General features: G+C 33.2%; 70 protein-coding genes and 14 pseudogenes. 44 read left to right on the forward strand and 40 right to left on the reverse strand.

Going from position 1 to position 115,343, the window contains the following annotated elements; genetic code table 11:
- Window positions 1–1,228: 1,228 nt before the first annotated feature.
- From TERY_RS22985 to TERY_RS22990, 3 genes are all read left to right on the forward strand, one after another.
- Window positions 1,229–2,356 carry a mechanosensitive ion channel family protein gene (locus tag TERY_RS22985; protein WP_196797148.1) on the forward strand — a complete coding sequence of 376 codons (1,128 nt, stop codon included), beginning with the start codon at window positions 1,229–1,231 and terminating at the stop codon, window positions 2,354–2,356.
- A gap of 1,032 nt (window positions 2,357–3,388) precedes the next feature.
- Window positions 3,389–3,604, forward strand: a complete 216-nt coding sequence (locus tag TERY_RS33985; RefSeq protein WP_155994743.1) for a DUF29 family protein — start codon at window positions 3,389–3,391, stop codon at window positions 3,602–3,604.
- A gap of 720 nt (window positions 3,605–4,324) precedes the next feature.
- Window positions 4,325–4,996, forward strand: coding sequence for a HEAT repeat domain-containing protein (locus tag TERY_RS22990; protein WP_011614031.1), 672 nt, complete (start codon window positions 4,325–4,327; stop codon window positions 4,994–4,996).
- A gap of 393 nt (window positions 4,997–5,389) precedes the next feature.
- On the opposite strand, the gene psbA is transcribed toward TERY_RS22990, so the two are convergent.
- Window positions 5,390–6,451: a photosystem II q(b) protein gene (psbA, locus tag TERY_RS22995; protein ID WP_011614032.1), complete on the reverse strand. Its 1,062-nt coding sequence runs from the start codon at window positions 6,449–6,451 to the stop codon at window positions 5,390–5,392.
- A gap of 324 nt (window positions 6,452–6,775) precedes the next feature.
- Window positions 6,776–7,123, reverse strand: coding sequence for an HIT domain-containing protein (locus TERY_RS23000; protein WP_011614033.1), 348 nt, complete (start codon window positions 7,121–7,123; stop codon window positions 6,776–6,778).
- Between the two features lie 57 nt (window positions 7,124–7,180).
- On the opposite strand from TERY_RS23000, the gene TERY_RS23005 reads away from it, so the two are divergent.
- A complete protein-coding gene (locus TERY_RS23005; RefSeq protein ID WP_011614034.1) occupies window positions 7,181–8,710 on the forward strand; it encodes a YifB family Mg chelatase-like AAA ATPase in 1,530 nt (509 codons plus the stop codon).
- Window positions 8,711–8,860: 150 nt separating this feature from the next.
- Here TERY_RS23005 and TERY_RS37770 read toward each other — a convergent pair.
- The 6 genes and pseudogenes from TERY_RS37770 to TERY_RS25930 form a co-directional block, all read right to left on the reverse strand.
- Window positions 8,861–8,997, reverse strand: a pseudogene (locus tag TERY_RS37770) (IS1 family transposase); the annotation flags it as partial.
- A gap of 375 nt (window positions 8,998–9,372) precedes the next feature.
- A complete protein-coding gene (locus TERY_RS25925) occupies window positions 9,373–9,717 on the reverse strand; it encodes a hypothetical protein (protein ID WP_011614035.1) in 345 nt (114 codons plus the stop codon).
- A 468-nt stretch (window positions 9,718–10,185) separates the two neighbouring features.
- The gene (locus TERY_RS23020) at window positions 10,186–12,234 is read right to left on the reverse strand and encodes a tetratricopeptide repeat protein (RefSeq protein ID WP_011614036.1); all 2,049 of its coding nucleotides are present in this window, start codon (window positions 12,232–12,234) and stop codon (window positions 10,186–10,188) included.
- Window positions 12,235–13,096: 862 nt separating this feature from the next.
- Window positions 13,097–15,127 (reverse strand): tetratricopeptide repeat protein, encoded by a 2,031-nt coding sequence (locus TERY_RS23025; RefSeq protein ID WP_011614037.1) that lies wholly within the window; start codon window positions 15,125–15,127, stop codon window positions 13,097–13,099.
- Between the two features lie 226 nt (window positions 15,128–15,353).
- Window positions 15,354–15,533 carry a hypothetical protein gene (locus TERY_RS23030; protein WP_155994594.1) on the reverse strand — a complete coding sequence of 60 codons (180 nt, stop codon included), beginning with the start codon at window positions 15,531–15,533 and terminating at the stop codon, window positions 15,354–15,356.
- A gap of 285 nt (window positions 15,534–15,818) precedes the next feature.
- Window positions 15,819–18,482, reverse strand: coding sequence for a tetratricopeptide repeat protein (locus tag TERY_RS25930; protein WP_011614038.1), 2,664 nt, complete (start codon window positions 18,480–18,482; stop codon window positions 15,819–15,821).
- An 829-nt stretch (window positions 18,483–19,311) separates the two neighbouring features.
- Between TERY_RS25930 and TERY_RS37775 the strand changes: the two genes are divergently transcribed.
- Both TERY_RS37775 and TERY_RS23050 read left to right on the forward strand, forming a co-directional pair.
- Complete coding sequence (locus TERY_RS37775) at window positions 19,312–22,419, forward strand: glycosyltransferase (protein WP_011614039.1); 3,108 nt, start codon at window positions 19,312–19,314, stop codon at window positions 22,417–22,419.
- A gap of 1,426 nt (window positions 22,420–23,845) precedes the next feature.
- Entirely contained in the window at window positions 23,846–24,499 is a 654-nt protein-coding gene (locus TERY_RS23050) for a 4Fe-4S cluster-binding domain-containing protein (RefSeq protein WP_011614040.1), read from the forward strand.
- A gap of 777 nt (window positions 24,500–25,276) precedes the next feature.
- Here the strand turns inward: TERY_RS23050 and TERY_RS23055 are convergent.
- Window positions 25,277–25,672 carry a hypothetical protein gene (locus TERY_RS23055; RefSeq protein ID WP_011614041.1) on the reverse strand — a complete coding sequence of 132 codons (396 nt, stop codon included), beginning with the start codon at window positions 25,670–25,672 and terminating at the stop codon, window positions 25,277–25,279.
- A gap of 310 nt (window positions 25,673–25,982) precedes the next feature.
- A complete protein-coding gene (mnmE, locus tag TERY_RS23060; protein ID WP_011614042.1) occupies window positions 25,983–27,386 on the reverse strand; it encodes a tRNA uridine-5-carboxymethylaminomethyl(34) synthesis GTPase MnmE in 1,404 nt (467 codons plus the stop codon).
- Window positions 27,387–28,148: 762 nt separating this feature from the next.
- Here mnmE and TERY_RS23065 point away from each other — a divergent pair.
- Together TERY_RS23065 and TERY_RS23070 are read left to right on the forward strand one after the other, a co-directional pair.
- On the forward strand, window positions 28,149–28,700 hold the full coding sequence (locus TERY_RS23065) for a hypothetical protein (RefSeq protein ID WP_011614043.1): 552 nt from the start codon (window positions 28,149–28,151) through the stop codon (window positions 28,698–28,700).
- Window positions 28,701–29,319: 619 nt separating this feature from the next.
- Complete coding sequence (locus tag TERY_RS23070; RefSeq protein ID WP_011614044.1) at window positions 29,320–29,883, forward strand: DUF2062 domain-containing protein; 564 nt, start codon at window positions 29,320–29,322, stop codon at window positions 29,881–29,883.
- Window positions 29,884–30,150: 267 nt separating this feature from the next.
- Here the strand turns inward: TERY_RS23070 and TERY_RS37780 are convergent.
- A pseudogene (locus TERY_RS37780) lies at window positions 30,151–31,363 on the reverse strand (IS4 family transposase); the annotation flags it as partial.
- A 1,365-nt stretch (window positions 31,364–32,728) separates the two neighbouring features.
- Here TERY_RS37780 and TERY_RS23080 point away from each other — a divergent pair.
- The 4 genes from TERY_RS23080 (at window position 32,729) to TERY_RS23095 (ending at window position 40,258) form a co-directional block, all read left to right on the forward strand.
- Window positions 32,729–33,766, forward strand: coding sequence for an IS630 family transposase (locus TERY_RS23080; RefSeq protein ID WP_011610086.1), 1,038 nt, complete (start codon window positions 32,729–32,731; stop codon window positions 33,764–33,766).
- Window positions 33,767–33,885: 119 nt separating this feature from the next.
- Window positions 33,886–36,093, forward strand: coding sequence for a tetratricopeptide repeat protein (locus tag TERY_RS23085; RefSeq protein WP_044137979.1), 2,208 nt, complete (start codon window positions 33,886–33,888; stop codon window positions 36,091–36,093).
- Window positions 36,094–36,595: 502 nt separating this feature from the next.
- The gene (locus TERY_RS23090) at window positions 36,596–38,827 is read left to right on the forward strand and encodes a tetratricopeptide repeat protein (RefSeq protein WP_196797149.1); all 2,232 of its coding nucleotides are present in this window, start codon (window positions 36,596–36,598) and stop codon (window positions 38,825–38,827) included.
- A gap of 615 nt (window positions 38,828–39,442) precedes the next feature.
- Window positions 39,443–40,258, forward strand: coding sequence for an SAM-dependent chlorinase/fluorinase (locus TERY_RS23095; RefSeq protein ID WP_011614049.1), 816 nt, complete (start codon window positions 39,443–39,445; stop codon window positions 40,256–40,258).
- A 141-nt stretch (window positions 40,259–40,399) separates the two neighbouring features.
- Here TERY_RS23095 and TERY_RS37785 read toward each other — a convergent pair.
- A pseudogene (locus tag TERY_RS37785) lies at window positions 40,400–41,462 on the reverse strand (IS701 family transposase).
- Window positions 41,463–41,988: 526 nt separating this feature from the next.
- Here TERY_RS37785 and TERY_RS33995 point away from each other — a divergent pair.
- Window positions 41,989–42,171, forward strand: coding sequence for a hypothetical protein (locus TERY_RS33995; RefSeq protein ID WP_155994596.1), 183 nt, complete (start codon window positions 41,989–41,991; stop codon window positions 42,169–42,171).
- A gap of 150 nt (window positions 42,172–42,321) precedes the next feature.
- Here TERY_RS33995 and selD read toward each other — a convergent pair whose 3' ends face one another.
- Window positions 42,322–44,625, reverse strand: coding sequence for a selenide, water dikinase SelD (selD, locus tag TERY_RS23105; RefSeq protein WP_011614050.1), 2,304 nt, complete (start codon window positions 44,623–44,625; stop codon window positions 42,322–42,324).
- Window positions 44,626–45,308: 683 nt separating this feature from the next.
- Between selD and TERY_RS23110 the strand changes: the two genes are divergently transcribed.
- Both TERY_RS23110 and TERY_RS23115 read left to right on the forward strand, forming a co-directional pair.
- Window positions 45,309–46,727 (forward strand): amino acid carrier protein, encoded by a 1,419-nt coding sequence (locus TERY_RS23110; protein WP_011614051.1) that lies wholly within the window; start codon window positions 45,309–45,311, stop codon window positions 46,725–46,727.
- Between the two features lie 234 nt (window positions 46,728–46,961).
- Window positions 46,962–48,461 carry an amino acid carrier protein gene (locus tag TERY_RS23115; protein WP_011614052.1) on the forward strand — a complete coding sequence of 500 codons (1,500 nt, stop codon included), beginning with the start codon at window positions 46,962–46,964 and terminating at the stop codon, window positions 48,459–48,461.
- A gap of 1,747 nt (window positions 48,462–50,208) precedes the next feature.
- Here the strand turns inward: TERY_RS23115 and TERY_RS25940 are convergent.
- Complete coding sequence (locus TERY_RS25940) at window positions 50,209–50,700, reverse strand: peptidoglycan-binding protein (protein ID WP_011614053.1); 492 nt, start codon at window positions 50,698–50,700, stop codon at window positions 50,209–50,211.
- A gap of 248 nt (window positions 50,701–50,948) precedes the next feature.
- Window positions 50,949–51,347: a hypothetical protein gene (locus tag TERY_RS35515; protein ID WP_011614054.1), complete on the reverse strand. Its 399-nt coding sequence runs from the start codon at window positions 51,345–51,347 to the stop codon at window positions 50,949–50,951.
- Between the two features lie 407 nt (window positions 51,348–51,754).
- Here TERY_RS35515 and TERY_RS23130 point away from each other — a divergent pair, with 407 nt between their 5' ends.
- Window positions 51,755–53,506, forward strand: a complete 1,752-nt coding sequence (locus TERY_RS23130) for an ABC transporter ATP-binding protein (RefSeq protein WP_370496184.1) — start codon at window positions 51,755–51,757, stop codon at window positions 53,504–53,506.
- Window positions 53,507–53,908: 402 nt separating this feature from the next.
- Here the strand turns inward: TERY_RS23130 and TERY_RS23135 are convergent, their stop codons facing one another.
- The 4 genes and pseudogenes from TERY_RS23135 to TERY_RS34005 all read right to left on the reverse strand — a co-directional run bounded on the left by TERY_RS23135 (window position 53,909) and on the right by TERY_RS34005 (window position 56,600).
- Entirely contained in the window at window positions 53,909–54,817 is a 909-nt protein-coding gene (locus TERY_RS23135; protein ID WP_011614056.1) for an AEC family transporter, read from the reverse strand.
- A gap of 137 nt (window positions 54,818–54,954) precedes the next feature.
- Window positions 54,955–55,119, reverse strand: a pseudogene (locus TERY_RS29125) (membrane dipeptidase); the annotation flags it as partial.
- A gap of 261 nt (window positions 55,120–55,380) precedes the next feature.
- Entirely contained in the window at window positions 55,381–55,743 is a 363-nt protein-coding gene (locus tag TERY_RS25945) for a membrane dipeptidase (protein ID WP_081432507.1), read from the reverse strand.
- Window positions 55,744–56,432: 689 nt separating this feature from the next.
- A complete protein-coding gene (locus TERY_RS34005; protein ID WP_155994598.1) occupies window positions 56,433–56,600 on the reverse strand; it encodes a hypothetical protein in 168 nt (55 codons plus the stop codon).
- A gap of 755 nt (window positions 56,601–57,355) precedes the next feature.
- Between TERY_RS34005 and TERY_RS23145 the strand changes: the two genes are divergently transcribed.
- Window positions 57,356–58,459 carry an AI-2E family transporter gene (locus TERY_RS23145; protein WP_370496187.1) on the forward strand — a complete coding sequence of 368 codons (1,104 nt, stop codon included), beginning with the start codon at window positions 57,356–57,358 and terminating at the stop codon, window positions 58,457–58,459.
- Window positions 58,460–59,212: 753 nt separating this feature from the next.
- Here TERY_RS23145 and TERY_RS23150 read toward each other — a convergent pair.
- Window positions 59,213–60,145 (reverse strand): GDSL-type esterase/lipase family protein, encoded by a 933-nt coding sequence (locus tag TERY_RS23150; protein WP_011614059.1) that lies wholly within the window; start codon window positions 60,143–60,145, stop codon window positions 59,213–59,215.
- A gap of 633 nt (window positions 60,146–60,778) precedes the next feature.
- Between TERY_RS23150 and btpA the strand changes: the two genes are divergently transcribed.
- The gene (btpA, locus tag TERY_RS23155) at window positions 60,779–61,651 is read left to right on the forward strand and encodes a photosystem I biogenesis protein BtpA (RefSeq protein ID WP_011614060.1); all 873 of its coding nucleotides are present in this window, start codon (window positions 60,779–60,781) and stop codon (window positions 61,649–61,651) included.
- Between the two features lie 449 nt (window positions 61,652–62,100).
- Here the strand turns inward: btpA and psbU are convergent, their stop codons facing one another.
- Complete coding sequence (psbU, locus tag TERY_RS23160; protein WP_011614061.1) at window positions 62,101–62,529, reverse strand: photosystem II complex extrinsic protein PsbU; 429 nt, start codon at window positions 62,527–62,529, stop codon at window positions 62,101–62,103.
- Between the two features lie 1,033 nt (window positions 62,530–63,562).
- On the opposite strand from psbU, the pseudogene TERY_RS31535 reads away from it, so the two are divergent.
- Window positions 63,563–63,697 (forward strand): annotated as a pseudogene (locus tag TERY_RS31535) (DUF4277 domain-containing protein); the annotation flags it as partial.
- A 498-nt stretch (window positions 63,698–64,195) separates the two neighbouring features.
- Here TERY_RS31535 and TERY_RS23165 read toward each other — a convergent pair.
- Window positions 64,196–64,831 (reverse strand): DUF3120 domain-containing protein, encoded by a 636-nt coding sequence (locus TERY_RS23165; RefSeq protein ID WP_011614062.1) that lies wholly within the window; start codon window positions 64,829–64,831, stop codon window positions 64,196–64,198.
- Between the two features lie 634 nt (window positions 64,832–65,465).
- Here TERY_RS23165 and TERY_RS23170 point away from each other — a divergent pair.
- On the forward strand, window positions 65,466–66,404 hold the full coding sequence (locus TERY_RS23170; protein WP_011614063.1) for an undecaprenyl-diphosphate phosphatase: 939 nt from the start codon (window positions 65,466–65,468) through the stop codon (window positions 66,402–66,404).
- Window positions 66,405–67,648: 1,244 nt separating this feature from the next.
- Here TERY_RS23170 and TERY_RS23175 read toward each other — a convergent pair.
- From TERY_RS23175 to TERY_RS34010, 3 genes are all read right to left on the reverse strand, one after another.
- Window positions 67,649–68,143, reverse strand: coding sequence for an allophycocyanin subunit alpha-B (locus tag TERY_RS23175; RefSeq protein ID WP_044137037.1), 495 nt, complete (start codon window positions 68,141–68,143; stop codon window positions 67,649–67,651).
- 3 nt (window positions 68,144–68,146) lie between these two features.
- Window positions 68,147–70,147, reverse strand: coding sequence for an RNA-dependent DNA polymerase (locus tag TERY_RS23180; RefSeq protein WP_011614065.1), 2,001 nt, complete (start codon window positions 70,145–70,147; stop codon window positions 68,147–68,149).
- Between the two features lie 199 nt (window positions 70,148–70,346).
- Entirely contained in the window at window positions 70,347–70,505 is a 159-nt protein-coding gene (locus tag TERY_RS34010) for a hypothetical protein (RefSeq protein ID WP_155994599.1), read from the reverse strand.
- 800 nt (window positions 70,506–71,305) lie between these two features.
- Here TERY_RS34010 and rlmD point away from each other — a divergent pair.
- From rlmD to TERY_RS31550, 5 genes and pseudogenes are all read left to right on the forward strand, one after another.
- Complete coding sequence (gene rlmD / locus TERY_RS23185) at window positions 71,306–72,763, forward strand: 23S rRNA (uracil(1939)-C(5))-methyltransferase RlmD (protein ID WP_011614066.1); 1,458 nt, start codon at window positions 71,306–71,308, stop codon at window positions 72,761–72,763.
- A gap of 142 nt (window positions 72,764–72,905) precedes the next feature.
- Complete coding sequence (locus TERY_RS23190; protein ID WP_011614067.1) at window positions 72,906–73,223, forward strand: DUF1232 domain-containing protein; 318 nt, start codon at window positions 72,906–72,908, stop codon at window positions 73,221–73,223.
- Between the two features lie 623 nt (window positions 73,224–73,846).
- Window positions 73,847–73,912, forward strand: a pseudogene (locus tag TERY_RS37790) (hypothetical protein); the annotation flags it as partial.
- Entirely contained in the window at window positions 73,898–74,149 is a 252-nt protein-coding gene (locus TERY_RS31545; RefSeq protein WP_155994746.1) for a hypothetical protein, read from the forward strand. The pseudogene TERY_RS37790 and the gene TERY_RS31545, both read left to right, overlap by 15 nt.
- A complete protein-coding gene (locus tag TERY_RS31550; RefSeq protein ID WP_081432573.1) occupies window positions 74,062–74,292 on the forward strand; it encodes a calcium-binding protein in 231 nt (76 codons plus the stop codon). Before TERY_RS31545 ends, TERY_RS31550 begins: the two co-directional genes overlap by 88 nt.
- A gap of 990 nt (window positions 74,293–75,282) precedes the next feature.
- Here the strand turns inward: TERY_RS31550 and TERY_RS23195 are convergent.
- Window positions 75,283–76,671, reverse strand: a complete 1,389-nt coding sequence (locus TERY_RS23195) for an NB-ARC domain-containing protein (RefSeq protein ID WP_011614068.1) — start codon at window positions 76,669–76,671, stop codon at window positions 75,283–75,285.
- A gap of 197 nt (window positions 76,672–76,868) precedes the next feature.
- Here TERY_RS23195 and TERY_RS23200 point away from each other — a divergent pair, with 197 nt between their 5' ends.
- Window positions 76,869–77,150 (forward strand): hypothetical protein, encoded by a 282-nt coding sequence (locus TERY_RS23200; protein WP_011614069.1) that lies wholly within the window; start codon window positions 76,869–76,871, stop codon window positions 77,148–77,150.
- Between the two features lie 400 nt (window positions 77,151–77,550).
- Here TERY_RS23200 and alaS read toward each other — a convergent pair whose 3' ends face one another.
- The 3 genes and pseudogenes from alaS to TERY_RS23215 all read right to left on the reverse strand — a co-directional run bounded on the left by alaS (window position 77,551) and on the right by TERY_RS23215 (window position 84,887).
- Entirely contained in the window at window positions 77,551–80,175 is a 2,625-nt protein-coding gene (gene alaS / locus TERY_RS23205; RefSeq protein WP_011614070.1) for an alanine--tRNA ligase, read from the reverse strand.
- A 132-nt stretch (window positions 80,176–80,307) separates the two neighbouring features.
- Window positions 80,308–81,431: pseudogene (locus TERY_RS37795) on the reverse strand (RNA-guided endonuclease InsQ/TnpB family protein).
- 531 nt (window positions 81,432–81,962) lie between these two features.
- Window positions 81,963–84,887, reverse strand: a complete 2,925-nt coding sequence (locus TERY_RS23215; protein ID WP_011614071.1) for a calcium-translocating P-type ATPase, PMCA-type — start codon at window positions 84,885–84,887, stop codon at window positions 81,963–81,965.
- A 350-nt stretch (window positions 84,888–85,237) separates the two neighbouring features.
- On the opposite strand from TERY_RS23215, the gene TERY_RS23220 reads away from it, so the two are divergent.
- The 4 genes and pseudogenes from TERY_RS23220 (at window position 85,238) to TERY_RS34035 (ending at window position 87,276) form a co-directional block, all read left to right on the forward strand.
- A complete protein-coding gene (locus tag TERY_RS23220) occupies window positions 85,238–86,377 on the forward strand; it encodes a DNA (cytosine-5-)-methyltransferase (protein WP_011614072.1) in 1,140 nt (379 codons plus the stop codon).
- A 17-nt stretch (window positions 86,378–86,394) separates the two neighbouring features.
- Window positions 86,395–86,529, forward strand: a complete 135-nt coding sequence (locus TERY_RS37800) for a hypothetical protein (RefSeq protein ID WP_370496194.1) — start codon at window positions 86,395–86,397, stop codon at window positions 86,527–86,529.
- Between the two features lie 177 nt (window positions 86,530–86,706).
- Window positions 86,707–87,120 (forward strand): annotated as a pseudogene (locus tag TERY_RS34030) (hypothetical protein); the annotation flags it as partial.
- A gap of 12 nt (window positions 87,121–87,132) precedes the next feature.
- The gene (locus TERY_RS34035; RefSeq protein WP_370497321.1) at window positions 87,133–87,276 is read left to right on the forward strand and encodes a hypothetical protein; all 144 of its coding nucleotides are present in this window, start codon (window positions 87,133–87,135) and stop codon (window positions 87,274–87,276) included.
- A gap of 1,727 nt (window positions 87,277–89,003) precedes the next feature.
- Here the strand turns inward: TERY_RS34035 and TERY_RS37805 are convergent.
- From TERY_RS37805 to TERY_RS23240, 5 genes are all read right to left on the reverse strand, one after another.
- Window positions 89,004–89,129 (reverse strand): hypothetical protein, encoded by a 126-nt coding sequence (locus tag TERY_RS37805; RefSeq protein ID WP_370496196.1) that lies wholly within the window; start codon window positions 89,127–89,129, stop codon window positions 89,004–89,006.
- Window positions 89,130–90,601: 1,472 nt separating this feature from the next.
- Entirely contained in the window at window positions 90,602–91,795 is a 1,194-nt protein-coding gene (locus TERY_RS23230; RefSeq protein WP_011614074.1) for an SAM-dependent methyltransferase, read from the reverse strand.
- Between the two features lie 206 nt (window positions 91,796–92,001).
- Entirely contained in the window at window positions 92,002–92,748 is a 747-nt protein-coding gene (gene mddA, locus TERY_RS23235) for a methanethiol S-methyltransferase (RefSeq protein ID WP_011614075.1), read from the reverse strand.
- Between the two features lie 749 nt (window positions 92,749–93,497).
- Window positions 93,498–93,668, reverse strand: a complete 171-nt coding sequence (locus tag TERY_RS35525) for a hypothetical protein (protein WP_196797151.1) — start codon at window positions 93,666–93,668, stop codon at window positions 93,498–93,500.
- 2,024 nt (window positions 93,669–95,692) lie between these two features.
- Window positions 95,693–96,877: an NAD(P)H-quinone oxidoreductase subunit H gene (locus TERY_RS23240; RefSeq protein ID WP_011614076.1), complete on the reverse strand. Its 1,185-nt coding sequence runs from the start codon at window positions 96,875–96,877 to the stop codon at window positions 95,693–95,695.
- A gap of 696 nt (window positions 96,878–97,573) precedes the next feature.
- Between TERY_RS23240 and rsmH the strand changes: the two genes are divergently transcribed.
- From rsmH to TERY_RS23255, 3 genes are all read left to right on the forward strand, one after another.
- Entirely contained in the window at window positions 97,574–98,425 is an 852-nt protein-coding gene (rsmH, locus tag TERY_RS23245) for a 16S rRNA (cytosine(1402)-N(4))-methyltransferase RsmH (RefSeq protein WP_011614077.1), read from the forward strand.
- A 642-nt stretch (window positions 98,426–99,067) separates the two neighbouring features.
- Window positions 99,068–100,729 (forward strand): SpoIIE family protein phosphatase, encoded by a 1,662-nt coding sequence (locus tag TERY_RS23250; protein ID WP_011614078.1) that lies wholly within the window; start codon window positions 99,068–99,070, stop codon window positions 100,727–100,729.
- A gap of 4 nt (window positions 100,730–100,733) precedes the next feature.
- On the forward strand, window positions 100,734–101,156 hold the full coding sequence (locus TERY_RS23255) for an ATP-binding protein (protein ID WP_011614079.1): 423 nt from the start codon (window positions 100,734–100,736) through the stop codon (window positions 101,154–101,156).
- Between the two features lie 490 nt (window positions 101,157–101,646).
- Here TERY_RS23255 and TERY_RS35530 read toward each other — a convergent pair whose 3' ends face one another.
- From TERY_RS35530 to TERY_RS35540, 3 genes are all read right to left on the reverse strand, one after another.
- Window positions 101,647–101,835 (reverse strand): transposase, encoded by a 189-nt coding sequence (locus TERY_RS35530; protein ID WP_196797152.1) that lies wholly within the window; start codon window positions 101,833–101,835, stop codon window positions 101,647–101,649.
- A 65-nt stretch (window positions 101,836–101,900) separates the two neighbouring features.
- The gene (locus TERY_RS35535) at window positions 101,901–102,122 is read right to left on the reverse strand and encodes a hypothetical protein (protein ID WP_196797153.1); all 222 of its coding nucleotides are present in this window, start codon (window positions 102,120–102,122) and stop codon (window positions 101,901–101,903) included.
- A gap of 286 nt (window positions 102,123–102,408) precedes the next feature.
- Window positions 102,409–102,561, reverse strand: coding sequence for a hypothetical protein (locus tag TERY_RS35540; protein ID WP_196797154.1), 153 nt, complete (start codon window positions 102,559–102,561; stop codon window positions 102,409–102,411).
- A 634-nt stretch (window positions 102,562–103,195) separates the two neighbouring features.
- On the opposite strand from TERY_RS35540, the gene queG reads away from it, so the two are divergent.
- Window positions 103,196–104,122, forward strand: a complete 927-nt coding sequence (queG, locus tag TERY_RS23270) for a tRNA epoxyqueuosine(34) reductase QueG (RefSeq protein ID WP_011614080.1) — start codon at window positions 103,196–103,198, stop codon at window positions 104,120–104,122.
- Window positions 104,123–104,950: 828 nt separating this feature from the next.
- Here queG and TERY_RS37810 read toward each other — a convergent pair.
- Window positions 104,951–105,185 (reverse strand): annotated as a pseudogene (locus TERY_RS37810) (IS1 family transposase); the annotation flags it as partial.
- Window positions 105,186–105,547: 362 nt separating this feature from the next.
- Here TERY_RS37810 and TERY_RS37815 point away from each other — a divergent pair.
- From TERY_RS37815 to TERY_RS35550, 4 genes are all read left to right on the forward strand, one after another.
- Window positions 105,548–105,700, forward strand: coding sequence for a helix-turn-helix domain-containing protein (locus TERY_RS37815; protein ID WP_370497323.1), 153 nt, complete (start codon window positions 105,548–105,550; stop codon window positions 105,698–105,700).
- Window positions 105,701–105,978: 278 nt separating this feature from the next.
- Window positions 105,979–106,197, forward strand: coding sequence for a transposase family protein (locus TERY_RS31565; protein WP_370497325.1), 219 nt, complete (start codon window positions 105,979–105,981; stop codon window positions 106,195–106,197).
- Window positions 106,198–107,116: 919 nt separating this feature from the next.
- The gene (locus TERY_RS37820; RefSeq protein ID WP_011614081.1) at window positions 107,117–107,488 is read left to right on the forward strand and encodes a transposase family protein; all 372 of its coding nucleotides are present in this window, start codon (window positions 107,117–107,119) and stop codon (window positions 107,486–107,488) included.
- Window positions 107,489–107,739: 251 nt separating this feature from the next.
- Window positions 107,740–107,970, forward strand: coding sequence for a transposase family protein (locus TERY_RS35550; protein WP_052845865.1), 231 nt, complete (start codon window positions 107,740–107,742; stop codon window positions 107,968–107,970).
- A 117-nt stretch (window positions 107,971–108,087) separates the two neighbouring features.
- On the opposite strand, the pseudogene TERY_RS31580 reads toward TERY_RS35550, so the two are convergent.
- Both TERY_RS31580 and TERY_RS29180 read right to left on the reverse strand, forming a co-directional pair.
- A pseudogene (locus TERY_RS31580) lies at window positions 108,088–109,068 on the reverse strand (transposase).
- A gap of 776 nt (window positions 109,069–109,844) precedes the next feature.
- A pseudogene (locus tag TERY_RS29180) lies at window positions 109,845–110,015 on the reverse strand (transposase domain-containing protein); the annotation flags it as partial.
- Window positions 110,016–110,226: 211 nt separating this feature from the next.
- Between TERY_RS29180 and lpxD the strand changes: the two are divergent.
- From lpxD to TERY_RS34045, 6 genes and pseudogenes are all read left to right on the forward strand, one after another.
- Window positions 110,227–111,264 carry a UDP-3-O-(3-hydroxymyristoyl)glucosamine N-acyltransferase gene (lpxD, locus tag TERY_RS23300; RefSeq protein WP_011614083.1) on the forward strand — a complete coding sequence of 346 codons (1,038 nt, stop codon included), beginning with the start codon at window positions 110,227–110,229 and terminating at the stop codon, window positions 111,262–111,264.
- A 519-nt stretch (window positions 111,265–111,783) separates the two neighbouring features.
- Window positions 111,784–112,029, forward strand: a complete 246-nt coding sequence (locus TERY_RS25965) for a transposase family protein (protein ID WP_011614084.1) — start codon at window positions 111,784–111,786, stop codon at window positions 112,027–112,029.
- Window positions 112,007–112,390 (forward strand): transposase family protein, encoded by a 384-nt coding sequence (locus TERY_RS31585; protein WP_370496203.1) that lies wholly within the window; start codon window positions 112,007–112,009, stop codon window positions 112,388–112,390. Before TERY_RS25965 ends, TERY_RS31585 begins: the two co-directional genes overlap by 23 nt.
- A gap of 565 nt (window positions 112,391–112,955) precedes the next feature.
- Window positions 112,956–113,375 (forward strand): annotated as a pseudogene (locus TERY_RS37825) (IS1 family transposase); the annotation flags it as partial.
- A gap of 90 nt (window positions 113,376–113,465) precedes the next feature.
- A pseudogene (locus TERY_RS23320) lies at window positions 113,466–114,735 on the forward strand (IS701 family transposase).
- Between the two features lie 45 nt (window positions 114,736–114,780).
- Window positions 114,781–115,062, forward strand: a pseudogene (locus TERY_RS34045) (IS1 family transposase); the annotation flags it as partial.
- Window positions 115,063–115,343: the final 281 nt, after the last annotated feature.

Here is a 115,343-nt window from a genome sequence, read left to right on the forward strand (position 1 = left end):
CTCAATCTTTGAGAAATAGCTATATTTTATTTAATATTTCAAGACTATTTCATGATAGTTTTATATTTTCAATTATGCTTGATTGAATACTCTCTATTCCCTCTCCCAGATAAATACTAATAATAGTAAATACGAATAAAAAATTGGGCATAGTTAGCAAAAAAAATACCTTAAAAATAGAAAGATTCATCTTGAAAATCTAGATAAGGCTGAATTAGTGAGCATTAAATCATTAATAAATATTATTACTTTTATTTATCTATTCAGATTAGTTTTTCCTAAAAATATTTGATTATTTTGGCATTTTAATTTTTCTATTAAATCAGCCTATACGAATAAGCAATTCATTCTTTTTAGCATCAATTATCTGAGTTTTTAATCCTGCTATTTATAGATGATATTAAATCCTTTTGTTGAAGCTTTAAAATACTATTCATTGCTGTAATTTGATATTTTGTTAATAAAGATTATATGGCAATCCTATTGTTACTTTTTACGTTGTCTGAAATATAGCAAACATGGAGATTTAGCAATAGTCAGAGTCATGGGTAAGATATTCGGATAAGAGCTTTGGAGTTTATTTATACTTCTTGAATTGTGACAATAGTTGATAGGATGGCTATAATTATAACAACAAATCTATGCATATCTATAAAAGTATCTACCTATATAAGAATAAATAGGAATATCTCTGCCCGAGATTACTGATAAACCAATTATATACTTTATATTTATTCTATAAAAATTAAGCCTAAAAAGTGTTCCATTTTTATTTTAAATTACCAGGCTTTATTGTCTTAAAAAAAATCGCAAACTTAAATATAGGAAGATAAACTATTTTAAGTGAAAAGTATAATTTTTGAGTTTTGAATATTTCCTTATACTTGGCATTATAAGATCTTTCATTGTGGTCGAGTATGAGTATTTAATTCTCAGAAACAATATCTAAACTTCAATTGGATTAAGGCAAAAAAAAATGGAATTATTAGAAATACTTTGGAAAACTATAGAATTTTAGAAAAAATTATTTTTTTTTAATACTTTTTCCTATACTTTGTCATAGAAAAAATTTATTCTTAAAGTATAAAATTAGGAGATAAATAATATTGAATTCCAAGGTATAACTTTTGATTTTTGAATATTTGCTTATATTTCGTATTATACTCTCTTTCAGTATGTTATGCTTAATCAAGTATTTTATCCTGAGAAACAACCCGTAAATTCAAGTTTGATTGAGGAAAAAAAAAGAATGGAATTCTTAGAAACACTTTGGAGAAATATTGAAACAACTAATTTTTTTGGCATACCAGCATTTAAACCATTACTTGCATTTGGTATACTATTGTTAACAATAATATTTCAGGGAATTATTTCTAAAACAATTGTTAAGTATATCAAATATCTTACTGTTAAAGCTGGATATAATTTAGACGATAATCTACTTGAGCTTATCAAAAAACCTTTAACCTTTTTAATCTTTGCAGTTGCCTTACGGATAATACAGACCATTTTAGCAAGAGGTGCACTTGACCCTAACCTTTCTTCTTTAATTTTCCTTACTCTAGTTGCTTTTTTGCTTTACAATGCAGCTCCCTTATTGGCCAAGTTATTAGAGTTCCTCACTATGCAAACTGAGACAGAACTTGATGACTTGCTGGTTCCCTATGTACCTAAACTAGTGCGTATTGGAACAGTTGTTGTAGTAATAATTAAAGCATCAGAAGTATTTTTAGGAGCATCTGCAGGAGCCCTTATTGGTTTGCTTGGTGGTGCAGGTGTTGCTCTAGGTTTGTTGTTCAAAGATATTATCTATGACTGGTGTTGTACTATAATCATCTTTACTGATGGGTTGTACAAACCTGGTGACTGGGCAGTAGTTTCAGGAGAATTTGTGCAAGTAGTAGAAATAGGCTTAAGAACTACAAAATTGTATTCATGGGAATGGGGTAGCATAAAAAAAATGCCTAATTCTAGAATGGTGAGTGGTATCGTAGATAACTGGTCTCAAGACCAATCTGAAATTAAAGAATGGGGGTTTAAAGGAGCCATAAATATTGACTGTATTACATCAGATCAAGTAGAGATAATGTTAAAGGGAATGAATCAATTATTTGAAAGTATTGATGGTTTTTACCCAGGAAAATATAAATGTAAGTTTCAAGGTATTCAAGGTAATGCTCGTGTCTTATCATATATGGCGAAAATAGATCCTAATTATTACACTTCTGCTATCAATAAATTTCTTTTGGGCCTAATGAAATTAATGGAGAAAGAAGGTATTCATACTCAGAATATCCATTTCATTACTGACCAAGATACCTATGAAAGCAATATGAAAATGGCAAGCAAAAATTGAGAACTAAATTTATCTAAATTTTTGGGATTAAGCTAGGCTAATTTTTCCTGACTGTAGCTAAAGAAAAAGATGCTAAATATGTAGTTTAAGTTTCAGAAATTAATCTAGTAAGTAGGTAGTTTAATTATCCGTAAAATAGTAATTGAGATTCAAAATCCTGAGAAACATTATAATAAGTTACTACTTAGTTATTTTTCGTATTTCTTGTTTTAACGTTTATTTATGCCTACCTACTTAACCTACAAATCTAAGTCAGAAGTTCCAGCTACGTTTCACTAAATTTGTTAAGTTTAATTCTCAAGCTTTGATGCCAATTATCAAGTCAGTTATCTAATTTTTTTAAGTCTTATAGTTTATCTACTCTTTTTGGTCTACCAAAAATAATTTTTGCCTTTAACTATTTTCCTGTTCTATAAATATTATATTAAATATTATATTGGTTGGCATTAGGGCAATTAAGAAATAGATTTAATCCCTACAATTAGACTGTGAATATTATTAAAATATTTTCACTGGATAAAAAATAATTTAGCTGTAAAATTACCATTAAATTTTACTTGTATCGACTTATGAAAGTATTTTTTTTTAATCAGAACATACTTTGAGCGATCGCCTCACAACACGACTAATAATAGCATTTATCAAAAACTTTTCTACTTGGCACTTTCATTATAGGTAGGGATGTTCGATACAATGTCAGTACAACATTTATCAAATTAACACACTCTTAGCTCATCATTATCAAAAAGGTTATTCAGCCTGTATTAATTACTTAATAATTGAAAAGTAGGTAGGCATGAAAAAAAAACTTAGCTGTTAAGATATATGTACTTATTCTAAGCTGAACCACACAGTTTCTTTGAGGTGAATTGAAATTTTATTACATAGCGACAAACTTCAACACCGACATACTTATCACCTAAATATAGTATTATTTTTGGAAATTAGTATAAAAAAAGTAATCATTATTTGATTTGTTAATTTAACCATTTCAAAATAAAATAATCAGAAAAATGACACAAAAAAAATGATATTTTTTACCATCATGATTTTATAGCTTGGTGTGAAGATACTGCTCCTAAACTTAAAAGCAGAGAACTAGATGATTTAGATTCAATAGATTTAATTGAGAAGATAGAAAGTTTAGGAAAAAGCGAACGTCGGGAATTGAAAAATAGACTAATAGCTTTCCTGGCTCATATTCTCAAACTAATGTATATTAATGCTCTTAAAAAATCCAATATATAGGAGATGACTACTATAGAATAACGAAAAAAAATTAAAAGTTTATTGCAAGATTATTCTAGTCTTAAACCCTATTTACGATAAATATTTATAGAAGTCTATGGTGATGCTTTAGATATTACTCGCGTGGAACATAAACCGACATAATTTCTCCATATCTAGTAATTTGATTCTGATAAGAATACGCTGTTTTATCAAAATTACTAGCAATAAAAATAAGTAAGTATTCGCTTGTCAGTTTTAGCTATTAATTAGTCGCCTTCTGAAGATATTAGCTACTGATATAAATAAAAAAAAAGAATGCAAAGGAGCTGCTGTAAATCTATATTCAAAAAGCCTTAGACTTTGCAGTAATTATTCAAATTTGTATAAAAACTTATAACTGATAATAGTATGAGAAAAGTTAATTATATTAATAACAACCAAACAAAACGATATGCTTTTCCGGAATTGAGGCTCAAAATATTCTAAAATAGAGTCTGAAATTTAGTTTTTGGAGATATCTAATCTTAGTAATTTAAGACTAATATCATACCAGGCTGGAAAAAAGAATATTATATTTTATTGAGATTATAACAGAGAGCACAGTTGAAGAATAATCTCTTACTTATTTATTACTTAGATAACAGAAGTCTTGAGCAAGGCCTTACGTTATTTTGATAAATTTTTATTATTAACTATAATATAAAATATATGTAAAATCATATTAACTAAAGGTTAAATATGCAAAATATGAATTTAGAACAAATATCAGTTCAACTAGATAGCGAAAATTCTCGTGATCGCCTCCTTGCTCTTGCCCATCTAAGAGAAGTATCTGCTACTGAAGCAGTTCCTCTTATCAAAAAAGTATTGTATGATTCTAACTTACCAGTACGCTCTATGGCAGTATTTGCGCTGGGCCTAAAACAGACAGAGGAATGCTACCCAATTTTAGTAGAATTACTAGAAAAAGATCCAGATTATGGTGTCCGTGCTGATGCAGCAGGAGCTTTAGGCTATCTGGGAGATGTTAGAGCATTTAAACCTTTAGCCCAAGCATTTTACCAAGATACCAGTTGGTTAGTACGTTTCAGTGCAACAGTTGCTTTGGGAAACCTCAGAGATCAACGTGCCCATGATTTATTGATAGAAGCGTTAGACAGTCAGGAGTTAGTAATACAACAAGCAGCGATCGCTGCTTTAGGAGAAATTGGAGACTTAAAAGCTGTAGATCATATTCTTAAGTTTGCCCTTTCGGAAGATTGGTTGATCCGTCAAAATTTAGCAAAAGCTTTAGGAAATATATCTATTCCTAAGAGTATATCTGCCTTGAAATATTTAGAAAAAGATACTCATCCTCAAGTATCTCAAGCAGCAAGCATTTCTCTACAACATTTACTCAAACTTAGTTGAATAACCCTGCTCTTCATTGGAACTCTATTTGGGATATATCTAAACATAGAGCGGGAAATAGACAAATGGAGTACACCATTAGTCTTTTTTAATGTTTTTTTGTATTGCTGAGACTGCTCTATAAAACTGATAAAAAGCTTCAGGTAAGGTAAAAATTTTATTTATACAGAGGTATAGCACTACGTTAATTATTTAGGAAATATAATCATTACTAATTAATTGGACCATAATAAACACTATTCCTGCACCCTATAACTACCCTATAACTATAGATTTAGGAAAAAAAGATTTACGGAGTTTGAAACAGTAATATAAAACTAAATTCGGTAAGCCCTAAAAAAATAAAAAACACTCTCCATAAATGAAGAGTGTTTTTATTACCTAACTAAGAAATTAACCCTTAATAGAAGGTGCTTCTACTGCTGCTAGATCTAGAGGGAAGTTGTGAGCGTTACGCTCGTGCATTACTTCCATTCCTAAGTTAGCGCGGTTAATGATATCTGCCCAAGTATTGATTACGCGACCGCTGGAATCAATGATGGACTGGTTGAAGTTGAAACCGTTTAAGTTGAAGGCCATTGTGCTCACACCTAATGCTGTGAACCATATTCCTACTACTGGCCATGCTCCTAAGAAAAAGTGCAAGGAACGGCTGTTGTTGAATGAAGCATATTGGAAGATTAAACGACCGAAGTAGCCATGAGCTGCTACGATGTTGTAAGTTTCTTCCTCTTGACCGAACTTGTAACCGTAGTTCTGAGACTCAGTTTCAGTTGTCTCACGTACTAAGGAAGATGTTACCAAGCTTCCGTGCATTGCACTGAATAAAGAACCACCAAATACACCAGCTACACCTAGCATGTGGAATGGGTGCATTAAGATGTTGTGCTCTGCTTGGAATACAATCATGAAGTTGAATGTACCAGAGATTCCTAAAGGCATTCCATCGGAGAAGCTTCCTTGACCGATAGGATAGATTAAGAATACTGCTGTTGCTGCTGCTACTGGTGCAGAATAAGCTACACAGATCCAAGGACGCATACCTAAGCGGTAAGATAATTCCCACTCACGACCCATATAAGTAAAGATACCAATGAGGAAGTGGAAAATTACTAGCTGGTATGGGCCACCGTTGTATAGCCACTCATCTAAGCTAGCTGCTTCCCAAATAGGGTAGAAGTGTAAACCAATAGCGTTGGAAGAAGGTACTACTGCACCGGAAATTATGTTGTTTCCGAACATTAGAGAACCAGCTACAGGTTCGCGGATACCGTCGATGTCTACAGGAGGAGCTGCTACAAATGCAATGATGTAACAGATGGTTGCAGTTAAGAGAGTAGGGATCATTAATACACCGAACCAACCTACATATATGCGGTTGTCTGTGCTTGTTACCCAACTACAAAACCTTTCCCATACGTTAGCGTTTTCACGCTGTTGTAAAGTAGTGGTCATATTTATAATTGCTATTTATTTTTCAAGATTCTCGGTAGCGTTTTTGCTACCTTGAATACCATATTAATTAGTTAACATAGTTTTGTAAAGGGTTTTCAGAAAAGTATGTTTAAATTTTTTAATAAGTTATACTTATATTTTTTCTTTGGACTTTCAGTAGAGGTAACTATATATATGTTGAAGAGATTAAAAAGTCATAAATTAGAGATACTCAAATTAACTTAAACTTAGAGAGGGAAAGATTTTGAGATTAGATACTTAGTCGTCCTCTCACCTTTATAGCTGAACCTGCCCCTACTACATTATTAATCTTGTAATCTTGAATTAGCCTGGAGGCCACTGCATTGGACGACCTCCAAGAATATGAAGATGTAAATGAAATACGGTTTGACCAGCATCTATCCCATTATTAATAACCACACGATAGCCATTTTGTAGTCCTTGCTCTTGTGCAACCTGCTTTGCTGTTAACAATAAGTTTCCCATCAAAATGTGGTCTTCAGATGTGGCATTGGCTAAATTGGGGATAGGCTTTTTCGGAATTACCAGGATATGAATAGGAGCTTGAGGATTAATATCTTTGAAAGCCAAGGTTGTTTCATCCTCATAAATAATATCCGCTGGAATTTCCCGCCGTATAATCTTACTGAAAATAGTGTCTTGCTCGCTCATTTATCAATTTCAAACAACTTGTTATACAAATTTAAGAATACATAAAAATATGGGAATATGCTAGCTAGAGTATGGAGTGCATCAATAATAGGCATTGAGGCCATCAAAGTAGGTGTTGAAGTTGATGTATCTGGGGGACTGCCAAAAGTTGTCGTTGTAGGGTTACCAGATGCAGCAGTTCAAGAATCAAAGGAGAGAGTTAAAGCCACTTTGAAAAATTGTGGTTATTATTTTCCAATGCGGAAAATTCTTGTCAATCTTACCCCCGCAGATTTACGCAAAGAAGGCCCAAGTTTTGATTTACCTATTAGTATAGGAATTTTAGCTGCCTCTGAACAAGTCAAACCAGATTTGCTTGGGGACCATCTATTTTTAGGAGAAGTTTCTCTTGATGGTACATTACGACCAGTTGCTGGAGTTTTACCTATTGCTGCTGCTGCCCACAAAATGGGAATTACTGGTTTAGTTGTGCCTACTGGCAATGTTAAAGAAGCGGCAGTAGTGAAAGGGTTATCGGTTTATGGATTTGATAATATTTTTAATGTTACAGATTTTTTAAATAGTCCCACAAGCTTTTCTCCTGTAGAAATAAATACTGCCGACATTTTGGCCAAACGAAAATTTACAGGTTTAGATTTAAAAGAGGTTAAAGGACAAAATCATGCCCGTCGCGCTTTGGAAATAGCTGCTGCTGGTGGGCATAACTTGATTTTTGTGGGACCCCCTGGTAGTGGGAAAACCATGTTGGCCCGACGCTTACCGGGAATTTTGCCTCCGTTGAGTTTTGAGGAAGCCTTGGAAGTAACTCAAATTTATTCGGTGGCCGGGTTGTTGAAAGATAGGGGGAGTTTGGTGAGCGATCGCCCGTTTCGCAGTCCTCATCATTCGGCATCGGGACCCTCTTTGGTTGGTGGGGGAAGTTTTCCGCGACCAGGGGAAATATCTTTATCTCACAGGGGGGTATTATTTTTAGATGAGTTAACGGAATTTAATCGCAATGTTTTGGAATATTTGCGTCAACCTTTGGAAGATGGGTTGGTGACCATATCCCGCACCAGACTTTCGGTAGAATTTCCCGCTCAGTTTACTTTGGTTGCGAGTACAAACCCTTGTCCGTGCGGTTATTATGGGGACCCTATTCAACAATGCACTTGTTCCCCAAGACAACGAGAGCAATATTGGAGCAAACTTTCAGGACCGTTGATGGATAGGATAGATTTACAGGTGATGGTAAGTCGGTTGAAACCGGAGGAAATTACTAGACAGGAAACTGGAGAAAGTTCAGTAGATGTAAGGGAAAGGGTGAGAGTCGCACGTGATCGCGCTCAATATCGATTTCGGGAAGAGACTGGTTTAAATTGTAATGCTCAGATGCAGAGTCGTCATTTTCACAAGTGGTGTAAGTTGGATGATAGTAGTCGCAGTTTATTGGAGGGGGCAATTAGAAAATTAGGTTTGTCAGCAAGAGCCAGCGATCGAATTTTAAAGGTAGGGAGAACTATTGCCGACTTAGCAGGTGATGAGGAGTTAAAACCTGCTTATGTAGCTGAAGCTATTCAGTATAGGACAATTGATAGAATGCATTGATACTTCCTTTCCTCAGAGTCTGGAGATTCTTAAACAATCCAAAATTTGACTCTTAAAAACATTATTAAAATGCCTTTACTAACTCCTTTAAGATTTTCTCTTAAAGGGGTTAATACTTTTCTCAGAATTAGCTGCACTATTAACGTCTTAAATTGTTCTACGATAGTACATAGTGTCAAAAGTATCGGTGAAAGTTTGTAGGCATTCAGGATAATAATATCGTTGACAACATTACTGGTCTTTCCATGTTCATGAGTTTTCTGATAGCCACATAGAGGGCATTCCATGATAATAGAAAGTATTTAAGGACAACAATTACATTACCATTCCCACACTTTCTTGATGCACTACCAATACTTCTATAATTCTCTGTTCAAGAAAACGTAGAAAAGTTTTTAAGAAATGGTATTAGCTATGCTTTATCTGACAATTCGCCAGAGGGTACGGTTGTAATAATTGGCATCAGCTCCTACAATATCAGGACTTTTTAGCCAGCCTCCCTATTCACCAGGCTTTCCCTGAAATATAGGTCCATCAGAGAACAGATACCTGTGGGTCTCTTTATTTTTAATCAAACAAGTATCTGTATCAAATTTTTCGAGATACCAGACGGCACGATCATAATAATTGGCATCAGCTCCTACAATATCAGGACTTTTTAGTCAACCTCCCTCATCACCAGGACTTCCCTCAAATATAGGTCCAGAAGAAAACGCTAACCTATTCGTCTGTTTATTTCTGATTACAATACTACCCTGTCGCTTTTCAAGATACCAGAGGGCACGATCGTAATAATTGGCATCAGCTCCTACAATATCAGGACTTTTTAGCCAGCCTCCCTCATCACCAGGCTTGCCAATTGGAACTCCAGGAGAGAACAGAAGCCTGTGGGTCTCATCATTTTTAATTGTGACTTGCTTGTTGACTATGTCATTTATATCATCAAAACATGCAAGAGCATGAGGTTGACTAATGTTCAAGCAGGTAAATGCCATTATTACTGACATTAGCCATGTTAATGTTCCCTTTATACTTTCCTAATTATCCTAATCAAATATGTACTAAACTCACACTTTATAGCAAAGATATACTACGATAGTATTTTTAACCAAGGTTGAGGAATTTAGGGTTTAGCCGTAGGTTTTAACTTTTTTGTTTTTGTGAATAACCCATATAAAAGCTATTTGTCAAGACTCAAAAAAAAAATAGGGTTTAGCCGTAGGTTTTAACTTTTTTGTTTTTGTGAATAACCCATATAAAAGCTATTTGTCAAGACTCAAAAAAAAATTTTTTTAATCTGCTAATCTAGTAACAGGGAAGATTTTTTGTTCTATTTTACTATAACGACATCTCAAATTTACTAATTTTTAGCTGAGGAAAATAACCTCAAAAAAAGAAAATTAAAACAAGTACAAATATTCAATAAATTCTATAATTTTACTGGGGAAATTGGTATCTGAATCTAATACCTTCTTTTACCAACCAAATTTTATACCCAGATATTCCTCTAAACGCTGATTATGAGACTGAAAATAATCGTTTAATTTTTGTCGAAGTGATTTACTAATAGACGCATAAGAAGCAGCATTAAATTTTGGATAATCTTGTATTTGATAATCTGGCAAATCTAGAAAATTGAAAACTTGCTTCATTATGGTTTTTGGCTGACTATAAAATTTTTCACTAGGCAAAATTAATAATTGTTCTCTGGGAAAAATATTCAACCATTTCTTCAGCCAATCTAAATAAATACTAGAAGCTATATAATCTCCCTGATAATTCCAATAATCTTTTTCTGTGATAAAACTAGATGAAATTTTGTTCAGTTTTTCCAGCCTAGAATTAATTACCTCTTCAATAGACATGCTCTCTGCTTGTGAACGTACTTCATGATAGTAATTAGATATAGTTCTATCCACTGGATTTCTTAATAAAACAATTAGTTTAATTCTGGGGAAAAAATGAAATAGTCTAGCGGGAACATCTGGAGCATCAAAATAACTAGGACTTGCTTCTCCAGTTAAGTATTTTTCTGACTCTGGAATTGATGGAAAATGTGCCCGATACCAATCTAAACCTCGATGGAAATAGAAAGACCAAAAATCAATTTCTTTTTTGATTCCAGGTAAAATTTGTGGATGTTGAATTAGATAATGATAAATAGATGTAGTTCCTCCTTTCTTAACTCCAATTACTAGAAAATTAGGTCCTAATATTTGAGGGGACTTTTGGGATTTTAGAAAAAAGTTAGGATAGTTTTGTTGAATTTGTTGTTGAGAAGCATTTTGATAAATTTCTAGTGCTTCAGTATTTCTATTTACTTGAGTTAGAGCTTCAGCTAAATTGAGATAACGACAGAGTGAGTTATTTGGAAAACTAATAAATTCTTGAAACAAATCAACTATTTTTTGGAGTTTATCTTGCTTTCTAAAAGTTTCCCACAGACGAATATCAGACCACCAAGCAAAATCAGGATTAATTTCTATAGCACGATGGTAGATTATGGTAGCTTCTAACCATTTTTGTTGTTTAGTTAATGCTAATCCTAGGTGATAGTAAGATTGACTATTTCCGTCAGTTTTAACGGCAGAATAAAATGAATTTAGCTGTTGTTCTAGTTGATTTTTTTGCCGGAATATCTGGTCAAGTTGCTGATGAATATTTATTTGAATGGGTAATATTTCTAGCAACAAGTAATAAATAATTATGGCTCCATAAATTTGATTTTTTTGTGCTAGATAATTTCCTAATTCTAGATATATTTCTGGATTTGTTTTGATTAAATATAGTGATTTTTGATAAATCGGATATTGATTGGGATTTTTAATGGCTTGGCAATAGTAATTGATAGTTTCGTCTAAATTTGATTGACAAAGTTGAGCAAAAGCATCTCCTAACTGTAGGTGCATCCAAGTTAGATTATGGCTAACTTTAGCAACTTCTAAATAAGTAGCGATCGCTTCGTCTAATCTTTTTTGTCTAAGTAAAACATCTCCTAAACATTGGCGATACCAAACTACTTCTGGATTGAGTTTTATGGCCTTACGATATGCGATTTCTGCTGCTTCTAGCTGACCAATATGAAATAAAATATCTGCTAATTTTTGATGAGTTCCTTTAATTTCTGGATTAATTTTAATGGCTTTTTGATAGGAAATAATTGCGGCGTCAAATTCTCCTATTTTAAATAAGGCTTCTCCTAATTTATGGTAAGCCCAATAATTATCAGAATTAAGTTTAATAAAATTGTGGTAAGCATTAACTGCTTCTTCCCATTTTTCCTGTTTTAGTAAAGCATTTCCTAAGTGATGATAAGACCAAGGAAAATCAGAATTTAGTTCTATAGCTTTTTGGTAATTAGTAATAGCTTCATCCCATTTTTGTAGTTGAGTTAAAGCTTGCCCTAATTTGTAGTAATGCCAAGAAAAAGTAGGGTTTAATTTTATAGCTTGGCGGTAGCTAGTAACAGCTTTCTCCCACTGTTGTTGTTCTAGAAATTTTTCTCCTAATTCATAGTAGTTCATCTCTAGTTTCCCAATTAAATTTTATATAGAAGCATTTCAGATCTTTTAGATTTATTTTCTCTTATAATATTCCTTCTGAGTAAAATTTCTCAATAATTCGATTGTCTTTAAGTTCAGAATTTAGGTTGAATAAAAAGTCATGCTTGTATGCAAGTTATTCCTTCCAGCTTTTAGTATATCAAATTTTTTTTCAGGATGCAACTGAAAATCCTTTGAGTTTTTTTTAGGAGCTTAGTACAATGAAGTATTTGTGTTTTTCCAGTGAGAAGCTATAGATATTATTGATTCGGATCCATGAATTGAACAAGTATATGATCTTATATATTGAAGCTTTTCTGGAAGAAAAATTTCTACTCTTTCTTCTAGGTAAAACTCCTAAATATTTGATTATCTTTGAGCCAGAAACTTAGTTGAATTAAAACTCATGTGTATATACAAATTTCCTATTTTAGTTTTTAGTAAATCAAAATTTTTCTTTAGTTAAAATTTCTCCTAAATTTATATAAGTCAGAATAGATTGGGGATTAATTCAATTTTATAGCCATATATTTTTACAGCATAACTATCAGGCTTAACTTTAATATTTTGGCAGCAGGTAATGACAGCTTCTAACCATTTTTCTAGACCTTATAAGCCAAAAAATAGAATAGTTGAGATTTCTCGTTATGAGAAATTTCTGGATAAGGTAAACTATGATTCATGATTCAGGAATATGGCTTTTGAAAGTAGAATATTTATTCATATTAATTTTAAGTTATGGCAGGAGTAATTTCTATTCCCCTCACTCCCCCACCACTCTACTCCCATAGTAAAAAAGTGTATAAAAGTTTTCAATAAATGTTATGATTCCTAGTAATCTACCTCAACTTTCCCAGTTAAATTTCATACCTAAATACTCCTCCAACTTTTGATTATGAGGTCGAAAGAAATTGCTCAATTTTTGTTGCATTGATTTACTTGTAGAGGGATAATATCCTAAATTTAATTTATTGTATTCGGGAACATTATAGTTTGGCAAACCGAGAAAATCAAAGACTTCTTTCATGATAGTTTTTGGATTTCGATAAAATTCTTCTGTGGATAAAATCAGAAATTGCTCTTTCGGAAATATGCTCATCCAATTGTGGATAAAATCTATATATATGCCAGTGCCTAAATAATATAATCCATGATGCCAATAACTGCTATCTAAAGGAGAATTTTTATAAATCATTTTCCAACTTTCTAATTCCTGATTTAATGCAGTTTCTAACAAACGATTTTCTCTATTTATTCTCAACCAATAATGGTAGTGAGAAATAGCTCTATCTACAGGATTTCTCAAAATAATAATTAACTTGATTTTGGAGAAATAACTAAATATTCTACCTGGAGCTTCCAAATTTCCTAAATAACTAGGACTTCCTTCTCCAGTGATGAAATTTTGATTGCTAGGAAGAGCAGGAAAATGAGACAGATACCAATTTATACCGTTCTTAAAATTAATTGACCAAAAATCTACTTCTTTCACCACAGGAGGCAAAACTTGAGGATGTTGTATCAGATAACTAAATAAAGATGTAGTTCCTCCTTTTCCTACTCCAATAATCAGAAAATTAGGATTTTTAACTTCAGTAAAATCCCACTTTTTTTTGAAAAGATAGGGATAAGATTTTATAGTTTGTTGGTAACAAGCAGTTTGATAACAGATAATTGCTTCATTTATTTGATTCTGTTTTGTTAGGATTTTTCCAAGGCGTAAATAAGATAAAAATGAATCTGGATTTTTTTTAATAAACTGCCGATATAAATTGACTACTGCATCTAATTTATGGCAGCGGTCTAAGGTATTCCATAAATGATAATTTGACCAGGATAATTCTGGGTTAATTTCTATAGCACGCAGATAAGCAAAAGCAGCTTCATCCCACTTTTGTTGTTGAACAAAAGCATCTCCTAAAAATTGATAAATTTTCGAAATATTGGGTTGAATAGAAATAGCTTTTTGATAACAAGTAATTGCTGTTTCTAAATCTCCTTGTTTAACCAAAGCATTTCCTAAGTAAGTCCATAACCAAAAAGCATTAGGGTTAAGTTTAATTGCTTGGCGATAAATAATAACTGCTTCATTCCATTGATCTTTTTTGAGAAATATTTCCCATAAACATACATGAGACCAAGGAAAATCTGGATTTAACTGAATAGCTTTGAGATAATTAGGAATTGCTCCATCAATTTCACCTTTTTCGACTAAAGCATCTGCTAATAATTTATGAATTCTATCAAGGTGTGGTTGCTGTTGAAGTATTTCTTGATAATAGGCGATCGCTTGATCTATTTTTCCCTGTTTAATTAGAGCATTACCTAGATGTTGATAAGACCAACATAAATCTGGTTTAATCTCAATAGAACGTTGATAAGCAATAACCGCTTGATGCCATTTTTTTTGTTGAGTTAAAGCTTCTCCTAATTTATAGTAAGACCAGGGAAAATTTGGATTAAATTGAATTGCACGACAGAAGGCGCTGACTGCTTCATCCCAGCTTTTGAGTTGTATTAATACTAAGCCTAATTTATGATAAAATAATGATGCTTTTGGGTTATATTTAATACCTGTTTCATAACAGGCGATCGCTTCAGATAATTGTTCTTGTTTTACTAAGATATCTCCTAATATTTTATAAGTTTCAATTTGTTGAGGATTTAATTTTATTGCTTGGCGATAACTGATAATTGCTGATTCTATTTTTCCCATTGCTTGTAATACTTTTCCTTGAGTATTGTAGGCGGGAGCAAAGTTAGGTAAATCCCCTAAGATGTTTTGACAAATTTCATAAGCTGCTTCTAATTTTCCCTGGGATAAATAAAACTCTGCTGTTTGGTTAAAATTGATAGCCGATGTTTCCTGATTCACTGTAAATTTTCCTAGAAAGATGATTTCAGTATTCTTTAAAATTGGAAAAAGTTTATCATATAATATTCTATAAATATTTTTCAGATTATTTACTATTAGATTAACTAGAGATTGTGAGATATTTTTTGGAGATAATCTTTATGAATTAGAACCCATAAAATTAGCTGTATTAATTGTAGTTTAGTAAGTAAGAGAAAGTAATAAACTAGAATTATCAAAGCAGTTATTACTCCCAGTTAAACTTCATACCTAGATATTCTTCCAGTTTTTGATTATAGGGTTTAAAATAATCACTTAAAATAGAGTAAATTGATGGAGGAATATTAGGATAATAGCCAGAATTGAACTTTTGATAATCCTTGAACTGATATTTTGGTAAATCAAGAAATGTAAAAACTTTTTTCATAGTAGTTTCTGGTTCTTGATAAAAGTCTTTGCTCTTCAAAATCAGGATGAGATTTTAAACTTTGCTGGTAACAAGTTGTCCGATAAGAAGCAATAGCTTCATCTACTTTTCCTTGTTCAGTAAAAACTTCTCCTAAGTTGAAGTGGCAGAAAGTTGAAAAGTACGATCCACCTAAATATAGTCAGGATATTAAGGCTCTCTGTCTCAAAATAAAAGAAAAAAAATCCTTTTAGCTAATCCTCTTCTTTATAATCAGAGGTAATTATTAATTATTGAACAACCTTGTTAATCCCAGTTAAATTTTATGCCAAGAGACTCTTCTAATTTTTGATTATGAGGTTGAAATAACTCAGCAATTTGACAACGCAAACTAGCATCTATTGGAGCATAATAACCAGGAAAATATTTTTTATATTCTAATAGTTGATAATTTGGTAAACCTAGAAAATCAAAAGCTTTTTTAGTTGTCCCTGCCGGATTTTCATACATATCTTCACTTTTCAATATTAAAAGCTGTTCTTTAGGAAAAAGATTTATCCATTTTTTCAGAAAATGTATATATAAGCTTCCCCTGAAATAAGCTGACATTTCCTTAATTAGTCTTTGATAATTTTGATAGTTGTTGTTTAGTCGTCTAAGAAATTTCATTTCTTGGGGTACAAATTCTGTAAATTTCTTTGACTCTTGTCCCAATCTTTTAGCCATATAATAGTGAGAAATTGTTCGATCTACTGGATTTCTTAAAATCGCAATTATTTTAATTTTAGGAAAGTTATCTAATAACTTTTTTCCTATTTCATCAGAATACATATAGTTAGGGGTAGCTTCCCCAGTTATAAATTTTCCCTGCTCAGGTAGTTGAGGAAAATGTGCTAAATACCAATCTATTCCTTGATTAAATTTATTGTTAAAAAAATTGATTTCTTTTTGTAGAGCAGGAATTACATTGGGATGATGACATAGATAATTATAAAGTGATGATGTTCCCCCTTTAACTGTGCCAATAATAACAAAACTTGGTTGACCAAATTCTTGAAAATCCCAATGATTTTTGACAAATTCTGGATGAGAGACTAAAAGTTTGTTATAGGTAGCTTTCTGATAATAATTAATTGCAGTATCAAGTTCACCTTTGCCTGTAAGAATGTCTGCTAAATTTATATATACTTCTGGAAAGTTTGGCTGTAATTTAATAGCTTCTTGATAACATTTAACTAATTCATTTAATTGATGAGGTCTAAGTTGAGCTAATTTAAAAATATAGATACCTCTTAATTGTCGATAAGCTGCAGTAGCATTTGGTTGTAATTTAATTGCTTTTATATAACAAGAGATCGCCTCCTCTGAATCACCTATTTCTAGCAAAATATCTCCTAATAAAGAGTAAAACCGATGCCAGTCTGGTTTTATTTCTATTGCTTTTCGGTAACAAGCGATCGCTTCTTGTATTTTTCCTTGTTTTCTGAGTACAATTCCTAAATATTGATAATACCAGGGAGAATTAGGATTATTCTCAATTGCATAGCGGTAAGTTTCTACAGCTTTATCCCACTCCTGTAATTTGAGAAAAATTTCCCCTAAGTTGTAATGAGACCAATAAGAATCTGGTTTAATTTTAATTGCCTGACGGTAGGCAACTATAGCTTGATTCCATCTTTTTAACTCTACTAAAGCTACCCCTAAATTGTGGTAAGCAAAATATAAATTAGGGTCAATTTTAATTCCCCGTTGATAAGCTGTTATAGCTTCTTCATATCTAGATAGTTTACATAGAGCTTTTCCTAAACTATAATAAAACCAGTAATTATTGGGATTAATTTCTATAGCTTTTTGGTAGCTGTATATAGCTTCATCTATCAGACCTTTTTCTTTTAAAGCATCCCCTAATTTTTCGTAAACCCAATCCTTATCTGATTCTATTTCTAGAAAACAACGATAAGCTACAATTGCTTTATCCCATGCTTTATTTTGAGTATAAATATTTCCCATAATTTTATAAGGCCAAGATAATTTTGGGTTGATTTTTATCACCAACTGACAACCAATAATTGCTTCATTTAATCTTTCTTGCGCTAGAAGAATTTCGTTTATTTTTCGATGAGCATCCCAAACATCTGATTGGATTGCTATAACTTTTTTATAGCAATTTTTAGCGACATCTAAGTCTTTTTTATGGTGCAGAATATCTCCTAAATTTTTGTAAGAATAGATAAAACTAGGATTCAGTTCTATTGCTAGATTAAACTCAATGGTAGCTGTATCTAATTCTCCTATTTCTTGAAATAATTTTCCTAGTTTATAATGAACTATCCATAAGTCTGGTTTTAGCTCAATAGCTTTTTGATAATAATTTATTGCCTCATTGAAATCTTTTGTTTTCAGTGAAATATCTCCTAAATTTTGATAAGCATCTACCAAAGATGGATTAAAATTTATGGCTTTTTGGAAATAGGCGATCGCCTCTTCTCTCTCACCATTTTCTAAGAGCTTTTTTCCCTGTTTTAAATATTTTGAAGCTTGAGGATAATGTGCTTCTAAACTCAATGCTTGTTCCTGACAATCTCTAGCTAATTCTACTTTGTCTAGTTCCTGCCAAATTTTCCCTAAATTACGGTAAAAACCAGGAATATTTGGTTTTATCCCAATAGCTTCCCGGTAACATTCAATTGCTAAATGCCATTGTTTTTGTTGTGCATATATACTCCCCAAATTAGCATGAGCTTCCGCCAAATTTGGTTGTTGACTGATAGCTTTTATATACCATTCTTTTGCTTTATCTATCTCACCCATTCTTTGTAAAATATTTCCCAATATTTTGCAGGTAAGTGGAAAATTTTGCTCAATTTCTAATGCTTGATAGCAAGCTGTTATTGCTGCTTCCAATTTTCCTTGAGCTAAATAGATTTCTGCCTTTTGATTTAAATGAATTGCTGAGATTGTTTTCCCCATTATTTGATTGATGTTTTACCTTCTATATAAACTAATTTAGCCCATGTTAGTTTTTTGATAATCTAGATTCCCGTAGTTTGATAAATATTCATAATCTTTAAGTTTATTATTAAGCTGATAATTAAGGTAATATAATAATAATTATAGCATAACCTTAAAAGTTAAGGAAGAAAGAAGATGATAAATTCGGAATTTAAAACTCTATTAATTTAAAGTATAGCTAATATAAAATTAAGTCTGGGCTTGGAAGAAAAACTCCTATTTTAGTATTAAAATTAGGGTTAAGGAATGACGAATAGAGAATTTTAAAATATTTGTAGTCAAATTATTTTTGCTTAATCTATTAATAAGAATTCCTCCGACAAATAAAGCAACTACTAAAACTAAAACAGGGCAAACGCATCTTATTTTAAAGTTTTTACAGGGTAACGATGTCAGACTTTTGAGCATTTATACTCATTACTTCTATAAACCTTAACGACAGAAGCTTCCATGGTTTAGATGGGTTTTCCCTGGCTACTAAAATTAGATAATGACAAAACAATCATGTCTCAAGCTTTCCATTTTAAGGGGATAAAAAAATATTTGCCCCTATGTATTTAAATCCGAATGCTTCAGGAGTCCGTAGGGATAACTTTTTCCCGAAGCGACATCAAAAGTGAGGCTCCGACTTAGGAGGTTAACTAATAACTGAAACGACCTTTTTATTCATAACTTTTAATTTTCTTTGGAAACTAATTCCTACGGTAAAAAAATTAGTTAATAATTAATTGCTGATAGCTAATAGCTAAATGCTTAGAAATACATAACCATAATCTCACAAACTTTTATGAATCCAAAAGTAAGCGTAATTATTCCTGTATATAACTGCGAACTCTACATCGCTCAAGCAATTGAAAGTGTCTTGAATCAAACTTATACTGACTATGAAATTATTGTTATAAATGACGGTTCTACAGATAATACCCATCAGGTATTACAGCCATACATGAAAAAAATTCGTTATTTTTATCAAGAGAATAAAGGATTATCTGCTACTCGTAACCAAGGGATAAAAATGGCAAAAGGAGAATTAATTGCTCTCCTGGATGCTGATGATTTATTTCTCTGTTATAAACTTCAAGAACAAGTAGCTATTTTTGATGCTCAACCAAACATAGGTTTAGTGCAAAGTGGGTGGCGAGTTGTGAATGAAAAAGGAGAAAAAATTGAAGATATTGAACCTTGGTATAAGTCTCCAAAATTAGACTTAGTAAGTTGGTTAAAATGGAAAGCTACTAATCCTAGTGCTATGATGTTTCGGAAAGAATGGTTGGAAAAAGTAAATGGGTTTAATGAAAATTTACGCAGACTAGAAGATTTTGATATTGTAATTCGATTAGCTTTAGCAAGTTGTCAAGCTACTTGGTTTCCCAAAGTTGCTGTCTGTTATCGTCAACATAGCGGTAATATGACTCGGAATTTACTTGCTCAAACAGAAGTAGAAGAAAAAATTTTAGATGAACTTTTTTCTAATCCTAATCTCCCTGAAAAAATTCAACATTTAGAAAGAGAATTACGCTACGGTTCTCTAATTTGGAATTGTTGGTGTTTATATAAATCTGGCTACTTCGCTGAAATGGCTGATTATTTGCATAAATCTTTAAAATTTTCTCCTGTTTCTGTACTTAAAACTATATGTGAGTGGCTATATTATTTTCACTATTATGCTTCCTTAGAAAACTATTCATTTAATTCAGTTTCTTTGAATAAAATACCTGAGTGGCAACTTTTAATAAATCAAATCATGCCAAATGGTTTACCAGTAGTTAGCGTAGTTATTCCGACTTTCAATAATGCTGATTATATTCTTAAAGCTATCGAAAGTGTTTGTAATCAAACCTATACTTTGTGGGAAATTATTATTATTGATGATGGTTCTACCGATAATACTTATCAAGTTTTAGAATCTTATCTAAATACAACAGACTTCTTGCAGAACTCCGCCGCAAGAAATAGACAACAGAAAACAAAAATAAATACTCAGGAAAAAGAGAATAATCAAGATTTAATTTTAGATTTATTCCAGAATTCTGCCAAAGGAAATAGACAACAAAAAATCGAAAAAAATACTCAGGAAAAAGGCAGTAGTCAAGATTTAACTTTGACTTTTGCAAGATGTCTAATTAAATATCTATATCAAGAAAATCAAGGACCATCAATTGCTCGGAATTATGGTATAGAAATAGCTCAGGGAGAATATATTGCTTTTCTCGATGCTGATGACTTTTTTCTACCCGAAAAATTAGCTGAACAAGTGGGATGTTTTGCAGAAGATTCAACTTTAACAATGGTACAAACTGGGTGGAGATTTGTTGATGAGAAAGGTAATACTATTAAAGATGTAGAACCCTGGGAGAATAGTACGGAATTAAACTTAGAAAATTGGTTGATTTGGCAAGCAACTTTGCCTAGTGCCATGATGTTTAAAAGTAAATGGTTAAAAGTTAATGGTGGGTTTGACAAACGATATTTTGGGATTGAGGATTTAGAAATAGTTTTGCGGTTAGCTTTAACCGGAGGAAAAGCTACTTGGTTACGGAAAGTTTGTGTCTGTTATCGACAGCGGAATAGTAGTGTCTCGGGTTTAAAAAACCGAGAAAAAATTACTCAGGAATTAGAAAAATTATTAGATGACTTTTTCCATAAACCCAATTTACCTACTGCCATACGTCAAATAGAAAATCAGGTAAAATATCGCTCTCTACTTTGGAATTGTTGGCGTTTATATAAAGCTGGTAATTTATCAGAAATGACTACTTATTTGCAGAAGTCTTTGAGTTATACTTCTGATTCTCCCACAGTAGCAATTTGTACTTGGATAGAATTATTTACGAAGCTAGATAGTCAAGAAGGAAATCAATTTAATGCTTATAGTTTTAGTCAGTTACCAGAATGGAAAAAATTAATTAGTAATATTTTTAATCCCGTTGTGCCAAGAGTTAGTGTAATTATTGCAACCTACAATAATGCTCACTATATTTTGGAGGCGATCGCCAGTATTTTTAATCAAACTTATACCTCTTACGAAATAATAGTTATTGATGATGGTTCTACTGATAATACTCGTCAAGTTTTAGAACCTTATCTAGATAAAATTTGCTATGTTTATCAAGAAAATAAAGGAGTTTCCCACGCCAGAAATTTAGGCTTAGAAATAGCCCAAGGAGAATTTATTTCTTTTCTAGATGCTGATGACTTTTTCTTACCAGATAAATTAGCAAAACAAGTAGCTGTTTTTGATGCTCACCCCTCTCTGGGAATTGTCCATAGTGGATGGCGTTTAGTTAATAAAAAAGGAGAGAAAATTTCTGATATAGAGTTATGGCATAGTTCCCCAGAATTAGACTTAGAAACCTGGGTAGTTTGGAAACCTGTAACTATTTCTATGATGTTTAGTAAAAGTTGGATAAAAAGTGTCGGAGGTTTTGATACTCGTTGGCATCATGGAGAAGATATTGATTTAGTTTTGCGTTTATCTGTGGATGGTTGTGAAGCAATGTGGTTGCCAAAAGTTACTTATTGTTATCGTCAACATCATTGTAATGCAACGAGAAAATCTACTCAACAAGCTGCTAGCATGATGTCTGTTTTAGATAGCTTTTTTAGTAGACTAAATTTACCAATATCTATTCGTAAATTAGAGAGCCAATCTTATTATTATACTTTGAGTTGGCTAGGATGGCAAGCCCATCGAAATGGGAGTTTAATTGAGATGGATAAATATTTACGACAAGCTTGGAAATATACTCCTTTCTCTATGACAGAAACTATCGATTATTGGGTCAATAGTTTTAATAATCTTTATCAACAATATGGTTATGATTTTAATGCTTATGCTTTGACTAATTCAGATGTTTGGCAACAATTAATGTTAGACATGGTTATTACTCTTTGACAGTGAGTTTGTTTCAGATATTTACTATTTCTAATGGTTGATTATCCTAATTCTCATACTGGTGAAGTACAATTTTATAAAAATTAATATTATGAATTTATGTAAAAAAAAGCTGTTTGTATACTACCACACTTCAAATCATGTTTGCCTATATATTAAACTGATATAAATAGAAAAATTAAGTTCATATTTTAGTTTGTCTATTTTGAGGAAAGTACTTAGTACATAGGCTGTTTCATAAATCATGAATATACAGTCTCCCTCGCATTTGGTCAGTTTTTTTCCAATGCTTTGAATTATCTTTCAATATATCAATACTAATTCCGGCTGAAAAGCTAATAAACTAATAGTTGATAGTTGATAACTAATTGATGAATACTTTCCTTTTGAGACAAATGACAAATAATTAATTGGTATTGGCACCTATTAATAATGTTGAAAAATCCGAGAATTTCAATAAACTGAAATTATACAATGTTTAATTTGAGCAATAATTAATAGATAAGCACCTACACAAAATTATTTACAGAAGCGATGTTTACACAAGAATTAGATTTCAGCTTCTCAATATGTGTAATTTATTTTATTGACCCGCTGACGATGATAAAAAATCAAATGATGACAAAATAAACTAATAAGTTTATACTAGTTTATAGAATAGTAAAATCTTGGTGATATAGTCTCTCTCTAGGCATAGATCCCATAGGTAAAATTTTTGCTTGTTCATGAAACTCTGTTCACTTTCAGCTAGGAGAAATAGATCAAAAAAACAGGCGATCGCTCTATCTATTTCTCTGCCGCAGGAATATTATTAGAACTGCAAAAATTGGCACCGCAGACCGATATTATCACTCTTAGTGACCTGAGTTCTGAACTGACAAGAGTTTCTACAAGAAAGAAAACAATTAACAAACCAAACTACCTTATTATTAACAAATTTAACTAATCCTGCATTTCAATCAGCATTAAATTTAGTAGGAAAAGTATCAATGAAAATTGATACAGCTAACTAAAGACAACTAAAAAAAAAATTAATCGCCCAGCATAAACATTTAACCTATCGAATATATAGTTAGGAATATAAAAAATCAGAGAAAAATATTAAGGTAAATTAGCTATCAAAACAGTAATATTATCTCCTGAGAATACTTCAACAAAAGCTGAATATATTTAATTGATAAAATTTCTCAAAACTGATGAAAATTACAAATACGTTCTTACAGGCTTTCAATCTTTAAAACATCAACTATAACCTAGGGAAAACCATACATAATTTCATCCAAATACCGTATAAAAATTCAAGTGTGTTAATCAAGATATTTTCTAATAATTTGTGAATAATATTTATACAAATACAAACATTCAGGTTCGTTATAAACAGAAATAGTACTCACATTTTTTGATAATAAAAAAAAAGGAGTTAAATATGAATAACTTAACAACCCAATTGTCAACAACTGAATTATCAACAACAACATCAGGAGAAATTCCCCCAGGATATTTAAATATTATGGGGTATATTGATGAGTCAGAAGTAAATGGTCCTGGTTGTCGTGCAGTAGTATGGGTACAAGGTTGTAGAAAAGGATGTTCTGGGTGTTTTAATCCTGATTCTTGGTCTTTTGATATTAATCAATTAATAAGTATTGAAGAACTAGCAAATAAAATCTTAAATAATCCTCAAAATACAGGAGTTACCTTTTCTGGAGGTGAGCCTTTTTTACAAGCATCAGCACTAGCAGAGTTAGCAAAAATATTAAAATTTAGACATTTAAATGTAATGTCTTTTAGTGGGTTTACTCTCAGAGAATTGGAATCTAAAAATGCACCCGTTGGTGCTAAAGAATTGTTATCTCAGTTAGATGTTTTGATTGATGGACCTTTTATAGAAGCCTTAGCTATTCATTCTCCTAATTCTCTAGTTTCTTCAAGTAATCAAAGAGTGAGAGTATTTAATAAAGACTTAAAAAATCAATTAAATTGGGCAAGTGATCACCAAGAAATTCATATACTGAAAGATGGTAGTCATATATTTACGGGTTATTGGGGGCAGTTAGGTTTAGGAAGAAATTATAGCTAAAGTCATAAATTCAGATGTTAAATTCCTTGCATAGATAAATTTGATCAGAGACTAGTATAAAAAAGAGTTACCAATTAGTAAGTAAGCTAAATTGAGATACTGAGGGATAATTTAAATACTCGTAAAACCCCATCAGTTTACCGCACCCTATCTACTGGGGAAGTTCTATATTTTTTGAGGAAAATCTTAAAGACTGATATTATTCATAGCCATGTCTCTCTCATTTTTCTTGGCTACTACTAATAATTATTTCACTAAATGATTAAATAATTTTCATTCAAAATCATGTTAATAATTGGATGAGTTGTTCTACCTTAATAGTTAATTTAGCCAATGGTTTAATTCAATAACAAGAAATATAAGAAGCACCTGCTAAAATAGTTGATCAAGCAAAACATACCTGAAAACTAAAATGAAAATAAATTAAGCAGGTACACAAAATTAATTACACATTTTTTAAAACTGAATCTCTTATACTGTATATCTCACAGAAAATTAGTCAAAGCCTGCAATGAGTGTTTAAGTGCCTATTACCACTGAAATAAAAAATATAGCAATAATTAGTATTTTCAAAATTTAACCATTATGTAATAAACCTATTTACTGAATAGTTAATTTTCAAACCTAAAATTAAATTGCTATATTTTTAAGTCAATATTTTAATTAATAATCATTACTTGACCATATACAGGTGTGAATGGTCAAATTCTTGTATTGTAGACTATATTCGCCACTGAGTGTATACCTCACGGGCAGGGGGAAGTACTGTCAAAGCAATTATCTCTTTTTATTGATATTACGAGCCATGTTTTTAAAATCTATTCCATCACTAGAATTATTATTATTAGGAGTTTTTGAAGGAGTAGACGTAAATTTGGAAGGTTGTGGAAAACTAGAAGTAGATGTACTTGGAGTATAACTAGAAGAATAAGAAGAACGTTTAGTTTCTACTGTATTTTCTTGTTTTTTCGTAGAAGAAACAGACTTTTCTGTCTCTCCTTCTATATCATTAATTTTACCTGCTGCTTTAGGATAGCTCCTCTTAACTGTCTTAGGTTTCCTCATAAAGTCTACATCACCAAGACTACTTGCACTATCTGCATCTAAGAAGAAAGCTTCCTTTGGTTGATTATCATCTTTGTTCCCAAATAATCCTTTGATAAATCCAGTCATTTGTCTTTTCTTTCCTATTATATTTATTAATTTTGTTATTATTTTATCATAAATATTTCATAAAAGTTATTATGATCTTATCAAAATTTACGAGCAGGAATAGAAATAGACAATAATGGTGGACTTCCCATTGGGGACATAAGGCTACGGACAAGTCAGGGTAGCTCTGATTATGTAATAGTAGGATAGGTAGAAACAATATCTAGTAAGTGAGCTTGATGCTCTTACTACTGTTCTCAAATGTTCTAAAATAATTATCGAAAAATATGGACCTTCGATGCAACATCCCTACTTAACTATCAAAAAAAAATTACTTCCCAATACAAAAGCGACTAAAAATTATATCCAAAACAGATTCCGTTACATCCTCTCCCGTAACCTCTCCCAAAGCATAAATGCTTCCCCTTAAGTCGATTGTCCAAAAATCTAAAGGTAAGTTATTTTTAATAGTATTTAAACATTGCTCCAAAGCTATCTTAGCTCTAGTTAAAGCTGCTGCTTGCCTTTGATTAACTGCAAAATCTAAATTTTCTGGCTGCACATTATCTAAATTTACAGCATTAAGAATTGCTGCTTCCAGTTCCTCAATTCCTTGATTATTAATAGCGGCTGTAGCCACAACATTTTTAATAGTTTCTGGGTAAAAAATTGACCTAATTAATTCTGAATGAACCAAATCAACTTGATCAACTTTATTAATTATCAAAATTAAAAAACGATGTTTGACCTGTTGATAAATAACTTCATCTAACTCCGTCCAACCAACCTGAGCGTCAATCGTCAATAAAACAATGTCAGCAGACTCAGCTGCCTGACACGATCGCTCTACCCCAATTTTTTCTACCCGATCCTCAGTTTCCCGAATACCGGCTGTATCTAAAACCTGAACCGGAATACCACCTACCACCAACTGAGATTCAACTACATCCCTGGTTGTACCAGGAAGATCGGTAACAATAGCGCGATCGCTATGACTCCAAGCATTTAACAAACTCGACTTGCCCACATTCGGACGTCCGATAATAGCGACCTTTAAACCAGTACGTAATAACTCTCCCCGACTTGCTGTAGCTAATACCATTGACAAATCCACCAAAATATCATCCAGTTTTTGACTAATTTCAGATTCATCCAAAGGAGGTAAATCTTCCTCAAAATCAATGCGTGCCTCTATTTCTGCTAAAATATCTAGACAACAAGCTCTTAAGTGACGAATTGGACTAGCTAACTTACCCTGCAAACCAGCTAAAGCAACTTGAGCAGCAGCGGGAGATTGAGAACCTACGAGTTCTGCAATACTTTCAGCTTGAGTCAGATCCAATCGTCCATTTAAGAAAGCCCGTAAAGTAAACTCTCCTGGTTGAGCTAGCTCTGCCCCTGCCTCAATACATAATTGTAATACTTGTTGTATCGCAATAATTCCACCATGACAATGGAATTCTACCACATCCTCACGGGTATAAGAACGAGGAGCTTTCATAATCAATAATAAAGTTTCATCTACTAATTGCCCAGTGTGGGGATGACGGATATAGCCATAAAGAATATGGTGAGTCTCCCAAACTTGCTTCCCCGGTGCATGAAATAGGGTTTGAGCAATTTTCATCGCCTCAGAACCAGACATTCGGACTATCCCCACACTTCCTTGTTGGGGAACAATAGCAGTAGCGATCGCGGCAATAGTATTTCTAGGAGTCATTTCAGTTATCACCATACAGTTATCACCATTACAGTACCAACCGCTGAAGCTTCCGGCTTAGAATACTGAATTTGATTTTTTTGATTCTTTCAAAAGGGGGGGGCTTATAATTCTGATTATTTTCTACATAGTTAATCAGATATTTATGTAGAGGTGAATGGATATTTTGTTGAGCAATATATTGCTAGGCATTGGGAAGGAAAAGACCTCTACATTTGTGGTCGAAGATATACAAGATTTATCTTCCGTTCGACTAAACTTACCCAAACTTACATTGATCTGGAATTGCATAAGCTTTGGAGCTAGCTTCGGTGTTTCACCCTTATGCCACTGACCGCAGTCGTAACTTATCTTCAAGAGCAGGCTAAAAATCCCAAGTCAGCTCAAGCCACTGGTTTATATAGTTTTCGATTATTACTCATACTGCTAAAATATTCCTTTGTATTGTGTAATTTTAAATAACTGTAGTTAATTTTCTTTTAACTGTCAAGTCCCCTGTCAATTTTCGACAATACCTTAATTTTTCTGCTATAATTTAAGAACCATATAACATATAGGTCAAGCTAAAAGTCAGAAGTTAGAAGTTAGAAATTAAATTCTCTTATGAAATAAAATTGAGAAGCGTGAAAGTTTCTTAACCAGGACTTATGCAAAGGCAATAATTGTAGTCTAAATCTGGGAAAGATTCATGAAAACACACCATATCTAGCAGTGCTGCGTAAGTCATGTTAACATGAATGGCGACTTTTATATCATTATATACTTATCCAAAAACAAGTGATGATTTCCACAAAAAAATTATCAAGTGCTGTTACTGGAGCAATAATTATTACCACAATAACAGCAATGTCAGGCTTAAGCGCCAAAGCTTTATCCCTTCGGAAAGTTACTAATTTAGAGTCCATCACCTTTTTTGAGAGAACAGGCGGCACATTTCCTCAACCCTATACCTTCGGCCTATATAGTTCCCAGCTTTTAAATCGACTTTCCATCCTTAATTCCAGTTCTTATGACTTCTTGGGAAAATCAATAGAATTATATGATATATTCTATAGTGATCGCTTTGGCAATTTAGATATTAACCGAGAATACGTGACAGTTAAGAGCGTATTTAACTACGGGAAACCATCTGGAGGCGGCTTAAACCTGAGGGAGATGAGATTTAATTTTGCCGACGGTTCGACCGAGTTTGCGAATCTAGTTGCTGACTTCACCGTTCTCGGAAATAATGGACATCCAAGGACAGTAAGGAATGCAATAGATGGCAACTTGCTAACCCATACCACGGCAAAACTATCGGTCAAAGCGATCGGCTTTCAGTCACCCTAGGTTTTGTATCGTCATCTGCATCTGTCCCCGAACCCGGTTTCATCTTAGCTTTCTTGGCCTTGGGCGGGTTGGGTTTTCGTTCCCTATTAAAAGACAACTTCCAATAGTTCGGATACTTCGGTGTCAAATTTCAGGAATATATCTAGAGCTTGCTAATTAAATATAAAAGCATAGCATTGATGCCCTAGGTTAGGTAGAAATTAGGAGGTATACTAGAAACTTCAACAAGTATGTTTAGTTTGAAACAGATATAAATTTTTTCACCTAATATTTGACAATTACAGAAGTTTTCCTGCAAGGCAGAGCATAGTAGGGACGTTCCATCAAACTTAGTTTTGATGGTGACGATATGATTCATATATCTAGTAAAACAGTATCAACTATTTGACATACTTCTAGGGGTAAACCCGTGGGATATCTCGGCTCCTTCCTCCGTCCAATTCAATTTTCAAGGAGTCCACTTAAATTAAACTGTGATGGTGGCATCTAAATCGAATTGTTATTTTTATAAATTATAGGGTATATTTTTCCCTACTCCCTACTCCCTACTCGGTGAAAAATGTTAAATTAATTTTGCACAGGTAATTAAATAGTCAGCTAATATAAATTTATTGGAGTTATGATCAAAAATATCTCACAAATTCCTCAGCAAATACTACCATTACTAACTCAAAAAAAATCTCTATCAGAAAAAAATAAATTATCTTATTGGAATAGATATGGGCGATATTTATACTCGCGCTTTATCAGAATGCAGGGAACTCCCGAATATATTGCTAGAGGTTTAGCATTAGGAGTATTTGCCGGATTATTTCCAATCTTTGGTTTACAAACTATAGTTGGTATAGTACTAGCGACTCTATTCCAAGGTAATAAAGTTGCTGCTGCTGCTGGCACTTGGGTAAGTAATCCTTTAACTTATTTACCAATATATGCAATTAACTTTCAAGTTGGTCAATGGTTACTTAAATCTCAAGAAGAGTTTATACCTGAAAGTATACATTCATTTTCAGAGTTAATGCAATATGGAACTCAATTTATCACATCTCTATTTTTAGGTTGTTTAGTAATGGGTCTAATTGGTGGAATATTAAGTTATTTAATTGGGTTGAAATTAATTCCTTTGTGGCGTAGCGATCGCCGAAAAAATTTATCTTCAATAGTAGGAAATACTAATAACTAATCACTCAATTTGGATTAGTTAGTTGAGAAAAAGATGATAAAAAGCAATATATTGAATATTTATGTTAAATATGTTAGTTAATAGAATACTACTACGTTGCTATAAAATTATTCATGAATTAGCTGAAGGTGGATTTGGGTAAATTTATTTAGCCGTAGATACGGCTTGACCATACTATCCCCAATTCATTGGTGAGAAGTTAAGCTTGTAAGTCTTTTTTCAAGAGAGTTGGAGAAAATTGCTAAAAAAAAATTGTTCAGCTCCTCATTGAAGCTCAGAAAAAGGTGCGACAATTAATTTAACATTTGGTTTAAGGTGCTGCTCAATAATTCCTTTTACTCAATTTTGAGGGTCAGCAAAATATTTAATAGGGTCTTTTCCCTTACCTTTTTGGTGACCCCTCATAAAATGATAAAAACCACGATAAATCATATAATCATGAGATTTTATCAAAGGTTACAGAAAGTTCATCGGCTAGAGCATTACCTAAATTTACTAAGACAGCATAAAATAACCAAGTCGCCCAAACTTGTCACTTAATTCCATTAATTGAACCTGTCCATAAATATAAATTAAAGAGTATTTTGACAGTATCAAAAGCATCTTCAATTTTCCAACGCCACCAATATAAATCTGCTACTATATAAGGGGGTAAAGTATAAGGTTATAGGACACTGGTTAAATAAGAATTCCATGTTTTTCCTGACCTAATTTCAATTAAACGTAAAGTGATAAACGGAGTTTTATTAGTACCAGAAATAAGACATATATTTCTGTATTGCAATGCATAGCTATCTGTAAATACCTGTTGCATAGGGAACTGCTATCCCCCCTTTTTTTGTCAGTAATAAAATACACTTTTTTATCTATTAATTTTAACCAAAAATTAAAGTAATACAACCCTATATATAACAATAAAAAAGTATTTTCTGTCACTAAATTCAAAATATTTTCTTCAAGTTTAGTATTAGATGCTTTGGGATTTTCTTCAAACCAAATCTATACTGGTAATCTGATTATTAAATTAATAACTAGACTCATCTTTCTTACTAATTGTTATTTTTTCATTTATTATCAACCTTTTAATTTCTTAAATAAAACCTCCAATGTTGACCCATATATTATCCAAATATATATTTGGGAATTTTAATAAGGTAAATTAAAGACTTTCTAGCAACAAACCCTTATTTATGCTCTGCCAAGCTGCTCTTAAACTAGACAATAAATCTTTAAATACTTTCTCCAATAATTCATTGGGAAATGTCAAAAATATTTGTGATACAGTTTGTTAACTAACCTTTGTGTGATTACACCACAAAAAACCATCTTTAGCTAACATTCTTGTCAATTCTCTGACTCCAGCTACCTCTGGCGAGAATAAGGTTAATACCCCAGTCATTATCAACCATAAATTTAATATCCGTTCCCTAAGTCCTATTTGTCAGTAGTAGTTTTCTTTATTTGTAATGGCTAGTGCCAGTTATCTTTCCAATTGCTTGGCTATAACTTCATCTTCCAACATTGACCACTATTTCTTTTTTTAGGTGGTCTCTGTTGGTTTTTTTTACTAGTAGTCATGGCTGGCCTCAATTTCTCAATTAATTATCTAGATTGAGTTTCCTACTATTTTTGACCTTTAGAAAGACTGCCCTTGACAATTTTCTCTTTTCCTTAACTTGTCACCAATGTCCCCAATGTTTTGTCAAAATACTAAAGAAAAATTATAATCCATAAGTTTTACAGATAACACGATAGTTATTTAACAAAGAAGGAAAAAATTTATATTAATTAGGGCAACAAGAGAACATTTTGAGGAGGATAGTAAATTTTATTCAAGAGTCTATTAAAGGAAAGGATATAATTTAACTAAAGAAATAATTCCTGGCAAACCATTAGATGAAGCATTTACAATTTAAGTCCTTAAATAAATACTAGAAATATTAAAGTATGTTTATAATCATAATTTTCTTTATAAAGATATTAAACCATTAAATTTAACGGGTCGCGAGCTAGATAATAAGCTAGTGATGATTTATTTTGGAACAGTGAAAAAACTTAGTGTTTTCCCCAGGGACAAAGAATGAAAAATAACTCCTACTATTGTAGTTGTTACTCCCTACCGAGACTAAGTAATTTTCCTAAATTTTGTAGGGATATTCATGGTCTTAGGATTCTTGTATCTAAGCAATTACTAGTTGAAGCTATCAAGAAATACAACAGTAAAAGGAGAATAAGCATTCAAAGTTACAATAAAGCAATCTGTATTAACCCCGAACAGCCCATATATACTATAAATCTCATGGTAATAGGCTTCATAGTTGAGGATATTATAAGACAGCATTGGTAGATTTAAATAAAGCTATAGGGTAGTCCTATATATGTAGTGATATGTTAATATAAGCAATTAATTTATGATATTAATATCTGAGTAGCCACACTTATTTGACGAGGATAATAAGAGTAAGAATTTAATACATTTTGTTTTTTTCTTGGAAAAAGAATTTTAATAATTGTAGGTAGTGTTGAATTATAACTATTTTATCTAGTTTGTTATACTAAACATAACTTGGTAAATGAACTAATATCAATCTTTCTAATATAAATCTAATATAAAATTAATGTTTTGTCCAAAAATTAATATTAGAAAAATATTAACTTGATAGATTGCAATTAGTCAAAATAAAAACTATACTTTTTGTATAGATAATAATTATAAAAAAAACGTCTATTTAAAATTATAACCCTCACCAATCTATGTTAGAACTTTAGATATAACTATAGCAATCCCATATTGGTCGCAACAGATATAATAGTAAGAATAACAGATCTAAGAAAAAGACAAAAAATGAATATTATAGATAAACTAAATGATTTTATTAATCAAACAAAAGAGTCTAAAGAAATTAAAAGGGCCTTGGCCGTAAAAATGACCTTGTCAGGAAAATCCTACCATGAAGTCAAAGAATTATTAAATGTTTCTCACAGTTTTATTAGTGAATGGAAAAACCAAGCATTATTTCATGGTGTAGAAAGTTTAAGGCTTCAGTATCAAGGGAGACAAGGTTACTTAAAAACGGTCGAAAAAGAGAAAACAATTGAGTGGTTGAGAGCACAAGATTATCTTAGGTTATCAGATTTAAAAAACTACTTACAGGAGCAATATGATGTGGTTTTTGAGTCTAATCAAAGTTACTATAACTTGTTTAAAGAAGCGGGCATAAGTTGGAAAAAAACTCAAAAAAAGAATCCTGCTAAAAATGATGAATTAGTAGAAGTTAAAAGAAAAGAAATAGAGGAATTTTTAGCTAAATGGCAACCAGAAATAGAAACTGGAAAGCTTACAGTGTTTATGATTGATGAATGTCATCTTCTATGGGGAGACATATTAGGTTATGCTTGGGGAAAAACAGATGAAAGAATAGAAATTGCAATTAAAAATGAAAAAGAAAGACAGACTTATTATGGAGCTTTAGACTATAAAACCAAGGAATTTCTTGTGCAAGAATATGAGAGTGGAAATACTAAAAATACTATTGAATTTATTAAATATTTGCAGAAGCAAAGACCGGGCAACAAATTGGCAATATTTTGGGATGGGGCAACTTACCATAACTCTCAAGAATTTCGAGAATATTTAATGACAATTAATCAATACTTATCAGAAGAAGAATTGTTGATAAATTGTACAAGATTTGCTCCCAATGCTCCGGAGCAAAATCCTGTTGAAGATATTTGGTTACAAACCAAAAATTTCAGTATTACTTTTTATCATCTTTGCAGTTCTTTTAAAGTAGTTAAGTGGCTATTTAAGTTTTTTGCGGATGGTCAAATATTCAATTTCCCAAAACTTTTTCAGTATGAAATTTTGCCGCAACCTACTTAGGATTGCTATATAAAGAAAATACTTATTATTACTGATAACTTGAAAATCATACAAATCACTAGAAAATTATCTAGTTGATTAAAAACCTCACTATCAAAATTAAATCTGCAATGGGGACTATGGATACTCAGATAAGCAAAATTGTAGATCAACGGTATAGCTTGATCCAACCTATAGGTTTAACTATTTTAGGACAGACATATTTAGCACTAGATACTCACCGTCCTGGTTCCCCACAATGTGTGGTTAGAGAAATTCGATTAGGTAATTTTACCTCAGGAAATAGAGATCTAATACTATCATTATTTAAAGAAAAAATAGAAAATTTTTTTAGCTTGAGTCAACACGAGGGCTTGCCACATTTATTAGCTTATTTTGAAGAAAACAATAATATATACTTAGTTGAAGACTATATAGTAGGTATATTGTTATCAGAAGAATTAGCTGGTGGTAAATGCTTAATAGAATTGGAAGTAATCAAGATTTTAAAAGAGATACTAGAAATTTTAGTTTTCATTCATAATAAGGGGGAAGCTCATGGAAAAATTAAACCAGGAAATTTGGTCAGACAAGTATTAGATGGAAAATTATTCTTAATGAATTTTGGGTTAGAAAGGCAAATTAAGAGAATTTTAGAATTAAATGAGGAACCATTAATATCAGAAAATTATGGAGATAGCAATTATTATAGCTTACTTTATATCCAATCGGAAAAAAATCAAGAGCAAGTAGACAAAAAAAGTGATATTTATGCTTTAGGGATAGTTGCTATTCAAGCACTAACAGGATTATCACCTCAAGATTTACTGGAGCAAAAAATAATTAACAATACTCTAAGAATAGAAATACCTTGGCAGAGTTTGCAAGTATGTTCCCTACCACTATCAAATGTGATTGACAAAATGGTAAATAATCAATGTGAAGAAAATTATGAGTCAGCAACAGAAGTCCTAGCAGAGTTAAGTAAGATATTGGTATCTACTGAAACCAAATTAATTCCACAATCAGAAACTATAATTACAAGACCTAGAGCAAGAGAGATTCCATTACTACCAACATTACCCAGATACAAGAAAAAAAATATATTAATTGCTAGTTTAGTAATAATAACAGGAGTAGCGATCGCTTATTTCTGGCAATACCAATTTATAGGGCAAACACTCTATAAAAAAGGTCAAGAGTTAGCTAAACAAGGAAAACAGCAAGCAGCGATCGCCAACTACACTGAAGCACTCAAACTCAATCCCAAAAAGGCATCAATTTACTATAAAAGAGGAAACTCTTACTATTCTCATAGATCTTATGAAAAGGCAATAAAAGATTATACAGCAGGGATTAAAATCAAAGCTAACTATGAAGATGCTTACTATCAACGTGCTCTAGTTTATTATGAACTAGATAACAAAGACAAAGCTATGACCGATTTAACGCAAACATTAAGAATAAATCCTAACTACACCCAAGCTTACAAAAAACGAGGGCTAATTTACTACGAAATTGGAGACTATAAAAGTGCTATCCAAGACTACAGTGAATCAATTAGACTTAATCCCAAAGATAGTAAGACCTATATTAATAGGGGAATAGCAAGAGGAGCGCTAGAGGATCAAGTCGGTGCAATTAGTGACTACACTCAAGCTATCAAACTGAACCCCAATGATGTAAAAGCATATTATTATCGAGGTAAGTCTCTGTTTAAGATGTTAGACTATCAAGGTGCAATAGAAAACTATAATCAATTCTTAGAAGTTAAACCTGATGATGCCGATGCTTATACAAATAGATGTAGCGCTTACCTCCATAAGGGAAATGATTCATCAGCAATAGCAGATTGTCAACAAGCAATAGAAATAAATCCTCAAGATTTTCTAGCATATCATAATCTATGTATTGCCTATTTCAATCTAGGGGAATATCAAAGGGCAACAGAAAACTGTAGTATTGCTATTGGTATAGATAAGAACAATGCAAAAGCTTATACAAATAGAGCTTTAGCTCAGTCTGCTCGTGGCTATTTACAAGAAGCGATCAAAGACTTTACTACAGCAATTGAAATTAACCCTCAAGATGACCTTAACTATAGTCATCGGGGAATGATTTTCTCAGTTCTCAAAAACTATAATCAAGCAATTAAAGATTTTTCTCAAGCAATTAGACTCAATTCAAATAATGCTAAAGCCTATTATAATCGAGGAGTTATTCTACATAAATTAGAAGACTTACCAGCAGCAATAGTTGACTTTAATAAAAGTGCTAGTTTATTCTTAAAACAAGATCAAATAAAAAATTATCAAAACTCGCTAAATATGATTAAAAAACTACAGTAATTATAGGGAGTATGGAATAGAAAATAGAGAGAAATTGATGTGAGAAAAACACTTTTATGATCCCTATAGGTAATTAATTAGGACTTGGGCAGAACGACTATATCTAGCAAGTAGAGGTTAACGGCTGTCAACCCCTACATATGGTGTATATTTTTACCCTAAGTAGGTAAATCTTGTTAATGAGACTTAATATTATATTAATTCCCATAAATAATGCTATATGTTGGTAAAACTTCAGTTATTAAATAATTAATATAAAAGAACAGGATTCATTTCTTTTTTTGACCTAAGTTTATGTTAATTATGATTATGTTTACTTCTTCTCTACTACCAGACTATTTTACTTTTCTACTCAATAAAATGTAGAAAAACTTTTGAGAAATAGTGTGATTTCATACCCCTCTCTTCTGAGTAGAAGAATAACCAGCATGTATTATACAAATGCTAATAAAGCCAAAAAATAGTATAAAATAAATAACAAAATGTATACCACATGTATACCATGAAAATGATTGGTCAACTGCTAGATGGACGTTACCGTGTCGTTCAAATTCTTAATTCTGGTGCATTTGGACAAACCTATTTGGCGGCTGATACTCGTCGTCCAGGGCATCCTCAATGTGTAGTTAAGGTGCTAAGGACTCCTAGTAACAGTTTACTCAAAACTGCTCACCGTTTGTTCAAGCAAGAGGCAGAAATATTAGAAAAATTAGGTAGGCATTCTCAGATTCCTTTATTACTAGCTTACTTTGAAGAAAATAATCAATTTTATTTGGTAGAAGAATTTATTTATGGAACACCATTGGAGAAAGAAATTATACCTGGTAAACCTTGGTCGGAAAAACAAGTAATTAAGCTACTATTAGAAATCTTAGAAATCTTAGGGTTTGTACATAGATATGAGGTTATTCATCGAGATGTTAATCCATCAAACTTAATTAGACGCCAACTAGATAGAAAATTAGTTTTAATTGACTTTGGTTCAATTAAAGAAATGAGTCATCAGATAGCACAAGAAAATGGAGCAAGACAAAGAACTATTGCTACAGGTACCCCCTCCTATATGCCTATCGAACAATTTCAAGGTATTCCTCAATATAATAGCGATATATATGCAGTAGGTATGATTGGTATTCAAGCTCTAACAGGAATTCCTAGTGGTGAACTGCCAAAACTACAAGATATGAGTAAATCAAATTCTAGTGGCATACTCTGGCGCAGTCAGGCACAATGTTCCTCAAATTTAGCTGATATCCTGGAAAAAATGGTACATTGTCATTATGCTCAACGTTACCAGTCTATAGAAAAAGTTGTTATAGCCCTAGAAAAAATTAACCGCCGTTCTAAAATAGAGATACCACTCAAACTACCATTAGTTCAAAATCAGATAAGTAGTTCTCAAACTCAAACAACTGTATTTGAAATGCTATCGCGTTCATTATGGTTTACTTTATTTGGTTTTGCCAGCGTAGGGATCATTGCAGTATTAATTGCAGTAGTAAGTTTTTTTAATCGTCCCAACTCTATTAAAGCAGAGAAAGTATTTAAACAAGGGGAAGAACGTGCCAGAGATGGTGATATACCAGCAGCAATTTTATTATACAGCAAAGCGATCAAAGGTTTTGAAAAACCAGAGTATTTTTACGGAAGGGGGAATGCTTATTATGAGTTAAAAAACTACCAAAATGCTATTAGTGACTACACGAAAGCGATCCTTCTTAACCCTAGCAATGTTAATGCCTATTTTAACAGAGGTGTGGTTTATTTTGAGCAACAAAATTATCCTAAAGCAATTAATGATTTCACCCAAATATTACGCCTTCAACCTGAACATGCTGAAGCTTACTATAAACGAGGATTAGTTTACTACAAATCCCAAGACTATCTTAAGGCAATTCAAGATTACACTCAAGTCATTGGACTGCGACCGAATACTTTAGATGCTTATAATGCTTACCTTGGTAGAGGGGTAGCTTATGCAGCTAATAATAATTTACAAAAAGCGATAGCAGATTATACCCAGATGATTAAAATTAAACCCCAAAAAATAGATGGTTATTATAGAAGAGGTAGAGCTAGGTTTTTTATGGGAGATTATCAAGGTTCTTTAGATGATTATAATCAAGTTATTAAAATAAACCCAAAAAATGAAGACGCTTATGCTAGACGTTGTAGCACATACTTGAATTTAGCAGAGTATGAAAAAGCTGCATCTGACTGCACTGAAGCAATTAAAATTAGACCTAAAAATGAAGTTGCTTATAATAATCGATGTATTGCTTATCTAAATTTACAAGAGTATCAAAAAGCTATATCTGATTGTACTAAAAGAATTGAACTTGAACCCCAAAATGCTGAAGGTTATATTAACAGAGGTTTGGCTTATACTGAAGACATGCAATTGCAAAAGGCTATAGAAGATTATACTCAAGCAATAGGATTAAACCCAAACAAGCCTGAAGCTTATGCAAATCGTGCTAATGTTTACAATGAACAAAAAAACTATCAGCAAGCGATCGCTGATTATGTTCAAGCTATTAGACTTAACCCCGAATATGCACGAGCTTATTACAGTAGAGGATTAGTGAGGGTTAATATGGGAGATATAAAAGGAGCAATTAGTGATTTGGATACAGCCGCTCAACTTTATTTAGCTCAAGGTCGTGCAGGAGGTTATAAAGATGCTCAATATGAAATTGAAAAATTGAAAAAATTAGATTGCCAGAATTGTTGATAGCTTTAGGTATTTCCGTGGTGGAATGCTCTGCAAACAGCTATTAGCTTTAGTCAAAACTATTGGTTGTACAAAATTTATTTGAGCACAACTCTCAGGCTTTGTTAGCAAAAAAATCAAAGTTAGATTATAAGTAGGTTTTGCTGGTTAGCTCTCAAAGGATTGACTAATATTAACAAGTGCCTTTTTGTGTTTCAAAAAAGTCTCAACTTTATTAATAAAATAGTAACATATATGTTTAAAAAAACAACTCAAAAGTCTTCTGATCGATGGAGGAGGCTTTAAACCAAAATTTTCGTCGGCTCGGTTACCTATAATCTAGTATAATCTATCTAATAAAATAACCAATTCTCTGTTTTTTCCTACTAGGATTATTTAACTGAATTACACCCAAATAACCAGGGAAAAAACATTTTTCCTCCTAAATTTGACTTAGGATATTTTTACTTATAGCATATTTCAGGTTTATGAGGTAGGGCTATGCGGCCAAATGCCTGTACTACATAATTTTTATCATTTATTCTGTATATCTGATGCTTGAAATTAGTTGTATGTTTTGCCTAGGGTTAGTCTAAGTCTAAGAATGGTATACTGAATTTGTGATTAAAGAGAATAATGTCGGATAAAAAAATCATCACACTCTTAACTGATTTTGGATTAAAAGATGTCTATGTAGGTGTAATGAAGGGTATAATTGCTCAAATTAACCCTCATTTAAAAGTCATCGACCTGACTCATCAAATTCCTCCTCAAAATTTATTTGCTGCTAGATTTTGTTTGCTAAATGCTTATCCTTATTTTCCTTCAGAAACAGTTCATCTTGCTGTTGTGGATCCGGGAGTTGGGAGTAGAAGAAAAGCGATCGCTATTCAACTACCCAATGGTTTTTTAGTTGGACCTGACAATGGTATTTTTAGTGGAATTTTGGAAAATTTTGAAATACAAAATATCCAGGTAGTTACCCTTACTAATTCTGAGTATTGGCACACAGATAAACCTAGTGTAACTTTTCACGGCCGAGATATATTTGCTCCTGTTGCTGCTCATATTAGTAGTGGGGTGAGGTTAGAAAATTTGGGAGAAAAAATTAATCCAGAAAGTTTAGTGAAATTACCTTTAAATAATATTAATTTCACGGATTCAGGTCTTGCAGGTTGGATTCAGCATATTGACCATTTTGGCAATATAATTACTAATATTTCTAGAAGTTATATTATAGAAAAAAATTGGTTCCTTGTTGTTAATAATAATGCGGATTTTTCACCTGGTAAAATCATCTCTAGTGGTTATACTTATGCTGATTGTAAACTAGGGGAGTTAATTGCAATTATTGGCTCTCATGGTTTTGTCGAAATTGCTGCTAATGGTGGTAGTGCTGGGGAGCAACTTAATTTAAAGTATGGGGATAAAGTTGAAGTTCGTTGGTTTTAAGTTAGTCAGGACTTACGCAAAGACACTATATATAGCGCATGACAATTTCGACGGACTTCACTCTTTGTCACGTGCGTTAGCGGAGCTTTGCGTTAGCAATCACCTAACTATTTTTATTCAAAAAACTAATAGTAATTCAAGTCAAATAACCTTCATTTTAATTGAAGAATATTTCAATTTATCGGTTAGATATTTTGATAATAATCCATGCTTAACTTGATAAATACTTTTGCCTATTTTCGAGGCAAATCTTTTTAACAAGTTCCACACGCTCCATTGCACAAGCAATATGATTTTCTGAATTATTCGCAGACGACACGCTCCACGGGTCCTAAACCTGTTAATTGCTTAATTTCTTGATTGATATCTTCGATTTTCCATCAAGTTTGAGATTCAAACTCTACATCTAAAGAGTGATGATTGAGTCAGGTAATTAGTAACAATATATTATGTCCTGTTGGCAGATACACATAATCCAAAATATTTTTACCTTTTTGTATCGTGGAAACCCTTTAATTTTAATTATTTTTCCTGATTTTTTTTCTGCTTCATTCCAATTTAAATCTTGAGCTTTTTTGTATTTTTCTACACCTCGTGTATCATCAACGCGCGCGATTATTTTTTAAAGGACAGTAGTAAATTTTTCTATCATTATCTATTAATCCCATTAATCTTTGTGTTACATACCAGCTATCCATATAATACTGTTTTAAATAGTATTTTCTTATTATTTATGGCCATGCATGTATCATTTCTTCAACACTCTTCTATTTTTGTTTTCTTGTCAGTATCTGGGTCATAAATCCTATAATCTATAATCCATAATTGTTCATTCCTCGATTAAAATATACACAATTAACTATTCCAAGACCCACGAACTTCGCAGCTGATAGAACGCAAACAACTTGATATTCATTACCACTATATTGTCGTCGTGTAAGCTCAATATTATATCCATACTTTTTATTAATTACTGTATTATCAAAAATTAAATAAGCTTCTGTATCTGAAACAAATTCTTCTTTTTCATGTGCGAAGCAAACATTTTGCCATAAATCTTCTGAATTCAAAGACTAATATCTTAAATAGCGATTTATTGTATCATGACTAATATTTTCGCTCTGGATTTGCGGCGTAGCGTTATAGTAAAATTTGTGTGAGATTTAAGTAAATATTGACAGTAGTCAACAAAATTAAAATTCATATTTTTGAACTAATATAATCATGTCATTATCATCTAATAGTTAAAGATTTTTAGCAAGTTAATTTAACCTAATTGTAACCTTATTTTCATAGATATTAAAAGTAATATATATCTGAAAAAAAACTAATTATAGTATGGAGAATTTCATGTCAACAGTACCCTATATATATCGTACCTGCGTAAGTCCTGATTTCAAGAGAATGATGATGTAGTTTTGACAGGTTCAAATACTATGGTGCTTGAGATTCTTAGGAGGGTTTACCGGAAGTGAGTGAATCCTTTGTTAATATAGCCATGATTTCACTGATGTTAAATCGTCTTGTTACTTAAGGTTTTATTTACAGAGATGCTATTAGAAAATTTATTAAGCTTAGAAATATAGACGTTGCATATAACCTTTTTACAGGATGGGTAAAATATTTCTAATGTTAATATATACCCCCTATCTTTACCGGAATTATTAACTGGTAGTAGAGAAATAATTCAGGCTACATCTTTTATATTTAAAGAGAATGATGATGTAGTTTTGACAGGTTCAAATACTATGGTAGCTGAGATTGTTGGCAGCACAAATATTTCGGGAAATATAGATGTATCAACTACCGCTACCTCCCTCCAAGATGAGGGACGTATTGCTACGGTAGCTCAAGTAAATATATTATGCGATCGTGTCTATTTTATAGGCACACACATCAACACCGAATGTTAATTTTTCTGATTTTGTACAGACGCTATTATGCAACCTCCCTACTCCTACTCCCCTACCTTATCCCTTTGGTGGGAGGGGAGCAATAGTAGATCCCCTGATCAAAGTGCCAAATAGAAAAGTTTTTTAAAAATGATATTGGTTGCCACAGGCTCAAAAATGAATTCTAATGGGCAGCATCCCTGTATCTAACAATAATACTCGCCCAATAATTCTAGTTTCAAAATACTCCTGTTGTAGCGCATTCAAACAAGCACTCGCTAAATTAGCTGGCACTGTAGCAAGCAACCCACCAGAAGTTTGCGGGTCAAACAACAGAGGATAAAGAGGATACATACTCGCTTGTTCACGATTTTGAATTGATGCAGACATTTGCAAATTTCCCGGATAAAGAGAACTAAAAATACCTTGTTCCAAAGTTTCAGCTACACCTGGCAACACAGGAATAGCTTCCATATCCAATTCCACGCCCACTCTTTGCCCTTTTAACATTTCCAACAAATGTCCGACTAATCCAAATCCAGTCACATCCGTACAAGCAGTAACACCATACTCTAATAATAACTGTGCAGCATTCTGATTAGAACCCAACATTGACTTAATAGCACTTTCAATCCAACGCCCCCTTGCCTTCAGACGCATATCTGCAGCAAATAACGTCCCTGTTCCCAAAGCTTTCGTTAATATCAGCATATCCCCCGGTTGCATCCCTCCCTTGTACAATAGTTTTTTTTGTGACACTAAACCATTACAGGTGAGACCAAAAGCCAGCTCTTCTCCCTCTGTTGTATGACCACCTATCAGAACAGCACCAGATTGATTCAAAACTTCCGTTGCTCCCAATAACAATTGATATAAAGTATCCTCCTGTTTACTTGGGGCAGCGTAGGGAATAGTAGCGATCGCTAACCCACTCTGAGCCATTGCCCCCATAGCAAATAAATCACTCAAACAATGATTAGCCGTAATTTTTCCCAACAAATAGGGGTCATCAAGCAACCCTCGAAAATAATCGATCGTCTGTACCATTACCCTATCCGCTGGTACCCTAATCACTGCAGCATCATCAGGTGTATCCATACCAATCAAAATATCATCCCTCCTGATTTCCTGTGGAATTTTATGCAGCACATTTTCCAAAACCCTACTAGTAACTTTTGCTCCACAACCAGCACAGTACATTTGGGAATCTTGTTTTCTGTCTTCTGCCTTCTGCGTTCTGTCTTCCATTTTTAGATTAGAGAATTGAGCCATAAATTTACGGTCAATGCGGTTTTTCCAACGCCAAAGTAACTTATGAGGACCAAAACCTATTCTGCCACGGGAAGCGATCGCCCGTTCATCACCAGTACCAATTAAAATCAAGAACTTTTTCTGAGGTATAAATGACTTCAGCAATTTTTTCTTAAGAGCCCGTTGTAGATTTTCAAACAAAGGTTGTCCCTGTCGCACCGCAAACACTCCAGCTTTGGGGCGAGAATGATTGATTATTGTTGCCACATCTCCGGCCGCAAAGACTTGAGGATGAGAAATTGACTGTAATTTCTCATTAACCAAAACAAAACCTCTGGTATCTGTTGCCAAACCTGCTTTTTGTAACCAAGGAGAGGCCGATGCTTGAGTCACCCAAAACAGAATATCACACTCTATTTCCAACCCTGAAGCACAACAAATCATTTTGAGAGTAGAGTATAAAGAATGGAATGTTTTATTTCCCTCTACATTCGTGGGAAGCTCCTGGTCATCACCCCTAACCTCCTCAACACTTTCCTTTAAATGCAATAGCACACCGCGACTTTTAAGAATTTTCTCAACTTCCTTTCCTACCCAATGATGACGCTGTGGTAATAATCTCTTCCCTCTATGAAATAGATGCAATTCCAAATTATCAGTAGGTTGTTTAGCATTGCGATAAATCTGATGGAGATGACTTTGAACCGCGAAAGCTAACTCTACCCCCCCAGCACCACCACCCACTATTGCGATCCGCGTTTTCTGTGTTGGAGATTTGGAAATCATTGTAGTTATTTTATCCCAATAGGTGAGAAATTTTGATATTGGTTTAACCGCAATAGCATATTCTATTGCCCCCGGTACAGTTAAACTAGCGGGAGTGCTACCAATATCAATAGAAAGTAAATCGAAATTTACAGGGGGACGACTAGTGCAAAGTATCTGATTTTTCTCCAGGTCTAGACCTATAGCGTGGCTTAAAAATATTCTAGCCCCAGCAAATTTGGCGAGGGGGAGTAGATCTATGTGACATTGATCGAAGTTGTATAAACCTGCCACATATCCTGGTAACATTCCAGAGTAAGGAGTGTGATATACATCTGTGATTAGGGTTAGTCTAACCCCTGGTATAGGGTTCATGGCAAATTTTCGGAGAGCGATCGCATGGCTATGACCGCCTCCTATTAGGACTAAATCTGTTTTTGGTGGTATAGGGAATTTCATTATTATTTATAGTATTAAAACATTTTGTTGATTTTCAGAATAGATGATTTGAGCAAATATATTTGAATTTTATCTATTTGAATAATCTGTGTTTATTCATAGCTCATTGCTCAATCAAAATTGCAAAATTATATATATTTTTTATGATTATGGCCATACAAAAATTAAGTTCATGTTCTAATAATTAATTATAATAAATTAAGTGAATGAATTGTAGTGATTGCAATTATTTCTTCCCTGTTAATTTTATATCTGTAGGCTATTCAATACAAGCAAATATATATAATTAATTTGGCATAACTACTTAAAGTTTTTGTTGATAGTTTTCTCAGAGAAAATAGAGCTTTGTTAAGGTAATTGCCTAACTTCGTTCAAGCTCAATATAGTTTTTTATAATCATTGAGCTGTCAGCTATCAGCTAGAAGAAAAAATTAGCCTCCAAGAAGAATTCAAAGTCTGGCAAAGAAAAGATTATCGGCTTAAATTAGTGATTTATTACTTTCAGACATTTTTTGTAAGCATTTCAACTTTATATTTTTGTGCAGCTAGACCCTTGCCATTGTGCTCAAGCTGACGGCTAAAGTACTAAAAACTTAAGTTTCCTAAGTATTTTAATTAACTTAAAAAATAACTTTTAAGTGCTAAAATAAACTAATACTTGACTGAAAATAGAACTGAACTAAATGTTAGATTGGATTTCTGCTAATTTTTCTAATTTATTAAAAAATATAGATGCTATCATTTTTTATAGTATAGGAGGAGAGCAAGGCCTACCAATTATTGTACTGTGGCTCATTAGTGGTGCTCTCTTTTTTACTATCCGAATGCAGTTTATTAATCTTCGCGCCTTTAAACATGCTGTAGATGTTGTTTTGGGCAAATACGATGACAAGAATGAGGAAGGAGAAGTTTCCCACTTTGAAGCTCTCGCTACTGCCCTATCTGGTACCGTAGGGCTAGGAAATATTGCTGGAGTTGCTATTGCTATTAGTGTAGGAGGACCGGGTGCAGCTTTTTGGATGACCCTCGCAGGTTTTTTAGGGATGAGTACTAAATTTATTGAGTGTAGCCTAGCTCAAAAATATCGCATTTTTCACCCCAATGGTACAGTTACTGGAGGACCAATGTATTACCTGTCAATAGGCTTGGCCGATATAGGGCAAAAAAAATTAGGTCAAATTCTAGCAGTAATGTTCGCATTTTTAAACATTTTGGCGACATTGGGTAGTTCTAGTATATTTCAGTCTAATCAATCTCAAGTTGTTGTTGCCAATATACTACCATTTGTTGCCGAAAAAACTTGGATCTATGGATTGCTTTTAGTATTAATAGTAGGATTAGTAATTATTGGAGGTATCCAACGTATCGCTGCAGTAGCTGCTGCTATAGTACCTGCAATGTGTGGCATCTATTTTTTGGCAGGTTTATGGGTGATTTTATCTAACTTTACGGCTATTCCTAATGCCTTAGCTAGTATTCTTCACAGTGCTTTTATTCCCCAAGCTATGGTAGGTGGTTTTGCTGGAGCCTTAGTACAAGGGTTCCGTCGCGCAGCTTTTTCTAATGAAGCAGGGTTGGGAGTGGCAGCGATCGCTCATGCTACAGCCAAAACTGATGAACCTATTCGGGAAGGTATTGTCGCATTACTAGAACCATTTATTGATACTATCATCATCTGCAACATCACTGCTTTAGTAGTAATTATTACTGGAGCTTACAATAATCCAGAATTTGCCAATTTTGGTGGTTCTGAACTAACTTTAGCCGCTTTTGCTTCTGTGATTACCTGGTTTCCTTCTCTTTTGACACTATGTATATTTTTATTTGCCTTATCTACTATAATTTCTAGTAGTTATTATGGTCAAGTTTCCTGGCAATATTTATTTGGAGACCGGAGTGTAATTATATATAAAATTTTATTCTTAATAAGTATTTTTCTTGGTACAGTTATTCAACCAGAAACAGTAATTAAATTCGCTGACTCTCTAAAAATAGCTCTCGCTTTTCCTAGTTTACTTGGGGCTTACTTCCTCTCTAATAAAATCGCCAATGACCTCAAAAATTATATGAAACGTTTACAAACAGGAGAAATAAGTTCATAAAATTAATACTTTTATTTTTTATTTTTCAGGATGAGTAAATCCTCAAAACAACAAAGGTTTAATACCATTTATTTTTTTTTAATGATAAATATTTTGAGAACATTTTTTTCTAAAAACGTTTTTAAAATTTTTCCTAATCCTGAAAGTGATTCAATGAAATTGCTAAACAGACAAAATTATACTTTTATGGTATATGTATTTAATTAAGAAAATAATTTATTGGTAAAGTTGAAAATGAAAAGACAAACTTGGCTATATATACTCCTATTGATATTAACACCAACTGTTGTTTTAGCAACACAACCAGAACAAGGAGATAGTCTCATAAACATCATCGATCAAGCTTTTTCGAGTTTTGTAGATGTAATATTTAACATCCTCTTCTTTAGTATCGGTGGTTTTCCTTTAATTATTTTATGGCTAATTATTGGCGCATTTTTTTTTACTATTAGGATGCAATTTATTAATATTCGTGCTTTTACACACGCCATTGAGATCCTTAGAGGTAAATATGATGATCCCGAAGCTCAAGGAGAAGTTTCACATTTTCAAGCTTTAGCAACAGCATTATCAGGAACAGTAGGATTAGGAAATATCGCTGGTGTAGCTGTAGCAGTGAGTATGGGGGGAGCTGGTGCTGTCTTCTGGATGACGATCGCTGGTTTTTTTGGGATGACTAGTAAATTTATAGAATGTACCCTGGCTCAAAAATATCGCATTGTTAAACCTGATGGCACTATTTCTGGTGGGCCGATGCGCTACCTATCCGCAGGTTTAGCAGAAATGGGGCAGGGAACCTTAGGCAAAGTTCTCGCTGTATTATTTTCTATCTTCTGTATTTCTGCTGCTTTTGGTGGTGCTAATATGTTTCAGGCAAACCAGTCTTATGGCGCCGTTTCAAATGTATTACCAGGTTTACCTAGTTGGGTTTATGGCTTAGTGCTAGTAGTTTTGGTCGGATTAGTTATTATTGGTGGTATTCAGCGTATTGGTATGGTGGCAGGTACTCTTGTACCTTTAATGTGTCTGCTCTATGTTTTGGCTTGCCTATTTATTCTTCTGGCTAATTTTACCCAAATTCCAGGAGCGATCGCTACTATTATTTCTGGTGCTTTTGCCCCCCAAGCAGTAGAGGGTGGGATTACTGGTGTAATTATTCAGGGATTTCAACGTTCGGCTTTTTCTAATGAAGCTGGTGTCGGTTCCGCAGCGATCGCTCACTCTGCTGCTAGAACTGATGAACCTATTCGTGAAGGCTTAGTCGCCCTGTTAGAACCATTTATTGATACTATTGTGGTTTGCAATATGACCGCTTTGGTAATTGTTATTACTAAGGTATATAATGCTGAAGAATTCTCTGCTTTGCGGGAAGCAAATAAAGGGGCAGAATTAACTTCTGCAGCTTTTGGTACTGTTTTGGCATGGTTTCCAGTTCTATTAGCGATCGCTGTTTTCTGTTTTGCGTTTTCTACCATGATTTCTTGGAGTTACTACGGCGAACGTTGTTGGGATTATTTATCTGATGGTAAGGGATTAATTATTTACAAAATATTGTTTTTGATTGCTACTTTTGTCGGTTCAGTATCTAACCCATCCTCTGTAATTAATTTTAGTGATGCTACTCTACTTTCAATGGCTTTTCCTAATATTTTGGGTGGGTATTTTTTGTGTAGTCCAGTAGCAAAGGATTTGCAAAATTATATGGAGCGTCTTAGAACAGGAGCCTTGACTTAATCAAACAATAACAGTTTAATATCAAATCCCTTGGCTTCGGAGTAATATAATTCTTTTGATTGTGATACAATAAGTAAGGGTGTTTTCCTTTTTGATGCGACCCAAAGATGCGACCCAAACACCTTCGGAGAATTTATAGCTATTCCCCCCTCCCCCCAAAATATCAATTATACTTCTTTAATACTGAATAAAATCATATCCGGATAATTGTAACAAAAAAATAACAACCGTAAGCACCAGTTAATTCCTTCTGATGAGAGCTACAGATCCTCCTGCAAAAAAAACTCCCAGATTATAGGTTATGAGGCTTGAAAACCAATTTTTCAGTAAAAGTAAGGGGATAAAAATACAAAATTAGATTTTTCCTTTTTTTCCTTCTATTCGGGAAATCTAATTTCTCAGAATCTTCATCTCACCTAAATTTTATATTAACTTTAATGAAGAAGACTATCCTAAATGACTAGTTTGAACATTATAATACATATAACTACCTTCATGGAATAGAGGAGTAGGAAATATGTTAAGAACTACTACATTTGACAAAGACTAATACCATACACTGATTCGATATATTAAACAAACTATTCTTCATTGGCTGAAAACTTTTGGGAAATGTTTAGTTTGTTTGATAGTGAGTATATTGTTAGTCCATCTTGCTAAAAACTCTCAGATAAGCTAATGATAATTACCGAAAAATTTGTTTTAAAGCGTCGCACACCCATCGGACAACTTTCAATTGTTTAATAACTAGGGTTCAAATACCCCCCTTGTCTCATAAATATTGTAGAAAAGAAGAGGTTGGTCTAAATTCTCGGAAGTTGAGAGCAGAACTTAGAAGAGGAAACTTTTAGGTTTTGGATCAATTATATCCCCTAAAATCATAAATAGGTAGTGCTAAACAAGTAATGATTAATTGCGGAGCATAGCTTTTACTGACCGTTTTAGCTAGATTCAAGCTAGCACTTAAGTCTTTGGCACAACTGAAATTTGAATGGCTAATACTATACTAGATTATAGGCAGAAGCTTATCTGCCCCAATTATCCCCTCTCAGTAAGGGATAGAGTAAGTAATTTTTATTCTTTACTTTAACCAGGAAAATTTCTCTCTTCCAGTTCCCTAGCTGTAATTTCAAATGCAGCCAACCCTAATAAATTGATTCACTTACCCATATTGGGATCATACAATTTTCATATTCAGGTCAGGGTCTTTTTTCATTCTGATATTATGAGTGCTCAAAGTTGTTAACAATGCACAGAAAGATTCAACGGGTTCAGCGGGATCTCCCAATATCTATAATAAAACCTATAGACCCTTTTTAGTAACAGTCTCACCTTAGTGGCTTGAGGCTCACAGAAGTCTTAATTACTTGACTATGTGCGAATGGTAACTTATTAATAATTTGGTTAGGCGGTGGTTTGGTTTGATACCACAAACTACTATGTTTATTAGATTTTACTATAATCTACATAGCTTGATTAAGTATAACTATATCAATATATATAAACTTATATGAATAAATATTAATAAATTCAACAATAGTTTAACTAGTCCAAAATTGATATAATACTAGAATATTTATAAATGCTCCCGACGTTGCTCTTAAGTGACAACGCGGGATAATTAAAATTACAAATGAGAGTGATTTATCCTCACTCCTGTATCAAAAAAAATACTATAAATTAGCAAATTAGCTTTGATCTAAGGGTGAAATCAATAGATAAAGCCCTGGAATTCCAATCAGGAATATTAAAAACCTAAAGCTGCACGAGTACGAGGTCCAACAATACCATCTGCCCTTAAGCCAACATCCCGTTGGAATGCTTTAACTGCATACTTAGTCTTATGGCCAAAATAACCAGTTGCACGAGGATGATGAAAATATCCCATAAGTCCTAGTTGATGTTGCAACTTAGCAACCCTGTGTCCACGGCTACCATGGTGAAGATAATATCCATGACCATGGCGGTGACGACGATAAGAAGCATGACGATAGTGTGGACGACCATAGCGCCGACCTAAGCCACTACCATAACGATAATTAGGACTACCGCAGCGAGAGTAGCAATTAGCAGCAGCAGAATCAGCAGTTACGCTAAGAGAACTTAAAATAGTAGCGACTGATAGCAGACCCATCATCCCTAAGCTGGAAAACTTTTTCCAGTCGACTGCTTTCAACGTGGGTTCAACTATAAAACTTTCTTCGGTGGTAGCTAGATGAGAATATGCTAGTGTTTCCATGAATCCTCAACTCCTCTGATGAGTTATATTTGACAATTTTTTTGTGGGGTGAGCGTGAGCTTCTCGCTTTCAAGTCTTTCGCTTTGCACCAGACTCTACGAGTTTTAAGGACGGGTGCCACACCGCCCTATTTATATATTTCTGCACTAAACTACCATATCAGATAGATTTTTAATGCAGAATGTTTAAAAAAACTTAAAAAGTCCCAACCAACTCTGTATTTATTTGTGGACTTTTAATAAACCAACTTAGTAGCAGCCACCGTAGCCACCGTAGCCACCACCGTAGCCACCATAGCGACTACCATAGCCACGAGAACCACCGTAGTTACCATAATTACCATAGGAACGATTGTAGGAACTACTAACAACTTTTTTATAGTAGTGACCAGAATTACGACCATAGTTACCATGGTTACCATAGTTACTACCATAGCCACCGTAGTCACCGTAGCCACCATAACCATAACCACCATAAGCAGAAGCAGAATCAGCAGTTACGCCCATTGCTCCGAATACAGTAGCAGCAGACAGTAAACCCATTGCACCAACGCTAGATAGTTTTTTAAAGTCTACACAAACAGTAAACTCTTGATTCTCTGAATTTTCTGCGCTATAGGCTAAATGGGAAAATGCTAATGTTTCCATAAATTCCTCTGTTTAGTCAAATTAAATGAACTACTGCAAAACTGGATTTTACCTAACTAATAATTACATCCCAATTCAAAGAAGCCCATAAAGCAGGACTTTAAATTTAGACATAAAAATTGTATTTAAGGTTCAGCTTATCTACTCCCAGTCTGTGCAAAAACCGGACAGATTGATTGTCAAATTTGCATATATGGAGCATCACATTAATTATATAACTTAAAGTAAAGTTGCCAAATCAAACTTTAACTAATTTAAATATTAGCTGGCCTTTACCCAGTAGAATGGACTATTATAGGTCACAAAATCTTACTGCAAATTGACTTTAAAATCAATTTAACATGCTCAATCATTAAAAGCAAGTTTTTTTATCTTTAATATAGAAATATAGAAAACTTTAGAATATTTTGAAAAATCAAATTAAGCTTGGTATCCAGAAATCTAGATCTAGTTATTGGAAGCTCTTACCCTACATTTATGAATATTGGCCAACTATTGTGAAGGCATTGACCTGCACATTAGTATTTACTATTTTCTGGCCTATTTTAGCTTGGTTAATGGGTGAAATGGCAGGTTATATCGGCAAGGGAGATGTCAGAGCAATTATTCAACTTGCAGGGCTAGCAGCTATCATTTTTATGATTAAGGGCGCTGTACAATATGGTCAAGATACTCTGATGGCAAAAGCAGCTTTAACCATTGCTTTAGACTTGCGCAAACAATTGTATTCTCACTTACAAAAACTTCATATCAGTTACTTTGAAAAATCAAAAACTGGGGATCTTTCCTATCGAATTACAGAAGATATAGATCGTACTGGGGAAGTTATCAATAAATTTTTTCACCAATTTGTTCCTTGCATTTTACAATTAATAGTTGTATTAGGCTATATGGTCTATCTTAACTGGCAATTAACTCTAGCAACTCTGATAATTGCACCTTTGATGGCATTATTAATAGGTTGGTTTGGAGAGTTATTACTTTCTTTTTCTCGCCAAAGTCAACATCGTATTTCCAATTTATCTGCTCTCATAACTGAAGTATTTAATGGTATTAGAATAGTTCAAACTTTTGCAGCTGAAGAATATCAAATTGCTCAATTTTCTGTGGAAGCTGAACAAAACAGACAAGCAAAATATATGGCAGAAAAAGTTAAAGCACTCCAGTTTGTAGTAGTGGGTTTCTTGGAAGCAATGAGTGTGATTTTTTTATTTTTATTGGGAGGATGGCAAATATCTCAAGGAAATTTAAGTGGAGAAGGCTTTATTAGTTATGTAACAGGTGTTGCTTTGTTAATTGATCCGATTTCTTTAACAACAAGTAATTATAGTGAATTTAAACAAGGTGAAGCTTCATGCGATAGAGTTTTTGAAATCTTAAGAATTCAACCTAAAATTATACAAAAAACAGATGCAATTCCTCTTCCTACTGTAGTGGGAAAAGTAGAATATAAAAATGTTTGTTTTTCTTATAATTCTGAAAAGCAAGTTTTAAAAAATCTGAATTTGTTGGTAAAATCAGGGGAAATAATTGCTTTTGTAGGAGCCTCTGGAGCAGGTAAAACTACACTTATAAACTTGCTTCCTAGGTTTTATGACCCTCAGTCAGGGGAAATATTAATTGATGAGATAAATATTCAAGATGTTACTCTTATAAGTCTAAGAAGACAAATTGGAATTGTTCCCCAAGAGGTAACTTTATTTTCTGGAACTATCTTACAAAATATTGCCTTTGGTCAACTAGATTATAATATTTATGCAGTAAAAGAAGCAGCTAAAATTGCTAATGCTCATCAGTTTATTACTAAGCTACCGGAAGGTTATCAAACTTGGGTAGGTGAAAGGGGAGTTAATTTATCTGGAGGGCAAAGACAAAGAATAGCGATCGCTCGTGCAGTATTAGAAAATCCGAGGATATTAATATTAGATGAAGCTACTTCTTCTCTAGACTATGAATCTGAATCTTTAGTTCAAGAAGCCTTAGAAAGATTGATGGAAGGGAGAACTGTATTTATTGTTGCTCATAGGTTGACAACTGTACAACGTGCTAATCGAATTTTGGTTATGGAAAATGGTGAAATTGTAGAGTCAGGTACTCACATAGAATTATTAGAAAAAGGTGAACTTTACACTCGTTTATATCAGAAACAATTTAGTTAATATCTTGAGTTGAATGCTTATAGTTATAGTTAAGCATTCACCTTTACTAAACTTGTGCTAAAGTTCAGCTATTATAGTAAAATATTTAACTCAAATTAAACCGCAAAAAAAATTTTGCGGTAAAAAAAACTTTTTCTACAAAGCCTAATTACTAATTTTAATTGTTGATATAAAATTTGATATAGGATGTGAAAAGCGAGTCCTATTAAAAAAGGAAATATGTTGGTAGTAATGAGGTTAATACTAAAGAAAAAAAAGCATTAAAAAGCATTAAATATTAGTAAAAACAAGGATTTAGATTATTCGCATCCAGTGCTTTTTTTCTTAGAAAAAACTTAAATATAAATTTACACCTCATTAGAAAACACTATAGCTGACTGGTAAGACATGAATGCTTATACATCAAGATGTTGCCCCAATTGCCCACAAGACTATCGGTAAAGTCAAAAAAGATAAAAGCGTTGATATTATCACAACTCTAGAAGTTCGTGTCGCATCCCCACCAAATTCATTAACTATTAAAAAAGAAGCTAAAGCACTTGGCATAGCACTTTCTAATACTAACACTTGTAAATCAAGCATTTCCAAGTTCATAATTTTACCAACTAAATAAGCAACAAATGCTCCTCCAAACAAACGAATTAAACTAGCACCTAACTCATAAGTACCTGGTTGAAAACGATTTTTAGATATTTGTATTCCCATCAATAATAAAGAAATTGGAATTGCAGCTTCTCTCAAAATATGTAAACCATCATCAAGTTTTAAAGGTAATTCAATATTGAATAAGTTAAGAATTACACCTAAAATCATTCCCCAAATTATCGGTAATTTAAAAGTAAAAATAATACCAGATCGAAACCCCCCTCCTTTGAGAATGGCAGGCATTGTACTAAACACAATTAAATTCCATGATATTAAATAAATTATAGCCCTTTCTAACCCAGCTTCTCCTAATGCAAATAAAGCTACAGGTAACCCCATGTTTCCAGAATTAGGTAAAGCTGTAGTCGCCAATAAACTTTTTTGCAGAGACTCCGAAAAACCTAACCGTCTTCCTATTCCCCAAGGAATTAAACAAAGTAAAATATAAGTTAACCCAAAGGCTATAAATATCCCTATTGCTTCCTCAATTCTCATAGTAGTTTGATACATTATATCGGTTAATAATGCAGGAAACAAAACATACAAAGCTAGCTGAGAAAGTGTCTGTTCATCAATGGAAAAATTTTTGCCAAATATAAAACCAATTAAAACTATACACCCCACTGGAAAAACAGCAGATACAACGGAAAAGAAAATCTCAATCATACTAAAAAAATTATAAGTCAATCATTGTACAAAGTTATTTCCCGGATATTTCTTAGTTTTGAATTTATCTAGACATCTTTTGCACTTCACTAAAAACTCTCATTAAGTTTTTACCCCAAATTTTTTGAATATCTTTTTCAGTATATCCCCGTGCCATTAATTATTTTGTATTTTGTAATATTGGGTATTTGTGAAACATCATTCATTCCAAATACTCCACCATCCCTATCTAAATCTAAAACAATAGCAACATGATTAATACTTATAACTTTTACCATGTAATCTATATGGTCTACTACATCAGCAACAGTGGGTTAATTTTTCAGATATTTCTTATTAATTTGACAATATTTTTCTTTGAGTACTTTTGTTTGTTCTTGGCTTAGTTTTCCATTTTTAAATGCAGCAAGTTTTTGTTCAATTTATTTCATTGCTGTTTTTATTTATGGTATTTCCGGGATTTTTTTAATATAGTCATCAAAAATACAATTTTGTACAACTACATCATTTTATTTGACAATTTTTAAAATTTAATTACTCATATTTTAGGATTTTTTTTCTAGTTATCTAGCACTAGAATGAGATGCAATTACTGGTGCTTTTATTAACTTAATTAAATCCAAAAATGTATAATTATAGACATGATAAATATCAACCATGATACCCAAAATATTTATTTCTTTGATAACTTTTTTCCCATGGTAACTTAAGCCATTCCATTTTTGTTTTTGATATGTAGAAGAATCACCAAGCTCATTATTTTGGGTATGAGTTATTATTTTATATCTAATCCCTTGGTGATAGAAAAATTGAACATTACTAATATCTTTACCAATTGGATAAGCATTTTCCATGCCCATAAATATTGCCATTTTTATAATTTTATCTAGCAGTTCAGCATCCTGTGCATTTAAGGCAAGTAAAATTTAAAAAAAATTGAACTCAACCATCTTTTTTGTTATTTTAATCATTTTAATTACTTCCTCTTTTCTCCGCTGATGTTCTTCTTTATTCCTCTATTTTTGAATAGTAAATATTGACGTAAATACAGCATATAGGCCACTTTCCTCAATTCGAGTAATATCTGACTGACTAATATCAATTCCTCCAGGTTGATGTCTGATATTTGGTTGAAAATCAGGATATAAAAATTGATGATAAAGCAAATCAATATGACCGTTAACTGTTAAAAAAAATCGTGTATTTCTTCAGGAGTTAATACTTTTTGTAACTGATATTGACTTACTTTAGGAGATGATAGTAATTGTTTCTTCGAGATAGTACATCCATTTACTGTAAAAGAAAGTAAAACTATTGGCAATGATAAGACTAGATTTTTTGATAAGTTCATCTAGATGAAACCTCAAAATTATCATCATGAAAAGGTAGAGTTAAACCAATAATTATTAGTATTATGACACATAAAACTTATTTATTATAAGACTGTAATAGTTCAGGAATAGGGAATATTGTAGTCATCAAATATTTCTGATATTATTGCTATTTTAGGAGTACTAAAAAAATATAATATCTTGATTTTATAAAAATTCTCCAGTCTAAGGGAACTTTGCCATTATAAAAATCATGAAGGCTTTAAGTGGATAAACTAAATAAATTACACATTTATCGAAACTAAAATTAAATTCTTGTGTAAACATCGCGCTTTGTAAATAATTTTATTTAGGTGCTTACCACCCAAAAACTTTGAGATAATTTCTGTACTTATTGACATGGATATAAATTCTCTGACCATTAAATCAGGAATTATTTGAGTTGTTAGCATCTATATTGTTACTGTATTGAACTGTTTTAACTAAAATAATACTTTAGATTTGTTATTGCAGCTAGAAAAAGTTATCTATTAAAAATTTGTGTTTTATAATATTTAATATTAAACAGTTCAGTACAGTGATTATTAAATCAATTGCTTAAACTTACATAGGTAAAAATGTGGGAAACAAATCTAGTTATAATTTTAAGGCTAAATATTTTTTACTAAAAAAAAATTAATTTGATGTTCCAATACAAAAATTCTTATAGTACTTCGGTAAAAAATTATAAGTTTTAGGGAATAGAGGACAAAGAATAAGGTACAGGGAATAGGAAATAAAGATACAAGCTTACCTCGTACTTACTGAGAAACTCTATAAAGTCAAACTTAATCTTTTTAGAGAAGAGTTTCAAAGTATTAATCGACTATTCTGAATCTAACTCTTTTATTCTTATAATAATTTCCTCAAGTATGGCTACGCATCATACTCAAAAATGAAATTATATTATATTATTAAGATAAACAGTATAATTTAAGTCTAAATTATTGGTATTATATATAGTTTTAACTATCAATATTTTTTCACTGTAATTTTATCAAATTTTACTTTTAAACTTGATAATTATTTTATAATAATAGCTAGATTAATATCTTTTATTATACTGCTAAATTCAAAGTCAAGGTAGTACTTGAAAAACTTTATATTGATTAGTAGAAGCACTTACTTTAAAGATAAATAGAGAAAGTCAATAATGGATAACATTTAATTGTTTATTTCTCAACTTAAAATTGTCACAGCAGTAGTTACTCAAACAACTTCAAAACAACAAAAAAATATGAATTTTGGTAAATGGTTAGGCTTTTTTAGTTTGCTGATTGTTCTATATATATTTTGGGAAATCCGACAACTTTTACTATTAATATTTGCTGCAATAGTTTTGGCAACTGCCTTAAATAGATTAGTACAAAAATTTAATAGATGGGGTCTTGAAAGAAATTTAGCTGTAATTGCTACTTTAAGTTTAGCTGCATTAATTATGCTGGTATTTTTGTTACTAATTGTACCACCTTTTATTAGCCAGTTTCAAAAATTAGTTGCCTTAATACCTGATGTTTTTACAGAAGTCCGCTCTCAACTTATCCAGTTATATCAACAAAGACCAGATTTATTTCCAGCACCACCTACTGCTACTAATATGCTAGTACAAACACAAAAATTCGGTACTCAGTTATTTAGCAACTTTTTGAAGATTTTTTCTAATACTTTTACAGTATTTTTGCAGGTACTTTTAGTATTTGTATTAACAATAATGTTTTTAGTTAATGCTCAAGCTTATCGACGAGTGGGATTACTTTTATTTCCTTCTTTTTATCGCCGACGTGCAGATGAAATTATATCAAAGTGTGAAGTAGCTTTAGGGAATTGGTTTGGTGGAATAGTGATTAACTCTGTTTTTGTAGCGACCTTGAGTGGTATTGGTCTATTACTATTACAAATTGATTTAGTTTTGACTCATGCTTTACTTGCAGGTTTACTCAATTTTATTCCTAATATTGGTCCGACTTTGAGTGTAGTTTTTCCTATAATGATTGCTTTTTTGGATACTCCTTGGAAAATAGCTGCAGTAGGAATTTTATATATTATTATTCAGAATATTGAAAGTTATTGGCTAAGTCCAGTTGTTATGGCAAAACAAGTCTCACTTTTACCTGCTATTACTTTAGGGGCCCAAATTTTCTTCACTACTTTTTTTGGAATTTTAGGTTTAATTTTGGCTTTGCCTTTAACAGTAGTAGCTAAAACTTGGATTGAGGAAACTTTATTCAAAGATATCTTAGATCCGTGGCAACAAACATCTTCTATTTCGTAACATAATTCTAAATGTTCTAATTAATATTTTACCTCTTTATATAGATAGCAAAAATAATCATAATTTTTGATTAATAAACAAAGTTTCAAGCCTCCGCCTTTTGAGGGGATAAAAAGAATATTTCAAATTTTCAGATTCCGACTCCAGCCGTCGTTACTGATAGCTGATAGAATTAAATATTATAAAAATTATCAAAACCAATGCGCAAATTTTTATAATTGGATAAGCTAAATTATTTACCTATTTTTTAATTATGACTTATTAAATACATATTATTGGTAAGGTTAGGAGCTACGGAGGTATGGATAAACTTGAATGACAGAAGATGTTGTCAAAAATATTTTCTTTCAATTTTTCTATCCTTAAAATCTCAAAATTGAGGGTTTTGAGTCAACTTGTAGCAAAATATTGTACATTTTTTATACAAAAAAACCCTGAGTAATATTTAAGTAAATGCTTTCAGTTTTTTTCAGGTCACCTTAATTATTTTCGCTCATAATAATGCTAAGAACTTAGCTAATATAGATATGTAATGAATTTAGCACAACTACTTATCAATTTGAGAAATATTAAAAGTTCCACCTAGACTTTTATAAACTTTTTTCTATGCTCAAACAAAAACTTTTGTTACTATGGTTAATCTGAAGTATATCAATTCAATTAACTACACTAAATAGAAACTTTATAACATTATCAATAATCAGGTTTCTATTCTCAGCTTCCAAAATCTTTATAACATAACTATTACATTCTTTAAAACTGACTATGATTAATAATTAACTTACTAATCATTTCACTAACAATCTGATTTCCTTTAATACTTAAATGAATATTATCTCGATACAAACTATCTGGTTCTAATACAGATTTAAAAATTGGTAATAGATCTAAATATAAAATATTTTCAGCTTGGTTAAATTCCTCTAACAATTTACGAGTTTTAATTTCATAATCACGAGGTCCTGGTTTGCCTACTTCCCTAAGCAAAGGAGTCATTACCAAGATAAATTTAGTATTGTTTTGATTAGTAATTTCCTGAATTTTTTTGATTGCTGCTAAATTAAAACTAACTTTTTCTTCTTCTTCCTGAATTTCTGGAATTTTTGCTGTCGGCAATAAATAACGACTAATCACTTCAGTTATTGCAGAAAGAGGTTTTTTGTCTGGATAACTCCGATGAACTCCTACCACTAATGAGCTAGGTGCTTTAGCAAATAAATCATCAGTATTAATCAGTAATACTATAGTTTGAGAATTAAATAAACCGAACTTTTCTAAATAAGCAAGTTCATTTCTAGGTCCCCAAGAATTAGCTGAAGCATTAAAAACTTCAACAGTTTTATTTTGACCTAATTTTTCATTTAATTGTTTCTCTATAATTGCAGAAATTGTGTCATTTTGATCTGTCCACCAACTACCATTCGCTACAGAGTCTCCTAACAAAAGTATTCTCAATGTAATATTTTCTTTTGACTCTTCTATCGGGTCAGAACGCATAGAATACTGATTAATTTTTATCCGGTTACCAAAGCGAGTAACACTTTGATTTGGTGTCAAAAGATAACCAATTTTACTATCTATATTATAAGTAAGAGGATTACCAAAACCAAAGACTAAGCGGAGTCCTATTTCTAATACCCCCAATAAACAAATTACAATAGCTAAAAATATCAATATACCTTTCATTAATCTAAAATTTTTAATAAATTCCGTAAATTATTAGCAATACCCATGAATAACTTGGTGAAAAAATTTATACATATTAATTTTTTTTACCAACCTTGATTATTTGAGAATAATTTTGAATAGACGTAAGCATTTAACCCTCAGCTATCAACTATTACTTTTGATTTCAGAGCAAAGCTTTATTAATTGAGCCAGAATTAAATTTTATTACAAAAACTTACTTCCTTTACCTTAAAGTCTATATTCATTTAAATTCTGCTCAGGACTAATATCTAATAGCTGAATACTTAACAATAGACTTTCCTAAGTTAAATAATAATTCAACTCCAAAATGATATGATGATCATAAAATAGAGGGAAAATTTTAAGATAGATGTAGTTGTAATGGGCAAATTCCACCTTGGATAAAGATCCTTATTTCAACTATAAGAAACACTCTCCAAATTGACTGCTAGACTAGCAGTGTCAGTTTGTGGAGCAACCATAAGACTCGAAGAGAAAAAATCTCCGAAAGCAGGTGCTAAAAAAACAGAAACCTAAATCATGAGATTTGGGATACCCACGTTGTGGCAGTTTCGCTACATTGGGAAAACATTAAGTTATTGCCAAATAACTGTGGTTTCAGGTAAACCCGTGGACTTAAAGCAAATATTTAAAACCAGAAATCCAATAATTGGGGTAGTACATTTACAACCTCTGCCCACCTCACCCCTTTGGGGAGGTGACCTTCAAGCTATTATCAGTAGAGCAGAAAGAGAAGCCACAGCCCTTGTCTCAGGAGGTGTAGATGGCATTATAGTAGAAAACTTTTTCGATGCTCCTTTTGTTAAAGACCAAGTTGATCCGGCTGTGGTTAGTGCAATGACACTTCTAGTACAAAAGATTATGAACTTGGTTTCTCTACCTATTGGAATTAACGTTTTGCGTAATGATGGCCAAAGTGCTATGGGTATCGCTTATTGTGTGGAAGCCCAATTTATCCGTGTGAATGTCCTGACTGGAGTTATGGCCACAGATCAAGGATTGATTGAAGGCATAGCACATCAACTTTTACGTTATCGTCGAGAACTGGGTACTGATGTCAAAATATTGGCAGATGTTTTAGTCAAACACGCCCTACCTTTGGGTGAGCAAAATCTAACGACAGTCGTTCAAGAAACAATAGAACGTGGTCTCGCTGATGGGGTAATTATTTCTGGTCGCGCAACAGGAAGCCCTCCTAGTTTGGAAGATTTAGAATTAGCCAGAGCAGCAGCAGCAGGTACCCCAGTCTTTATCGGTAGTGGTGCTAACTGGGAAAACATTTCTACCTTGATGCAAGCTGCGGATGGGGTTATTGTCTCTAGCTCCCTCAAGCGACATGGTAAAATAGACCAACCAATAGACCCTATCCGTGTGAGTCAGTTTGTGGAAGCAACTCGCTGGACAATATCAGATAAGGGAAAAGATTATCAGAATTGGGAAGCAGAGACTATCAATTCACCTTCCCCTATCAAAAAAGTATAAGTTTGATGTACTCCACTCACTTGATAGAGTGGATTTTCTCTTTCTTTAGTTATAATAATTAGTGAAAATCCTAGCTATTTAGCTATACTAAACAAGGTCATAATTTAAGGAATATTATTCCTTAAATCATTGACAATTAAGTCTTTCTCAAATTAGGAATTTACAGAATATATACAAACAGGGTTACTGCTGGAAAAAGCTATAGGAAAACTAATCGTAAATATTCAGAACTAAATAGTATTTATTCTGGAAAAATCTGTAATTACTATTGCTGTTTATTTATTATTTATGGTTGATAAACTAGCTACTTATAGGGGTGTAGGATAATTTTCCTAATCTGATGATTGAGGAATGTTTTAAATTCTCTTCCTGCTCACCCCTAATACTATATGAATTAGTACACAGCAAGATTAAAAACTGACAAATATTTTTGATTTAATATTTAGTTTTTAGTCGTATGAACCAGTATTCAATCTATAGTCACCTTCATTATATACATCAGCAGTTTTAGTCACTGTAAAATTTTTCAGATTTGCTTCTAAAAGCTTTTTTTGCTCTTCAGTTAGGCCAGGCATTTCTAGTACATCTTCTACTTTTTCGTAGGGAGCATTGTCTACTATCTGTGCAGCTATAGTTGGGAACATTCCCCGATATTTCCGAAAGCTTCGTAAAGGACTATTGTTAAGATCGAGCTTTTCTCCAATCTCTCCTAATTTCTTGTCTGCATTGTTAACTGTTCTAGATTCTACTGCTAAAATTGACGCTGAAGGCCATGTAGTTAAATTTAAGTTACCTGCATGAGCTTTGTCAGATGGTACTAATCCCAGACAGCCCAAACATAAACTAAATATTGTCAATAATAGACCGATCTTTTTCATTATTGTATTTCTCCAAGTCTTGATATCTATAGATAACTTTGCCAGAACCTAGCTTCATTATTGATTTGTGACAAAGTGCAATTATTAATCTATCTATGAAGTAGATTTACTGCTATATTAGCTAATAACTAATTACTAATAATTTACTCTACAACACTTAAGTAAACTTTGAGCATTAAACATTGATACAATAATTTTTCTCATTCCAATAACTAGGGCTATTTGTGTAAGACAAAGGCGTTACTCCTCCGAGTAAGCCAAAGCTACTCTAACCTCTATCTTTTTGTGACTAACATTAGGGAATGAAATAGACCTCTTCCAATAAATGTCCCAGGTTATCATTTATAACATCAGATTGGACAAATAATCTATAAGACGTAAAGAGTAAAACTTTTTTAGTGCGGATATTTTGCCAGCTAAATTTGTACCTCACGGGCCCTGAATGGCAGGTACTATGTATTCTAGTAACCAAGACTTATAAATTAAGCTGAGTCCTTTAGAGTCAGGTTTTATTATCCATTTTAAGAAACCTACAATTATCTACATAAATCTCTGAAGACGCTCGCTTATATCATTTCTCTTCAGTGCTTTTACCTGGTAAAGTAGGAGTCATCCAGCTCCCCTGGCACATGGTGTCCAACTTAACTCTATTGTTAGATTAACATTTTTCAGTTATACACACTATATTTAGGGTAGCACGATAGTTTTTACTAAGCTTATTTAGTGTTTTTATCTAATTTATTATTATTGTTACTTTCAAAATATGTATCTTAGCCCTCACGGAATTAAAAGTACTTCAACACTATTGTTAGGGCCGTATTTCAAGGATTAATCCTCTTTAGAAAATGTTGATTGTTCCTTAATAATAAGGTGGAAATAATTAACCAAAAATTAGGAGTCTATAATCAATAAAAAATTAGATAATGACAAATGATTAAATCTTTAATCATCAAAAATTTAGTCATAGTATCACGTATTTTATATTTGTTAGGGTCAGTTATTTGAAGAAAAAGAGATATAAAAATTATTAGGGACAGGAGTCAAAAGTGAATATTTCAATGATGATAAAATAGGTAGAGTGATGGATGATATTTATCAATTAGGGTTAACAAATTTTTTTGTAATTGACCGTTCTAAGAAACCTATAATTATCTACATAAATCTATAAAAATACTTGATTATATCAGTTCTATTTAGTGCTTCTACCTAATCAGGTAGGTGTTATCCAGCTTTCCTAGTACATGGGGTCGAACTGAATTCCATTTTTAGATTTCAATTAGCATTGTAAGTATCGCTCCACAACTTAAACCACAGTTTTCACACTTTAAGAATGCATATTACCCAAATCATAACACCTCAAGCAGGTCAGCAGTTTTTGGGTTTAACCTAAACCAAAAGCTTATGTAAGTCAATGACAGTGAGAAATTTCATCTTACACTTAAGAGATTTTAAAAGTTATGAAAAAGGGATGAAGTTCGGTGAAGCATAAACCTCAACTTATTTGGATGACTGGATACAAAGCTCGTGTTTGAGCAGCAATGTTTTTGGCTGGTTATTTGAGTGTAGTTCAGTTGTGAATCCAAGTAGTATGACTAAAGATAATTAAAGATTATCTATGATAATGCTAGATTATAGTCAACAATTACTAGCCCTCTGAAATTTTGTCTTAGGCCACAAAAGCAGCCAACAAAAACAGACTATCTACTACAATAGTGCTCAATACTGCTGCGCCAAAGGCCCACCAGTGTAAGCTTTTAGACTGCAAAGGTACAAGACCAAAAAACAAAAGAATTCCTACTAACAGAATAATCCAAGTTACCCCCCAGGAAGTACGCACTTGAGTTAAAGCATCTTGAAATACTTCTAAAGCCATTTCTGGTTCAACTATCATTAAACTCCGCCAATAAGGAATCAGACCAGTTATATAGAAATATCCGTCTGTAACTGCTGTGCCTAGTAGAGAGCCTAAATAAAAACAGTTCCCTACCATTTCTCTATTGTGGCTTAAACACCATAATGCCCAAGGTACAAACATTGCTTCAACTGGTAAATGGAGAAATGGTTCCTGTCGTAGCCAACCCCAGTATATCGAACCTGTGAACCAACTCCAAGTAAACCCTAGCAATAAATCACCCCATAAATTAGTAGCTCTCTTTTTAAGCAATTTTAAACTTAGCCATAACCAAAAGCCTGTCATAACTAAACTTAACCAAGGTAGTTGACGTACCATTGGAGCTTGAAAAAATACTGGCACTGTCACTAGAAATATGGCAGCACTAAACACAGCCCACTTTTGGCTCATTTTAATTTTTTCTAAAACAAAAGCAAAAAAAATTTTTTCCTGCTTTTCTGGAAAAAAGTTAGTTATTATATCAAAAAAAGCATTATTAAACAAGGTTTTTTTTTATTTTTTTACTTAACTTTATTTTATTTAAAATATCATGTTTTATCCCCTACTAGGGCATATTTAATACTAATAACATTTTTATCTCTTTTATCCTCATAGGGGGGATTTTTGAGAAATAGTTAAGAATGGGCCTTTTGCTTGTTGGTTTATAGCAGGTAAGATACCTGTCCTAACTTAATACCTGCTCTACAGTAAGACAATATTTGTTCCTGCTCCTGAACAGTGTCAGAAACCGGATTTTTTAAGTTCTAAAAAAAAGATTCCCAGACTCCCTGGCCAAATCTAAGGGAAAATGATGTATTGAGAAAAAACTGAACTCCAAGGAGGGAAAATGGATGATTTGATATTTGAAAAAATATTGTTCTATTCTTCAAGCTAACCTTCGTCTTCCGAGAAATTAATAATTAGCCAGGTATTGTCCATGACTACTGAAGCTATAAAGGCGATCGCTATTTCCCGGAAAATCAGCAGCCAAAATCACTAAAGCCAATGCTATAATCCACCTATAATAATAGGAAAATTCTAGTCGATGAAATTTTTCTGTGCATTCATTTTCACTGCTCTAATTTTTATATCTCTAGAAAAAATCGGCCAGTCATGTTGCCCTAACCCTATAGTTGACTCTGAACAGTTGACTATTTTTCAGGCAGTTATTCTGGGAATGGTACAAGGTGTGACAGAATGTATTCCAGTTAGTAGTACTGCTCACCTCAAGATTATCCCTGTAGCTCTTGGATGGGGAGACCCTGGTGTGGCTTTTACTGCAGTTATTCAACTAGGTAGTATTGTTTCAATAGTTTGGTATTTCTGGAATGACTTGACAAAAATTACATTTGGTGCATACAAGTCCATAATTACATCAGACTACCAGTCACCAGATTTGAAAATGTTGGTCAGTATAGGGTTGGGTACTATACCAATAGTATTTTTTGGTTTGTTGATCAAAGTATTTATTCCAGATTTTGATAATTCTCGATTGCGAAGTACAGTAGCGATCGCCATAGCTTCAATAATTATGGCCTTGTTATTAGTTATCGCAGAACGAATTGGTAGCCGGAAACGTAACTTTGAAAAACTAGATATTAGAGATGGTATAGTAATTGGTCTAGCTCAAGTATTAGCATTAATTCCTGGAGTATCTCGTTCTGGCTCAACTATTACAGGAGGGTTGTTTATAGGATTAGAAAGATCCACAGCAGCACGGTTTTCTTTTTTACTGGGCCTTCCGGCAATTACTTTAGCAGGTTTAGTTGAATTGAAAACGCTTTTAGATGAAGGGTTTGGAAGTGTGGGTTTAGTAGCAACTCTCACTGGAGTTTTTTCTGCTATTATCTTCTCTTATATTGCAATTTCTTGGTTGATGAGATATTTACAAACTCAGGATACCTGGATATTTATTTGGTATAGATTAGCCTTTGGGATATTAATTTTAATAGGGATTATTAGTGGTGTAATAGAAAATACATAAATAGATCATTTGATATCAAAAATTAAGCTACTCTAGGCTAATATTTCTAACAATAGGACAGAATATATTGCAACTAATGGGTAATTTAAATCTGTAGTATAGTTTAATCTGAAAGCAGATTAAAAATTGAATTATTTTACACTATAATTAAGTGATTAAAGGCAAGCAAAGTCTGTAAATTTCGTCTCAATCAATAAAAATTATATAGTCTGTGTTATATTAGTCTGGAATTTAAAAAAAAATTAGTACTAAAAATAGAAAAAACTATTGATCAAGTGAAACATAAATTATTCTCAGATTATCTGATAAAGAGTGCAAGAGCGGAAAAAGAACACAATAAAATTTAGGGCTATTTCTTTTATATAGGTATTTTTATTACTATTAAATGAATGGAAAAAATATTGAGGCGATCGCTTAAAAATTTATTAATAAAAAGTAAGTCTTGAAAAACCCAATACGGGAGATTTTCTTGCAACTAATGTTTGAGATATACAAAAATTAACTGAAAAAAAATCCTCTCTAAATATAAATAGGAACAATAGCTCTAACAAGGTTTGATAATTCTAAAATATCCGATATAATTAAGCTTGATAATGCCTTTCTAACATCTCCAAAAATAAATGAAGCCTTTGGGATTAATAATGGGTTAATATTTACTGGTTGATACCATCAGAAAACAATAACTTAGGCAAACTTTAAAAGGCATGAAAACTGGGGTAAAAAAACAGTAGTGTCGTCTGACAGATAGACCAAATATACAATAGATCTTTCAATGTTTTCAATCCATTCATGTCTTATATGTTCAGGGGTTAAAACAGATATCTAATTTAACCAATTAAAATTGTATTTATCAAAGTTTTTTCCCGTGTTTTTTTTAGGGTTATTATCTAGGAGAAATAATGTTTTTTTTCCAGTTATTTTTGAATCAACTAATCTTAAATTTAATGGAGTTTTACTCCGACTTAAACCGATTTTATTTGTTTGAAAAGTTTTTTTTCGACCTCACCTAAATCACCTTTTATTTTGAATGTTTTAGTCATAGCAATTTTTCTTTGTTACCAGTATTAATACTTAATCAATTGCTATTTCTCTCTTATACTATCTATTTACTATATTCTATTTACTATATTTTGAAGTGGGGAATGGGAGTTATTTCTTATTCAAAACTCAAAAAAATTGTCTGTAGGGATTTAGTGATAAAATCCCTACCTAGAGAACAAAAAAGCTACAAGAAGCCAAAAAAATTAAGACATTGCTTGAATAATATAGTCAAAATAAGGAGCAGTTTCCTTAGCATCCTCTTCATCAAGTAAAGAAAGACTTGCTTCCTTTAAACAACGAATCGACTCTACCATTCCAGGAACCGGTACACCAAGAGAGTTATACATTTCCCGAACACCTATCAAACCAATACTTTCAATAGGATCTTTATCCCCAGCTAATAGCCCATAAGTAATCAAACGCAGGTACCAACCATAGTCACGAAGACATAAAGCACGTTCGCGTTGACCAAAAGCATTACCACCAGGGGCAATAAAATCTGGACGCCTGCGCCATAAGTCCTGACTAGCTTTGTCCACAATTTTTTTTTCATTTTCAGAAAGCAATGTAGCAATTTTAACACGCTGCTCACCTGTTTTCAAAAAAGTATTTATGGCTTCAAGTTCCCCACTACTGGGGTAACGTAATTCATCATCTGCTTTGAGAATAACTTGACTAACTGTTAAACTAAGCCAGATAAGTCACCCTACCCGACTTGTCTTCAGAACCGGACATGAAACTTTCGCTTCATCCGGCTCCTCTGTTAGAGGTCCCAATTCAAGGGTACATCCCTGCTTTAGTGTCAGCATATCGTTAACCCATAAGTAACATTCAGGTAAGTCCTGTGAATTGCCTATTAGATAGCTCTTGTGATTTAAAGCAATGTTAGTCTCGTGGCAATATTGGTGCAACAATTGTTTATTCCTTAGTATGTTGTCACCACCTTTAAACTTAGGTATTACATAGTTTACCTCTATTAGGTCAGTTACTCTAAAGGTCAATCCACAAAATGCACATTTATTCTTCTGACTTTTGAATAATTTTGAAGTCTCTGTTTTTACCCCTGAATATTTGCCAACTCTGCTAGTCCAATAATTCCAGTCACCATCTAGTGTTAAGTTATTATCTTTTACTTTGATGTCTCCTATGATGGGAACATCAGAGTATTGATTTAGCATATATTCGCCCCGCGGGAGAATCCAATTTCCATTCTCAATATTCGGGAAATACTCTTGTTTAACCCAGGTGGCTGAATTGTTTGGATGCTGTCTACTTGCGCAACACCATAGTCTCTTCCACAGAAGCATATCCAGTTTGTTGAATATTTTATTAGTACTTACTTGTGTTGAGAAATAGTTAACCCATCCACTGATAGCTGGATTAAGTTTAGCAATTAATCCTTTGACTGGTGCAATTTTGTATGAATCAAATCTTTCTGCCAGTTTCCGGTAATGAGTTTTAATACTTCTAGCGGACAATTTAATCAGGGTTTGAAATCCAAGTTTTGCTATCTTTGCCTGACCTTGCCTCATTGTGAATCCGAAGAAGTCCAATCCAGGCTTGTTCCCTTTATACTCTTCTAGAGCGTTGGCAATTCTGGTCAATTCTTGTTTTAATTCTAATCTTACCTGGTTTAACCATTCCTGCATTACGGTTTTTGCTTGCAGTAGTACTTTGATATCTTCCTGTAGAATTACGAACTCATCTACATAGTCTACTAGAATTAGACTTTGACATTTCGATTGCCAGCTCATTTGAGCACCCTTTTTATTTTTCAAATCTAGGGTTTTGGCAAACTCCATTAGTCTTTTCTCTATACCGTGTAAGGTGATGTTTGCTAGCAGAGGACTCATTACCTCTCCCTGTGCTGTATCCAACTCAACCAACCCACATCTATTTCCGAGAAGGAAGCTGTCGGGGTAGGTGAATAGGAGCTGTTGGGGTGGGTAGAATTGATTATTGTCTAAAACTCTAGACTTTAAACATTGTTTGATTAGTCGTCTGTAGGATGATTTCTTAATTTTTCCTAGCAGTGCATCATGGTTAATTAGATCAAATAGATCAAAACATTTGGATATATCAACATCAAGAAAGTATTTAGATTTATTCTTGATGCTGGTAAAGATGATTTCAATAGCATCATTGGTTGATCGTCCTAGTCCCAAACCATAACTATTAGGTTCAAAGCGTTTCTCCCACTCTGGTTCCATACTTAGCTTGACCGAGCCCTGTAATGCTCGGTCGTACATTGTTGGGATGCTTAAGGAAAATTTTGCATTTAACCCTTGCTTTAGTATTGAGACTCTAGGGTTTAGAATGGCTTTCAGGGAATGTGATTTGAGTAGGTACACAAAATTAAAACGTTGCATTGGTGGTAGATTTTTAATACCATCTACCCCGACGGTGTTTTTAACTTGATTATCCTGTCTCACCCATCTAACAGTTAGCAACAAAGGGTAATAACTTTTGGTCAGAAGTTTTTGGTATCTAGGCATCTTGCGAATTTTGCCACAGCTGGATGCTCTGTAAATTAACTTTTGCAACTTAAATACATTCTTCATAGCCCGCCTCCAGTCTATGTCTCTCCATTTAAGAGTTAGATTGATACTAACTTGAGACGGTATATCCTCTGTATCCCATGCCACACTTAAAAATGGTTGAGGGTTTCCTAAGTTTCTTTTTAGTGTTTTAGCTTTATTCATTGCTAATCATTGCTTTACATTACGTCTAACAGTGGGTACGTCTGCTAATCTTGCTTCTTACCCAATCCTGCTCTCTCTAAGACCTACGACTAACTGTGTAGATTGACCTTGAATGGCTTCCTAAGTTCTCGACCTATAATTTATTCTTAGGTGTCTTAGAGAGTTTTTCTCGTTCCCTTATGCCTTTATTACGACTGATTTAGTGGGGTAAAATCTCCCGGAGGGTTTTATTTGGTTGTTGATAACTCCGAGCATATAAAGTTATCCATAATTCCTCTGACATAATGTCTTTCACTCCATAGCTACCTTTGGAATGGTCTAATTTAACGAGAGTTTGATTACCTTCCTGTTCGTCCACTTGTCAGTCTCTGCTTGGAGTCTCACTTATTTGGTAGTTAAAGCTTTGACCCCGTTTAGGCCAGCTTCAGGGATTGATGTTCAGTCTCTACCCTGTGGCCTATGCTGTCAACCTAACAACAAGGCGAGAGGAATTACACCTCTAAGATCATAAGAGTTATACACAAGTCGGAGGTTGTCCTCATGTATTGACTTGGGGTGGCCATTTATAGCCTGTTTCATGGTTTAGTGGCCAACGAGTCGCACACACTCATAATTATTGATTTTTTTTAGAGTTATATTTCATTTTGAGTATAGAATATAAATGAGTTTCTAGTCTAATTCTTATTCTTAACTTTAAAGTTTCTGTTATACTCTCCGCGACAGGGATAAAGAATGTAACCTCAAAATAATATTAATATTACTCAAAAATTTGCTTGTGCTTTGAAAGCTTTCCGCGCCCATGGCATAACTTTTTAGTTGTTTTTTTTGAGTAAATATGTTATTTGATTTATTAATTTATTTAGTCTGGTCGTGGGGGAACAGTTACCAAACAAAAAACGGACGCGCCAGGGAAGTTTAATCAAGCTCTATCCCCTAACTATCTATTCTATCTCTCCTCTCATGGGTTCCCGTGGGTGCAGTGTCTGGTAAAACGTCTACTTGTCGCAGGAGTTTCACCTCGGTATAATTCCCCTCAATAAAAATAGCCAGGGAAGATGTAAAAAGCAATTGTTAGAGATAGACTAAAAATAATTACTCATGGGGAAAATGAAAAACTTTTAAGATAAGATTGACTTAGTGAAAAGGGATTATTAAAAATTGGTCACATCATTTTGGCAACAAGGTCAGCTAGTAGAAATAACTATCACGGATTTAACAGATAGTGGTGATGGAGTGGGTCGTTATGATGAAAAAGTGGTATTTGTGCCTAATACAGTTTCTGGCGATCGTCTACTTGCCCGCCTGACAAGAGTCAAACCTAAATATGCCTATGGGAAAATGCATCAACTTTTAGAAGGGTCTGAACAACGGATAAAACCTTACTGTATTGTAGCGGATAAGTGTGGTGGTTGTCAATGGCAACATGTTGGTTATGAATATCAGCTTCAAGCAAAACAAAATCAAGTTATTCAAGCTTTAGAAAGAATAGGAGGGCTAAAATTACCAGAAGTTGACCCTACTTTGGCATCTGTATCAACTTTTGGATATCGCAACAAAGTTACATATCCTTTGAGTATTTCTAATGAAGGTGAGGTGAAAGCAGGTTATTATCAAAAGGGTAGCCATAAGTTGATTAATCTAAATCAATGTCCGATTCAAGACCAACGTTTTAACCCTTTGCTAAAAGAGATAAAACAGGATATTACTAGGCGAAAATGGAAAATATATGATGAACATAAACGTATAGGTATTTTACGTCATTTATCTTTGAAAATAGGGGAAAAAACAGGGGAAATTATATTAACTTTGGTGGTTAATGGTAGTGAGGAAAATCCAGAAAAGTTATTACCTGGCATTACAGTTCAAGCCCAGAAATGGTTGGAAGATTATTCTCGGTTAGTGGGTGTTTGTTTAAACTATAATTCAAAGGCAACAAATACTATTTTTGGTCAACAAACTGTTTGTGTTGCTGGTAGGTTTTATGTGCGGGAAAAGTTTAGTGGTTTAGAATTTCAATTGACTCCTAATACTTTTTTTCAGGTAAATACAAAGACTACTGAAAAGTTAGTAGAAATAGTTATTCAAGAGTTGGCTTTGAGTAACTCTGAGATTATTGTTGATGCTTATTGTGGAGTAGGTACTTTCTGTTTATCTCTGGCAAAATATTTACAGCAAGTTGATATTAACTATAATGAATCTCTGAATATAGTGACAGAAGATTTATCAGAAATAAAATTGAGAAAAAGTATGGTCATTGGTTTAGAAGTGCAAGGAGTGGCCATTGAGCAGGCTAAGTTTAATGCTAAAATTAATCACTTGACAAATGTACACTTTTATGAAGGAAAAGTTGAGCGTTTGTTGCCTCAATTGGAGGTCAAACCAGATATAGTTTTGTTAGACCCACCAAGGAAAGGTTGCGATCGCTCTGTTTTAGAGACTTTGCTGGAAATTCTACCTGAGCGAATTGTATATATTAGCTGTAAACCTGCTACTTTGGCTCGTGATTTAAAATTTCTCTGTTCAACTGGTAAATATTGTTTGAACAAGGTACAACCTGTAGATTTTTTTCCTCAAACTGCCCATGTTGAGTGTGCTGCATTTCTAATAAAGCTGTAACACAAATTTATTGAACTAAATTCCTGAATTTTAACTGTAGAATTTTCTAGAAAAACTGAGGGTTAATATTAGCACTGACATAGTGCTTTAAACTCTGGGATTATTTAATATATAAGCAACTTTTAAATTTGAGGATAATTAAATGAGCTTTTCCATTCAATCTCTATATACTTGGTACCGCAATACTATCCGTAATCCTAAATATCGTTGGTGGATTATTGCTGGAACATTGGCTTATGTATTGAGTCCTTTTGATATTTCTCCAGATTTTATCCCAATTATTGGACAAATTGATGATATTGCTATTGTAACTCTTTTAGTTACAGAAGTTTCTCAGATGGTAGTTGATTTTATTAAATTGCGTCGGGGCAAAGATACACAAGTAGTATCTAATATGAATAACCAAGGCTCAAGTACTACCAATAATACAATTGATGTAAATGTAGTTTCTGTAAAATAAACACAGAAATAAGAATAACTCTAAATATACCAAGGTTAATCAAAAGTAAAATCACTTTTCAAGCATTTTTTGGTGCTTGGGCGAGTTACTATATTAATTTTGTTGAGGTTGGAAATTGGGGTAAGGTTTATAGGATCTGTATCTCGGAAAGCTAGCCTCTTGGTTAACGGAGTAACTCTGGGTAAGTTCCTACTATTTTATTCTCCCCAAGCAAAACCTAAATAAACTACATATAGCGGTACTACGTAAGTTCTATAACTGAAAAAAATGGGCGAACAGTGAGTAATCTTATAAATTATTATGATTATGATCATAGTATCAAACTTTCAAAATATATAAAATATATAAATTCTAAACAGGACTTAAAAAAACACTAATTGCAGTGTAAATATCTGAAATAATTATCAAAAATACACTCTAATATAGAGTTAAGAGGTAATAGGTAAATTCTGATAAAAATAGAGATAAGAACAAAGTGAAGTTTATCTACGATGTTACTAAAGTAGGATCTAAGTTCAAAAATTAAAGCAACTCATCACACACACCAAATAAAATAGGAGAACAATATGTCAACAGGAACTGATGGTATAACTATTTCTGGTACAGGTTAAAATGATAACTTCTCTGATGAAAATAGTGATGATTCTATTTTTGGTAGCGAAGGTAATGACAACATCACAGGTGAAGCAGGTGATGATAAACTTTTTGGTAATTCTGGGGATGACACAATAAAAGGAAGTGCTGGTGATGACAAAGTTTTAGGTAGTCATGGCAATGACTCAATAGAAGGAAAAATTAGTAATGATATACTTCGTGGTGATGACAGTAATGACCTAGTCTGGGGGGAGGTGATGGAAACGATACGCAGACAGGAAGAGGAGGTAATGACAAACTCTATGGTGGAATTGGTGATGATAAAATACTAGGTGATGACGATAATGAGGAAATTACAGGTGACGCGGGTCATGATAAACTTTATGGTGGAATTGGTGATGACATAATATATGGTAACGAAGGTAATGACCAAATCACAGGAAATGCGGTTAATGATACACTTTTTGGTAGTTAAGGTAATGACGAAATCATAGGATGTGATGGTAATGATACACTTTAAACTCATCCTTGTAGTTGTTTGAGAGTTTCATCTTCTTCCTAACGCTTCAACTATCTGTGTGGTGAACTCTTAGAATACCAAATTTCTCAAGCTGTTACATCACAACCACGACAACCTGTTATTGGGGAAGTGAGAAGGATATGATTGTATTTATTGAAATGGAATATGAGGCATACCTTTACCTCTTTATTTTCTGGTGAAATAGGAAAAATATCTTTAAATAACTTCCATTTTATGTTACTTAATCCTTCAAATCTACCTGGCATCTTCTTTTAATTGCTATACTGAGTAAGGCTTATCATAGTATCATTATTTTACTATTAGTGAGATAGATTCTTGTATGATACTCCGACCAGTTGCTAAGACGGTACTTTGATTTTGACTGGGACTTGGACTTATTCATATTTACTTTTATGTCATGTACTTTTATTGTTACACTATGGGCATCCGCAGTGCAACAAAGCTGTATAAAACTACTCATAAATTAGTTAAAAAATATGACCATTATTCTCTAAAATACCTTAAGCTTAAAGGTAAGAGCTAGAAACACTAAGCTATTAAAATCAATTTATCATGGAGCCTGGATTTATTTTCTTAAAAAATTGAATGCTGTGGCGGTGAAACACGGTGTTTATGTAATTAGTTTTATCCTCACAATACATCGCATTGATTCAGTAATTTTAGTCAAAAATACTGAAAAAATTGTCAGCTATAACTCACTGTTATCCTAAATTTAAAGTAGTTTTAGAGATAGATAAAAATGCAGAATTAACATATTAAATAAACCATTAAACGAGGTGGGTATCATCCTATCTGCTTTTGGAGGCGCAAGACCTTAGTGAACCTGTAAAATAAGGTGCTTCAGCGAATGATGTAGAGGTTATTTCTGTTTTAGAAGCTCTCGTTATTATCTCTGATTTAATGAAAGATAACTTCACTTGATTACTATTTATTTTTGGTAAGAATATATTGTTTAAATACAGGATTAATTTCAAATACATATTTGTTGTCTAGTTCCTTTTTTTCCACTAAGCTACGTCTACATAAAGATTCAATTACTTGTAAAAATTCTGATTTAGATAATTCATTATTATTAGGTATTTGGCAAATATTTATGGGTTTATTTTGATTACATAACCAGTAAGTTACTTTTTTTTCTGATGGGTTAAAACGCTCAAAATGATACTCTAAAGTTTGTTGAAAATCTCCTAAATAAATCTCCTCAATTTCAGCTAAAAACTGAGAAACTCTACCAGAAAAGTATTCCCTAATTGTTGCAGCTATAACGTTTAAGCAGGTGGGATTACCTTGATAAATAGTTATTAATTCTGACCACTTTTCCTCATCTTTTAATTTTTTCGTTTTCAATATTTTTGTGGCTTCTTCTTTTTCTAATCCTTTCAGATGTAAGGTTCTTATTGGATAATTTTCTGTTTCTAATCTTGCTATTTCTATAGATTTTTCCCAACTAATGATAATTACACAACTTTGATGAGATAAAGAAGCAATTTGTTTAAAAAAATTGCCGTAGTTTTTATAGTCTAATAGGTATTTACCGGCTAATTCACCACTTTGAAAAATATTTTCTACATCATCAAGAATTACTAGACAACGATAAGCACGAAAATAATCAATAATTGTAGATAATAGCTTGGTTTGGGATTGGGAAAAAAATTTTTTTAGTTCGGTTTTTATAGTTGAAAGATGAGGATAATTATTAAGGCTTTTCCAAAAAATATAGTCAAATTCTGTTTGAACATGTTCGATAAGTTGACAAGCAAGATTGCTTTTGCCAATTCCACTTAATCCGTAGATTGTTATGAATTGAATGTTGCTTTCTAATATCCATTTTTTGAGGGTAGATATTTCTGATGTGCGATGAGAATTGCAAGTTAATTTCGGTGCATCTTTGAGATTAATTATAGGAGATTTATTTTTGTTTTGAGGACTTTTAGGAGAATATGGCAAACTTGCTTTTTCACCTTCTACACTTTGTATTAATTGACCGCCAATATTAAAATTATCAACTTGTAACAAAAAGTGACCCGAGTTAGATTTGTAATCTTGAGAAACACAATATTTTTTCTCTGCCTTATAACGAAAGTTAGACTTATTAAGGTCTGAGCCTAAGTCTTTACAGAGTTTTTTTAATAATTTAGCAGCTTTTTCTTTCACTTTAGATTCGCTGCAATAAAGTTCTTTAGCTATTTCACCATATGTTTTTCCTTCCCAAATGCCTTTTAGTATTTCTTTCTGAACCTCTGAGAGATTTTTTCTAGTTTCATTAAACATCAAATTATCAGCCCAATTTAAGATAGTTTCAAAATTATTCATAGGTAAATACTAATAAATGTTTATCCAGTATATCCTGTGAAATATACTTTTTCAACTAAATGTACTAAATGTACTAAATTCATTTCAAATAGTTGAAAAATCAGGTACTAAATATACTTGTTGAAAGTTGACAAAGCTAAAAATGACGAAATAAAATATAGGGCAAAGTAAACTCAACAAAAAATAGCAGCTAAAATATGGTAGCACATAGTAAATCAGAAGCAAGAAGACAAGCAAGTTCAGCTATTAATAAATGGGCTTTAGGATTTGCAGCAATAGCTTGGGTTCCAGGTTCACACTATGCAATGGGTGCTGGTGATATCGCAATGATTCGTCAAGTTGGAGCAATCTTTGATGTTAGTGTGAGTAAAACTGCAGCCGCAGAAATATTTACGATAGTTGCGGCTCCACTTATAGGGAGTAAGGTTGCTCACTCCGTTCTTGATTTTATTCCTGTTGTAGGGTGGGGTGCGAAATAAGCAGTGGCGGCTGGAGTTACAAAGGCTGTTGGAGAGGCACTCATCAGTTACTTTGATGACTGTTCCCCTCTTCCTTAAGAATAAAGATGGTTAAAATAACTGCTTCTTCTGTGCAAAATGCTAAAATTACTGCATTCTCTAGCTTTTGTAGAAGTTAAATCCCTATCAAAATAAGCGGACTAATAAAATTTATTCAGGTTTAGGATTCGACATTGTAAAGATCTTTTTCTGGTTTGTTCCACTCTGAAAGATCTATTTTTATTAGTTACATTATGGTGATAGTTTCAAGTTTAATGGCTTTAGGTTGGGTTGCGCTGTCGCTTAAACCAACAAAAACCTATATATGTTTAGTTTCGTTGCCTCAACCCAACCTAAAAAGTCAATAAAGCAAATCCAACATTTACTTCAACCCATCAACCAACTGCTCCTTCGCACTCTCCAATGCCTCCTTCAACTTACTCGGATCGCGACCCCCTGCTTGCGCCAAGTTCGGACGGCCGCCACCGCCTCCTCCACAAATTTTCGCTATCCCGCCAATAAATTTTCCTGCTTGCAAACCTTTACCATTTACAGATTTACTAAAAGCAGCAACTAAACTAACTTTACCCTCAGCTGCAGAACCTAATACCACAGCACTTTCATCTAACTTTTGTTGCAACCTCTCTGCTGCTGTCTTCAACGCCTCCGCATCAACTCCAGGCATTTCTGCTACCAATATCTGAAACTCACCGACAGTCTCAGCATTCCCCAACAACTGGTCAGACTTCGCTACTGCTAACTCCCCTTTCAATGCTTCCAACTGTTTCTGCGAGTCCTTCAACTCCTGCTGCAAGTTACTCACACGCTCCGATAGCTCCTCCGGTTTTGCCTTAAAGCGATCGCTCAATTCTTTAACCACAGCATCCCGCACCTTCAAATAATCTAAAACTGCTAAACCTGCCACTGCTTCAATACGGCGTACTCCAGAAGAAATACCAGCTTCAGAAATAATTTTAAACACGCCAATTTCTGCAGTATTATTCACATGAGTTCCCCCACATAATTCCATCGATACTCCCGGATAGTCAACCACCCGCACCACATCAGCATATTTTTCTCCAAACATAGCAACTGCTCCCTTTGCTTTAGCTACTTCCAATGGCATTTCGGCAACCGTCGCCGAATGTGCTTCAGCTATCCAACTATTGACTTGAGCTTCTACTTGCTCGACTTCCTCCGGTTTCAAACCCCTTGGGCAATTAAAATCAAATCGTAAACGGTCAAAAGATACCAAAGAACCCGCCTGAGAAATTGACGAGTCTACAAGAGAGCGCAAAGCAGCTTGTAATAGATGAGTCGCTGTATGATTTGCCTGTGCTCGACGTCGACAAGTACCATCTATTTGAGCATTCACCGTCATTCCTAACTGTAACCTACCTCGCTCAATACGACCAAAATGTACAAAAATATTATTCTGCTTTTGCACGTCTTCTATTCGTACTACCAAACTATCCCCACTGAGATAACCACGATCGGCTATTTGTCCTCCAGACTCAGCATAAAAAGGCGTTTTGTCAAGTACAATTTGCACTTGAGCACCTGCTTGAACCGTCTCCAATTGTTCACCATCTCCTACCAAAGCCATTACCTGTGCTGGAGAACTCAAATCTGTGTATCCTAAAAACTGCGTTTTGTCTATATCTAATTTTACCCCATCTTGAGCTGTCAAGTCAATAGTTTCATGTGCTGACTGAGAGCGTATTTGGGCTAGTTTCATTTCTTGATCAAACATACTGACATCAACAGTTAAACCATTTTCCTCAGCTATTTCTTGAGTCAGCTCTAAGGGAAAGCCATAGGTATCGTATAACTTGAAAGCATCTTCTCCAGAAATATGCTGAGTTTTCTTGGTTTCGGGTTTGGCCATAATTTCTGCCAATAGTTTTTCTCCTCGCTCCAATGTTTCAAGGAAGCGAGACTCTTCCCGTTGTAACTCTGCTTTAATCACAGTTTCTCGTTCTCGAAGATTTGGGTAAATATCCTCAGCCAGAGTGATTGCTGTTTCAGCAACTTTTGATGTAAATTCCCCAGAAATTCCAATCAAACGACCATGACGAACAACTCGCCGAATTAACCGTCGTAAAATATAACCCCTACCGACATTAGATGCGGTGACACCATCAGCAATTAAATTTGCTACTGCTCGCACATGATCACCAATGACTTTAAGAGAAACTTTGGTTTTATCGTCACTTTTTCTATAGTCAATATCAGCAATATCACTAGCCGTTTTAATGATGGGAAAAATCAGGTCAGTTTCATAATTATTAGGAACTTTTTGTAAGATTTGCGCCATCCTTTCCAACCCCATCCCCGTATCAATATTTCTGTTTTCTAGCGGGGTGAGATTTCCGTTAGCATCACGGTTATATTGCATAAATACTAGGTTATAAAACTCAATAAACCTAGTGTCATCTTCCAAGTCAATGTGATCATCCCCTAATTCTGGGTGAAAATCATAATAAATTTCTGAACATGGACCGCATGGACCCGTTGGACCTGATGCCCAAAAATTATCTGCCTCATCCATCCGTTGAATACGATGTGCTGGAATACCTATTTGGTCGCGCCAAATTGCAAAAGCTTCATCATCTTCTCGGAATACACTGACAACTAAACGCTCTGGTGGTAAAGCAAATATTTTTGTGGAAAGCTCCCAAGCCAAAGCGATCGCTTCTGGTTTAAAATAGTCGCCAAAACTGAAGTTACCTAACATCTCAAAAAAAGTGTGGTGTCTGGCAGTGCGACCAACATTTTCAATATCATTAGTACGGATACATTTTTGGGATGTAGTGGCGCGGGGATATTGTCGGGGTTGTTGTCCAAGAAATATGGGTTTAAATGGTAGCATTCCCGCAATAGTTAGTAAGACCGTAGGGTCTTCGGGAACTAGAGATGCACTTGGTAAAATGGTGTGTTCCCTTTGTGCGTAAAAGCTGAGAAACTTTTTTCTGATTTCGTTACCTGTTAGTTTTTTTGCAGACATAATCAATTTAAGATGCTTGAGTTTAATTTTTTGCGGGTAAAATTTTACCTTTTCTGTTGTTACTTTACTACTTCATAATAAGTGACATTTTAATGTTTACTTCCTGCTTTAACTGAGACCATCGGCGGTTACTCATCCACAAGCGTTGACTATCAAACCGACCGCATCTCTCAAATTCATACTGGCGTTTAAATCTCAATAAGATTGATAAATCACACTCTGAGCAGTCATAATTCCTTAGATTTAATAGCATATCTTGAAGATGACCGCAGTTTGAATAAGTTTTTGATGATGGAAAAAACCTGTCAACTACTACTAACTCCGAGCCGTACCATTGGCACTTGTATTCTAGTTGTCTGCGAAACTCATAAAAACCTTGGTATGCAATTGACTTGGCTAATTTTTGATCGTCTTTTCATATCGCTGTACCAAACATCCCACTAACCTTTAAGTCTTCAATGACAACAACGCCGTGCTTAAAGGCTTGCGTATGTTGTCAATTTATGAAGTGCATCTTTACAGATGTTAGCTACTTTTCCATGTAATCTAGCTATCTTCAGTTGTGCTTTTTTCCAATTAGCAGAACCTATCTCTTGATTGCAATTTAGGTATTGTATTCTAGATAGCTTAGTTGTAAATATGCGATCAGATTTCAGACTTTCAAATACTTTACCATCACTTAAAATTGCTAATGTCTTTAGACCTAAGTCAACACTTACTACCTCAATGGTTTTAGGTGTTTAAGTAGGGGTAAATTCATAGTTTAAGCTTAAGTACCAATCACCAGTCTGTTTACTTGTAGTTAGTTTTTGAGTCGTTGTTTCAATTGGTTCATAAATTCTCATAACACTAATAAAAGGTAATTTGTGATTCCAAGCATTTAGTTCTCTTGGTTTCTCACAATTATCTATAGTGAATGAATCATGTTTACCTTTATTCTTAAACCTTGGGTGTTGACTCAACCCTTGTTTGCGAAGCATTCCGAAGGAAAAGAACCTCTTAAATGCTTCACCTAAATTGATGAAAGCGTATTGATAAACTCTATACGACAAGTTTTTCATCCAAAGATAAAGAGGTTTTGTGTTATTGGTAAAAACTTCTTTGAGTTTACGGGTATTAGGTTTACAACCATCTCTGTAAGCTGCATTCCAAAAACTTAACCCCCAGTTGTCACACCATCTGCCATAACCTGCGTGTTGATCCATCAGGCTTTTCTGCTTATTACTCAGTTTGAGCTTAGTTATGATGGATTTCATTTATGGATATTGGCAGTATAATGGTATGCTTTTTCAGGTATTATATTGTTATTCTAGGATTAAGTCAATGCTCCTCTTTCATTTCAGCAACAGTCGAAACATAAATTTATACAACTCGTAATTTGTATAAATTTACAATCATACCAATTTCCTTAAGTATGGCTACACATCATACTCAAGAATGAAATCATATAATCTTATTAATATTAAGTAATGTAGCCTAAGTTTATGAAATTGGTATGAATTTATATAACCAGGAGCTATCCATGAGGAAGGAAATTTTGATTTTGAAATTGCTCAAGGACTGCAAAGCTTAAGCATATGAAACCCTAGCGCTAACACTCAAAATGAGAGAAATAAATTATTTTGCGTAAGTCCTATTGATATTCAATATGGTAGTATTGGGATAAAACAGTATATTCTGCTTAGAGTATCAAATACCCTACCATACTAATATCTACCTCCCATAAACCAAGTTTATGATCACACTCCACTCCTAAAGGGACTTAATTTTACTCAACCTACTACTTTTTAAGAAGCCTTAAACCGTATTTGAATCATCCGCCAAATTTCACCTATCCAGAATACAATAGAAGTACCACCAATAATTATTAACCAATCTCTTAAAGATAAAGGAACTGTTCTAAATACACTTCCTCCATATTGAACCATCAAAATTTGCCCCACAAAAATCAATGCAGCAATAACTATAAAACTAGCATTTTTACTAATATTAGAAAATGCAGATTCCCTTAAACCAAAACATTTAGCATTAAACATATTCCAAAATTGCAACATAACAAATGTAGTGAAAAATAGAGACAATTCATAAGGAGTTACTACTTGGTCTTTTTGGATATACAGCAAGAAACCGACAAAAAACACCAAAAATATTGATGCTACAGAGAAAATATTCACCGCCATTGATTGGGAAATTATAAATTCTTGAGAATTTCTTGGTGCTTTCTCCATAACTTTTTCATTAGGTGGTTCCGTTGCCAAAGCCAATGCAGCAAAAGTATCCATAATTAAATTCACCCACAATAGTTGAATCACAGTAAACGGCAGATTAATTCCAATAAACGGACCTAATAAAGCTATCCCACAAGCAGCAACATTTATTGTTAACTGGAAAAGAATAAACTTTTGAATATTTTGGTACAGCGATCGCCCCCACATAACTGCATTTTCGATACTACCAAAAGAATCATTCAAAATGATAATATCGCTAGCTTCCTTAGCTACAGAAGTACCACTACCCATTGACAAACCAACCTGCGCTTGGTTTAAAGCAGGTGCATCGTTAGTCCCATCACCCGTAACTGCCACCACTTCCCCACTACCTTGTAGTAGTTGTACAATACGTTGCTTATCCTGTGGTCGTGCTCTAGCAATCACTTTTGCTTTTTGCACCATTTCTAAAGCTGCTGCATCATCCAACTCACGGAGTTTGTTACCAGTGATAGAATAATCATTATCCTCATCCTCACTTATAATTCCAATTTCACGAGCAATTTCTATTGCAGTCAAACGACTATCCCCTGTAATCATTTTCACTTTAACCCCAGCTTTTCGGCAGATTTCTACTGCTAGGGGTACTTCTTCTCGCACTGGATCGGCGATTGCCACAAAACCCAACCAAACGAGATCATCGTATTGTTCAAGTTCACACCCTTGTTGATAGTTTTGAGGATCTCTAACATAGGCAAATCCTAAAGTCCGTCTGCCAATAGATTCATGCTTATTTAACTCTGCTGTGAGCGATACTCTCTGAGAATTTGTAAAAGCTTGGATTCCATCTGAGGTCAGAACTTGATTGCAACTTACTAACAATATTTCGGGCGCACCCTTAATATGGAGTATTTTTTCGCCTATAGTAGGGGAAACTCCGAGAGTTGCCATGTACTTTCTGTCTGAAGAAAAAGTTAACTGACTAATAACCTCAAAATCTTCTCGTTTGTCAATATAGTCAATGTTGTTTAGCTCTAACCACAATAGCAAAGATGCTTCTGTATGGTCTCCCAAAGGAGTAGAAACTCCCTCTTTTCTATGTTCTAAGTTAGCTGTAGTGTTTGCACATATCGCTTCAACTATAATATTTTCAGCATTGAGAGTGCTATTCTCAAAACTAGGAAACTGGAAATCACTCACCTGCATTTTGTTTTCAGTTAACGTGCCTGTTTTATCAGAACAAATAACCGTTGTGGCACCAATAGTTTCGCAAGCGTGCATCCGGCGAACTAAATTATTTTGTTTAGTCATTTTCTGAATACTGTAGGCAAGACTTAGGGTAACACTTAGAGCTAATCCTTCAGGTACGGCAACAACTATAACTGCAACTGCAATCATAAAGTATGTTAAGAATTTCAGGGCAACATCTGTAGCGATCCAATCAGTGGGAGAAGCGGGAACCCACTCTAAATAATACCCGACTCCCATACCGATGCCAAATATTACTAGGGCGGTCAAAAGATTTCTTGACCAGGCGATCTTACTATCATCTTCTAACCATCCCGGAACTTCTATTTCCTTACCTACTGATTCTAATCCATCTATAATTATTGGCAACCAGACTCTAGTTAAGGCAGTAACTAAACTAATGGCAAGGATACTGATAATGTACCATTGTCTAAAGGTGAGGTTGAGTTCTCCTGTAAATATACCCCGTACTACTAGAGCCATATCTATTAACACTGCTACACCTAAACCAAGGATACCAATTAGATTACTGAGGCGTGCCAGTTGCAGATTTAGAGGAGTTTCTACATCTGTAATGTCAAGAACACATCTAGCAGTTTTACCGATTTCTGTAGCATCACCAATGGCCGTAATTTCAATAATTCCATGTCCATCATTCACTACAGTATCTCGTAAAACTTTATTGGGAGGGTAAGCGTCACTATTATGATTGTTAAAGGATAAATTTGTCTCTACTGTTTTAGTAACTGACATTGCTTCCCCAGTTAAACTAGCTTCATTAACTTCTAGAGAAACTGCCTCTATTACTTGACCATCTGCTGGTATTTCGTCTCCTGTTTCTATGATTACCAAATCCCCTACTACTAAGTCTTTTTTCGGAATAGTTGTAATGTTATTATCCCGAATTACTGTGATTGGTATTTCATCATTTACTCGATTAAGAATCTCGAATTCTTGATTAGCTTTATATTCATTCAAAAAAGCAACAGTTGTAGCTATTAGGATAGCAGCAATAATACCTAAACCTTCTACATAATTACCTTCAAAAATTCCGACAGTAATAGCAATAACAGCGGCAATTATTAAAATCCGAATTATTGGGTCTTCAAACTTTTCTAACCATAATTTCCACCAGGGCAATCTCTTGGGTGGCGTTAATAAATTATAACCATATTTTTGCCTACTTGCCTCAACCTCAGCCTCTGTCAGTCCTTGATGACGGCTGTGTTTTTGACGTGGTTCTTCTGTTGTTTTCATTGATTAATCTCCTTGCCAAAATATGATTTGGTGGGTATTATGATAATTTTAGTATTTTATCATTTTTTTTAACTTTATTAATATATCTTAAATTTTAAATTTTGTCTATAAATGTTTATCATTATAAAAGTTAGTAGATTTTCTTGAAGCTTTACAGATACAAAAAATTGCTTATAAAAAAAATATTTTAGTTATTAGTTATCAGTACCAAAGCCCATCATTCAGAGGGTTAAAATAACTATAACAAATATTTTTTGATTTCGGTAAAAGGAGAGACTTAAAATATTATTTTTTTTGTTATAATATAACTTGAATTAGTAAGTACAAGAGTTATATTTTTAAACAATAAAATGTTAGTTCAAGCTTTAGAAAAAATACATTGGAATAAGGCACCAAAAATCATATCTTTATTTTCTGGTTGTGGAGGAATGGATTTACCATTTCACTATACAGGATTTAAGTTAGTGTGGGCCATTGATTCTGACCTTTATGCCTGTAGAACTTTTAGAAGAAATATTTCTAATATTATTGAGAATAATCAAATAGAAAATATAAATATTGCTGAAGTTCCAGAAGCAGACTTAATTATAGGAGGTTTCCCTTGTCAAGATTTCTCAATGATTTGGAAACGTCCAGGCTTAAAAGGTATTAGAGGCAATTTATATACCTACTTCTTAGAATTTGTTAAACGTAAACAACCAAAGGTATTTATCGCCGAAAATGTCAAAGGTTTATTAAGTGCTAATAAATACCAAGCAATTAAACGAATCATGTCAGATTTTGAAAGTATATCTCCAGGTTATTTAGTCAAACCTAAACTATATAATTTTGCTGATTATGGAGTACCTCAATTTAGAGAAAGAGTCATTTTAGTAGGCATTAGAATGGACACTGGTTTTAATTTTATTCATCCTTCACCAGAATATGGTATTGGTCGGAAATATACCTATATAACTGCTGGTAAAGCACTTAAAAATGTAGAAAAAGTTCCCAATAATAATGAACATCAAAAAATTCAACCTCGAACAATTGAAATATTGAAAAGGATAAAAGCAGGAGGTAATTTTACAGACATTCCTAAAGATAGTCCGTACTATGTAAAAGGAATGATTAGTCATGTTTATCGACGAATTGATCCAGACAAACCTGCTGCAACAATAATTGCTGGAGGAGGTGGAGGGACATGGGGTTATCATTATCCGGAACCCAGGTCTTTAACAAATAGAGAAAGAGCAAGATTACAAACATTTCCTGATGATTTTATTTTTGAAGGTTCTTTTAGTGAAATTAGGCGACAAATTGGTAATGCTGTACCTCCAGATGGAATTGTTTCTATTGTTGAATCTTTGATTCCACTATTCAAAAATGATTATAATAAAATAGATTTATACAATCTCAGTAAGCATTTACAAGCTATGTCAATCAAAGAAAGATTAAAATTAGCAGAATCAGAACTAGATGGACAACCAATACAGTTAAGTTTACTCTAATTTTTGAGATTAATATTATGGCTATTTATACTAATTATCCAGATTTTGGAGGTGCTTTTGGCGATCAACTTAGAAATCTTTTTAAATTAGCTAATTCTGTTACTATTGCATCTGGTTATACTTCAGAAATTACAGTAAAACAATCTCAATAATATATTGCTATAATTATCAACATTTGTGGGAATTTTACATTATTAGTTGCCATGATAATTTTTTAAAAATTAAATAGAAATACCTAGAATAAGTTAGGCAAATTAAACAGTTTAATATTATCTGCCAATGCTAAATGTGGAGGTGTCAGATTTGTGTAGAATCTACCACCATTTCATGGCAAAATTTACAGGATAAAATATCAAGATGAACTACTTTATTTTGCAGGGTCTTTAAATTTTTCTCAAAGAGGACTGTTTAATAATTTAGAATTTACCTGCAAAATTAGTGATACTACTACTATTAATCAAACAGAAACCTATCTTAATTGGATATTGACTGATAATGTATCTGTTAATTTTGCTAAGTGTGAATCATTTCCTATTATTGAATCAGCTAAGGAAAACCACAAAAAAACGACTTTGATAAATCCAAAAAATAAACCATTCATTAATTATAATATTTCTTATTTAGATCTATCTTTAGCTAGAGTTGAAAACCAAAAACGTTCCAACTTAAATGCTTTTTTTGGCAAAATAAGATGGAATAGAAAAACAGGTAATGTTATTCCTAGAGACTGGTTTGAAGTATAAATTATTGTAGATATAGCTTCAACTAAAAATCCCATTTATCCTCAAAGAGATTTTGTTGCCTACACTGATGATGGTTTAGTATTTCCCTGTCGAACTCAAGGTGATTATTATAAAAATCTGAGGTCAAGAGATGACTTAAAAATTTTAGGTCATTGACTCAAAGGAAAACTACAAAAAAAAGGAGTTTTAGAAGTATTTCAACCAGTCACAAGTCAAACATTAGAAAAATATGGTAAAGATTACATTCGGATGTATAAATTATCAGATTTAGATTACTATTTAGAGTTTTAATTGAAACTAAACTAAGTACCTGCTTTATAAACATTACACTCCCAATTTCCAATTCCCTAAAATTTTCCCAGAGTGGGTATTGAAAGAGCCATGATATTAGTTGTACTTTCGGGTACTATTTGAGAATTCCTAATGTTGTTAGGGATGGGGTTGAATTTTATTACCCAGAACTCTCTATGGGGCAGTTATTTTCCTAAGTTGAGCGATCGCTACATTAATTCTAATCAGGGACATTAAACTTACTTTGTCATCCAGCACTTTTGCCAATTTAATCGCCTATATAACTTTTAGTTTATCACCATTCAAAATAACTAATTAAAAAAGGTATTATCCTAAATATTTTGCTTATAATGGTTTATTTCTACCTCTATTTTTACCTTTCTGTATAGAAGCGAAAATTTGGTTAATCAGTTGATTATTTTATCATTTAAATTAGTTCGTATAATCTGATATTTGAGAGCTATTTTATTACCAATAAAAATCTACTAAAGCTTAAATTTATTAAAACAATTAGATCCCATCTAAAAAACGAGTAATTAGTTATTGTATCTCTGATAAGTTAGGAGTTATGAATTATGAATTAGAAACCAGGAAAAATTAAGTATTTTAATTATTTAAATTTTCAATTTGTATTCAAGAAAATGCTTGTATTAAGAAAAAGTAGTTTTGCAATTGTAGAATTTGAATCTCTTGCCTAGATAGAAAATTGAATAATTTCACGGCATAATTAAACAATTAACGGGTTTAGAACGCATGCCAATGTCATCTGGGAATAATTAAAAAAATTATATTGCTTGTGCAATGAAGGGTGTGGAGCTTCTGAAAAAAATTTGCTTTTAAAATAGGACAAAGTATTTATCAAGTTAAACACGGATTATTATCAAAATATCTAACCAACCAATTGAAGCATCTTTCAATTAAAATTAAGGTTATTTAACTTGAAAAACTAAAGGTTTTTTTGAATAAAAATAGTTAGGAGATCGCTAACGCAAAGCTCCGCTAACCCATGAAGTAAAGCGTGAAGATTGTCGAAATTTTTATGCGCTATATTATAGTATTTGCCTAAGTCTGCTTATGTTGTATGGAAATTCTATGACAACATCCCTAACCTTCCAAATTCAAGGCACTCAATAGTCAAGTTGAAAAGTTTTTTATAAATGCTATTACTCTCTGCCTTTTAAGGCAAAATATTTTTAGAAGCTTGTTTAAAACCCCAGGGTCAGCTCATCTTAACAATCGTTGAAAAATAGTATCTTTTCTAATCCTATTGCCCTGACAGGTTTTGAGTTAATTTAGTGACGAAAATACATTCCAATTGTTAAGTTGCGAAAACCAATAATATAAAAATTTATTAAATCGTTATCATAAAAATATTGATTCGTCAATAAAAATTTAGATGAGCTTGCCCTGGGTCTCCATCAAGTACTCATTATATGAATGGAGAATTAGTTTTCGTGGAATCTTATTATAATGGTAAGCTAATTCAACAGTCTCAAAAGCTTTTCAGCAAAGAAGAAATGCTATATTTAATTGCTCAGGGGGTGACCAGTCAGCCATAGTTAATAGGTAAGAGTTATTGTTCTCACAAGCTACTAGTGCAGGATGGCAGAAATAAGTAACCAGTAGAAGCGATGCCTTCTTCCTGAGATAGAATACTCAGAAGTGCGATCGCTCTCATAAAATAAATGGTCAATAGCCAAGCTAAAAATTATCGGCATAGAGTTTGATACTTGAGCCAGTATGAGCATAAATCTGAATCTAGTTAATCATCCTCGATCAAACCCCCTATTAACAAGGTCTGGTTAGAGTACAGTTGAAATAGTCAATAAAATTTAGTATCTTCTGCTTGAGCTCTGAGGTGGAATAGAAACTACTACGCCGGAGTCAACCCCTGGCCCAAATAGAGAACCAACACTCAATTTGATTCAGCCAAGAAATATGTTTAGGGATATAAACAAAGCGAATCTGGTGAGACTCCTCAGACAAAAAAAGCAGCACGAGTTACCATAGAGTCTCGAATACCTGATTTCTGTTTTACCCCAAATCAGTCTGAATACCACAACATTGAGCCACTTGACGGAATAATGATTCAGATTTATGAGTATTGAGTTGCTCTAATCCGAAAAATCCATCCTCCATCAGAATTCAGTATGGATAGTCTGTTCAATGTGTTGCAGAAAATCAACTTCTGTGAGAGTGGCCTTAATTGAAGGGGTAATGATTTGTCTTTTGGCTATGTGCCAGTTGGCCAGTAGACATTGAGTACCTAGGGGAATGTACTCAAACTCATTGCCTTCGACTCATCCTGGCTCTATTGGTTGAGTGGGGCCAATTCTCTCATTAGCTGGGATACTCGTCATTTTATCGGTACTAATCAGATGAATTCCTTTTTCGAGTAATTCTTGGGCCGACAGATATCACTGACAGATAGATTGAACCTAGTCGCGAAAAGCTACTAGGTCAGAGGGATTAGAGTTTAACCAGTAACGATGACCATGAGGTTGTAGAGTCCCTTCCTTTTAAAAGTTGTTCAGAAGCCTCCAAGCACCTTTTTCGCTACTGCCTCACTTGCCTTCTATGTAGTTGTAGTTGTTCACTTATCCTTCTAATGTTGGTTCCAGAGGCCGCAGCTAAGATGAGTTTTACTCTTCTGACCAGGGGATAGGAATTGGTGGTCTGACTAGCTAGAACTTGCAGCAGGTTTTTCTATCTTGGCGACAGGACTATGGATTGAGCTTTGGGGATAGGCATTCATTCATGGGGTTGACTAAGCTGATTGATTAGGCTTCCACAAATTCTAGTTGACTTCATAAATCACTTTTTTTTAGTGGTCACTTTTTGGGGCTGGCCTCTCCGATGCGATCGCACCTCTGAGTACTCTATCTCAGGAAGAAGGCATTGCTTCTACGTGGTCACTTATTTCTGCCATCCTGCACTAGAACAACAATAAAATACTTCCATATCAGTTATCGTTAAAGGTCTAGCGCGATAGCGGAGCGCGAAACCGAGTTTAATCGCTAACTCGAAAATAGCGTTTTTGAAACGTGAGCTAAGATGTCTCACAAAGCCCATTCTCGAAAGTTAGTCTTAGTCATTTGTCAAAAAAATTAGATGCGTTTGCCCTGGATTTTCCCCCTCTTTTTCTGCTTAAAACCCCCATTGCAAAAACAACTTATGAATTCTAAAATTATTAACCCATAGGAGGCATGCTTAAACCTTTCAAAGTTTGCTTTTTTTCTTCCTCACTCAAACTTTTGCTCTGCACCAAAACCCCAAAATTTCCTAACCCAATTGGGTCTATTAATGAATGTAATGCTTCCCTACGTCGGAAAACTTCTTCAACAGAAAAACCTTGATTATTTGATAATTCATTTAATCTATCTCCTAAACCTAAAGCCATTAAAAATAAACCTTGTTTAGTAAAACCTAGAGTTTCTAAGTCTAATAAATTTCCCTGTTTTTCCAAAGCAGTAAAATCAACATGAGCAGTAATATCTTGTCGCCCAACATTCCAATAAGGGTCATTATTTCGATGATGTTGATAATAACATTGTAGAGTTCCCTCTTTTCTAACAGGATTATAATAGCGTACTGCTTGATAACCATAATCAATAGTTAATAAATAACCCTTTAGCAACTTATTACTAACAATTTTTATCCAATCTAAAGCCTGTAAATTTACTTCACTTTGATAACCCTCAACATCAACAAATGAGAGTAAATCTATATCCACTAAATTAAAATATTCAGCAATTTCAGGAGTTGAAATTTTATCAGTTATTTCTACAAACTTTCCTTGAGAGTTAGAAGACACATAAATTTCTTTAATTTCCCGTTCTTCTATTCTAAACTTATGCACTGGAAAAGCATCTACCAACTCATTAGAAAAGAAACAACCTGTAATTGAACTATGGGAAATTTTATCCCAGTCACTCCATCTCACTTGATATGACTGTAAAATTTGTTTTTGTTGTACTTTTAAAACTTCTGATTTTTCAACAATTAGATATTCAACTGTTTGGAAAAAATCTAAATGTTTTTGTTTAAGATAACCTAAAATTTGCTCTGCTAAAATTCCCTGACCAGCACCCATTTCTACTATAGTAAAATTATTAGGCCTTTGCAAAATATGCCACATTTGTAGAAATTGTTCTGCTAATAATTCTCCAAAGTCACTACCCCAATGAGGAGAGGTTAAAAAGTCTCCTTGTTTGCCAATATTTACAGGATGAGTTGCATAATAACCATATTGGGGATGGTATAAAACTAAATCCATATATTCAGCAAAAGTAATCCGTTTATTTTGAGATTCAGATATGCTTTTATAGATAATTGTACATAAATTTTCATTATTATTGCTGATAGTTAGTTGTGGTTGATTCATAAATTTAAGGAAAAATTAAGAAAGAATAAAAATTAATTTTTTTTTCTTTCCTATAAATAGGAATAGTTAGTTTTATTATCTAACTGTATCTGAAATTTATAATTTTATTCACTCAATGTTTTTTGCTATCTATATAGAATATATTCATATCTACATATCTATATCTAGTCCCGAGAAAAAATCAGGAATAACCCTAATTTTTTTATCTATTTATGCTTGATAAATTTTATTTTGGGCACAGGAATTAACATAGAAACTTGCTGGCGATATTCCTGATATAAATTTCCATAAATAGAAATCATATCTACCTCTTCTAATTTAATACCTATTAATACATAAATTGTGATACCTATAGCAAAAACTAGATGAGAACTTGTCATTAATGGAGTTGCCCAAAAAGCAATAAGAAAACCTAACATAATTGGATGGCGAATATATTTATAAAACCCTGGATTTCTGAATTCTAAATCTTCATATTCCTGACCACGCCAATATAAATATACTTGTCGCAAGCCGAATAAATCAAAATGGTTAATCATAAAAGTGCTAAGAAAAACAATTAACCATCCCACGGCAAAAATGCCATAAATAACGTTAAAAATTATTGGGTTTTGTATATTCCAGATAATTCCACCAAAAGAAGACCATTGCCAACATAACAGTAATAATACTAGGCTTGCCATCAAAACATAAGTGCTACGTTCTATAACTTCTGGAATTATTTTAGTCCACCATTTTTTGAAACTTTGACGTGCCATAATACTATGTTGAACACCAAACAAAAAGATTAATAAAATATCAATTAATAACCCCTTAATCAGAGAACCATCTAAGTTTAAATCTAGTGTTTTTGGTACTATTAAATTGCCCACAAAACCAATGGTATACAGAAAAGTCATCAATGATATTAAATAACAAACTATACCATAAATAAATACTAGTGTTCTACTCATTTTTATCCTACAAAATCTCCATAACTTTGATAAAATTATTTGAGTAATTAAAGCAGCTTCATACCAATGGTAAAATTTAAATTTTTAAGTAATACTAAATCTCTACTGGTAAGAGGATATTTAAAAAATTTGAAGTCTTTACCCTAAATAAAATTTAGAGATAGGGTAAGTTCTCTTTAATAACTAAATTTAGTATAATTAACACAGGCAAAATCAGGGTAAACTCATCTAATTTACTAATTCCTATATATAGTTTACTGCTACCTTTAACTATTTTAGCAATAGTTTCTCTCTCTGACTCTCTCCATTTTCTTTCAGCAAAAAAAAATTCTTACAGAAGAAGAGTCTATTTCTATTATCCCAATAATATTAAGAGAAATATTTGTAACTTGATAAATTTTAAAATTTTCTATGCGAGATAAAAAAAAGCAATACTAAAATCTACTATTCCTTGCCCTACTCCACAGACCAAATTTCGGACTGGCACATTAATAGTAAAATTAAATCAAGATAATAAGCTTTTATTTACCCCCTATTCCACCTGTTCAATAAACCTCATATAAATATTATAATCAACATTAAATTTACCACAAATCCTCTGCATTTTTTTTGAATGCTGAACAAAATCTATCATTCCTATATTTAATCTCAAGTTTATTGATAATACTTAAGTCTGTGTAGGAAAATTTTTATATTTCTTCTTTTACTTCCTATTCTCTGGTTATTAGACGTCAAAAATTCAACATTATTTATCTTATTTTTGGATCTACTGCTTGAGATTTTTGCGCAGGCAAAATTTTTTCTAGTTGCTTATAATCAATTTCTGTTTTATTAAAAAATTTTACCAAATGTTTAGAAGTAAAATAATCTTTGGAAATTATTGTATTGGAAATTATTGTATTTGCAAAATTTTCATTCAATAAAATCCTACTTTTAACTTTTGAATTTCTAAATTAGTATTACATTCTGGAATCTCCTCAGAATTAAGTACTTGTTTTTGACTTTTAACTTCTGTAAAATAAGATCATTATTATGCCACTTACTGCAGACGTTCTTCAGGATCAAATGCCATACCTTTAAGAATAGCTTCTTAAAAACAATCACTAATTTTCCGATTAAATTTTGTGGCGAGTTAAAAGCCATTCTCGCTCCCTATTCAGGTTATGGAATAGGAATTTCAGCAGTTATTAAATAATCAAGATTTACTGCTAAAGAATAAACATCAGTAAATTCTCCCAGCTTTGCCTTTTTCCCATATTCTTCAATGGCATAAAAGTCATTTTCATCAGCATGAGTTTCAATTAGAAAAATATTTTAAATAAACTTACAAGCAATTTAAAAATTAATCAAAAAAATTGGGTAATTATTGTTAATATTATAGGCAATAAGATTTGGTAGTTTAACATTATTATTGCATCAGAATTTACAGTTAAAATTAAAGCTTTTTCTACTGTACAGAATGTAAATTAATTATCAAAATTCTGATAGTTTACGATTTATTTTAGTGACTTTTCTCAATTTTATACCGCCACATATTTAATGAAAATGCAGTAATATTTTTACTTATAAAAAAACTTTTTGTGCACACACAATATTTGTATGTTTACAAAAAGTAAGTTTTAAAGCTTCATATCGAAAATACAGCTAATTTTTTCTCTAGTAATTTAATTTTTCTCTAGGAATTTCTGAGATTTTTGTATTTAAAAATATTATATTTTAGAGTTTTAATAACTATTAGCTAAACTTTATTTTTTTGAGTAATATAAGTCATACTATAGCTAACCTTACCTAACTTTTTTTTGAATAATGTAGTAATCTTTATAAAGTTTTTTTTATCGTAGCTATGCCATAGCTTTTAGCGAAGTTATAAGTTATTTTTGTAACGGGGATGAGTGAGCAAACTTCCCAAAAATCTTGAGCCTTAAAAGGCGGTATTTTAGACCCAATGATTTTGATAATTATTAATAAATAAATATTTATTATATTATGATACAATCTTATTAAATATCAATTGTCATGGATTAATATGATACTTAGTTGATATTAATTAATCAAAATATCAATATAGGCTAAATAACTTTTTTTGATAACTATTAGCCAGTAGACCGTTAATTATTCTTATGTTGTACAGACCTTCCGTGCAATGTCTCTACTATACAGACTTTTCATTAAACTTCTCTAATTCTCCATGGCCGGGCTTAGGGGTAGGTCCTTTACTATGGGGAAATGTACAAAAGTTTTTGAGAAATGGTTAATGATATTGGTCTAGTAGTTACTATTACTGGCTCAAACATTTTCCCTATTCTTAAATATAGTCCGTACTGCTAATTTACTTCTGACTTCTGACTTAAGCAAGCAAGCGATCGCCCTTATCTCTCCAACAAAAAAAGCCAAAAGCAAAAGGTTAATAAATCTTTCTGACTTTTGGTTTTTGATAACATTTTTTTATTGATATCCTCCCTAGGCATTAAGCACAGAGGAGAGTTTTTGGGAGCCAAAACTCTGGTTGATGTTTTAGTTATATAAAGCTACACGCTCCACAGGCTAATGCTTTTCATCTCGGTAGGGCAAAACTTGACTCTAGTTTTACTCTTGTCCAGTAAGTCTGTTTTCTACCTCAGACTACCCGCCCGTGACTAATTAATTTTTTACATAATTAAAACATATTTATTAAAAAAACAACTAAAAAATTCTTTCCTTATGGGGGAGGCTTTAAGCACAATTTTTTTGCAAGCATTCAGCTTTCAGTCAGTTTTTAAACATATTCAAGCAACTACTAAGATTAGCCGATGACTAATTTCATTAATTCTCCACAGAGACTAATTTCTGCTTCCTTTGATGTTAATAACTCATAAGCTAGTAAAGTTACTATTTAGGAAGCATACTGAATGCTGAATGCTTACTTTTGTGACTTTTAAATTTTACCTTTTAACAATTGATCTTACTATCGATCCACAGACCCCATAATAATGTCAATACTACCTAAAATAGCCACAAGATCCGCCACTTTCGCACCCTGCAAAATATGAGGAAAAATCTGCAAATTTACGAAATCTGCCGCCCGAATCTTAAAACGCCAAGGAAAAATATTATTATCACCAATAATATAAATTCCAATCTCTCCCTTACCACTTTCAATGCGAACATAATGCTCACCTTTAGGAATCTTAAAAGTCGGAGGAATTTTTTTACCTAAAAATTGGTAATCAAAATCATTCCACTCGGACTTAGGCCCCTCAGCCATCCGTTTAGCTTCCAGATTTTCATAAGGCCCACCAGGAAGTCCTTTAATAGCTTGACGAATAATATTAACCGACTCTCGCATTTCTCGAATCCGCACGAGATATCGCGCCAAACAATCTCCATCTTTTTCCCAGTGAACTTCCCAGTCAAAATCGTCATAACACTCATAATGGTCAACCTTCCGTAAATCCCACTTTACCCCAGAAGCTCGCAACATAGGTCCAGAAAGTCCCCAGTTAATCGCCTCTTCCCGACTAATTACACCTAATCCCATAATTCGGCGACGGAAAATTGGGTTATTAGTAATCAGACGTTCATACTCATCAACCTTGGGTAAAAAATAATCACAAAAATCTTCGCACTTATCCACCCAACCATAAGGCAAATCAGCAGCTACCCCACCAATACGGAAATAATTATTGTTTACCATTCGATAACCTGTAGCAGCTTCCCACAAGTCATAAATCATTTCCCTTTCTCGGAAGATGTAGAAGAAAGGAGTTTGGGCCCCGACATCCGCCAGGAATGGGCCAAGCCATAACAAGTGATTAGCAATCCGGTTTAGTTCCAGCATAATTACCCGGATATAACTAGCCCTTTTAGGAACTGCTATGTCGGCCAGTTGTTCCGGAGCATTTACTGTTACGGCCTCATTAAACATTCCCGCAGCATAATCCCAACGACTAACGTAAGGAACAAACATTGTATTAGTGCGGTTTTCCGCAATCTTTTCCATGCCCCTGTGTAAGTAACCAATTACAGGTTCACAGTCAATTACATCTTCTCCATCTAAAGTAACAATCAACCTTAATACCCCATGCATTGAGGGATGATGAGGCCCCATGTTAATGACCATGGGCTCGGTTCTAGTTTGAATTTGGCTCATCTTGACTATTCTCCTAATGAGTAATATTTAATGTTTCTTTCCAATTATTTGGCCTGAGTTTTTTGAGGCTAAATGCTATTATGTTTTGTGAGGAGCAATAGTTAACTAAAAACCTTAATAAATATTTTTGAATTTTTTGAAAATTACTGATATGTAATTATAATTATATAATTTTAAAAAGGTATCCTTGAAAATTTGGTCAATTCCTTGACAAAAGCTAAAAAGTTAAGTGTCAAATTGTACAGTTAATAACTTTTTTAACAAGGGAACACTCCAGCCCAAGGAAGGAAGAACTAAAATCTATCAAAATAGATGGCTGATTGTAAGTTAAGCGACATAAAAAAACAGACTCCGTTGTTGTTACAGTGCAGGGAGCGCTCAGGTAATATGATCCAAACTATCAAGCCTTATATGTTTTGTCGCCAAATAGCAAGACAATATCTGCAATTATCCTCACTTTAATCGGTGATGTTATACAGATAAGGTTCATAGTTTTCAACAAGTTAAATGTAGCACCTTGCTTCAGTGTCCGTTTTTTTCTATGACTGCCCGTCTGGGACTAACTAACTAATAAATTAGTAACATATATATATTAAAAAAACAACTAAAAAGTTGCCCGATAGGCAGGGGAGGCTTTAAACCCAATCTTTTGGTAAATACTTCAATTTTGACTTTTGCCCTTTGAGTAATGACATTATGAACCATATACCAGTTCTAAGTAGTGAGTTGATTTCTGGTTTAGTAATCCGTCCTAGAGGTCTCTACTTAGATGCTACATTGGGATTTGGTGGCCATACTAAGTTAATTCTAGCTGCTGCCCCAGAGGTGAAAGTAGTAGCTATTGACCAAGATAAACAAGCGCTCGACTCTTCTCAAACTTTACTGGCCTCTTACAACTCTAACATTCAATTCTGCCACAGTAATTTTGCTGATTATGATCCCCAAAATCTCAAATTTGATGGCATATTAGCAGACTTAGGTATAAATTCTGTACAGTTGGATACTCCAGAACGAGGTTTTAGTTTCCGGCATCAAGGTAAATTAGATATGCGCATGAATCAGCAACAAACTATCACAGCAGCCAAAATAATTAATCATTGGGAAGAAGTCAAGTTGGCAAATATTTTTTATACCTATGGAGAAGAACGTCTGTCCCGGCGCATTGCCAGGAAAATAATAGAAAGTCGTCCTCTGGAAACAACAACTGAGTTGGCCGAAGTGGTTGCCAACTGTGTACCTTACAAATACCGTTATGGTAGAATACACCCAGCTACTCGTGTTTTTCAAGCTCTCAGAATAGAAGTAAATCAGGAACTTTCTCGTCTAGAAACTTTCCTCAAGAATGCTCCTCACTGGCTAAAAATTGGGGGTAGAATAGGAATTATTAGTTTTCATAGTTTAGAGGATCGTTTGGTCAAACATAGCCTGAGAAATGCTTCTATTTTAAAGGTATTGACAAAAAAACCCATACAACCTCAAGATAATGAAGTGGCAATAAATCCACGGGCTCGTTCTGCGAAACTAAGATTGGCAGAAAAGTTAAGCTAAATGGTACATATAGGGCAAGTAAGCTGTTGGCTATAATTCTTTGTTATAATCTACAAGCGTCAATAATTATCTGTATTGATGGTACTTGGATTTAAAAGATAACTCACTTACACTTAGACACCATAATGAGGATGGCTAATATAAGAAAAGATTAACTGTACAAATTTACTACTTTTGGGCTCGTAACTATAGTTGGATAGCAATAGAAAGCTATTATTTATGTGTCTGGCATGATTGCTAATAACAAGCTATCTCTTTAGCAGGATTTATAATATTATATTCCCAAGAGATATAAACTAACTACAAATCTAATCAAAACCCTAGAAATTGAAAATATAGTTACCCTAATTAGGTGGCAGTAATCTCATTCTTTAGCTATAGCTTGGTATCAATTCAAGACAGATAAGGGCTCTATAGATAGGGATTTATTAAAAATTAACCTCCATAATAGCTCGGGTTCTCAAAGAAGCCTTAAATTTAGTTGGTAATGACGAGAAAAAGTAAAGGCAAAATTTATGAAAGTTTACTTCTACATTATTATTATGTAGATATGACTAAGCTGAAATATTTGACTATGAAATACTCTAATGGCAAAAATGAGAGTGCAATATCTAAAAATTTGTCTAGGAGCCAAGATATAGCATGAGTTTGGGAGATAGGAAACTGAAATTGCTGGTTGTTGATGACGAACCAGATAATTTAGATTTGTTGTACAGGACGTTTAGGCGAGATTTTAAAGTATATAAGGCAGATAGTGCCTTCACTGCAATGGATGTTTTAAAAGCGGAAGGAGAAATGGCACTTATTATCTCTGACCAAAGAATGCCAGAAATGAATGGTACAGAGTTTTTAGGGAGAACCTTTGAAATATTTCCAGATACAGTGAGAATTCTACTTACAGGCTATACAGATGTAGAAGATTTAGTAGAAGCAATTAACTCAGGCAAAGTATTTAAGTATATCACAAAACCATGGACTCCAGAAGAACTAAAATTAGTAGTTCAACAAGCTTCAGAAACCTACAAAGTGCTGAAGCAAAGAACTAAGACTTTGACTCTGGCTCTGCGACGAGAATCTATTTTGAATGAGGTAATGAGTGTGATTAGAGAATCATTGGATTACTCTGATATGTTATCGACAATAGTTAAAACAGTAGGACAAACTTTTACAGCAACAGAAGGAATCTTATGGCCAGTAGCAGGCGATCGCTTAATATCTAAGCCTGTTTCTTATCAAAGCTCTGAAAATACCGAGAAAAACTTTCCCATCACTGAAGAATTGTTATTGCAAGTAGTAAAAAGTCGTCAAACCTACTTTGAAGAAGGTTCAAATAAAAATAGTTGCAAATTAATAGTCCCTCTGATTTACCAGCAAGATTTACTGGCAGTTTTAGCCCTTAATCAACAAAACAGTAGTAATTTCTGGTCTGATGAAGATATAAAGTTTATAGAAAGTGTGTTAGAGCAAGGAGCTTTAGCATTGTCCCAAGCTAAACTATATCAGCGTACTAGGGAATTGGCTGAACAAATGCGTAATGAGCTAGAAGTAGCTCGTCAAATACAAAGCAACTTATTGCGTCAAAGTTGGCCAGATTTTGATAAGTTCAGGATACAGGCTTGTTGCTATCCAGCTAGAGAAGTAGGAGGTGATTTTTTTGAAGTTTATACTCACCCTCAAGGGGAAATATGGTTAGCATTGGGAGATGTTTCGGGTAAGGGAGTACCTGCTGCGTTATTCATGGCTAGTGCTATTTCTTTGATGCGACGAGAACTTTCTCAAGAAAATTCCCCAGAACCCTACGAAGTTATGCACAATCTTAACAGTAGTCTTTCAGACGATCTGATTAGCAGTAATTGCTTCATTACAATGGTTTTGGCTCGTTATACACCAGAAAATGGCTCATTAGCCTATGCTAATGCTGGCCATATATATCCCTTGGTATGGTCTAAAAACCCATTGGTAAATACTGGAAACAAAGGTTCTGAGCAAGTACCAAATTTCCTTAAAGATCGTGGTATTCCTTTAGGAATATTGCCAATATGGAGAGGCAAAGCAGGTACTATAGAGTTAGATTCAGGAGATGTATTCCTTTTGACTAGTGATGGCATCACTGAAGCTACGGTAGTTCAAAAGGCTACTGATAGTGGGGAAGTAAGTCGTGTAATGTTGCAACAAGAAGGTTTATGGAAACTTCTCAAGGAACATAAAAGCCAACTAGACCTGAATAGTTTATTGGCTTATATCCGAACTGATAATCAGGTTCAGGAAGATGACCAAACTATACTATCTCTGGAGGTTCTGTGAATTTATGAAAACTGAGCTTCAGGTGCCAAGTGATATAAATTTTTTGACTATTGTTGAAAATTGGTTATTAAGTAGTTTAGAAATAGAGCTAGGAAAACATATTGATTGGCCTCGTCAATCTAACCGTTTGCGTTTAGTATTGGCGGAGGCTTATTCCAATGTGATTCGTCATGCTCATAAAGACAAGCCACACTTACCTGTACTAATACGCTTAGAAATAAAAAACAATGATATTGCTTTAGAAATTTGGGACTATGGTCAAGGTTACCATACAGAGGATTATAACCCACCCACACCAGATGCTAAACAAGAAAGTGGTTATGGATGGTTAATTATGAATAGACTCATGGATAATGTAGAATATAGATTGCAAATAGATGGTAGAAACTGTTTAAAGTTGGAGGCAAGCATACCAGAAGACATTTAATAGGAGATTGGCCTGAAGTTTTAAAAATCTCTTGTAAGTGGAAAACTATCTCACTCAATGTAAGGGCTTCAGCCATTTATCTAAACATAGATTCCGATTTATAAATTCTCTATAAAATCTACCAGGGCAGATGTTTAAAGTCGAAAGAGTTAATGAAAATAATTGTATCCCCAATGTACACATAGTTTTACTAGTGCAGGATGGCAGAAATAAGTGACCAGTAGAAGCGATGTATTCTTCCTGAGATAGAATACTCAGAAGTGTGATCGCCCTCGTAAAATAAATAGTCAATAGCCAAGCTAAAAATGATCGGCATAGAGTTTGATGCTTGAGCCAGTATGAGCATAAATCTGAATCTGGTTAATCATCCTCGCTCAAACCCCTGAAATTTCCAGCAACAAGGTCTGGCTAGAGTACAGTTGAAATAGTCAATAAAATTTAGTATCTTCTACTTGAGCTCTGAGGTGGAAGAGAAACTACTACGTCGGAGTCAACCCCCGGCCCAAATAGAGAACCAACACTCAATTTGATTCAGCCAAGAAGTATGTTTAGGGATATAAACAAAGCGAATCCGGTGAGACTCCTCAGACAAAAAAGCAGCACGAGTTACTATAGAGTCTCGAATACCTGATTTCTGTTTTACCCCCAAATCAGTCTGAATACCACAACATTGAGCCACTTGACGGACTAATCATTCAGATTTATGAGTATTGAGTTGCTCTAATCCGAAAAATTCATCCTCCATCAGAATTCAGTATGGATAGTCTGTTCAATGTGTTGCAGAAAATCAACTTCTCTGGGGGTGGCCTTAATTGAAGGGGTAATGATTTGTCTTTTGGCTATGTGCCAGTTGGCCAGTAGACATTGAGTGCCTAGGGGAATGTACTCAAACTCATTGCGTTCGACTTGTCCTGGCTCTATTGGTTGAGTGGGGCCAATTCTCTCATTAGCTGGGATACTCGTCATTTTATCGGTACTAATCAGATGAATTCCTTTTTCGAGTAATTCTTGGTCCGACAGATATCACTTACAGATAGATTGAACCTGGTCGCGAAAAGCTACTGGGTCAGAGGGATTAGAGTTTAACCAGTAACGATGACCATGAGGTTGTAGAGTCTCTTCCTTTTAAAAAACGCCCCACACTACGGGGTGAAATCTTCTCCACAATCCTTCTATCTATGGTTTTTTCTGCTAGCTCCCTTGGAGTCTAATGACTCACTGGTCTTTGAGATTGTTTTGGGTCTTCACTGGCCTATGCTAAGATTTGGACCACTTGCTCCACGGAGAAAAATTTGGTTGTTCCTGGTCGGGGAGCATCACTGAGAATGTCTTCTGTCAGTGTCCTTAACTTCTTGTCGCTCACCTGTTGAGTTTCAGCAATTGCCAGTTGTTCAGAAGCCTCCAACGACCTTTTTCGCTACTGCCTCACTTGCCTTCTATGTAGTTTGTAGTTGTTCACTTATCGTTCTAATTTTGGTTCCAGAGGCCGCAGCTAGGATGAGTTTTACTCTTCTGACCAGGGGATAGGAATTGGTGGTCTGACTGGCTAGAACTTGCAGCAGGTTTTTCTGTCTAGGCGACAGGATTATGGATTGAGCTTTGGGGATAGGCATTCATTCATGGGGTTGACTAGGCTGATTGATTGGGCTTGCACAAATTCTAGTTGACTTCATAAATCACTTTTTTTAGTGGTCACTTTTTGGGGCTGGCCTCTCCGATGCGATCGCACCTCTGAGTATTCTATCTCAGGAAGAAGACATTGCTTCTACTGGTCACTTATTTCTGCCATCCTGCACTAGGAATAAAACTTCTTTAGATTCTCTTAATACATAAGCTTATAGCTGATGTATTAAGATAGGATCGGATTAAATAATAGGGCTTTCAAAAGCATTTTGATCAAGTCTTGATTTTTTTGCCATCATAATGAAAATACTTTTATCACATCAATTACTCCCAATTCCCAATTTGTTAAAATATTTCCACAGTTAGGTCTCATGTAAGAAACCAGTTAAGTATTTGTAGTAATTTTTAGCAGATAAATGAAATTATATATTAGTAGTAGTCAAATCAAACAAAAAGCGCTAGAAGTTGGATTTCATAAGGTTGGAATAACTTCAGCTAACAAATTGAGCTCAGAAATAAATAGATTACAAAGTTGGTTGAATAAGGGTTATCAGGCAGATTTAGAATGGATGGCTAACCCTAAAAGACAGGATTTGAAGAAGGTGATGCCAGAGGTAAAGTCTGTTATTTGTGTGGCACTCAACTATTATACCCCACATAAACATTCTGAAAGTAGTGAGATTGGTAAAATTTCTCGTTATGGGTGGGGTAGAGATTATCATAAAGTAATGCACAAAAAGTTAAAATCTCTGGTAAACTGGCTGCAAGAGCAAGATCAAGAGATTTTAACTCGCTATTATGTAGATACTGGTCCTATTATGGAAAAACCATTAGCGGAGCAAGCTGGTGTGGGTTGGATAGCAAAAAATGGTAATCTAATTACTAGAGAATATGGTTCATGGGTGTTTTTGGGCGAAGTGCTAACGAACCTAGAGTTGACAAATGATCGCCCCCATACTGAACATTGTGGTAGTTGTACTCGTTGTCTTGAAGCTTGTCCTACTAATGCAATTGTAGAATCTTTTGTTATTGATGCCAATCTTTGTATTGCTTATCATACAATTGAAAATAGAAATCCAAAACTCCCTGTACATATTAAGTCAAATTTAAAAGGATGGGTTGCAGGTTGTGATATTTGTCAAGATGTTTGTCCTTGGAATCAAAGATTTGCTCAAGAGACAAATATTGATGAGTTTCAACCTTACCCTAATAATTTAGTACCTAAGTTAACAAAACTAGCAGAGATATCACAGGAAGATTGGAATAAGCAGTTTCCCGCCTCTGCATTGCGACGTATTAAGCCAGAAATGCTGCAACGAAATGCTCGTGCTAATCTTGAATAAATATTACATTAAGTATCTACTCCAATTATTTTGGATTTATATTTGATCGGATATACTCCCAAAAAACTGCAATCACTCATAATAGAATTAAGTACAAATTAACAATTGTATTTTAATCATTATTAAAATAATTATTTTTGATTGTGATGGTAGATTAGTAGATACTTTTGAGATGATTTTTGCTATCACAAATCGTTGCTCAGTTGAATTTAGTTATAATCTAAATAATATTATAAAGAATAAATCACATAAATTTAAAAGTTAAGCCCCCAGTAATTAATAAAGCAGTCAAGAATATCTATTTTTAAGGTACCTTTTTAACTGAGAATAATGAGAAGAGAGCTTCAAAAATAAATTAATAATGTAGGACTATCTGCTGGGATTTAATAAGTTTTGTTAGCCTTGAAACTTCAACAATATAAAATAGGAATAATACAATTTATAAAAAAACTTTTCTACTTGGTACTTTGAGTAAGCTCCGGTGAAGGGGTAGTAGGTAGGGAGGTTACCTGAAATGTTCCTACAACATTTATAAAATTAACATTAACAAGAATCAACTAAGCAAAAAATTTTTTCTCTTTGTCCTAATTACTTAATAATTGAAGTCTTAGACCATTTTTTTAAACACGTTTCTAAATTTTATTGAGTAGGAAAGTAGGGAAGTAGGGTAGTAGAGTAGAAATAAACATAATAATTAACATTAACTTAGCTCAAGAGAGTAAAAAAGTTATTTTTTTATATTAATTATTTAATAACTGAAGTTTGACAAAAAGTTACCGTTACTTTATGGGAATTGGTATTATCTAAGTAGAATTAGCAGGTAGTGCGTCAGTAAAGTGTGGGATAAGTAATTAAGTCTTTCCAACTCCAAAGAGCGATCGCGTTCCTCAGCTCTTTGCGCAGCAGTATTTTCTTTGCGACTATGAACCCAAATCCAATTAAATTAGTCCCTTGCCAACCTTACTGTTACCTCAGTTTGTTGCCAGAGCTTGCCAAATTTATTCTCTCGGCGATGCTATCGACCGAGCTGCTGTCTGATAATTCCATTTGTGCGTTCCAATTGCAGGGCAATGGTTTTTACGAATAATTTGTTCTATTACAGGGCAATACTCGTTCATACCCTCCTCAATAGATATCTCCAAAATAGAAAATAAGGTAAAATTATTAAAACTATTTATGTATACAGTCTCCCAAATGAATCCAACTTTAGAAAATATTTATAATCATCCAAAAGAAACAAAAAAAATTATTGGTATTACTTATAAAAAGCTAATAAAATTAATAGAAAATGCCCCAACAATAGAATCATAAAAAAAGTCGGCGATCGCCAAAACAGAAAAAAGATTAATTAAAGCAGGTGGAGTCAGAAAAAAGAATTTAACAAAGGAAGAAGAAATAATTTTAAAATTATTTTATTTACATCAAATACCAAGTTTTCAAACATTAGGAATTAACTTTGGTATAAGTGAATCAAGTGCTAATAATATTTTTCATTACTGGATAGATATTTTCAGAGAATTACTGCCAGCAAGTTTATTAGAACAAGTAAAAAAAAAGAAAATGAATAGGAATGAGTAAAGGAGATATTAACAGAATTAAAATTAATTGTAGATAATACAGAACAAGGTATAGAAAGACCAAGTGAATATAAAAACTAAGAAAAATATCAAATATGAAAAAAGAAAAATCATACTTTTAAAAATCAAATAATAACGATACCAAAAGGAATAGAAATAGTGGATTTAATAGTAGGATAAAAATGTCCAGTAAGTGATATAAAAATATTAAGAAAATAACTGGATAAATTTGATAAAAAACAAAAATTTTAAGGAGATAAAGCGGATGAATGAGTAGGAATAACTACTACACAAAAAAAGAAACCAATAAAAAAAGAAATGCCACCAAAAATCAAAGAAGAAAATCAAGAAAAAGCCAAAAAAAGAATATTTTTAGAACATGTAATAAGATTAATTAAAATATTTAGACTTCCTCGAAAAAGATTCAGACTAAAAAATAATAATTATCAAAAAGTAATTTTAAAAATATGTAGTTTAGTGCGACTAATAATTGGCTAGTTTATTTTAGTAAAAAGTATCAAAAACAAAGAAAAGTTATACTTTTAAAAATCAAATAATAACGATACCAAAAGGAACATAAATAGTGGATGTAATAGTAGGATAAAAAGGTCCAGTAAGTGATCTAAAAATATTAAGAAAACAACTGGATAAATTTGATAAAAAACAAAAATTTTAAGGAGATAAAGCTGATGAAGGAGTAGGAAGAACTACTACACAAAAAAAGAAACCAATAAAAAAAGAAATGACACCAGAAATCAAAGAAGAAAATCAAGAAAAAGTAAAAAAAAAGAAGATTTGTAGAACATGTAATAAAATTAATTAAAATATTTAGACTTCCTCGAAAAAGATTCAGACTAAAAAATAATAATTATCAAAAAGTAATTTTAAAAATATGTAGTTTAGTGCGACTAAGAATTGGATAATTTATTTTAGTAAAAATCATCAAAAACTGAGATAAAAATAATAAATCAAAGTCTAATAAATATTTGAATTAGTAACACGAAGTATCTCTGATACCCATAAAACTGTACAAATTAACTATCTTCAAGGTGAGCTAACGCTCCACTAAAAATAGTTAGTATAAGCGTTTGAGTATTTTTGGAGATGTCTAATCATCAGTTAGCCATTTTTTACAGCTAGTTTTCCCTTCTGTGTTGATGAGCAATTCCTCAATGAACTGGTCAGTATGTTTACTGACTCTAGCACTCAGAATTAATCCACTGGATGAAGCCTAGGGGCTTGCCAACCCAAGAATACCCTTATCTCAATTCCTGATACTGGCACTGTTTTTGTTTTTTTGGACGAATGAGCAAAACTCATCACTGCTGATTTGTGAGGTATTGATATTCTGGATATGAGCATTAGACTTGTCGCTTTATAAGGTAAAGTAAGAAAGTAGGGTATTTAAAATGGGACAATGTTAGACATCAATCGGGTGCTAAAAGAAGACCGTCTATTAAGAGCATTGACTGGGCTAAACCGTAAAGCATTCGATGAATTATTACAAGCTTTTTGTGCCAAACTAAACTCGGAAGCGATCGCTACAATGCAAAAACCTCGACTACGAGAGATAGAAGGAGGGCGAAAAGCCCAATTGTTAGAGCCTAAAGACAAGCTATTTTTTATATTATTCTACAATAAAAGCTACCCTACCTTTGATGTGGCCGGATTATTGTTTGACCTACACCGCAGTCGAACACACCGTTGGATGTTAAGGCTACAACTACTGCAGGAGTTGGCATTAGGCCGGAAGATGGCCTTGCCAGAACGTAAATTAGAGAGTAATTAGCAGTTCATAACTATGTTGACCTGTGTCAAAGAAGTGATAATTGATGGGACAGAGCGACCTATTCAAGGTCTAATAGAGCAACAGAAACAGAAAGATAATTACTCAGGTAAAAAAAAGCGCCACACTTCTTAACTTCTCTACCTTACAGATCGGGAGCGGCGAGTCCTAGTGCTATCAAAAGCAAGAGAGGGTAAGGTTAATGACAAACGGCAGTTGGATGAAGAGAAATTAGCAGATTTTTCCCGGATGAAGTGATAATTCATGTAGATTTAGACTTTCACGGGTTACAGAAGGAATTTGTCAACATAAAAATTCCCAAGAAAAAGCCGAAAGCAAAAGAATTGACAGAGCAAGACAAACAACTAAATAGAGAAAAAAGTAGTGTCCGCGTCAAATGTGAACACTTCATCAGGACTTACGCAAAGACACCATATATAGCGCATGACAATTTTGACGAACTTCACTATATTCACGTGCGTTAGCGGAGCTTTGCGTTAGCAATCGCCTAACTATTTTTATTCAAAAACCAATAGTAATTCAAGTCAAATAACCTTCATTTTAATTGAAGGATGTTTCAATTGATCGGTTAGATATTTTGATCAATTACCGTGCTTAACTTGATAAATACTTTTGCCTATTTTAGAAGCAAATCTTTTTAAGAAGTTCCACACGCTCCATTGCACAAGCAATATGATTCTTTTGAATTATTCGCAGACGACACTGACAAAATTCTAAACCTGTTAATTGCTTAATTTATCTGTGAAATTCTTCGACTTTCCATCAAGTTTGAGATTCAAACTCGATATCATAAGAGTGATGATTGAGTTAAGTCATTAGTGACGATATATTCTGTTCTGTTAGCAGATACACCATTACCAAAATATTTTCACCTTTTTGCAGAGTGGAAACCCTTTAATTTTAATTATTTTTCCTGATTTTTTTTCAGCTTCATTCCAATTTAAATCTTGAACTTTTTTGTATTTTTCGATCGCGACCTGTATCATCAACGCGCGCGATTACTTTTTAAAGGACAATAATAATTTTTTCTATCATTATCTATTAATCCCATTAATCTTTGTGTTGCATACCAACTATCCATTAATACTGTTTTAAATGGTATTTTCTTATTATTTATAGCATTAAGCATCATTTCTTCAACACTCTTCTATTTTTGTTTTCTTATCAGTATCTGGGTCATAAATCCTATAATCTATAATCCATAATTGTTCATTCCTCGATTAAAATATATACAATTAACTATTCCAAGACCCATGAACAACTTGATGAACCTATACCACTATATTGTCGTCGTGCAATCTCAATCTTATACCCATACTTTTTACTAATTACTGTGTCATCAAAAAATAAATAAGCTTCGGTATCACCAAACAAACTCTTCTTTTTCATGTGCGAAGCAAACATTTCGCCATAAATCTTCTGAGTTTAAAAACTCTGTTCTTAAATAGCGATTTATTTGATCATGGCTAATATTTTCACTCTGGATTTGCTAGGTTTTTCATTGTAAAATTTGTGTGAGACTTAAGTAAATATTGACGAGTTACAACAAAATTAAAATTTATATTTTTAACTAGAATAATCATGTCATTATTATCTAATAATCAAACATTTTTAGCAAATAAATTTAATATTTTGTAACCTTATTTTAATGGATGTTAAAAGTAATATTTATCCGAAAAAAACTAATTATAGTATTGACAATTTTATTTTGACAGTACGCTATATGTAGCGTACCTGCGTAAGTCCTGTTCATATCAGGGGTAAAGAGATACAACGCAGTGAAAGCATAATCACAAATCACATTAAAGATTTAGACGATCGCTTGATGTTAACTGCCGTAGGACTCTGGAATTTCTATCTAATGGCAGCATAAGTGGATGGGTAAAACCAGAATCTTGTTTTGCAATTTTACAGGATTTTATTTAGCGACAAGTCTATTATGTATGAATCATTTTTCCTTTTTCAGAGGCAGCTCTCACTAAACTAAGCTACCGTATTATAGGCTAAATTCACTGTTCGACTAATCCCTCTTAAAATACTGCCCTCAACGTTAGCCTCTAGAACCATGAGCATTTGTTCAGGTTAAATTGTTCTACAATAGTAGAGAGTGTCAAAAGTATCGGTGAAAGTTTATAGGCATTCAGGACAATAATATCGTTGACAACATTACTAGTCTTTCCATGTTTATGAGTTTTCTGATGGGCAAATAGAGGACATTCCATAATAATAGAAAGTATTTAAGGACAACGATTATATTACCATTCCCACACTTTCGCACAGGCACTACCGAATAATGAAGTGTTTAAATGATTCGTTGAATCTTTATTGTTAAGCAATATCCATCTATGAGGTTTTTCACTACATCCCTCATGGAGTCTGATGACCAAAAGCTAAATGCTATAACCAGTCTTACTACTAATTTGGTTCGTAAAGATCGTCTACGTTCCTCAGTAGTTTGAGTTTTGGCAATCGCCTCTTTTCTTGCCATAGTAGAAATTGCCCTTTCTATTGTCTTCAGCACTTTACGAACCTTATATTATGATACATCAACCAGAAATGCTTCAGATTCGCCACACTTGATTCCTTTTTTGGGAACAATACCTAATTTACATGATTTTCAGCCTTAACTGAACCGTATTGACTTATAAACTTGGGTTGATTTTTTTTGGGGAAAATGGTATAAAGCCAAAAGTATTTGTGAGGAGTGAGGGATTCTAATTATGAAATTTAGCAAACTTGCAAGTAAACTTGGTTCTGAGACGATCACCTGTAGTCTGGAAAAAATAAATCATCTCGATCCAGATATCCAAGGTGTAGCTGCAATAGATGAGGCAAAACCAGGTACTCTTAGTTATATTGAGGGTGCAAAATTTGCTAATTATTTGAAAACGACAAATGCTAGCGCTTTAATTTTACCAATGGATGAAACTCTACAAAAATTGGCAGGTGAGCGTGGTATTGGGTGGTTATCTAGTAAGGAGCCGAGATTATTATTTGCTCAGGCGATCGCTCTTTTTTATCGACCTTTTCAACCTACTCCTGAAATTCATGCTACTTCTATAGTTCATCCCACAGCAAAAGTTGGTAAAAATGTTTATCTTGGCGCTCATGTTGTGGTTGAAGCAGGGGTAAAAATTGGTGATAATGTTTGTATTTATCCGAATGTGGTGATTTACCCAAATGTGGAAATAGGAGAAAACACTATTTTAAATGCTAACTGTTCGATTCACGAACGGAGTCAGATAGGTAAAGGTTGTGTAATTCATAGTGGAGCAGTTATTGGGGGAGAGGGCTTTGGTTTTGTGCCGACTCCCGAAGGTTGGTTTAAGATGGAACAGTCTGGCAAGGTTATTTTAGAGGATGGGGTGGAAGTTGGAGGTAATACTACTATTGATAGACCTGCAGTGGGAGAAACTAGAATTGGTAAAAATACAAAGTTAGATAATTTAGTACAAATTGGTCATGGTTGTAAAATTGGTAAAAATTGTGCTTTGGCTGCTCAAGTTGGTTTAGCTGGTGGGGTGAAACTTGGGGATAATGTGATTTTAGCAGGTCAGGTAGGAGTTGCTAATCAGGCAAAAATAGGAGATAGGGCAATCGCTACTGCTCAAGCGGGTGTTCATAATGATGTTGCTGCGGGAGAGATTGTTTCTAGTAGTCCAGCGGTTCCTAATAAGATTTATTTGAAAGCTTCTGCTATTTATAAGCGTTTGCCAGAAATTTATCAATTCGTCAAACAGATGAAAAGAAAATTATAAGCATTTAGCCGTCAGCTAGCCTATTTCAGTTTAAAAGGGTAGCCCTAAAGGTTTGAACATACGGGAATATAGTCACTGGCAAATATTACTTTCCGAAATACAGATATTGCAAGTCTTCCTAGCTACTGAAGTTTGGTCTCCGATATTTGTATCGGCTGCACATAGAATTTACAGTAATTCATATGAGAAGTGACAGTCTTTTACCTCACGGAGTGAGAAGGATCTTGAAACCATTTAGAGATAGTGGTTATCCAGATATTCACTCTGTACAAAATTGACGTTTTTTTTTAATAGACATCTCCAAAATAAAAATTAAGGTAAAATTCTAGTGATAAATTATATATACGCTGTCCCCAAATAGACCTCTCCAAAATAGAAATTAAGGTAAAATTGTAGTGCCCAATTATATATATGCTGTCCCCAAATGAATAATGTATTAGAATATATTTATAATCATCCATCCATATACAAAAAGGATTATTGGTATTACAGATAAACAACTAATAAAATTAATAGAAAATGCTCAAAAAGTTGAAGACAAAAAAAGACAGGCGATCAAACAAAGAAGAAAAAAGATTAATTAAGGCAGGAGGAGTCAGAAAAAAGTCTTTAGGCAAGGCGGAAGAGATAATTTTGACATTATATTATTTGCATCATGTACCAACATTTCAACTGCTAGGAGCAATATTTGGAGTTAGTGAATCAACAGCAAATAATATTTTTCAGGCTTTGGAGCGATATTTTGAGGGAATTATTACCATCTAGTTTACTAGAGGAATTCTCGGGAAAAGAAAACGAATATTTATGGATAAAAGAAGCTTTGACAGAAATAGAATTGATAGTTGATAGTACAGAACAGGATATATTCAGGCCAAAAAATGATGAAAAGCAGAAAAAATATTACTCAGAAAAGCAAAAAAGTCATAGGTTAAAAAATCAAATAATAATAACAGATAATGGAAAAGAAATAGTTGATGTAATAGTAGGAGAAAGAGGTCCAGAGAGTGATATAATTTTATTCAAAAAACAACAAAAAAAGTTTGATAAAGAACAAAGATTTCAAGGAGATAAAGGTTATCAAGGTGGGGAAAGAATTGACACGCCAAAGAAAAAAAATAAACCATAAAATGTCATACAAAGTAAATAAAGAGAATCAAAAAAAAGCTCAAAAAAGAATATTTGTAGAACATGTAATAAGACTGATAAAAATATTGAAAGTGGCACGAGAAAGATTCAGATTAAAAGAGAGTAATTATGAAAAAGTAATTTTAACAATATGTGGTTTAGTGAGATTAAGAGATTAAGCACTAATGTTAACATAAATCCTAACTTTAGGTCTAGTAAAAAGCAAGAAATAATTACATAAAAATGCTAAATAATTAACAATAACTATCTGTAATACTATAAATATCATAAAAAATGACTATCTAGAGGAGCTGGCGATCGCTCCCTCAAAGATAGTTACAGTAAGGGGTGGTCCTGTATATGTAGTGATAAGCCAATATAAATGATTAGTTATTGACATCAATCTTGAAAACATTAAGTTTTTTATGCTTAATAATTCAAAATTTTTATCTAGGCGATCGCTACATAATAATCAGTCATTAAACTATCAAGAATTAAACTCAACTATCATGAAAAAAGTATGCTATTATCTATGACAGTAATAAGAAAAAATCTATATAATTCAGATGTCCATTCATAAATTAATCTGTCCTAGTTGTGGCAGTAATCATATTGTCAAAAATGGGACTATTCACAACAAAAAACAAAAATATCAATGTCAAAATTGTCAGAGACAATTTGTCGAAAATAGTCAAAGAGATTATATTAGTAATGAAACCAAAGAACTTATTGATAAATTAAAATAGAGAAAAAATTAGTTTAGCTGGTATAACCCGTGTAACAGGCGTGTCAGAAAAATGGCTCCAGAATTACGTCAATAATAAGTATGCTGAGGTTTCACGCTCTATTAAATGTACTAAAAAAAAACAGGTAAACTCACCATTCAATGTGATGAAATGTGGTCATTTGTAGGCAATAAAAATAATAAACAATGGCTGTGGTTAGCGATTGATATAGAAACTAAAGAAATTGTGGGTTTTTACTTAGCGGGACTTTAGTGAAAAAATAGTAAAAAAAAGGGTATAATGTATACCTGATATGTATTTTACGTTAATTACTGGCCTGGGAAAAGTTTGATGAAAGAAACAACTTCAGTGGCCATGCCCTCTTGTTTCCATCGATGGTGCGATCGCTTTAACAATGTCTTTAAAACAAAAGCCCAAAAAACAGGGTTTAGGGAATATATAGGAGGATTACTCTTGAGAAAGCGATCGAAAAAACTTGTCTCAAATTGCCAACAACACTGTAGGTCACACGTACCACAAATTACGGCATTTTCTAGTTCGAGCAAATTGGTCTGTAGATGCTGTGAATGAGCGTCGTCTTCAAGTAATGTGGGAACGTCGCCAAACAAAACCTTCTCGATCCTATTGCTTTAATTATAGACGATTCAGGCCACAGAAAAAGTGGTAATTTTACTGCAGGAGTAGGGCGGCAATATATAGGAGAAATAGGAAAAACAGATAATGGTGTAGTCGTGGTGACAACTCATCTTTATGATGGAGTTAAAAGTCTACCTTTAGACATAGCTTTGTATCAGAAAGCTGATTCTTTTCCAAAAGGAAAAAAAGACCCAGAATTTGTCAAGAAACCAGACGAGTGCAATGTCTCTAGTAGATCAATGTTTGTCCAGAGGACACCAACCAGAAATTGTGTTAATTGAAATTTGGCTATGGTAACAATACATCATTCTTAAATCAACTAGAGAAAAGAAGTTTAACTTATATAGGAGGATTAGCTAAAAATCGAAAAGTCATCATTAAAAAACAAGATGACATTAAAGAGGAAATTAGATTAGACAAGCTGGCAGAAAGTATACCTCAGAAAGCTTTCAACTTAGTTCAACTAAGTACAAAAAATGCTAGAGAAGTTTGGGTAGCTACATTAGAAGTAGAAATATCTAGGATGTCAGGTCAAAAAACTATAGCTATCGTTATGAATGCTAAAAGTTTTTCTGAGGCCACTGATATTAACTATTATATCACTAATAGAGAAGACAAATATGTAACTCCTGAGTGGATATATTCTACTTATTCTCAAAGAAATTGGGTGGAAGTTTTCTACAGGGAAGCCAAAGGATGGTTAGGATTAAGAGAATATCAAGTCAGAGATAAAATCAGCCTTAAAAGGCATTTTATTTTAGTATTTTGTGCTTATACATTTATTATCTGGCATCAGTTAACAGGAGGTATAAGAAGGCGTTGGGCTAACAAACCATTAAATACGTTTACTGATACTTTAGAAGCATTTCGTACCGCAATATCTTATCGTTTTGTTGAGTGGTTAGATGAAAACATCGACGTATTTACCGCTCATAAAGAGAGTTTAGGGTTTGTTTGGGCTTGAAATTTGCTAAAGTCCCGTTAGGGGAAAGAGGAGAAAAAGGGGCAGCATAGATTATGGAATTCTAACCCACGGTGTCTTAAGGCCGTGTGCAGTTTGTTATACAGATTTTTGGTCAGCTTACGAGCTTGTCTTTCCTGAAGAGAGACATAAATCAGTGGGGAATATTCAGGTTTAACAGCTTATATAGAAAGATTGAATAATACTTTGCGTCAAAGAATTTCTCGGTTGGTCAGAAAGACTTTATCCTTTTCTAAAAAGCTTCGGTCCCATCTAGGAGCTATTTGGTATTTCATTAATCATTATAATGAAGCGATCGCTTCACTGTAATTTTATCACTACATATACAGGACTACCCAGTAAGGGAAGTGATAATTTTTGGAGATGTCTAATGAATAATGTATTAGAATAGACATCTCCAAAAATTAACAAAGCCTTTCCTTGACTTGATCTTAGCCTAGTTGCCATATCAAGCATCTTTGGTCCTAAAATACGCAATCATAAATCTTTGAGATATTTTCTCTTACTAATTCAACATTTATTTCCCCCCATTTTCACTTTATTCTCTTAATTTATTATCTTCTTTTTATACTAATATTAATGCTCCTATT

It is taken from the genome of Trichodesmium erythraeum IMS101 (assembly GCF_000014265.1).
Classification (GTDB): domain Bacteria; phylum Cyanobacteriota; class Cyanobacteriia; order Cyanobacteriales; family Microcoleaceae; genus Trichodesmium; species Trichodesmium erythraeum.

What these genes read in the sequence shown, in the direction of transcription:
- TERY_RS23030 (WP_155994594.1), bottom strand. Translation starts at nt 15,533, where the DNA reads ATGAAAAAAGTTTTTACATTTCTTGATTTACCAAAATATCAGTTCAAG.
- TERY_RS23220 (WP_011614072.1), top strand. Translation starts at nt 85,238, where the DNA reads ATGTTAGTTCAAGCTTTAGAAAAAATACATTGGAATAAGGCACCAAAA.
- selD (WP_011614050.1), bottom strand. Translation starts at nt 44,625, where the DNA reads ATGAAATTCCCTATACCACCAAAAACAGATTTAGTCCTAATAGGAGGC.
- TERY_RS25925 (WP_011614035.1), bottom strand. Translation starts at nt 9,717, where the DNA reads ATGTCAGTAATAATGGCATTTACCTGCTTGAACATTAGTCAACCTCAT.
- TERY_RS23190 (WP_011614067.1), top strand. Translation starts at nt 72,906, where the DNA reads ATGAGCTTTTCCATTCAATCTCTATATACTTGGTACCGCAATACTATC.
- TERY_RS23050 (WP_011614040.1), top strand. Translation starts at nt 23,846, where the DNA reads ATGAATAACTTAACAACCCAATTGTCAACAACTGAATTATCAACAACA.
- TERY_RS23170 (WP_011614063.1), top strand. Translation starts at nt 65,466, where the DNA reads ATGAAATTTTTCTGTGCATTCATTTTCACTGCTCTAATTTTTATATCT.
- psbA (WP_011614032.1), bottom strand. Translation starts at nt 6,451, where the DNA reads ATGACCACTACTTTACAACAGCGTGAAAACGCTAACGTATGGGAAAGG.
- TERY_RS23180 (WP_011614065.1), bottom strand. Translation starts at nt 70,147, where the DNA reads ATGAATAAAGCTAAAACACTAAAAAGAAACTTAGGAAACCCTCAACCA.
- TERY_RS22990 (WP_011614031.1), top strand. Translation starts at nt 4,325, where the DNA reads ATGCAAAATATGAATTTAGAACAAATATCAGTTCAACTAGATAGCGAA.
- TERY_RS25930 (WP_011614038.1), bottom strand. Translation starts at nt 18,482, where the DNA reads ATGGGGAAAACAATCTCAGCAATTCATTTAAATCAAAAGGCAGAAATC.
- TERY_RS23150 (WP_011614059.1), bottom strand. Translation starts at nt 60,145, where the DNA reads ATGAAAGGTATATTGATATTTTTAGCTATTGTAATTTGTTTATTGGGG.
- TERY_RS25965 (WP_011614084.1), top strand. Translation starts at nt 111,784, where the DNA reads ATGCTCAAAAAGTTGAAGACAAAAAAAGACAGGCGATCAAACAAAGAA.
- TERY_RS23215 (WP_011614071.1), bottom strand. Translation starts at nt 84,887, where the DNA reads ATGAAAACAACAGAAGAACCACGTCAAAAACACAGCCGTCATCAAGGA.
- TERY_RS23230 (WP_011614074.1), bottom strand. Translation starts at nt 91,795, where the DNA reads ATGAATCAACCACAACTAACTATCAGCAATAATAATGAAAATTTATGT.
- TERY_RS23115 (WP_011614052.1), top strand. Translation starts at nt 46,962, where the DNA reads ATGAAAAGACAAACTTGGCTATATATACTCCTATTGATATTAACACCA.
- TERY_RS23020 (WP_011614036.1), bottom strand. Translation starts at nt 12,234, where the DNA reads ATGAACTACTATGAATTAGGAGAAAAATTTCTAGAACAACAACAGTGG.
- TERY_RS23240 (WP_011614076.1), bottom strand. Translation starts at nt 96,877, where the DNA reads ATGAGCCAAATTCAAACTAGAACCGAGCCCATGGTCATTAACATGGGG.
- TERY_RS23110 (WP_011614051.1), top strand. Translation starts at nt 45,309, where the DNA reads ATGTTAGATTGGATTTCTGCTAATTTTTCTAATTTATTAAAAAATATA.
- lpxD (WP_011614083.1), top strand. Translation starts at nt 110,227, where the DNA reads ATGAAATTTAGCAAACTTGCAAGTAAACTTGGTTCTGAGACGATCACC.
- TERY_RS34005 (WP_155994598.1), bottom strand. Translation starts at nt 56,600, where the DNA reads ATGCTAACAACTCAAATAATTCCTGATTTAATGGTCAGAGAATTTATA.
- TERY_RS37805 (WP_370496196.1), bottom strand. Translation starts at nt 89,129, where the DNA reads ATGCCGATAATTTTTAGCTTGGCTATTGACCATTTATTTTATGAGAGC.
- TERY_RS23005 (WP_011614034.1), top strand. Translation starts at nt 7,181, where the DNA reads ATGCTAGCTAGAGTATGGAGTGCATCAATAATAGGCATTGAGGCCATC.
- alaS (WP_011614070.1), bottom strand. Translation starts at nt 80,175, where the DNA reads ATGTCTGCAAAAAAACTAACAGGTAACGAAATCAGAAAAAAGTTTCTC.
- TERY_RS23080 (WP_011610086.1), top strand. Translation starts at nt 32,729, where the DNA reads ATGAATATTATAGATAAACTAAATGATTTTATTAATCAAACAAAAGAG.
- TERY_RS23095 (WP_011614049.1), top strand. Translation starts at nt 39,443, where the DNA reads ATGTCGGATAAAAAAATCATCACACTCTTAACTGATTTTGGATTAAAA.
- TERY_RS23000 (WP_011614033.1), bottom strand. Translation starts at nt 7,123, where the DNA reads ATGAGCGAGCAAGACACTATTTTCAGTAAGATTATACGGCGGGAAATT.
- TERY_RS25940 (WP_011614053.1), bottom strand. Translation starts at nt 50,700, where the DNA reads ATGGAAACACTAGCATATTCTCATCTAGCTACCACCGAAGAAAGTTTT.
- TERY_RS23135 (WP_011614056.1), bottom strand. Translation starts at nt 54,817, where the DNA reads ATGATTGAGATTTTCTTTTCCGTTGTATCTGCTGTTTTTCCAGTGGGG.
- TERY_RS23090 (WP_196797149.1), top strand. Translation starts at nt 36,596, where the DNA reads ATGAAAATGATTGGTCAACTGCTAGATGGACGTTACCGTGTCGTTCAA.
- TERY_RS23070 (WP_011614044.1), top strand. Translation starts at nt 29,320, where the DNA reads ATGATCAAAAATATCTCACAAATTCCTCAGCAAATACTACCATTACTA.
- TERY_RS37775 (WP_011614039.1), top strand. Translation starts at nt 19,312, where the DNA reads ATGAATCCAAAAGTAAGCGTAATTATTCCTGTATATAACTGCGAACTC.
- TERY_RS37820 (WP_011614081.1), top strand. Translation starts at nt 107,117, where the DNA reads ATGTTAGACATCAATCGGGTGCTAAAAGAAGACCGTCTATTAAGAGCA.
- TERY_RS23055 (WP_011614041.1), bottom strand. Translation starts at nt 25,672, where the DNA reads ATGACTGGATTTATCAAAGGATTATTTGGGAACAAAGATGATAATCAA.
- TERY_RS35535 (WP_196797153.1), bottom strand. Translation starts at nt 102,122, where the DNA reads ATGACGAGTATCCCAGCTAATGAGAGAATTGGCCCCACTCAACCAATA.
- TERY_RS23085 (WP_044137979.1), top strand. Translation starts at nt 33,886, where the DNA reads ATGGATACTCAGATAAGCAAAATTGTAGATCAACGGTATAGCTTGATC.
- mddA (WP_011614075.1), bottom strand. Translation starts at nt 92,748, where the DNA reads ATGAGTAGAACACTAGTATTTATTTATGGTATAGTTTGTTATTTAATA.
- TERY_RS23195 (WP_011614068.1), bottom strand. Translation starts at nt 76,671, where the DNA reads ATGAATAATTTTGAAACTATCTTAAATTGGGCTGATAATTTGATGTTT.
- TERY_RS23200 (WP_011614069.1), top strand. Translation starts at nt 76,869, where the DNA reads ATGGTAGCACATAGTAAATCAGAAGCAAGAAGACAAGCAAGTTCAGCT.
- TERY_RS23165 (WP_011614062.1), bottom strand. Translation starts at nt 64,831, where the DNA reads ATGAGCCAAAAGTGGGCTGTGTTTAGTGCTGCCATATTTCTAGTGACA.
- queG (WP_011614080.1), top strand. Translation starts at nt 103,196, where the DNA reads ATGAAATTATATATTAGTAGTAGTCAAATCAAACAAAAAGCGCTAGAA.
- TERY_RS35515 (WP_011614054.1), bottom strand. Translation starts at nt 51,347, where the DNA reads ATGGAAACATTAGCATTTTCCCATTTAGCCTATAGCGCAGAAAATTCA.
- mnmE (WP_011614042.1), bottom strand. Translation starts at nt 27,386, where the DNA reads ATGGTGATAACTGAAATGACTCCTAGAAATACTATTGCCGCGATCGCT.
- TERY_RS23255 (WP_011614079.1), top strand. Translation starts at nt 100,734, where the DNA reads ATGAAAACTGAGCTTCAGGTGCCAAGTGATATAAATTTTTTGACTATT.
- psbU (WP_011614061.1), bottom strand. Translation starts at nt 62,529, where the DNA reads ATGAAAAAGATCGGTCTATTATTGACAATATTTAGTTTATGTTTGGGC.
- TERY_RS23250 (WP_011614078.1), top strand. Translation starts at nt 99,068, where the DNA reads ATGAGTTTGGGAGATAGGAAACTGAAATTGCTGGTTGTTGATGACGAA.
- rsmH (WP_011614077.1), top strand. Translation starts at nt 97,574, where the DNA reads ATGAACCATATACCAGTTCTAAGTAGTGAGTTGATTTCTGGTTTAGTA.
- TERY_RS37800 (WP_370496194.1), top strand. Translation starts at nt 86,395, where the DNA reads ATGGCTATTTATACTAATTATCCAGATTTTGGAGGTGCTTTTGGCGAT.